Annotated in this window: 105 protein-coding genes, 4 tRNA genes and 1 riboswitch (2 of these 110 only partly in view); of the genes, 66 read left to right on the top strand and 43 right to left on the bottom strand. The window is 59.3% G+C overall.

Annotated features, from left to right (window positions below; all coding sequences use genetic code 11):
* Positions 1-578, bottom strand: partial view of a DNA recombination protein RmuC gene (locus BLU28_RS03110; protein ID WP_035206700.1) — the beginning only. The gene continues 616 nt to the left of window position 1, outside the view; only the first 578 of its 1194 coding nucleotides appear in the window; it begins with the start codon at positions 576-578; its stop codon lies beyond the left edge, outside the window.
* Between the two features lie 149 nt (positions 579-727).
* On the opposite strand from BLU28_RS03110, the gene def reads away from it, so the two are divergent.
* From def to truA, 3 genes are read left to right on the top strand one after another with little or no spacing between them, the layout of a single operon-like run.
* On the top strand, positions 728-1240 hold the full coding sequence (gene def / locus BLU28_RS03105; protein WP_004439632.1) for a peptide deformylase: 513 nt from the start codon (positions 728-730) through the stop codon (positions 1238-1240).
* 45 nt (positions 1241-1285) lie between these two features.
* Positions 1286-2221 carry a methionyl-tRNA formyltransferase gene (fmt, locus tag BLU28_RS03100; RefSeq protein WP_006698914.1) on the top strand — a complete coding sequence of 312 codons (936 nt, stop codon included), beginning with the start codon at positions 1286-1288 and terminating at the stop codon, positions 2219-2221.
* The gene (gene truA, locus BLU28_RS03095) at positions 2221-3021 is read left to right on the top strand and encodes a tRNA pseudouridine(38-40) synthase TruA (protein ID WP_077986596.1); all 801 of its coding nucleotides are present in this window, start codon (positions 2221-2223) and stop codon (positions 3019-3021) included. The genes fmt and truA overlap by 1 nt, the downstream gene beginning before the upstream one ends.
* Positions 3022-3033: 12 nt before the next feature.
* Here truA and BLU28_RS03090 read toward each other — a convergent pair whose 3' ends face one another.
* Genes BLU28_RS03090 through dapD form a run of 3 tightly spaced genes read right to left on the bottom strand, consistent with a single transcriptional unit; the run spans position 3034 to position 5680 of the window.
* On the bottom strand, positions 3034-3630 hold the full coding sequence (locus tag BLU28_RS03090) for a hypothetical protein (protein WP_004439642.1): 597 nt from the start codon (positions 3628-3630) through the stop codon (positions 3034-3036).
* On the bottom strand, positions 3614-4810 hold the full coding sequence (gene dapE / locus BLU28_RS03085) for a succinyl-diaminopimelate desuccinylase (RefSeq protein ID WP_077986597.1): 1197 nt from the start codon (positions 4808-4810) through the stop codon (positions 3614-3616). The genes BLU28_RS03090 and dapE overlap by 17 nt, the downstream gene beginning before the upstream one ends.
* A 15-nt stretch (positions 4811-4825) precedes the next feature.
* Positions 4826-5680 carry a 2,3,4,5-tetrahydropyridine-2,6-dicarboxylate N-succinyltransferase gene (gene dapD / locus BLU28_RS03080; RefSeq protein WP_006698917.1) on the bottom strand — a complete coding sequence of 285 codons (855 nt, stop codon included), beginning with the start codon at positions 5678-5680 and terminating at the stop codon, positions 4826-4828.
* Positions 5681-5823: 143 nt separating this feature from the next.
* Here dapD and BLU28_RS03075 point away from each other — a divergent pair, with 143 nt between their 5' ends.
* Together BLU28_RS03075 and BLU28_RS03070 are read left to right on the top strand one after the other, a co-directional pair.
* A complete protein-coding gene (locus BLU28_RS03075) occupies positions 5824-6684 on the top strand; it encodes an LOG family protein (protein WP_092651244.1) in 861 nt (286 codons plus the stop codon).
* 166 nt (positions 6685-6850) lie between these two features.
* Positions 6851-9184 carry a methyl-accepting chemotaxis protein gene (locus BLU28_RS03070; protein WP_077986599.1) on the top strand — a complete coding sequence of 778 codons (2334 nt, stop codon included), beginning with the start codon at positions 6851-6853 and terminating at the stop codon, positions 9182-9184.
* Between the two features lie 70 nt (positions 9185-9254).
* Here BLU28_RS03070 and BLU28_RS03065 read toward each other — a convergent pair whose 3' ends face one another.
* Positions 9255-10199: a nucleoside hydrolase gene (locus BLU28_RS03065; protein WP_004439655.1), complete on the bottom strand. Its 945-nt coding sequence runs from the start codon at positions 10197-10199 to the stop codon at positions 9255-9257.
* Between the two features lie 203 nt (positions 10200-10402).
* Here BLU28_RS03065 and BLU28_RS03060 point away from each other — a divergent pair, with 203 nt between their 5' ends.
* Both BLU28_RS03060 and BLU28_RS03055 read left to right on the top strand, forming a co-directional pair.
* Positions 10403-10828: an Hsp20 family protein gene (locus BLU28_RS03060; RefSeq protein ID WP_006698921.1), complete on the top strand. Its 426-nt coding sequence runs from the start codon at positions 10403-10405 to the stop codon at positions 10826-10828.
* A 56-nt stretch (positions 10829-10884) separates the two neighbouring features.
* Positions 10885-11142 (top strand): BQ00720 family protein, encoded by a 258-nt coding sequence (locus tag BLU28_RS03055; RefSeq protein WP_003503706.1) that lies wholly within the window; start codon positions 10885-10887, stop codon positions 11140-11142.
* A gap of 41 nt (positions 11143-11183) precedes the next feature.
* Here the strand turns inward: BLU28_RS03055 and BLU28_RS03050 are convergent, their stop codons facing one another.
* Positions 11184-11780 carry an EF-hand domain-containing protein gene (locus BLU28_RS03050; RefSeq protein WP_045532928.1) on the bottom strand — a complete coding sequence of 199 codons (597 nt, stop codon included), beginning with the start codon at positions 11778-11780 and terminating at the stop codon, positions 11184-11186.
* A 100-nt stretch (positions 11781-11880) separates the two neighbouring features.
* Entirely contained in the window at positions 11881-12594 is a 714-nt protein-coding gene (locus BLU28_RS03045; protein ID WP_022555532.1) for a pyrimidine 5'-nucleotidase, read from the bottom strand.
* Positions 12595-12700: 106 nt separating this feature from the next.
* On the opposite strand from BLU28_RS03045, the gene BLU28_RS03040 reads away from it, so the two are divergent.
* Positions 12701-13618: a DMT family transporter gene (locus tag BLU28_RS03040; RefSeq protein WP_004439670.1), complete on the top strand. Its 918-nt coding sequence runs from the start codon at positions 12701-12703 to the stop codon at positions 13616-13618.
* Between the two features lie 47 nt (positions 13619-13665).
* Here BLU28_RS03040 and argB read toward each other — a convergent pair whose 3' ends face one another.
* Positions 13666-14550, bottom strand: a complete 885-nt coding sequence (argB, locus tag BLU28_RS03035; protein ID WP_004439672.1) for an acetylglutamate kinase — start codon at positions 14548-14550, stop codon at positions 13666-13668.
* Between the two features lie 266 nt (positions 14551-14816).
* Between argB and BLU28_RS03030 the strand changes: the two genes are divergently transcribed.
* On the top strand, positions 14817-15194 hold the full coding sequence (locus BLU28_RS03030; RefSeq protein ID WP_022555534.1) for a hypothetical protein: 378 nt from the start codon (positions 14817-14819) through the stop codon (positions 15192-15194).
* 12 nt (positions 15195-15206) lie between these two features.
* Here BLU28_RS03030 and yihA read toward each other — a convergent pair whose 3' ends face one another.
* From yihA to rpmH, 4 genes are read right to left on the bottom strand one after another with little or no spacing between them, the layout of a single operon-like run.
* Positions 15207-15860, bottom strand: a complete 654-nt coding sequence (gene yihA / locus BLU28_RS03025; RefSeq protein WP_035206707.1) for a ribosome biogenesis GTP-binding protein YihA/YsxC — start codon at positions 15858-15860, stop codon at positions 15207-15209.
* The gene (yidC, locus tag BLU28_RS03020) at positions 15857-17659 is read right to left on the bottom strand and encodes a membrane protein insertase YidC (RefSeq protein ID WP_077986600.1); all 1803 of its coding nucleotides are present in this window, start codon (positions 17657-17659) and stop codon (positions 15857-15859) included. The genes yihA and yidC overlap by 4 nt, the downstream gene beginning before the upstream one ends.
* Positions 17659-18042, bottom strand: coding sequence for a ribonuclease P protein component (gene rnpA / locus BLU28_RS03015; protein WP_004439680.1), 384 nt, complete (start codon positions 18040-18042; stop codon positions 17659-17661). Before rnpA ends, yidC begins: the two co-directional genes overlap by 1 nt.
* 35 nt (positions 18043-18077) lie before the next feature.
* Positions 18078-18215 carry a 50S ribosomal protein L34 gene (gene rpmH, locus BLU28_RS03010; protein WP_003493611.1) on the bottom strand — a complete coding sequence of 46 codons (138 nt, stop codon included), beginning with the start codon at positions 18213-18215 and terminating at the stop codon, positions 18078-18080.
* A gap of 351 nt (positions 18216-18566) precedes the next feature.
* On the opposite strand from rpmH, the gene BLU28_RS03000 reads away from it, so the two are divergent.
* From BLU28_RS03000 to BLU28_RS02915, 17 genes are all read left to right on the top strand, one after another.
* Positions 18567-20621, top strand: a complete 2055-nt coding sequence (locus tag BLU28_RS03000; protein WP_077986601.1) for a methyl-accepting chemotaxis protein — start codon at positions 18567-18569, stop codon at positions 20619-20621.
* Between the two features lie 244 nt (positions 20622-20865).
* The gene (locus tag BLU28_RS02995; protein ID WP_006698926.1) at positions 20866-22284 is read left to right on the top strand and encodes an ATP-binding protein; all 1419 of its coding nucleotides are present in this window, start codon (positions 20866-20868) and stop codon (positions 22282-22284) included.
* A gap of 217 nt (positions 22285-22501) precedes the next feature.
* Positions 22502-22578, top strand: a tRNA-Arg gene (locus tag BLU28_RS02985).
* Between the two features lie 183 nt (positions 22579-22761).
* Complete coding sequence (locus BLU28_RS02980) at positions 22762-23574, top strand: class I SAM-dependent methyltransferase (RefSeq protein ID WP_077986603.1); 813 nt, start codon at positions 22762-22764, stop codon at positions 23572-23574.
* A 199-nt stretch (positions 23575-23773) separates the two neighbouring features.
* Positions 23774-24919, top strand: coding sequence for an ABC transporter ATP-binding protein (locus BLU28_RS02975; protein ID WP_168247068.1), 1146 nt, complete (start codon positions 23774-23776; stop codon positions 24917-24919).
* Entirely contained in the window at positions 24916-25842 is a 927-nt protein-coding gene (locus tag BLU28_RS02970; RefSeq protein ID WP_035206712.1) for a carbohydrate ABC transporter permease, read from the top strand. Before BLU28_RS02975 ends, BLU28_RS02970 begins: the two co-directional genes overlap by 4 nt.
* Positions 25842-26663, top strand: a complete 822-nt coding sequence (locus BLU28_RS02965) for a carbohydrate ABC transporter permease (protein ID WP_004439691.1) — start codon at positions 25842-25844, stop codon at positions 26661-26663. The genes BLU28_RS02970 and BLU28_RS02965 overlap by 1 nt, the downstream gene beginning before the upstream one ends.
* A gap of 42 nt (positions 26664-26705) precedes the next feature.
* Positions 26706-27998 carry an ABC transporter substrate-binding protein gene (locus BLU28_RS02960; protein ID WP_004439693.1) on the top strand — a complete coding sequence of 431 codons (1293 nt, stop codon included), beginning with the start codon at positions 26706-26708 and terminating at the stop codon, positions 27996-27998.
* A gap of 63 nt (positions 27999-28061) precedes the next feature.
* Positions 28062-28862, top strand: a complete 801-nt coding sequence (locus tag BLU28_RS02955) for a phosphodiesterase (protein WP_077986604.1) — start codon at positions 28062-28064, stop codon at positions 28860-28862.
* A 295-nt stretch (positions 28863-29157) separates the two neighbouring features.
* A complete protein-coding gene (locus tag BLU28_RS02950; protein WP_035206714.1) occupies positions 29158-30654 on the top strand; it encodes an acetyl-CoA hydrolase/transferase family protein in 1497 nt (498 codons plus the stop codon).
* Between the two features lie 187 nt (positions 30655-30841).
* The gene (locus BLU28_RS02945) at positions 30842-32164 is read left to right on the top strand and encodes an alpha/beta hydrolase (protein ID WP_035206716.1); all 1323 of its coding nucleotides are present in this window, start codon (positions 30842-30844) and stop codon (positions 32162-32164) included.
* A gap of 124 nt (positions 32165-32288) precedes the next feature.
* On the top strand, positions 32289-33326 hold the full coding sequence (locus tag BLU28_RS02940; RefSeq protein WP_077986605.1) for a 4-hydroxyproline epimerase: 1038 nt from the start codon (positions 32289-32291) through the stop codon (positions 33324-33326).
* Positions 33327-33438: 112 nt separating this feature from the next.
* The gene (gene pyrC, locus BLU28_RS02935; RefSeq protein WP_077986606.1) at positions 33439-34476 is read left to right on the top strand and encodes a dihydroorotase; all 1038 of its coding nucleotides are present in this window, start codon (positions 33439-33441) and stop codon (positions 34474-34476) included.
* A 147-nt stretch (positions 34477-34623) separates the two neighbouring features.
* Positions 34624-35322 carry an orotate phosphoribosyltransferase gene (locus BLU28_RS02930; protein ID WP_004439706.1) on the top strand — a complete coding sequence of 233 codons (699 nt, stop codon included), beginning with the start codon at positions 34624-34626 and terminating at the stop codon, positions 35320-35322.
* Between the two features lie 98 nt (positions 35323-35420).
* Positions 35421-36347, top strand: a complete 927-nt coding sequence (locus BLU28_RS02925; protein ID WP_004439708.1) for a carbohydrate kinase family protein — start codon at positions 35421-35423, stop codon at positions 36345-36347.
* Positions 36348-36472: 125 nt separating this feature from the next.
* Positions 36473-37438 carry an acetylxylan esterase gene (locus tag BLU28_RS02920; RefSeq protein ID WP_077986823.1) on the top strand — a complete coding sequence of 322 codons (966 nt, stop codon included), beginning with the start codon at positions 36473-36475 and terminating at the stop codon, positions 37436-37438.
* Positions 37435-38163: an esterase family protein gene (locus BLU28_RS02915; protein WP_077986607.1), complete on the top strand. Its 729-nt coding sequence runs from the start codon at positions 37435-37437 to the stop codon at positions 38161-38163. The genes BLU28_RS02920 and BLU28_RS02915 overlap by 4 nt, the downstream gene beginning before the upstream one ends.
* A gap of 16 nt (positions 38164-38179) precedes the next feature.
* Here BLU28_RS02915 and BLU28_RS02910 read toward each other — a convergent pair whose 3' ends face one another.
* From BLU28_RS02910 to BLU28_RS02900, 3 genes are all read right to left on the bottom strand, one after another.
* Positions 38180-39049: an ornithine carbamoyltransferase gene (locus BLU28_RS02910; protein ID WP_077986608.1), complete on the bottom strand. Its 870-nt coding sequence runs from the start codon at positions 39047-39049 to the stop codon at positions 38180-38182.
* Between the two features lie 87 nt (positions 39050-39136).
* Positions 39137-40762, bottom strand: a complete 1626-nt coding sequence (gene pgi / locus BLU28_RS02905) for a glucose-6-phosphate isomerase (protein WP_077986609.1) — start codon at positions 40760-40762, stop codon at positions 39137-39139.
* Between the two features lie 110 nt (positions 40763-40872).
* Positions 40873-42585 (bottom strand): long-chain fatty acid--CoA ligase, encoded by a 1713-nt coding sequence (locus BLU28_RS02900; RefSeq protein WP_004439720.1) that lies wholly within the window; start codon positions 42583-42585, stop codon positions 40873-40875.
* 354 nt (positions 42586-42939) lie between these two features.
* On the opposite strand from BLU28_RS02900, the gene BLU28_RS02895 reads away from it, so the two are divergent.
* The 6 genes from BLU28_RS02895 (at position 42940) to BLU28_RS02870 (ending at position 50779) form a co-directional block, all read left to right on the top strand.
* Entirely contained in the window at positions 42940-43986 is a 1047-nt protein-coding gene (locus BLU28_RS02895; RefSeq protein ID WP_077986610.1) for an ABC transporter ATP-binding protein, read from the top strand.
* A 153-nt stretch (positions 43987-44139) separates the two neighbouring features.
* A complete protein-coding gene (locus BLU28_RS02890; RefSeq protein ID WP_077986611.1) occupies positions 44140-45156 on the top strand; it encodes a Fe(3+) ABC transporter substrate-binding protein in 1017 nt (338 codons plus the stop codon).
* 72 nt (positions 45157-45228) lie between these two features.
* Entirely contained in the window at positions 45229-46905 is a 1677-nt protein-coding gene (locus tag BLU28_RS02885) for an ABC transporter permease (RefSeq protein WP_077986612.1), read from the top strand.
* 159 nt (positions 46906-47064) lie between these two features.
* A complete protein-coding gene (locus tag BLU28_RS02880; protein ID WP_168247091.1) occupies positions 47065-49272 on the top strand; it encodes a TonB-dependent siderophore receptor in 2208 nt (735 codons plus the stop codon).
* 109 nt (positions 49273-49381) lie between these two features.
* A complete protein-coding gene (locus tag BLU28_RS02875; protein ID WP_168247069.1) occupies positions 49382-50263 on the top strand; it encodes a helix-turn-helix domain-containing protein in 882 nt (293 codons plus the stop codon).
* Positions 50264-50386: 123 nt separating this feature from the next.
* Positions 50387-50779 carry a PRC-barrel domain-containing protein gene (locus tag BLU28_RS02870; protein WP_004439734.1) on the top strand — a complete coding sequence of 131 codons (393 nt, stop codon included), beginning with the start codon at positions 50387-50389 and terminating at the stop codon, positions 50777-50779.
* Between the two features lie 99 nt (positions 50780-50878).
* Here BLU28_RS02870 and BLU28_RS02865 read toward each other — a convergent pair whose 3' ends face one another.
* The 4 genes from BLU28_RS02865 to BLU28_RS02850 all read right to left on the bottom strand — a co-directional run bounded on the left by BLU28_RS02865 (position 50879) and on the right by BLU28_RS02850 (position 52879).
* Positions 50879-51121, bottom strand: a complete 243-nt coding sequence (locus BLU28_RS02865; RefSeq protein WP_006698942.1) for a DUF982 domain-containing protein — start codon at positions 51119-51121, stop codon at positions 50879-50881.
* 317 nt (positions 51122-51438) lie between these two features.
* Positions 51439-51597, bottom strand: a complete 159-nt coding sequence (locus BLU28_RS02860; protein WP_004439740.1) for a YqaE/Pmp3 family membrane protein — start codon at positions 51595-51597, stop codon at positions 51439-51441.
* 108 nt (positions 51598-51705) lie between these two features.
* A tRNA-Thr gene (locus BLU28_RS02855) sits at positions 51706-51781 on the bottom strand.
* A gap of 135 nt (positions 51782-51916) precedes the next feature.
* Positions 51917-52879 carry an NAD(P)H-dependent flavin oxidoreductase gene (locus BLU28_RS02850; protein ID WP_077986613.1) on the bottom strand — a complete coding sequence of 321 codons (963 nt, stop codon included), beginning with the start codon at positions 52877-52879 and terminating at the stop codon, positions 51917-51919.
* 252 nt (positions 52880-53131) lie between these two features.
* On the opposite strand from BLU28_RS02850, the gene BLU28_RS02845 reads away from it, so the two are divergent.
* Positions 53132-54277, top strand: coding sequence for a hypothetical protein (locus BLU28_RS02845; protein ID WP_077986614.1), 1146 nt, complete (start codon positions 53132-53134; stop codon positions 54275-54277).
* A gap of 32 nt (positions 54278-54309) precedes the next feature.
* Here the strand turns inward: BLU28_RS02845 and ppk2 are convergent, their stop codons facing one another.
* Complete coding sequence (gene ppk2, locus BLU28_RS02840; RefSeq protein WP_077986615.1) at positions 54310-55206, bottom strand: polyphosphate kinase 2; 897 nt, start codon at positions 55204-55206, stop codon at positions 54310-54312.
* Between the two features lie 230 nt (positions 55207-55436).
* On the opposite strand from ppk2, the gene phoR reads away from it, so the two are divergent.
* The 7 genes from phoR (at position 55437) to phoB (ending at position 63372) form a co-directional block, all read left to right on the top strand.
* Complete coding sequence (gene phoR, locus BLU28_RS02835) at positions 55437-56705, top strand: phosphate regulon sensor histidine kinase PhoR (protein ID WP_004439761.1); 1269 nt, start codon at positions 55437-55439, stop codon at positions 56703-56705.
* A 194-nt stretch (positions 56706-56899) separates the two neighbouring features.
* A complete protein-coding gene (locus BLU28_RS02830; RefSeq protein ID WP_004439763.1) occupies positions 56900-57934 on the top strand; it encodes a substrate-binding domain-containing protein in 1035 nt (344 codons plus the stop codon).
* 272 nt (positions 57935-58206) lie between these two features.
* The gene (gene pstC, locus BLU28_RS02825) at positions 58207-59691 is read left to right on the top strand and encodes a phosphate ABC transporter permease subunit PstC (protein ID WP_077986616.1); all 1485 of its coding nucleotides are present in this window, start codon (positions 58207-58209) and stop codon (positions 59689-59691) included.
* Positions 59688-61007 (top strand): phosphate ABC transporter permease PstA, encoded by a 1320-nt coding sequence (gene pstA, locus BLU28_RS02820; RefSeq protein WP_006698947.1) that lies wholly within the window; start codon positions 59688-59690, stop codon positions 61005-61007. Before pstC ends, pstA begins: the two co-directional genes overlap by 4 nt.
* Before the next feature lie 14 nt (positions 61008-61021).
* Positions 61022-61837, top strand: coding sequence for a phosphate ABC transporter ATP-binding protein PstB (pstB, locus tag BLU28_RS02815; protein ID WP_003519986.1), 816 nt, complete (start codon positions 61022-61024; stop codon positions 61835-61837).
* Between the two features lie 95 nt (positions 61838-61932).
* Positions 61933-62658, top strand: a complete 726-nt coding sequence (gene phoU, locus BLU28_RS02810; RefSeq protein ID WP_004439770.1) for a phosphate signaling complex protein PhoU — start codon at positions 61933-61935, stop codon at positions 62656-62658.
* A 30-nt stretch (positions 62659-62688) separates the two neighbouring features.
* A complete protein-coding gene (gene phoB, locus BLU28_RS02805; protein ID WP_003493692.1) occupies positions 62689-63372 on the top strand; it encodes a phosphate regulon transcriptional regulator PhoB in 684 nt (227 codons plus the stop codon).
* A gap of 289 nt (positions 63373-63661) precedes the next feature.
* Here the strand turns inward: phoB and BLU28_RS02800 are convergent, their stop codons facing one another.
* On the bottom strand, positions 63662-64195 hold the full coding sequence (locus BLU28_RS02800) for a GcrA family cell cycle regulator (protein ID WP_004439774.1): 534 nt from the start codon (positions 64193-64195) through the stop codon (positions 63662-63664).
* Between the two features lie 430 nt (positions 64196-64625).
* Between BLU28_RS02800 and BLU28_RS02790 the strand changes: the two genes are divergently transcribed.
* The 3 genes from BLU28_RS02790 (at position 64626) to BLU28_RS02780 (ending at position 68027) form a co-directional block, all read left to right on the top strand.
* Positions 64626-65825 (top strand): aspartate aminotransferase family protein, encoded by a 1200-nt coding sequence (locus BLU28_RS02790; protein ID WP_077986618.1) that lies wholly within the window; start codon positions 64626-64628, stop codon positions 65823-65825.
* 57 nt (positions 65826-65882) lie between these two features.
* Positions 65883-66800, top strand: a complete 918-nt coding sequence (gene argF / locus BLU28_RS02785; protein ID WP_077986826.1) for an ornithine carbamoyltransferase — start codon at positions 65883-65885, stop codon at positions 66798-66800.
* A 237-nt stretch (positions 66801-67037) separates the two neighbouring features.
* Positions 67038-68027, top strand: a complete 990-nt coding sequence (locus tag BLU28_RS02780; RefSeq protein ID WP_077986619.1) for an Hsp33 family molecular chaperone — start codon at positions 67038-67040, stop codon at positions 68025-68027.
* Positions 68028-68072: 45 nt separating this feature from the next.
* Here the strand turns inward: BLU28_RS02780 and apaG are convergent, their stop codons facing one another.
* On the bottom strand, positions 68073-68465 hold the full coding sequence (gene apaG, locus BLU28_RS02775) for a Co2+/Mg2+ efflux protein ApaG (protein ID WP_006698948.1): 393 nt from the start codon (positions 68463-68465) through the stop codon (positions 68073-68075).
* A gap of 231 nt (positions 68466-68696) precedes the next feature.
* On the bottom strand, positions 68697-69881 hold the full coding sequence (locus BLU28_RS02770; protein ID WP_077986620.1) for an O-succinylhomoserine sulfhydrylase: 1185 nt from the start codon (positions 69879-69881) through the stop codon (positions 68697-68699).
* 43 nt (positions 69882-69924) lie between these two features.
* Positions 69925-70003: riboswitch (SAM riboswitch) on the bottom strand.
* A 73-nt stretch (positions 70004-70076) separates the two neighbouring features.
* Between BLU28_RS02770 and BLU28_RS02765 the strand changes: the two genes are divergently transcribed.
* From BLU28_RS02765 to BLU28_RS02750, 4 genes are all read left to right on the top strand, one after another.
* Positions 70077-71174 (top strand): 2'-deoxycytidine 5'-triphosphate deaminase, encoded by a 1098-nt coding sequence (locus BLU28_RS02765; RefSeq protein WP_022555567.1) that lies wholly within the window; start codon positions 70077-70079, stop codon positions 71172-71174.
* A gap of 58 nt (positions 71175-71232) precedes the next feature.
* Positions 71233-71306: transfer RNA gene (locus tag BLU28_RS02760), tRNA-Gly, on the top strand.
* A gap of 140 nt (positions 71307-71446) precedes the next feature.
* Positions 71447-72172, top strand: a complete 726-nt coding sequence (gene aqpZ / locus BLU28_RS02755) for an aquaporin Z (protein WP_006698951.1) — start codon at positions 71447-71449, stop codon at positions 72170-72172.
* Between the two features lie 52 nt (positions 72173-72224).
* Positions 72225-72518: a hypothetical protein gene (locus BLU28_RS02750; protein ID WP_168247070.1), complete on the top strand. Its 294-nt coding sequence runs from the start codon at positions 72225-72227 to the stop codon at positions 72516-72518.
* A gap of 182 nt (positions 72519-72700) precedes the next feature.
* Here BLU28_RS02750 and BLU28_RS02745 read toward each other — a convergent pair whose 3' ends face one another.
* Positions 72701-74638: a glycosyltransferase family 2 protein gene (locus tag BLU28_RS02745; protein WP_077986622.1), complete on the bottom strand. Its 1938-nt coding sequence runs from the start codon at positions 74636-74638 to the stop codon at positions 72701-72703.
* 170 nt (positions 74639-74808) lie between these two features.
* On the opposite strand from BLU28_RS02745, the gene BLU28_RS02740 reads away from it, so the two are divergent.
* Positions 74809-75570 carry a transporter substrate-binding domain-containing protein gene (locus tag BLU28_RS02740; RefSeq protein ID WP_045533192.1) on the top strand — a complete coding sequence of 254 codons (762 nt, stop codon included), beginning with the start codon at positions 74809-74811 and terminating at the stop codon, positions 75568-75570.
* 42 nt (positions 75571-75612) lie between these two features.
* Here the strand turns inward: BLU28_RS02740 and uppX are convergent, their stop codons facing one another.
* The gene (gene uppX / locus BLU28_RS02735; RefSeq protein ID WP_168247071.1) at positions 75613-76917 is read right to left on the bottom strand and encodes a Wzx-type polysaccharide biosynthesis protein UppX; all 1305 of its coding nucleotides are present in this window, start codon (positions 76915-76917) and stop codon (positions 75613-75615) included.
* Between the two features lie 268 nt (positions 76918-77185).
* Between uppX and uppY the strand changes: the two genes are divergently transcribed.
* Positions 77186-78484: a Wzy-type polysaccharide biosynthesis protein UppY gene (gene uppY, locus BLU28_RS02730; protein WP_035206756.1), complete on the top strand. Its 1299-nt coding sequence runs from the start codon at positions 77186-77188 to the stop codon at positions 78482-78484.
* Positions 78485-78510: 26 nt separating this feature from the next.
* Positions 78511-79263 carry a polysaccharide deacetylase family protein gene (locus BLU28_RS02725; protein ID WP_077986623.1) on the top strand — a complete coding sequence of 251 codons (753 nt, stop codon included), beginning with the start codon at positions 78511-78513 and terminating at the stop codon, positions 79261-79263.
* A 68-nt stretch (positions 79264-79331) separates the two neighbouring features.
* Here BLU28_RS02725 and BLU28_RS02720 read toward each other — a convergent pair whose 3' ends face one another.
* Both BLU28_RS02720 and BLU28_RS02715 read right to left on the bottom strand, forming a co-directional pair.
* Positions 79332-79979: a S24 family peptidase gene (locus BLU28_RS02720; protein WP_004439793.1), complete on the bottom strand. Its 648-nt coding sequence runs from the start codon at positions 79977-79979 to the stop codon at positions 79332-79334.
* Positions 79980-80091: 112 nt separating this feature from the next.
* A complete protein-coding gene (locus BLU28_RS02715; RefSeq protein WP_006698958.1) occupies positions 80092-80742 on the bottom strand; it encodes a response regulator in 651 nt (216 codons plus the stop codon).
* A gap of 241 nt (positions 80743-80983) precedes the next feature.
* Here BLU28_RS02715 and BLU28_RS02710 point away from each other — a divergent pair, with 241 nt between their 5' ends.
* Both BLU28_RS02710 and BLU28_RS02705 read left to right on the top strand, forming a co-directional pair.
* A complete protein-coding gene (locus BLU28_RS02710; protein ID WP_004439797.1) occupies positions 80984-81337 on the top strand; it encodes a DUF952 domain-containing protein in 354 nt (117 codons plus the stop codon).
* Positions 81337-82428, top strand: coding sequence for a quinone-dependent dihydroorotate dehydrogenase (locus tag BLU28_RS02705; protein ID WP_035206757.1), 1092 nt, complete (start codon positions 81337-81339; stop codon positions 82426-82428). The genes BLU28_RS02710 and BLU28_RS02705 overlap by 1 nt, the downstream gene beginning before the upstream one ends.
* Positions 82429-82532: 104 nt before the next feature.
* Here BLU28_RS02705 and BLU28_RS02700 read toward each other — a convergent pair whose 3' ends face one another.
* Both BLU28_RS02700 and BLU28_RS02695 read right to left on the bottom strand, forming a co-directional pair.
* On the bottom strand, positions 82533-83030 hold the full coding sequence (locus BLU28_RS02700; RefSeq protein WP_037092341.1) for a CAP domain-containing protein: 498 nt from the start codon (positions 83028-83030) through the stop codon (positions 82533-82535).
* Position 83031: 1 nt separating this feature from the next.
* On the bottom strand, positions 83032-83298 hold the full coding sequence (locus tag BLU28_RS02695; RefSeq protein ID WP_004439806.1) for a DUF6460 domain-containing protein: 267 nt from the start codon (positions 83296-83298) through the stop codon (positions 83032-83034).
* 167 nt (positions 83299-83465) lie between these two features.
* Between BLU28_RS02695 and BLU28_RS02690 the strand changes: the two genes are divergently transcribed.
* From BLU28_RS02690 to BLU28_RS02680, 3 genes are all read left to right on the top strand, one after another.
* Positions 83466-84407, top strand: coding sequence for a class I SAM-dependent methyltransferase (locus BLU28_RS02690; RefSeq protein ID WP_175477656.1), 942 nt, complete (start codon positions 83466-83468; stop codon positions 84405-84407).
* A gap of 130 nt (positions 84408-84537) precedes the next feature.
* Positions 84538-85149 (top strand): YitT family protein, encoded by a 612-nt coding sequence (locus BLU28_RS02685; protein WP_006698960.1) that lies wholly within the window; start codon positions 84538-84540, stop codon positions 85147-85149.
* Between the two features lie 71 nt (positions 85150-85220).
* Positions 85221-85862: a YitT family protein gene (locus tag BLU28_RS02680; RefSeq protein WP_004439810.1), complete on the top strand. Its 642-nt coding sequence runs from the start codon at positions 85221-85223 to the stop codon at positions 85860-85862.
* A gap of 26 nt (positions 85863-85888) precedes the next feature.
* Here the strand turns inward: BLU28_RS02680 and BLU28_RS02675 are convergent, their stop codons facing one another.
* Together BLU28_RS02675 and BLU28_RS02670 are read right to left on the bottom strand one after the other, a co-directional pair.
* Complete coding sequence (locus BLU28_RS02675) at positions 85889-86350, bottom strand: carboxymuconolactone decarboxylase family protein (RefSeq protein WP_006698962.1); 462 nt, start codon at positions 86348-86350, stop codon at positions 85889-85891.
* A gap of 107 nt (positions 86351-86457) precedes the next feature.
* Positions 86458-86961: an RrF2 family transcriptional regulator gene (locus BLU28_RS02670; RefSeq protein WP_004439813.1), complete on the bottom strand. Its 504-nt coding sequence runs from the start codon at positions 86959-86961 to the stop codon at positions 86458-86460.
* Between the two features lie 49 nt (positions 86962-87010).
* On the opposite strand from BLU28_RS02670, the gene BLU28_RS02665 reads away from it, so the two are divergent.
* Together BLU28_RS02665 and pdeM are read left to right on the top strand one after the other, a co-directional pair.
* Positions 87011-89602 (top strand): ligase-associated DNA damage response DEXH box helicase, encoded by a 2592-nt coding sequence (locus BLU28_RS02665; protein ID WP_223215410.1) that lies wholly within the window; start codon positions 87011-87013, stop codon positions 89600-89602.
* A gap of 46 nt (positions 89603-89648) precedes the next feature.
* Complete coding sequence (pdeM, locus tag BLU28_RS02660; RefSeq protein ID WP_035206761.1) at positions 89649-90377, top strand: ligase-associated DNA damage response endonuclease PdeM; 729 nt, start codon at positions 89649-89651, stop codon at positions 90375-90377.
* A 14-nt stretch (positions 90378-90391) separates the two neighbouring features.
* Here pdeM and BLU28_RS02655 read toward each other — a convergent pair whose 3' ends face one another.
* From BLU28_RS02655 to podJ, 4 genes are all read right to left on the bottom strand, one after another.
* The gene (locus tag BLU28_RS02655) at positions 90392-90829 is read right to left on the bottom strand and encodes a universal stress protein (protein WP_006697645.1); all 438 of its coding nucleotides are present in this window, start codon (positions 90827-90829) and stop codon (positions 90392-90394) included.
* A 157-nt stretch (positions 90830-90986) separates the two neighbouring features.
* Positions 90987-91814 (bottom strand): TIGR02186 family protein, encoded by an 828-nt coding sequence (locus BLU28_RS02650; protein WP_077986624.1) that lies wholly within the window; start codon positions 91812-91814, stop codon positions 90987-90989.
* Positions 91811-92737 (bottom strand): sulfite exporter TauE/SafE family protein, encoded by a 927-nt coding sequence (locus tag BLU28_RS02645; RefSeq protein ID WP_072528763.1) that lies wholly within the window; start codon positions 92735-92737, stop codon positions 91811-91813. The genes BLU28_RS02650 and BLU28_RS02645 overlap by 4 nt, the downstream gene beginning before the upstream one ends.
* A gap of 261 nt (positions 92738-92998) precedes the next feature.
* The gene (gene podJ / locus BLU28_RS02640; RefSeq protein ID WP_077986625.1) at positions 92999-96742 is read right to left on the bottom strand and encodes a cell division protein PodJ; all 3744 of its coding nucleotides are present in this window, start codon (positions 96740-96742) and stop codon (positions 92999-93001) included.
* Positions 96743-97119: 377 nt separating this feature from the next.
* On the opposite strand from podJ, the gene BLU28_RS02630 reads away from it, so the two are divergent.
* The 6 genes from BLU28_RS02630 (at position 97120) to BLU28_RS02605 (ending at position 104615) form a co-directional block, all read left to right on the top strand.
* Positions 97120-98916, top strand: a complete 1797-nt coding sequence (locus tag BLU28_RS02630; RefSeq protein WP_077986626.1) for an acyl-CoA dehydrogenase C-terminal domain-containing protein — start codon at positions 97120-97122, stop codon at positions 98914-98916.
* A 37-nt stretch (positions 98917-98953) separates the two neighbouring features.
* Positions 98954-100162 carry an acetyl-CoA C-acetyltransferase gene (locus BLU28_RS02625; RefSeq protein WP_035206766.1) on the top strand — a complete coding sequence of 403 codons (1209 nt, stop codon included), beginning with the start codon at positions 98954-98956 and terminating at the stop codon, positions 100160-100162.
* 138 nt (positions 100163-100300) lie between these two features.
* Positions 100301-102517, top strand: coding sequence for a 3-hydroxyacyl-CoA dehydrogenase NAD-binding domain-containing protein (locus tag BLU28_RS02620; protein WP_077986627.1), 2217 nt, complete (start codon positions 100301-100303; stop codon positions 102515-102517).
* Between the two features lie 155 nt (positions 102518-102672).
* Entirely contained in the window at positions 102673-103104 is a 432-nt protein-coding gene (locus tag BLU28_RS02615; protein ID WP_045532852.1) for a hypothetical protein, read from the top strand.
* A 283-nt stretch (positions 103105-103387) separates the two neighbouring features.
* A tRNA-Phe gene (locus BLU28_RS02610) sits at positions 103388-103463 on the top strand.
* Positions 103464-104024: 561 nt separating this feature from the next.
* Positions 104025-104615 carry an alpha-ketoglutarate-dependent dioxygenase AlkB gene (locus tag BLU28_RS02605; protein WP_077986628.1) on the top strand — a complete coding sequence of 197 codons (591 nt, stop codon included), beginning with the start codon at positions 104025-104027 and terminating at the stop codon, positions 104613-104615.
* Positions 104616-104619: 4 nt separating this feature from the next.
* Here BLU28_RS02605 and mnhG read toward each other — a convergent pair whose 3' ends face one another.
* The 8 genes from mnhG to BLU28_RS26245 form a co-directional block, all read right to left on the bottom strand.
* Positions 104620-104964, bottom strand: coding sequence for a monovalent cation/H(+) antiporter subunit G (gene mnhG / locus BLU28_RS02600; RefSeq protein ID WP_004439848.1), 345 nt, complete (start codon positions 104962-104964; stop codon positions 104620-104622).
* On the bottom strand, positions 104961-105242 hold the full coding sequence (locus BLU28_RS02595) for a K+/H+ antiporter subunit F (RefSeq protein ID WP_004439850.1): 282 nt from the start codon (positions 105240-105242) through the stop codon (positions 104961-104963). Before BLU28_RS02595 ends, mnhG begins: the two co-directional genes overlap by 4 nt.
* Positions 105239-105727 (bottom strand): Na+/H+ antiporter subunit E, encoded by a 489-nt coding sequence (locus BLU28_RS02590; RefSeq protein WP_004439853.1) that lies wholly within the window; start codon positions 105725-105727, stop codon positions 105239-105241. Before BLU28_RS02590 ends, BLU28_RS02595 begins: the two co-directional genes overlap by 4 nt.
* Complete coding sequence (locus BLU28_RS02585) at positions 105724-107370, bottom strand: monovalent cation/H+ antiporter subunit D (protein ID WP_004439856.1); 1647 nt, start codon at positions 107368-107370, stop codon at positions 105724-105726. Before BLU28_RS02585 ends, BLU28_RS02590 begins: the two co-directional genes overlap by 4 nt.
* On the bottom strand, positions 107367-107702 hold the full coding sequence (locus tag BLU28_RS02580; protein ID WP_003514993.1) for a Na+/H+ antiporter subunit C: 336 nt from the start codon (positions 107700-107702) through the stop codon (positions 107367-107369). Before BLU28_RS02580 ends, BLU28_RS02585 begins: the two co-directional genes overlap by 4 nt.
* Entirely contained in the window at positions 107702-110620 is a 2919-nt protein-coding gene (locus BLU28_RS02575) for a monovalent cation/H+ antiporter subunit A (RefSeq protein WP_004439862.1), read from the bottom strand. The genes BLU28_RS02580 and BLU28_RS02575 overlap by 1 nt, the downstream gene beginning before the upstream one ends.
* A gap of 105 nt (positions 110621-110725) precedes the next feature.
* Complete coding sequence (locus BLU28_RS02570; protein ID WP_045532846.1) at positions 110726-111103, bottom strand: hypothetical protein; 378 nt, start codon at positions 111101-111103, stop codon at positions 110726-110728.
* 79 nt (positions 111104-111182) lie between these two features.
* Entirely contained in the window at positions 111183-111524 is a 342-nt protein-coding gene (locus tag BLU28_RS26245) for a hypothetical protein (RefSeq protein ID WP_135856022.1), read from the bottom strand.
* A 93-nt stretch (positions 111525-111617) separates the two neighbouring features.
* Here BLU28_RS26245 and BLU28_RS02565 point away from each other — a divergent pair, with 93 nt between their 5' ends.
* The 3 genes in view from BLU28_RS02565 to cheY1 are tightly spaced (each overlapping or abutting the next) and all read left to right on the top strand, a layout consistent with a single transcriptional unit that may run on beyond the window.
* On the top strand, positions 111618-113213 hold the full coding sequence (locus BLU28_RS02565; RefSeq protein WP_223215409.1) for a globin-coupled sensor protein: 1596 nt from the start codon (positions 111618-111620) through the stop codon (positions 113211-113213).
* Positions 113213-113512 carry an STAS domain-containing protein gene (locus tag BLU28_RS02560; RefSeq protein WP_004439868.1) on the top strand — a complete coding sequence of 100 codons (300 nt, stop codon included), beginning with the start codon at positions 113213-113215 and terminating at the stop codon, positions 113510-113512. Before BLU28_RS02565 ends, BLU28_RS02560 begins: the two co-directional genes overlap by 1 nt.
* Positions 113509-113745, top strand: the 5' portion of a protein-coding gene (gene cheY1, locus BLU28_RS02555; RefSeq protein WP_004439870.1) for a chemotaxis response regulator CheY1. The gene runs 129 nt beyond the window's last position; the window shows 237 of its 366 coding nt (coding positions 1-237); it begins with the start codon at positions 113509-113511; its stop codon lies off the right edge, out of view. Before BLU28_RS02560 ends, cheY1 begins: the two co-directional genes overlap by 4 nt.

Genomic DNA, 113745 nt, shown 5'->3' with positions numbered 1-113745 from the left:
GGCGGCGCATTGTTCGGCATCTTGATAGTGCAGTCCGGCCGGTAACCGTTGGAAAGTGTCGGCTGCAGCTGGAAGGAACCCGGCGGCAGGGCGTCGGCAATCAGCGTCTCCATGCGCGCCTGTCCGAAGGCGCCGCGTGTCTGCTTGTTGGAAAGTATCGCCTGAAGCCCGACCACGTCCTTGGCCAGATCCTGAATATTACCCTGTGCGGCATCGATGACCGCCAGGCGCTCCTGAAGGCGGCTCAGATTTTCATGGGTAGACCGGGTCTGCTCCGTCAGCGTTTCGCCCAGCCGCTGCGACATGCCATCAAGACGCTGGTTCAGCGTCTGGCTCATCTCCGTCTGACGCGTGCCGAGCGTTTCCGCCATGGCCGCGATCCTGCCATGCAGTTCGGACTGGGTTTTGAGCAGGTCGGAGATCTCGCCATCCGCCCCAGCTTTCTTCGACCGGTTCGCCGTCACAAGCCATGTAACGACAAGGCCGAAAATCGCGGCAGCGAGAAGCGCGCCGAAGCTGATATCGACTGAGCCGGCCCGCAGCGCGGGTTGAAGGAGAACGGAGAAGTCTGTGTTCATGACTAAATCTAGCAGATTTCGATTGATTCGGAAGATCAAAACAAGAACATTCCTGCGGCGGAAATGAGTCCGGCAGAACGGATGCCGCGAGCCGTTTTCATCGTCGTGTTTTTTATTTCCTCCGCGCGAGAGATACGTTATGGGAAGCCATGACCATCAAACCGCTTATCATTTTGCCCGATCCCGTGCTGCGCCAGCAATCGAAGCCCATCGAAAAGGTGGATGCCGAGGTGCTGCGTTTGGCGGACGACATGCTGGAAACGATGTATGATGCCCCCGGCATCGGCCTTGCCGCCATCCAGATCGGTGTGCCGCGCCGGTTGCTGGTGATCGATGTTGCGCGTGAAGGCGAAGAAAAGACCCCGATCGTCTTCATCAATCCGGAAATCCTCAAGGTTTCCGATGATATTTCCACCTATGAGGAAGGCTGTCTCTCGATTCCCGATTATTATGCCGAGGTGGAGCGCCCTGCGTCGCTCACGGTGCAATATGTCGGTCGTGACGGCAAGCAGCAGACGGTCGAAGCGGATGGTCTGTTGGCAACCTGCCTGCAGCATGAGATCGATCACCTGAATGGTGTTCTGTTCATCGACCATATCTCGCGGTTGAAGCGGGACATGGTCATCAAGAAATTCACGAAAGCAGCCCGCGCAAAAGTCTGATCCGTCGCACAGCTGACGGAGCGGAAGACAGGGCAGGGGGCAATCATGGCTCTTCGCATCATATTCATGGGCACGCCGGATTTTTCCGTTCCGACGTTGCGTGCACTGGTGGAAGCGGGCCACGAGATTGCTGCCGTCTATACCCAGCCACCGCGTCCAGGCGGCCGTCGCGGCCTTGATCTGCAAAAATCGCCGGTGCATCAGGCTGCGGAACTGCTGGGCTTACCGGTACTGACACCCTTGAATTTCAAGGCGGAGGAAGATCGCCAGCAGTTTCGGGATTTCAATGCCGATGTCGCGGTCGTCGTGGCTTACGGGCTGCTGCTGCCTGAAGCGATCCTCTCCGGCACGCGGCTTGGCTGTTACAACGGTCACGCTTCGCTGCTGCCGCGCTGGCGCGGCGCGGCTCCCATCCAGCGGGCGATCATGGCGGGTGACACCGAAACCGGCATGATGGTCATGAAAATGGAAAAGGGTCTGGATACCGGCCCTGTCGCGCTGACCGCTAAAGTCGCGATTGCCGAGAACATGACGGCCGGCGAGCTGCATGACAGCCTGATGCTGACAGGCGCTCGGTTGATGCGTCAGGCGATGGACAAGCTGGAAGCAGATGACCTGCCCCTCGTCACACAGGCGGAAGAGGGTGTGCTCTACGCCGCAAAGATCGACAAGGGTGAAACCCGTATCGATTTTTCAAGGCCGGCGCAGGATGTGCATAATCATATTCGCGGCCTTTCGCCGTTTCCCGGCGCATGGCTGGAGATGGAGATCGGCGGCAAGCCCGAGCGCGTCAAGGTACTGGCGTCCGAGCTCGCCAGCGGAATGGGCGAGGCAGGCAGCGCACTGGATGATGTTCTCACCATTGCCTGCGGCAGCGGCGCCGTACGGCTCACCCGTTTGCAGAAGGCGGGTGGCAAGCCGATGTCGGCGGCCGATTTCGTGCGCGGTACCCCGGTTCCGGCCACTACAAGGCTCGGCTGATGCCACGCTTCCGCATGACCGTCGAATATGACGGTACGCCCTATTATGGCTGGCAGAGGCAGGAGAACGGCCCTTCCGTTCAAGGCGCGCTGGAGGCTGCGGTTCGGTCGCTGACCGGCGAGAGCGTTTCCATTCGCGGCGCTGGCCGCACCGATTCCGGCGTGCATGCCGTTGGGCAGGTTGTCCATGTCGATCTCTCGCGAGACTGGGAGCCCTACAAGCTACGCAATGCCATCAATGCGCATCTCGCCATGGCGGGTGAAGCGGTGGCCGTGCTCGATGCCGCCTCCGTGACTGAGGATTTCGACGCCCGTTTTTCCGCCCTTCGTCGGCACTATCTCTACCGCATCATCTGCCGCAAAGCCCGGCTGGCGCTGGAGCACAAGCGGGCGTGGTGGGTGTCGAAGGACCTCGATCATGAGCGCATGCATGAAGCCGCCCAGATGCTCGTTGGCCGGCATGATTTCACCACCTTCCGCTCCGTGCACTGCCAGGCGAACAGCCCCGTGCGCACGCTCGACCGGCTGGATGTGACGCGCAATGGCGATCTCATCGAGATACGCGCGACGGCGCAGAGCTTCCTTCATAACCAGATCCGCTCTTTCGCCGGCACGCTGAAACTGGCAGGCGAGGGCACGATGACGCCAGAGGACGTGCGTGCCGCACTGGAGGCACGCGATCGAAAAGCCTGTGGCCCAGTCGCACCACCGGACGGTCTTTATTTCATGCAGGTCGATTATCCCGACGTCATTCCGCCGCGCCGCCACCTCGAACCCGAGGTGACGCAGGATGCGGATTGACGTCTAATTCTCTCAGGCCGGATAGACACCGAGAAAGCGCTGCAACGCTTCCGACAGAAGCATGCCGGGCACCAGTAGCGTCATGACGATGGCGGAGACGAGCAGCGACTGGTCGCGGATAAAAAACCGCACGATCCGTGAAAAGGCAAAGACCAGCGACAGAAGCAGCGCCAGCCACAAAATCGCGATCAGCCCCTGCAACGGTGGCAGGAAGAACGCAATCAGGATCAGAACGGCGTAGGCGTATGAGAAGGGCAGCGACAGCCAGTTCATGGTGGTGACGAGAGGCGTGAATTTTTCACGTGCGCCAAAGGCAAAGAGCAACATGCCGATCAAAAGCAGCGGCACGATCCAGCAAATGGCCTCCACCATCGCCAGGCGAAAGAAGAAGATGAACCCCGTTCCTGTTCCCGGCGGATAGCTGGCGAGAAACGCTGCCCGCAGCCACAGCCAGGAAACCAGCATGGCGGGCAGGCACCAAAGGACGGAATAGAAGGACCGCCACATGCCGCGTTCGGTCAGGTCCAAGTAACGTGCGCCATTATGGTCGCCGAGCAGCAACAGCCACAGGCCCGTCAGATAGAGCCTGACTTCACTTGCCGTCGGCATGGGCGAACCAGCGCTCGATAAAGGTTTCGTAAATGCGCGTCAGCGTCTCAAGATCGGCAATGGCTACCCGCTCATCGACCATGTGCATGGTCTGCCCGACAAGGCCGAACTCCACGACAGGGCAATAGTCCTTGATGAAGCGCGCATCCGACGTGCCGCCGGTGGTTGAAAGCTTCGGCTCCTTGCCGGTCACGGCCTCCACCGCGCCTGACAGCGACGAAATGAGGGCATTGTTCCGGGTCAAAAAGACATGGGCCGGTCGGTCCGCCCAGACGATCTCGTACTTTACCGGTGTGCGGTCGGGGCGAAGCTCGCCGTCTGCCGCAGCGGCATCCAGGCGGCGGATGATTTCCGCCCGAAGGCTCTCCGCGGTCCAGGTGTCGTTGAAACGGATGTTGAAGGCGGCTGTCGCCCGCGCCGGGATCACATTGGTGGCGGCATTGCCGGTATCGACGGTCGTCACTTCCAGATTCGATGGCTGGAAATCATCTGTGCCGTGATCGAAGGCCGGATGCATCAGCGCATGCGTCAACTGCAGCAGACCGCGAATTGGGTTGTCGGCGAGATGCGGATAGGCGGCGTGGCCTTGCACGCCATGGACCGTGATGCGACCGGAGAGCGATCCACGGCGGCCGATCTTGATCATGTCGCCCAGCTGGTCGGGATTGGTCGGTTCCCCGACGACACAGGCGTCCCACGTCTCGCCCTTTGCAGCAGCCCATTCCAGCAGCTTGGAAGTGCCGTTGATTGATGGGCCTTCCTCGTCACCGGTGATAAGGAAAGAGACGGAGCCCTGCGGCTTGCCGTGTTTTTCAATATGGCGGGCAATGGCGGCAACAAAACAGGCAATACCGCCCTTCATGTCCACCGCACCGCGACCGAACATTTCGCCACCGGCAATCTCTGCGGCAAAAGGCGGGTGACTCCACGCGGCCTCATCCCCAACGGGAACCACATCCGTATGGCCCGCAAACATCAGATGTGGCCCCTCGTTGCCGAGACGGGCATAGAGGTTCTCTACATCGGGTGTTCCCGCCTCGCTCGCCACCATTTTTTCCCCCACGAAACCGAGCGGCGAAAGCAGGTTGTCGAGCAGAGTAAGCGCGCCGCCTTCCGCAGGCGTCACCGAAGGGCAACGGATGAGGGCGGCGAGATTGGCAACGGGATCGGTCGTGGTCATGGTATCAGCTTTATATCAGTCGCGCAGAAGCTCGTTGATGCCGGTCTTGGAGCGGGTCTTTTCATCGACGCGCTTGACGATCACGGCGCAATAGAGGCTGGGGCCCGGCTCGCCATTCGGGAACGGTTTGCCCGGCATGGTGCCGGCAACGACGACGGAATAGGGCGGGACTTCGCCGTAGGTGATCTCGCCGGTGGCGCGATCAACGATCTTGGTCGATTTGCCGATGAAGACGCCCATGCCGAGAACAGCACCCTCGCGCACGATGCAGCCTTCCACGACTTCCGAACGCGCACCGATGAAGCAATTGTCTTCGATGATGGTGGGCCCTGCCTGCAGCGGCTCCAGAACGCCGCCGATACCGACGCCGCCGGAGAGATGCACGTTCTTGCCGATCTGCGCGCAGGAGCCGACCGTTGCCCAGGTATCGACCATCGTGCCTTCATCGACATAGGCGCCGAGATTGACGAAGGAAGGCATCAGCACGACGTTCTTGGCCACGTAAGCCGAGCGGCGCACGACGGCGTTTGGCACCGCGCGGAAACCGGCGGCGCGGAACTGGTTTTCACCCCAGTTTTCAAACTTCGACGGAACCTTGTCCCACCAGGTGGCTTCGCCCGGACCACCGGTCACGATTTCCATGTCATTGAGACGGAAGGAGAGAAGCACGGCCTTTTTCAGCCACTGGTTCACCTTCCAGTTTCCATCCGCCTGCTTTTCAGCAACGCGTGCCTCGCCGCTGTCGAGAAGTTGAAGAGATGTGTCCACGGCGTCGCGAACCTCGCCCTTCGTCGATACATTCACGCTGTCGCGGTTGTCGAAGGCGGTTTCGATGATCGTTTCGAGGGAAGAGAGATCCGTGAGGCTCATGGAAAATTCCTTAAAGTCGCGTGTGTTCGTGGTCACGGCGGGTTCCGTGCCGCTGGAAGGCTTTGGCCATTTGATCTAAGGGAGTGTTGGAAAGGCGTCAATGCGATTTGGGTGATTTGGCGCCGCAGATGAAAGGCATGGAAATGACACGACCGAAAAACGGCAAATTGCGGCGCAAGGACGGCGTATGGGACCCGTTGAAGCGCAGCGCTGTGGACAAGCAGCAGGCCGAGGTCGTTGTCAAGACGCCGCAGTCGGACTCCCCGTCCTACCGGCTGGCCTATGTGGATACGGACTTTCTCTGCCGCGAGGAATTGCGACCCGTCAGGCTGCAGCTGGAACTTCTGAAGACGGAAATGGCGCTCACCGAACGCGGGATCAATTCCACCGTCGTCATGTTTGGCGGCGCCCGCATTCCCGAACCGGGAGGAGAGGCCTGGGCCGCGCGCAATGAAACGCAGAAGCGCAATCTCGAGCAGTCCTCGGTTTATTACGACGAAGCGCGCAAATTCGCCCGCCTTTGCACCGACTACGGCGCGAAATCCGGTCACCTGGAATATGTGGTGGTCACCGGCGGCGGTCCCGGCGTCATGGAGGCGGGTAACCGGGGTGCCATGGATGCCGGCGGCCCTTCCATCGGCCTCAATATCGTCCTGCCGCACGAGCAGGCGCCCAACCCTTATGTAACGCCGGAACTGAGCTTCAATTTCCACTACTTCGCGATCCGGAAAATGCACTTCCTGATGCGGGCAAAGGCCGTGGTGGTTTTCCCCGGCGGTTTCGGTACGCTCGATGAGCTTTTTGAAGCCTTGACGCTGATCCAGACCAAGCGCATGGCCCCGATCCCTCTCATTCTTTTTGGAGAAAAGTTCTGGCGATCCGTCGTCAATTTCGAGTTCCTGGCGGATTTCGGCACCATCGCTCCCGAGGATATGAATCTCCTGCACTTTGCCGAAACGGCGGACGATGCCTGGAAGATCATCTCCGACTACTACGAACACTGAAGATGCACGGCGCGGCGAAGTATTATTAGGGCTTAATTAGCAATCATATTCTAACTTCGCCCTGTCGCGCTGCAGCGCACTGTCCCATGCGGACGGGCCTCCATGACGGAGATTGTCATCCGTTGACGTCAGCTCCTTCGGGTTGACGATTTCCATTGGGGCCTAAATGTTCAATCTCAAAGTGAAGTCGCTTGCGACCAAGCTGATCCTCGTAACCGGCTGTGCCATCACCACGGTTCTCGTTGCATCCAATTCTTTCCTCATCTCCCAGACCAGTGAGCGCGTACACGCGTTGACCATGGATCAGGCCAATACGGAAGCCCGCGCCATCGCCAACGTCATCGCCGCCGATGTCGGTGAACTCGGCAGCGCTGCCCGCTCGATGGCTGGCGTCATCGGTCGGGCGCATCAGGCGAAGTCGATGGATCGCCCTGGCATCGTCAACATCCTCAAGGCCAATGTGGAGCAGAATACTTTTGCATTCGGCAGCTGGTTCTGCGAACAGCTCGGCCTTTTCGATGGTCAGACGACAGAGATCGCCAACAGGCTCGATCTCGGCACCAACGCGACCGGCGCCTTCGCACCTTACTGGTCCAAGACCCAGAAGGGCGATATCCAGTTCTCGACCTTCAAGAACGATTACGCAGCGGAGTGGTATGCGCTGGCCGCCAAGACCGGCAAGGGAGCGATTACCCAACCTTATCTCGCCGAAGGCACGGAAGTGCCGACCACCATGACCTCGCTTGCCTATCCCGTCATGTCGGATGGCAAGATGATCGGCGTGGCGGGTGTCGATATTTCGCTCGCGTCTCTCACCCAGAAACTGCAGGCTCTGCATCCTTTCGAGACCGGCCGTGTGACGCTCGTCTCCCAGGGTGGCCAGTGGCTGGTGCCGCCGACGCCCGAGCAGAACATGAAAGCCTATGACGGAGAGGGCGCAGCCACTGTCCAGACCGCGATCGCTTCGAGCAAGCAGGGCCTCATCGAAGACCTCGGCCTTGATACCGACGCGCCGTATAACCGTCTCGTTTATCCCTTCGCCGTTCCGGGTCTCAACGCAACCTGGGTCGTCCTTGTTGATATTCCCCATCAGGCCTTGAACGCTCCGGTTCAGGAGCAGACCTATCTGATGATCATCGGTGCGATCGTCATTCTTGCCGCCGTCATTGCAGCGCTTTATTTTGCAGTCCGCTATTTCGTCCGCAACCCGCTTGCATCGCTGGTTACCGACGTCAGGACGCTGAGCGACGGTCGCTACGATGTGCCCGTCTCCGGTCAAGACCGGCAGGATGAGACCGGTTCGGTTGCGACAGCGCTTGAAGGTTTCCGCGCCAAGCTTGCCGGCATCCGGGAGATGGAGGCCGAAGCCGACGCCCAGCGTGGTCACGCCGAAACGGAGCGCCAGCGCTCTGAATTCGAGCGCAATGAAAACAGCCGTATGCAGCAGCACATTGTCAGCGTTCTCGGTTCCGGCCTGAATGCCCTGTCGCAGGGCAATCTGACCTACCGCATTCAGGACGAGTTCCCGGGTGAGTATGCAAAGCTGCGCGAGGACTTCAACTCGGCGCTTGCCAGCCTCGAGGAAACGGTTTCCACCGTCAACGCAACCGTCGTCAGCATCGGCAATGGCACCGGTGAGATCACCCGCGCCGCCAGCGATCTCTCGCATCGCACGGAACAGCAGGCCGCCAGCCTTGAAGAAACTGCCGCTGCGCTTAACGAGCTGACCGCCCAGGTCAATTCCAGCGCCGAAAACGCCGCAGAGGCGGCCGGTGCCGTCAGCCATGCCTGTGAAGACGCCGGCAAGTCTGGCGAGGTCGTGCAGCAGGCCGTGAACTCCATGCAGGGCATTGCACAATCTTCGGCGGAAATCTCTCGCATCATCGGCGTCATCGACGAGATCGCCTTCCAGACCAATCTTCTGGCGCTGAATGCGGGGGTGGAAGCGGCCCGCGCGGGTGATGCCGGCAAGGGCTTTGCCGTTGTCGCACAGGAAGTGCGCGAACTCGCGCAGCGCTCTGCAACTGCTGCCAAGGAGATCAAGGGTCTGATCAATACCTCGGCCACGCAGGTGGGCGAGGGTGTTCAGCTGGTCGGCAAGGCCGGCGACACGATGAAAAAGATCGCCGATCAGGTTCTGCAGATCAACCAGCTTATACGGCAAATTTCGGCCTCAGCCAGTGAGCAGGCGGTGGGCCTGAAGGAAATCAACTCCGCCGTTACGCAGATGGATCAGGTCACCCAGCAAAATGCGGCGATGGTGGAGGAAACCACTGCTGCCAGCGTGACGCTCAACAGCGAGGCCGAAACGCTCAAATCGCTTGTCGCCGGTTTCGTAGTTTCCGGCGGTCAGCCCAGCCAGCAATTGCGTGCCGCCGCTGCGGCCATGCGCGCTCCCGCTGCTGCCGCCCCGACGTCCGCCCGTCCAGCTGCGCCCCGCGCGCGTCCTAGAACCAGCGGCGCAAATGCGCTGGCTCAGGATGACTGGACGGAATTCTGATGCGGTTTTCCGTTTGAAATATAAAGGGCCGCTGGTATCGCCAGCGGCCTTTTTTTATTATCAGCGTCCGTCAAAGACGCGCGAAACGCTCCGTCAGCAACTCGAAGAAACCATCCGCATCCACCTTTCGCATCACGCGGGCATTGGCGGGGCGATCAGTCACGCGCCACCAGTCCACCACGGTCATGCCCATGGTCAGTTCGGAATGGACCTCGATCTCGACATTGCATTCGCGGCCCTCGAACAGTTCGGGCTTGATGAGATAGGCAATAACGCTTGGGTCATGCAGCGGACCGCCATCCGAACCGTACTTCTCGATGTCGAACCGCTCGAAGAATTCCAGCATTTCCGCCATGGCGATCGCCGGCCTCGTGCCGATCTCCCGAATGCGATTGACGCGTGCCTTGGTCGTCAGCAACTGATGCGTGACATCGAGCGGCATCATGACGATGGGCATGCCGGAGCGGAAGACGATGTCGGCAGCCTGCGGATCCACATAGATGTTGAATTCCGCCGCGGGCGTGATGTTGCCGCCCTCGAAGAAGCCGCCGCCCATCATTACCAGTTCTTTGACGCGATCGGCGATCTCCGGCGCCTTCAGGAGCGCCAGCGCCACGTTGGTCAAGGCCCCGAGGGTGCAGAGGGTAACGGTGCCCTCAGGCTCCCGCATCACCGTCTCGATGATGAAATCGACCGCGTGCTGCTTTTCTGCCTCCATGGTCGGTTCGTCGAGAACCGGGCCGTTGAGACCTGTACTGCCGTGAACATGTTCGGCGGTGATGGGCCTGCGCACCAGCGGCTTTTCGGCGCCCTCGTAAACGGGAATGTCGGTGCGACCGCACAATTCGCAGATGATGCGAATGTTACGGCTTGTCAGCTTCAGGGGAACATTGCCGGCAACTGCGCACAACCCCAGAATTTCGATGTCTTCCGGGCTGCCGAAAGCCAGCATGATCGCGGCTGCGTCGTCCTGTCCCGGATCGGTGTCGATAATGATTTTTCTGCGTTCTGCCATGTCTTGCCCGCCGTTGAGATGAGCGCTTTTTTCGAGCCGCGGGTGCTCACTTGTCAAGCCTCATTCCTGCCGCCGCGCACCGGTCACTTTGACTTGCGCATCGCGGTTCGGCTTCCCATATTGCAAGGGCCGGTGCGATTGACCGGCAAGGTTGCCGGAAGCGGGGCCGCTAAACGTCGCTTGGTTGCAAGGACAGAACAGATATGAGCCGCATGACGCCATTCACCCACCCGCTTTTGCTGGGTTTCGATGCCATGGAAAAGACGCTGGAGCGCATGGCGAAGGCCAATGACGGCTATCCTCCCTACAATATTGAGCGCCTGCCCGGCAGCGATGACGTACCGGAACGCCTGCGCATCACCATTGCCGTGGCGGGGTTCTCCGAGGATGATCTCGACGTGACGACGGCTGATAATCAGCTCGTCATTCGCGGACGCCAGCAGGAACAGGAGAAGCGCGATTTTCTCTATCGAGGCATCGCGGCACGCCAGTTCCAGCGGGTCTTCGTGCTTGCCGATGGCATGCAAGTCAGGGAGGCGCGCCTGCGCAACGGCCTTCTTTCCATCGATCTGGTCCGGCCCGAAATTTCAAACGTGGTAAAGAAAATTAATATTTCCGTCTCAGAGTAGACCATGAACGCCGGAATCGGACATGAATCGCTCGGCGTGAAGAAGGAGGCTGAAATATGCTTTTGAAAGAAGCGCATGCGCGTCTCACCCAATCCCAGCTCGCCCATATCGGCGAAGGAGAAGTGGGATATATCCGCAAGATCCGAGCGGAAGACGTCAGCCGCTGTTTCCCGGAGGCGCCCGATCTCGATCCGCAATTGGACCTTTGGGCATTGTTCGGCGCGGACGGGACGCCAATTCTCCTGACAGACAATCGTTCGAGCACCTTCTTCAAGGCGGCGGAAGACGATCTTAAAACCGTCAGCCTGCATTAAGAAAAAGCCCGCCGGTTGAGCGGGCTTTCTGCTTTTTTGGCTTACAGGAACGGCCGGTCCGGCATGTCGTCGATGGAGATGACGCCGTCTTTGTTCTTGTCCAGTCGTTCGAACATCTTTTCTCCGGCGGCGGCGAATTCGGCCTTGCTGACCTGGCCGTTCTCGTCAGTATCGGCCCAGCGGATCAGCGCGAAGCCGCCACCTTTACCGCCGTGCTTGCCCCAGCCCTGATGGCCGAAACGACCACCATGGTCACGCTCGGCACGCTTGCCCTCAGGGGCTTTGGCTTCATCCGCCTTGGCCTCTTCCCGCTCGGGGCGCGGGTGAGCGGCCCGGAAGGCCTCCATCTTTGCCTGACGATATTCGCGCATTTCCTTTGGTGTGATCGAGCCGTCCTTGTCCTTGTCGATCTCAGCGAACAGGGCATCCTGACGGGCGGTGAATTCCTCCTTGGAAATCTTGCCATCCTTGTTCGTGTCGGCCACCTTCAGCAGGTGAACGAAGGCAGCCTCCTGGCGGATCGGCATGCGATCCTTATGGCCTTTACCAGGTGCGGCGAAACTGGCCGTTGCGGCCGTGCTGAGCACAAGGGCTGCGCCAAGAGCAGACAGGGCGATTTTGCGTGTGGTCATCGTCATTACCTTTCTTTGGTGTCCCTGAAGAAAAGATAGTGACGTCCAGCAAGCCCCACCACTTAAACATCCGTAAGGTGCATGAAGCTTCGGTAATGTTCGCCACTCAGCGGGCGATGGTTTTTGTCAGGAACCCGGTCAGATCGTCGGTAATGTAGTCGATATGCTCATCCGTCACATCAGGGATTTCCCAGCGTTCCATGATGACGCCCTCAAGATTTGATGGCACGAGTAGCACGGTCTTCATGCCCAGCGCTTTCGGGGCCGCGAGATTGCGCGGCAAATCCTCGAACATCGCAGCCTTTTTCGTATCGAGTTTTGCAAGTGCTGCAAACTTCTCGTAGGTTGCGCTGGCAGGTTTCGGCAAATAACCCGCGGCGACGATATCGAAAATATCCTCGAACTGATCGAGAATGCCGAGCGCTCCGGCGGCAGCCTGCGCATGCTTGACGCTGCCATTGGTGAGGATGAACTTCCGACCCGGCAAAGCCTTGATGGCCTCACCCAGTTCCGGATGCGGTTTCAGCGCCGAGTAGTCGATTGCATGGGCGCGTTCCAGAAACTCGTCCGGGCTGATGCCGTAATGGATCATCAGGCCCTGCAGCGTCGTGCCGTGGTCGTGATAATAACGCTTCTGCAAGGCGCGCGCTTCGTCGGGGTCGAGCTTCAGAAGCTCCGCCACATAGGCCGTCATGTTGCGGTCGATCTGGGAAAACAGATTGACGTGATGCGGATAGAGCGTGTTGTCGAGATCGAAGACCCATTCGCTGACATGGGCGAAATCGGCGGCGTCTGGCAGGTTTTTCGGCTTTGTGTCCATGGGCAGCTTTATGCCTGTTTCGAATGCGGAAGAAAATCGAAAAGAGGACGATTGATCAGAAATTCGGGCTTGGCTGCGGCCTCGCGCGCATGATACCGCCAAAGCCATGGAACTCTGGATAGGCATTACTTTCGCAAGCGCGTTTTTGCAGAACCTGCGCTCAACTTTGCAAAAACACCTCAAGGGCATGATGGGCACCACGGGTGCAACGTTTGTGCGCTTCGTGTTCGGCATGCCCTTCGCTCTCGCTTATCTTGCATTCCTGCATCTTGGGCTTGGCCGTCCGCTGCCGGTGCCGAACATGGCCTTCGCCGTGTGGGCAACGGTCGGGGCCATGGCGCAGATCGCCGCCACATTCCTGCTGGTGCACCTGTTCTCTTTCCGCAATTTCGCTGTCGGCACGGCCTATTCTCGCACGGAGCCGGCACAGGCGGCGCTGTTTGCTCTCATTTTCATAGGCGAGAGCGTCACGGGCGGTACATTGGCGGCGATAGCGATTTCGGTCGCCGGCGTCATGCTGATTTCCGTGGCGCGCACGGAAGTAACGCCCGCTTCCTTCCTGACCTCGATCTTCAGCCGAACGGCGGGTATCGGCCTCGCCTCGGGTGCGTTCTTCGGACTGTCGTCTGTTGCCTATCGGTCGGCATCGCTGGCGCTAGCACCAAGCCTGCCCGCCTCGGATGCGATGATGCAGGCGGGCTTCACCCTCGTCATCGTCATCGTCATGCAGACGGTATCGATGTTCCTGTGGATCATCTGGCGGGAGAGGGAAGAACTGCGGCGCATCGCCAGGGTGTGGAAACCGTCGCTTGCGGTCGGGTTCGTGGGTGCCACGGCCTCGTTCGGCTGGTTCACGGCAATGACCCTGCAGCAGGCCGCCGTGGTGAAGGCACTGGCGCAGGTGGAGATGCTGTTCGCCTTCGCTTCGACCGTGCTTTTCTTCAAGGAGAAGATCAACCGGCTTGAACTGTCCGGTTGCCTGCTGATTGTGGTCGGTGTGCTGTCGCTCCTGGCATTCGGGTGAATGCCTGATGTGGCGGACAGATTTGCCGTCCGCCACCCTGAAGCACATCAGGGCACGATGAGCGTGCCGGCGCCTTCGGTAAAGATTTCCAGAAGGACGGAGTGCGGCGTCTTGCCGTTGAGGATCACCACACCCTGAACACCAGCCTTGATGGCGTCGATGCAGGTCTCGACCTTCGGGATCATGCCGCCGGAAATCGTGCCGTCCTTGATGAGGGCGCGTGCCTGCGAGACGGTGAGCTCCTTGATGAGTTCCTTGTTCTTGTCGAGAACGCCGGGAACGTCGGTGAGGAACAGCAGACGCGAAGCGTGAAGTGCACCCGCAATCGCGCCGGCGAAGGTATCGGCATTGATGTTGTATGTCGCGCCATCGCGGCCAGGGGCGACCGGTGCGATGACCGGAATCATTTCCGATTTAGCGAGCAGGTCGAGCAGTGTGCGGTCGACTTCCACGACTTCGCCGACGAAGCCGAGGTCGAGCACGCGCTCGATGTTGCTGTCGGGGTCGATCACGGTCTTTTTCGCCTTCTCGGCGAAGACCATGTTGCCATCCTTGCCGCACAGGCCGATGGCCCATTCGCCCGTCTGGTTTATGAGGGCGACGATTTCCTTGTTGATCGAGCCGGCCAGAACCATTTCAACGATCTCGACCGTCTTGGCGTCGGTGACGCGCAGGCCGCCCTCGAATTTTGACTCAATGCCCATCTTGCTCAGCATGGCGCCGATCTGCGGGCCGCCGCCATGCACGACGATGGGGTTGATTCCCGACTGCTTCAACAAGGCGATGTCTTCCGCGAATGCCTTGCCAAGCGTGGAATCGCCCATGGCGTGGCCGCCATATTTCACCACGATGGTCTTGTTCTCGTATTTCTGCATGAAAGGCAGAGCCTGTGCGAGCAGCCGCGCCTGAGTTTCGCTTTCGGAAGACGTCATCTAAAAACCTCGGTCTGTGGTTGCGGCCGTTGAAGCCTGTCACCGCTCTAAAGCAAGTCTTTGACGGATGAAATAACCTCCGGGCCTTATTGTGTCGGCTGCGGTCAAATTTCTTTTTTTTGCCTGTTCCGGCCCTGTAATGAGATTGACATAAAGGGCCAATGGGACCAGCCTTGCTGATGAAGGGGAGGGATTAATTCAGGGTGATGGAGATGTCTCGCGCCGTGGAAATGGTGCACCTGAACGACCGAGGAGTGATTAAATACATGACGGCACCCGATCGAGACAAGCAAAGCGGTTTGCGGGACGAAGTGCTCGCGGGCGAATATGTGCTGGGTGCCCTGCCGCCGGAAAGCATGGCGGAGCTTGCCAAGCGCGTAAAACGCGACAGGCAGTTCGCGGCCATGGTCAGGCGCTGGCGTGACAATCTGGCGGAAACCGAATATCGCGAAAATGCGACCGTCGCTGCGTTGCTGGAACGGGACCCCCGCCGATCCGGTCTGCCATTCAGGAGCCAGCCGTTGCGGAGTGGCAGCATGTTCGCAGCCATGCTCTCGGAGATCTGGCATTCCGTGCGCTTCTGGCGCCTTCTGGCTTTGACGGCGATGCTCTGGACCGCCGTTCTGCTTTTCACCATCGCCTGAGAGGCACGCCTCTCAAAGAGAGATCGTTCTGATGATCTCGGCCCGCAGGTTATCCAGCCCGACTGATTTTTCCGAGGATGTGGCAAGAACTTCCGGATAGGCGGCAGGGCGCTTGCGGATTTTCTCAAGCGTTTCGCCAATCAGCCGCGGCACGCCGGCATCCTTGATCTTGTCCGTCTTCGTCAGCACGATCTGGTAGGACACGGCCGCCTTGTCGAGGAGGGTCAGAACCTCCTCGTCATTCTTTTTCACGCCGTGGCGGGAATCGATCAGCACGTAAACGCGCTTCAGCGTCGCACGGCCGCGGAGGTAATCGAAGACGAGCTTCGTCCAGGCATCGACCTGATCCTTGGGGGCCTGCGCATAACCGTAACCGGGCATGTCGACCAACGCCATCGGCGGAAGATCGCCCTCTGCACCGGAGTAGCCATCGGGAACGAAATAATTCAGTTCCTGGGTGCGTCCCGGCGTGTTGGAGGTGCGGGCAAGCCCTTTGTGGCCCACCAGCGCATTGATGAGCGAGGACTTGCCGACATTCGAACGACCGGCGAAGGCAATTTCCGGCGGCCCTTCAGGCGGCAGGAATTTCATCGCGGGGACGCCGCGAATGAAAATCCAGGGTCGTCCGAATAGTGGCTTTTCGGTTGCCGCGCCGGTTTCAGTCATTTCGATTGCACCGGCTTTCGCTTGAACAGTCCTTTGATGTTATCGAACAACTCGATCTTGGCGCCCTGGCGCTTCATGATGACCGCCTGCTGGGTGATGGAGAGCGTATTGTTCCATGCCCAGTAGATGACCAGACCGGCCGGGAAGGAGGCCAGCATGAAGGTGAAGATCAGCGGCATCCAGTTGAAGATCATCGCCTGCGTCGGATCGGGCGGCGTCGGGTTCATGCGCATCTGCAGGAACATGGTGACGCCCATGACAAGCGGCCAGACACCGATCATCAGGAAGTGCGGCACATCGTAAGGCAGAAGGCCGAAGAGGTTGAACAGCGATGTCGGGTCCGGCGCGGAAAGGTCGTGGATCCAGCCGAAGAACGGCGCGTGCCGCATTTCGATGGTGACGTAGATGACCTTGTAGAGCGCGAAGAAGACCGGGATCTGCAGCAGCATCGGCCAGCAGCCGGCAACAGGATTGATCTTTTCTTCCTTGTAGAGCTGCATCATCGCCTGCTGCATGGCCATGCGGTCATCGCCATGCTTGGCCTTCAGCTCTTCCATCTTCGGCTGCACGCGCTTCATGTTCGCCATGGAAGCATATTGCTTGCTGGCGAGCGGGAAGAAGAGGGCTTTGACGACGATGGTGGTGAGCAGGATCGCTACGCCGAAGTTACCAAAATAACGGAAGAAGAAATCCATCATTTTGAACATCGGCTTGGTGATGAAGTAGAACCAGCCCCAGTCGATCAGAAGGTCGAACTTCGGAATTGCGTAGGTCGTCTCGTAACGGTCAACCAGCGGCACTTCCTTGGCGCCAGCGAAAACAAGGCTCTTCAGCTCGATCGACTGGCCGGGCTCGACCGTCATCGGGTCGCTCTTGAAATCTGCCTGATAGCTCGGCTGATTGCCGGTGATGTGCGAATAACGGGTTTCGAATGGCGTCGTCTGGGGCGGAACGATGGCCGCAGCCCAATATTTGTCAGTGATGCCGAGCCAGCCGCCGGTCGCCTTTGCAACCGTTACCGGTGCTTCTTCGACGTCCTTGTACTTTTCTTCCGTCAGGCTGCCATCTTTGCCCGAAACGCCGAGAAAACCTTCATGGATGACGAAGACCGGGGGAACTGCGGGCTTGTTGTTACGCGTCACGCGGCCATAGGTGGCGAAGGAGATGGCCGCCTGGCCGGGGTTCTCAACCTTGTCGGCGACCGAGATCATGTAATGCTCGTCGATCGAAACCGTACGGGAGAAAATCACACCCTTGGCATTGGTGTAGGTGAGGGTGACGGGCGTGTTTTCCGTCAGCTTGTCGCCGCTTGCGAGCGTCCAGACGGTGGTCGGACCGGGAACGCCGCCGACTTCCTGCGCTGCAACGTAACCGAGCTCGGTGAAGTAACCGTCCTTGGTGTCAGCGGGCGAGAACAGCGTGATGATCGGGCTCGAGTCATCGACGGTCTCATGGTAGTCCTTGAGCCGGATGTCGTCGAAGCGGGCGCCGGTGAGATTGATCGAGCCGGCGATGGCATTGGTGTCGATGGCCACACGCTGGGTTCTTGCAATCGACTCTTCGCGGGTCGCCGTTGCGGCAGTCTGCGGTGAGGAGGCGGGCGGTGCGCTTTCAACGGCAGCACCTGGTGCGGCGCCCGGCGCCGGCTGCTGTTGCTGCGTGGTCTGCTGCTGCGCCTGGCGGGCCTCTTCGGCGCGGCGCTGCTGCTCGATACGCGGATTCATGTAAAGGAATTGCCAGGCGAGGACGATGACAACCGAAAGGGCTATCGCGATGAAGTAATTGCGGTTCTTTTCCATCATTCTTTCCTGGAGCGGGTCTCCTGGGACCGTTTCGGTTTCGCCGTTCCTTCAATGCGCTCGGCAAGGAGAGACTGAAGTTTCGGGAAGGCCGTATCAAGCACATCCCTGCGGGCGACAATCACATAGTCATGACCGGGCTTCATTGCGACCCCGGCAGAAAGCCTGACGGCTTCCTTCAGACGGCGGCGCATGCGATTTCGCTCGACCGCGTTGCCTTGTCTTTTTGTTACGGTGAAACCGACGCGAGGCTCGGTTTCCGGGGATTTCCGATCAAGCACTTCCAGAAGAAAGGTGCTTCCCCGCCGTTTTTCACCTGCCTGAACGGCAAGAAACTCCGACCGGTTTTTAAGCCGGCCGGGGCTTTTCTTAGTCTCGCTCATGTGCCCACGACTTTCATCGGGCCACAGATCGGCAATTAAGCCGACAGACGAGCGCGGCCGCGCGCACGGCGGGCTGCGAGAACCTTGCGGCCGCCGGCAGTAGCCATGCGGGCACGGAAACCATGACGACGCTTGCGAACAAGCTTGGACGGTTGGTAGGTACGCTTCGACATTTATTTAATACCGCGGTGTGCGGCCCTTCTTGAATTTGCAATTATTTGCAAGAGCGTTTCGTTTTTTGCACGGCTAAACCCGCCTGGGCGAGCTTTCAATGGCCGAGCGTGCGCGGCTTATAAGGGCATAGCCCAAGCAAAGTCAATTGCCGAAGGGGTTTTCGGCCTTCACCTTTTGCGGAAAACGCACCGCGATTTCTCTCGTCGACGGCCGATGAGGGCCGATTCCCATCCGCAATCGATAAAATCTGAAATTCTTTCTTAAGGCCGCATTGATAAATCTTGTGACGCGAAAAGTTATGCCAGCTTCCCATTTTCATCGCGCAGCTGGTTTTTGTTGGGGGAACGAAATTGAGAATTCGCGGTCGTATCAATCTACTTGTCGGGCTGATGAGCCTTGTTGCCTGTACCATCGGCGGGCTGTCCATCTATGCGATCAACGAATTCTGGGTTCGGTCGCACCATTTCGAGCAAGCGGCCGAACGGGCTTACAAGGGCGAGGCGCTCAACCGTCTGGTAACGGCAGTCGTCATGGAGGCGCGTGGCATCTATGCAGCGGCGGACATTGCTGCGGCCGCACCCTTTGCCGACGGCATGGTCAAGAACCTCGACGCCATGGACAAGCTCATTACCGGCTGGGCACCGCTCGTGCCGGCGGAACAGAAGGCTGGTTTCGACAAGCTTGCCGGCCGCTCGAAGGAATTCCGGACTTTCCGCCTGGAGACCGTCCGGCTGGCTAAGGAAAGCGGGCCGCAGGCGGCGAGCCAGCAGGGCAACAACGAAGCAAACCGCGCTAATCGCAAGGCCTATCAGGCGGAGATCGACAGTATCGTGAAAAACGACATTGCCGAGCTTGAAGTCGTCAAGGCGGGGGTCGACGCTTTCAGCACTGCCATATTCTGGGTGATTGTCGCGGTGACTGTCGCCGGCGTGGGGACGGGAGCTGCTTTCGGCCTCTATATCGGAACGCGTCAACTGAGTGCGCCGATCCGCCGGGTATCCCAAGTCATGAGCGAGGTGGCCGACGGAAATCTGGATGCGGCAGTTCCCTACCTTGGGCGCAAGGACGAGATCGGCGAAATGGCCGCGGCCGTCGAGGTCTTCAAGACCAATGGCCGCGAAGTGCGCCGCATGAACGCTCAGGAATCCGCCATGCGGGCCAAGAGTGACGACCTGCAGGCCGGCATGGCCGTTGTCGTCGATGCCGCCGCCGCAGGGGATTTCAGCCGCCGTATCAACAAGGATTATGGCGACGACAACCTCAACCGTTTCGCAGCCACGATCAACGCCCTGCTCATCGGCGTGGACAATGGTGTCTCCGAGACCAGCCGCGTCATCGAAGGTCTTGCGCGGGGCGATCTGACGGAGAAGATGGCTGGCGAGTTCCGCGGCGTGTTCGCCGAACTCCAGTCGAACGTCAACCAGACGCTGGCCAAGCTGCGGGAAACAATGCGCGAAGTGCGCAGCAGCACGGAGGGTATCAGCGGTAATGCCGGCGAATTGCGCTCGGCCGCCGATGATCTTTCCAGGCGAACGGAACAGCAGGCCGCGGCGCTCGAGGAAACATCCGCCGCTCTGGACGAGATCACTGCCGTCGTCCGAAATTCCACCGACCGCGCCCAGGAAGCCAGCGCCATGGTGGCTGAAACCAAGCAGAAGACCGAAGAATCCGCCAATGTCGTACGCGATGCCATTTCGGCGATGGACCGTATCGAGCATGCGTCGCGGGAAATCAGCCAGATCATCAATGTTATTGATGAAATCGCCTTCCAGACCAATCTCCTTGCCCTGAATGCGGGCGTGGAAGCGGCCAGGGCCGGCGAGGCAGGCAAGGGTTTTGCAGTCGTCGCTCAGGAAGTGCGTGAGCTCGCACAGCGCTCGGCAACGGCGGCCAAGGACATCAAGGCGCTGATCACCAAGTCCGGTGAGGAAGTCGGGCGCGGGGTATCGCTGGTCCAGAGAACCGGCAGCGCTTTGAGCGAGATCGAAACGCGCGTCCTGGCGATCAACGAGCATATCCACTCCATAGCTACCGCGGCGAAGGAACAGTCCACAGGCCTGCACGAGGTGAATACGGCCATTAACCAGATGGATCAGGTTACACAGCGTAATGCCGCCATGGTGGAGGAAACCTCGGCCGCAACCCATAAGCTCAGCAGCGAGGCGGACCATCTTGTCACGCTGATGACCCGCTTCAATGTCGGCGCGGATGGTGTTCAGCGGAACTTTCGCGCCGAGACCGAGTCGCGTCCGGCCCGCGCCGCGCAGCCCATGCGGCCCGTTGCAGTGTCAGACAGAACGACGGCGGTGGCTTCTCCGGCGCGCAAATTGATGAACAGCGTCAGCCGGGCACTTAGCGCTCAGCCAGCCGCAGCGCCGGCGCAGGGGGACTGGCAGGAATTCTGATGAGGTTGCCTGATAACTAAGCCGCCTTTTGCTTCAGACGCCGCCTTGTGGCGGCGTTTGTTTTATTGCGATGAAAACCTTGCGTCGCAGCGCATTGGAAAAAAATCCGTTAGGTCCTATTATCGTTGGTGCATATAAACCGAGCCGTTCAACCGAAGCGGCGGCGCGCATACAGGATCAGGGCCCGGTGTTTTCTAAAGGCGTAGACAGCTTGGACCGCACGGAAGACAATCCGGCGCACGGCATGCCGGGATTGACTGCCGGTCTTTCCGGGCGGCTGCTGTTGCTCACGGTCATTTTTGTCATGATCGCGGAAGTGCTCATCTTCGTGCCTTCCGTCGCCAATATGCGCCTGTCCTGGTTGAGGGATCGTCTGAATACGGCTGCCGCGGCCGGCGCGGTGATTGACGGACTGCAGGCCGAATTGCCGCGAAGTGTGCAGAACGATACCCTGATGGCGACAGGGGCAAAACTGATAGCCCTGCGCAAGGACGGTACGTCGCGGCTGCTGGCGGCTGCGGAAACCCCGCCCGGCGTCGATGAGCAATATGATCTTTCCGATGTGTCGCAGGTGGCCGCAGTCCGGGATGCCTTTTCCACCCTGCTGTTTGGCGGTAACCGCGTCATCCGCGTTTTCGATGTCGTTGGCGACAGCGACACCATCATCGAACTGGTGCTGGGCGAGAACAAGCTCAGGGCTGCCATGCTGGCCTATGCCCGCAATGTGTTCCTCATTTCCATCGTTCTGTCGCTGATCACCGCCGGCCTCATTTTCATCTCCATCAACCGCATCATGATACGGCCGATACGCCGGCTGACGCTCGGCATGCAGAATTTTTCGGAAGATCCTGGCAACCCAGAGCGGATTTTCGTGCCGGAGGAGGGAACGGACGAGCTGGCCGTTGCCGGGCGTCATCTCGCCGATATGCAGACGGAACTGCAGAAAACGCTGCGGCAACAGAAAAACCTCGTGGATCTTGGCCTCGCCGTCTCGAAGATAAACCACGACATGCGCAACATCCTCTCATCCGCGCAGTTGATGTCTGACCGTCTGGTGGATGCAAAGGACCCGATGGTGCGAAGCTTCGCGCCGAAACTGCTGCGTACCATCGACCGTGCCGTTGCCTATACCGGCGAAGTTCTGGCCTATGGCCAGGCGACGGAAGGTGCGCCGAAACGCAAGATGGTGCAGTTGAGCCTTCTGGTGCGGGACGTGCGCGATATCCTGGCGCTGGAGCCTGACAGCGGTATTGAATTCCGCGACAGCGTGCCCGCGGAGCTGACGGTGGATGCGGATTCGGAGCAGCTATTCCGGGTAATCCACAATCTGTGTCGCAATGCCGTCCAGGCCCTGCAATCCGATGCCGCCAATGCCGCGCCGAGGTATCTTTCAATCTCGGGTCAGAGGGCCGGCAGCGTTGTCAGCATCGTGATCGACGATAACGGTCCGGGTATGCCGCGGAAGGCCAAGGAGAACCTGTTTTCCGCCTTCAGGGGCTCGGCCCGTTCCGGCGGCACCGGGCTCGGCCTGGTCATCGCCCGCGAACTGGTGCTGGCCCACGGCGGCACCATCGCGCTTGTCGAGAAGCCGGGCCCCGGCACGCAGTTCCGCATCGAGATCGCCGATCGCGCCACGACGGTGCAGGCGGCCAGAACCGCCTGAAAGCCCCCCACCCGCATAGTCCAGCGCAGCCTTCATACCCGCTGGATGATATGCGGCTCACGCGCTCTCGAAAACGCACGTTTAGGAATGTCGTTTATTTTCAACGCGATAATTGAATTGCTGCGGAAAAATGACAATTTCGAAGCAAAATCGCTTGCAATCGGAATGAGGACGTTTTAGAGGATCGCCACGCCACCGGAAACGACCGGAACGGCACGCACCCGTAGCTCAGCTGGATAGAGCACCAGACTACGAATCTGGGGGTCAGGAGTTCGAATCTCTTCGGGTGCGCCATTTCCTTTCTTAAAAACAAGCATTGAAACACGCGATATTTCTAGCCTCGTATGCGGCTTGGATGAGCAAGTCCGTTCCGCCAGATTCCTCCGCCCCTCTGGCACGCGGCAGGACGAACGAATTCCACACATCCCGAATATATGTTAAAATCATCCGATCGTCAGATGGCTCGGGGTGAAAGCCATGTTGGAAGCGGATAAGGTATTTGTGGGGTCGATCCCGGAAAATTACGACCGCTATATGGTGCCGTTGATTTTCGCACCTTTCGCCACTGATCTGGCGCGGCGGGCGGCGGCCTTGATGCCGGTTGATATTCTGGAGGTCGCTGCAGGAACCGGCGCCGTCACGCGCGAACTCACGTCCCGATTATTGCCTGCCGCCAGCTATGTGGTGACCGATCTCAATCAGCCTATGCTCGACTTTGCCGCGTCGCAGCAGGCACCGGATCACCGCATAAAATGGCAACAGGCCGATGCCCAGCTCCTGCCTTTTGCAAGCGCTGTTTTTGATCTTGTCTTCTGTCAGTTCGGCGCAATGTTTTTTGGTGATCGGCCGTCGGCCTATCGCGAGGCAAAGCGGGTACTGAAGCCCGGCGGGCATTATTTATTCAATGTCTGGGATCGCATCGGGGAAAACCACTTCGCAGATGAAGTGACAAACGCGTTGGCGCGCCTGTTTCCCGATGATCCACCCCGCTTCCTGGCACGCACCCCGCATGGTTATCATGATGTGGCCGCGATCCGCCGCGAACTGGAGGATGCGGGGTTTTCCCGGGTGACGATTGAAACGGTGGCGGCGCAAAGTCGGGCCGCTTCGCCCCGTGTTCCGGCGGTCGCTTATTGCCAGGGAACGGTTCTGCGCACGGAAATCGAGGCAAGGGACCCCGGAACACTGGATGCTGCGACAGATTACGTCACCGCAGCCATTGAAGCCCGCCATGGCAGCGGTGAGGTTACCGGCAAAATTCAGGCGCATGTGATTCTCGCCGCATTATAAGTCTGCGCCCCCAGCGATTTTCGGTTCACGGACAAGCGCGGAAATACCATCAATATTAGTGGTTTTGAGTAAAAGCCCATTCATCGCGGTTTCCGATTGTCCGAGATTTCCGGGCTTTCGCGTGTCATCGAACTTTCCTCAAACCTTCGTCATATTGTCATACAATATAAGCATATGCGCTTCAGAAAAGGAGCGCAGAATGACGCCACAATCACTTGAACTTTCGGGCATCGGCAAAGGCTTCGGCGCCGACGATGTTCTGAAAGAGATCGATCTTTCCATCCGCCCCGGAGAGTTTTTGTCCCTGGTGGGCATGTCGGGCTGTGGCAAGTCCACGCTGCTGCGCATCATAGCGGGGCTCGAAACGCCGGATCGCGGTTCGGTGTCCATCGGCGGACAGGACGTGACCGAGATCGATCCGAGCGACCGTAATCTCGCGATGGTGTTCCAGTCCTACGCCCTTTATCCGCATATGAGCGTGCGCCAGAACATCGCGACGCCGCTTAGGATGCGCCGTTTGCCCTTTGCCGCGCGGCTACCGCTGATCGGGCGGTTTGCGGCCCCGGCCGAAACGGTGAGAGAGATCGACGCAGCCGTCGAGCAGGCGGCCGAGACGCTGCAGATCGCGCATCTGCTGGATCGCAAACCGGCGCAGCTTTCCGGCGGCCAGCGTCAGCGTGTTGCGCTTGCCCGGGCACTGGTGCGTTCGCCGGCCGCCTTCCTCATGGACGAACCGCTCTCCAATCTTGATGCGAAGCTTCGCGCCCACATGCGCGAAGAGCTGGCAGGCCTGCACCGGCGGCTCGGCGCAACTTTCATCTATGTCACCCATGACCAGATCGAAGCCATGACGATGTCCGACCGTATCGCGTTGATGTCTGAAGGTCGTATCGAGCAGCTCGGCACGCCGGATGAACTCTACCGCAAGCCCGCCACGCTCACCGTCGCGCGCTTCATCGGCACGCCCTCCATCAATCTGCTGCCGGTCGAAATCGCCGCCAGCGGCAAGGTGACGGCTTTCGCCCGGGATCTTGGTCTCGAAGCCGCGGGCCGCGACGCCGGTCCCGCAACGCTTGGTCTTCGCGCAGAGGATCTGCGTCCCGGCGCGGAAGGTTTGGCCGTGCGCGTGGTCCGCAGCGAAACCCATGGCGCAGACCGCTTCGTGAGTTGCCGTCTTTTAAGTGATGAGACGGTGGCCATAACCCTGCGACAGGGTGCCGGCGAAACGCTTGGCGCTGATGCGGATGGCGTCATGACCCTCGGTTTTGTGCCGGAGCGCGCGCATCTTTTCGCCGCTGACGGTCTCCGCCGCAAGGTGACCGTTCGCGAGCAGGTGCCGGCATGACGGCGGTTGATTTTTCTGGCGCGGCGCGTGCCAGCGCTCGCCCGCGGCTTTCAAAGGCCGACCGGCGGATGATCCGGCGCGGCCTGATCTTTGCGGCACCCGCAAGCTTGCTGCTTCTGGCAATCTATATCGTGCCGATGCTCGTTCTCGCCGGGTTTTCCGTCACGGATTATCAGCTTGGCGCGCTGTCCACGCGCTTTGTGGGGCTGGGAAATTTCGTCAAGGCGTTTCAGGATCCGGTTTTCCTGCGTGCTTTGACGAATACGGCCATCTACGCTGCCATCGTCATTCCCTTCGGTGTGTTTCTGGCGCTCGGCGTAGCCTTGCTTGTCTATAATCGCAAGCGCAGCCGCGCCTTCTGGGAAGTAGCTTACTTCCTTCCGGTCACCGCAACGCTGGTGGCCATGGCGACCGTTTGGCAATTCCTGCTCCATCCATCGCTCGGCCCGGTGAATGCCGCGATCAAGTGGATGGGCTTCGAACCCGTCGCTTTCCTCTCCAACCCCGTTCTCCTTATCCCTACCATGGCGCTGATGGGCGTCTGGCAGATACTCGGCTTCAACATGGTTCTGTTCCTTGCCGGTCTCACCGCCATTTCGAAGGATTTGCACGAGGCGGCGCGTCTCGATGGCGCGAAGAACCCGGTGGACCGCTTCCTGACCGTGACATGGCCGATGCTCGGACCGACGACCATGTTCGTTGTGGTCACCACCTCCATCTCGGCCTTCAAGGTGTTCGAGACGGTGGCAGTGCTGACCAAGGGCCGTTTCGGATCGGAGACGTTGCTGTTCGATCTCTATCTCGAAGGTTTTGAGTATTCCAACACCGGTTATGCCGCCGCGCTGACGGTGATCTTCCTCGCAATCGTACTGGTGCTTTCGATCGGCCAGACGCTGCATATGGACCGGAAGGTGCATTATTGATGGCCGCACTCCGCAAATATCTTCCGCATCTTGTGTTGGCGCTCGGCGCTTTCCTGATGCTCCTGCCGTTCTACTGGATGGTGCTGACGTCAATCCGTTCGCCGGCGGAAATATTCAACGTTTCGCTCTGGCCGATCCCGGAGAAATTCGACGCGGCCGATAATTACACCCGCGCAGCCGGGCAAGTGCCCATGGCACGCTTCATGCTCAATGGCGTCATCGTCTGCGTCGGTATTCTCGTCGTCCAGATACTGACATCTGTGCCGGCGGCCTACGCTCTGGCGAAACTGCGGTTCCCGGGCCGCAAGCTGCTTCTTGGACTGGTCGTCGCCGCGCTCTGCGTTCCCATCCAGGCCCTTGCCCTGCCGCTTTTCGTCGGTCTGGCAAAGACGGAGCTGCTGAACACCTATTTCGCGATGATGATGCCCTTCTTTCTCTCCGTCTTCGCCATCTTCCTGTTCAATCAGTCCTTCCGCAGCTATCCGGATGAAATCATCGAAGCGGCACGCATGGACGGCTTCTCTGAAATGGAGATCTGCTGGGGGCTTGTGCTGCGTGGTTCGCTGCCTTCACTCGCCGCCTTCTCGGTCTTTTCGCTCGTCGCCCACTGGAACGACCTTTATTGGCCGATGATCGTTATCTCTGACACCAATCTCGCGCCACCGCCGCTTGGCATGATGTTTTTCGCCGATGTTGAATCCGGCGCAAATTACGGCGCGCTGATGGCGGGCGCGACACTGATTACCGCGCCGATGGTGCTGTGCTTCCTCCTGGCACGGCGGCATTTCATCGCCGGTATTACCATGACCGGCGTCAAGTGACGCCGTTCAGACTTCCTCCTCCCAACCTCTCTGGAGACTGACATGAAACTAAACCGACGCGCTGTGATGGGCGGTCTGGCCCTTGGCATGGCTTTTGCGGGCCTCGCTCAGCCGGTTTTCGCCAACGAAATCACGCTCAATGTTCTCTACAACCTGCCGGGCTTCACGAAATTCCATCAGCCGCTGGCCGATGAATTCATGAAGAAGAACCCGGACGTGAAGATAAACTTCCTCGCTCCGGCTGCCGGTTATAACGAAGGCCAGCAGCAGGTTCTGCGCTCTGCCGTTACTGGTAATCTGCCCGACGTTTATTTCTCGGGCTACAACCTGACGGCGGAACTGGTGCACACGCTCGCACCGCGCAACCAGATCACCGATCTCGGCCCGTTCATTCAGGCTGAAGGCGGTCAGGCTTTCCTCGACAAGAACTACAGCCCGAAGATGGCGGCACTCGGCCAGATCGACGGCAAGCAGTATGGTCTGCCGGTCAACGCTTCCTCGCCGATCATCTACATCAACTCGGACCTCGTCACCAAGGCCGGCGGCGACCCGGACAAGATGCCGACGACCTTTGCGGAGCTCATTGCTCTTGCCAAGAAGATCAAGGCTCTCGACCCCAAGTTCGCTGGCATGAGCTACGACATCAACGGCTGGCCGGATGACTGGCTGTGGCAGGCGCTCATTGTCGAGCAGGGCGGCAAGCTCGTTGACGAGAAGACCAAGACCGTTGCCTTCGACAACGAGATCGGCCTCAACGCCCTGAAGATGACCCGCCAGTTCGTCACCGAAGGTGGCCAGAACCTGCTCGACTGGGATCAGTCCCGCCAGCAGTTCGGCGCAGGCCTCACCGGCTTCATCTTCTCGACGCCCGCTCACGTTCAGACGATCCAGGGTCTGGTTGGCGACCGCTTCAAGCTGAAGACGGCGACCTTCCCGCTGGACAACAAGGAAAAGGGCGGCGTTCCGACCGGCGGTAACTCTGCCGTTATCCTGACGCAGGACAAGGCCAAGCAGGATGCTGCCTGGAAATACCTGAAGTGGATCACCGGTCCGGAAGCGCAGAACACCATCGTTCGCATCACCGGTTACCTGCCGACCAACAAGCTGGCAACCGGCCCGGACTTCCTCGCTCCTTATTACGTCGAGAACCCGAATGTGAAAACCGCTTCGCTTCAGGCTGACCGTTCTCTGCCCTGGGCCGGTTACCCCGGTGGCGATTCCGTCCGCATCTGGCGCACCCAGCGCGATATCATCGGCACCGTCATGCGCGGTGAGGTGACGCCGGAAGCCGGTCTCAAGCAGATCGTCGAACAGACCAACGCCCTGCTGAAATAATCAGCACCATCGAGAGGCTGCGGGAAATCCGTTCCCGCAGCCATTTTGCGCAGGAAGCCCCAAATGAAGATTATCCAGATCACCGATACCCATCTTCTGCTGCCCGGCGTCGCCATAAATGGCGTCGACCCGGAAAAGCAGCTGCGCGCGGCAATCGCCGATATCGTTGAAAAACACGCCGACGCCGATCTTCTTGTCATGACGGGCGATCTTTGTAATTACGGTGAGCCGGAAGCCTACGGGCTGCTCCGCGGCATCCTCGCGTCGGCCTCCATGTCGGTGCGGCTGATGCTCGGCAATCACGACCGCCGCCCGGAATTCGTGGCCGCCTTTCCCGAACAGCCGCGCGACGATAACGGTTACATCCAGTCCTTCATCGACACCGATTTTGGTCGTTTACTGTTTCTGGACAGCCATGAAGCCGATGTCATAGGCGGCATGTATGGTGAGGATCGTCTGGCATGGCTGGAGAGCGCGCTGGAAAGCGCGGGCGAGTTGCCCGTGACGGTTTTCATTCACCACCCGCCGATGGATTGTGGCATCCGCCATTTTGAACATATCGGCATGCACGATGACGGAGCTGTCATGCGCCGGCTCGCCGCTCACCCGGCCGGTGTGCGTCACATTATCTTTGGCCATATCCATGTGCCAATGGCAGGCACGACGGCCGAAGGCATCGCTTATAGTTCCGGTCAGGCCTGCGCGCATCGCTTTATCACCGATATCGACGTTGTCGATCCCCTGTGGACGGGCGGCAATCCCTGTTACCGGGTCATAAACCTCGGCGCGTTCGGCCTGCGTGCCTATGATGTGGAAGTGGGGCAGGTCGTGCTTGGGCGGGCGCCTGTCTGCGAAGGCCCCTGACGAGTTGCTTTTTCCTCACTGCGATGACGCGAAGTGGGGCTCGTCACTCCTCGCCGGTCACGGCGTAACGGAAGTCTCCTGCCGATCGCAGGGCCGGCATGGTGTGAGGGCCTGCCAGCCTGTCGCGCCGATGCGTCACTTACTGTCGCTGAACGGGATTTGATACGCAGAAGTGATGGTTCCCTTCTTGCCCTTGATCTATGTCAGTTTCATCGATGAAACTGCACGCCATAGTCGCCGAATAGGTGGCCAGCCGAATGCCGTGCCATCGTGATTGCAGATCATGGAGAAGTGCATGCTTGAAAAGCGTATTCGCAACGCGTCCCTTTTGAACCGGATCGTCAGTGCCGAAGAGGCTGCCAGTCTCATTCGGGATGGCATGACTGTGGGCATGAGCGGCTTCACGCGTGCCGGGGAGGCCAAGGCGGTGCCGCTGGCGCTGGCGGAGCGTGCCAAGCTGCATCCCATGAAAATCACACTGATGACGGGGGCATCGCTGGGCAATGATCTCGACAAGACCATGGTCGAGGCGGGCATGCTGGCGCGTCGCATGCCGTTCCAGTCCGATCCGGCTTTGCGCAAGGCGATCAATGACGGCAAGGTCATGTTCATTGACCAGCATCTCTCCGAGACCGTCGAGCAATTGCGCGGCGGTCAGATTCACGGCGTCGATATCGCCATCGTTGAAGCCGTGGCGATCACCGCTGAAGGTGGCATCGTGCCCACCACCTCCGTTGGCAATTCCGCGAGTTTCGCCATCCTGGCCGATAAGGTCATCGTCGAGATCAACCTGTCCCAGCCCGAGGTGCTGGAGGGGCTGCACGACATCTTTATTCCCGCAAAACGTCCGACCCGCATGCCCATCCCGGTGGTGGCGACGGATAGCCGTGTCGGACTGCCCTTCATTCCGGTGCCGCCGGAAAAAATCGCCGCTATTGTCCTGAGTGACAAGAGCGACAGCTTCTCGACAGTGCTGCCGCCGGATGATGAAACCAGGGCCATTGCCGGCCACCTCACTGAATTCCTGCTGAACGAGGTGCGTCAAGGCCGTATGACCCACGAACTTCAGCCGCTTCAGGCCGGCATCGGCACGATCGCCAATGCTGTGATGCACGGTTTCATTGATACGCCGTTTCACGATCTCAAAATGTATTCGGAGGTCCTGCAGGACTCCACATTCGAACTTTTCGATGCGGGCAAGCTGACTTTCGCGTCGGGTTCGTCGATCACCTTGTCCTCCGCCATGAATGAGCGGGTCATGCCGCGTCTGGCCGAATATAAAAGCAGGCTCATTCTGCGCCCGCAGGAGGTCAGCAATCATCCCGAAGTTATCCGCCGCCTCGGTATCATCGGCATCAACACGGCGCTGGAATTCGATATTTACGGAAACGTCAATTCGACCCATGTCGGGGGAACGCATATGATGAACGGCATCGGCGGCTCGGGGGATTTTGCCCGGAATGCCTATATGTCCATCTTTGTCACCAAGTCTATCGCCAAAGGCGGCGCCATATCGAGCGTCGTTCCCATGGTCAGCCATGTCGATCACACTGAACATGATGTCGATATCCTCGTGACCGAGACGGGCCTTGCCGACCTTCGTGGCCTTGCGCCTCGTGAACGCGCGGCGGTCATCATCGAGAACTGCGTGCATCCGGCCTATCGTGATGCGCTAACGGACTATTTCCAGCGGGCAGTCTCGCGGGGAGGGCACACGCCGCATCTCATGGAAGAAGCGCTGTCGTGGCATGGCGCCCTGCGTGAAAGGGGCACCATGCTGCCGCAGAAATAGCGGCGGATCAGGAATCCAGCCTGAGGTATTGGACGCGCCCACGCGAAATTGGGTCCGTTTGGACACACCGGGATGGAAATCATCCGCCACTTCGCTGTGGTTGCTGGCGCGTCAGTTCCGCCTCCGGTAGAAAATCCTCTCTCTCGGCAGCGACCCGGCTGCCTCAGGGTTGCAGGAGAGTGATGTGATGCCCATTCGCTTCGTCGCCATGATCGCGATTGTTGCCCTGCTTACCGGTTGCGGTGGGCGGCCGATCGGAGTGATGACGCCAACGGGACAAACAGTGGCCGGTACGACGCCGGTGAATCTCCTTGTCGCGACGACACGCGCGCCGTCTGACAATCCCGCGGTTCTTTTCGGCGGCGAGCGGGGAACGGGGCTGAAGGTCGACGCGGTCACCGTCTCGATACCCCCGGATGCCAACCGCAAGGTCGGGCAGGTGCAGTGGCCGAAGAAACTGCCGCCCAATCCGCTGAAGGATTTCACTACCGTTGCGGTCGAGCCCATCCGCTCCGAAGCCGAGACGCGAAGCTGGATCGGCCGGCATATTGAAAAGGACCGCCGCGTGCTGGTCTTCGTGCATGGTTTCAACAACCGCTACGAGGAATCCGTCTATCGATTTGCCCAGATCGTCCATGATTCCAGAACCGATGTCGTGCCCGTCGTCTTCACCTGGCCGTCACGCGCCAGCATCTTCGACTATAATTACGACAAGGAAAGCACCAACTATTCCCGTGACGCGCTGGAAGAGATGCTGACGCGGCTGGCGAAAGACAAATCCATCCGTGAAGTCACGGTCATGGCGCACTCCATGGGCACCTGGCTTGCGGTGGAGGCGTTGCGGCAGATGGCCATCCGCAATGGGCGCGTCGATCCGAAGATCGGCAACGTTATTCTGGCAGCACCTGATCTCGACGTGGATGTCTTCAGCCGCCAGTTCGCGAGCCTCGGCAAGACACCACCGAAATTCACGCTCTTCGTTTCGCAGGATGACCGCGCGCTCAGCCTGTCGCGCCGCATTTCCGGCAATGTTGACCGTCTTGGCCAGATCGATCCTTCCGTTGAGCCTTACAGCAGCCAGCTGGAGAAGGCCGGTATCACGGTTCTCGATTTGACGAAGCTGCAATCGGGTGACCGCCTGAACCACGGCAAGTTTGCCGAAAGCCCGGAGGTCGTGCGTCTGATCGGCGACCGCCTCATCGCGGGCCAGACCGTGACGGATTCCGATGTCGGCCTGGGCGAAGCCTTGGGCGCCGTCAGCATCGGTGCCGCGCAGACGGTGGGAACAGCAGCGAGCGTTGTGGTCAGCGCGCCAATTGCTGTGTTCGATCCCCGCACGCGGGAAAACTACGGCAGGCAGGTGGAGCGGCTTGGCCGCTCGGTGGAAAATACCGTGGGATCGGTGGGTGATACGGCCGGCTCCGTGGTGGACGATCAGGCGCTTCAGTCGTCAAGGATCAACTGCGATGCCGCTGCCAATCGAAACCGGGCGGAATGCCGCAATCGCTAAACTGCGATGCGTTAGGGGCAGCGGGAACGCTAGGCGCTTTTTGTCACAGAGCGGCGCAAATTTGTATACAGCTTGTATTTTTATCTGTATGGTCGGTCGACAACCCTTTTCGGAGTAAGACCCCATGCGTTGGAAACGCACCCTTCAGCTTCTCGATGTTCATTGCGAAGGCGAAATCGGCCGTGTCGTCACCGGCGGCGCGCCGAAAATTCCCGGCAATACGGTGGCTGAACAGCTTCACTGGATGAATACCGACCCAAAGGGAGAGGCGCTTCGTCGCTTCCTGACGCTGGAGCCGCGCGGCACGCCCATGGGCTCGGTCAATCTTCTGCTGCCGCCGAAGCATCCGGATGCGCACGCCGCCTTTGTCATCCTTCAGCCGGACCAGGCGCATGCCAGCTCCGGATCGAATTCCATATGCGCGACGACGGCACTTCTGGAAAGCGGCATGGTGGAGATGCACGAACCGGAAACCGTCATCATTCTGGAAACGGCGGCCGGTCTGGTGAAGGCAACGGCCACCTGCCGTGACGGGCGCTGCGAAAAGGTCAAGCTGACCATGGTGCCGTCTTTCGTGCATGCGCTTGATGTCAGCATCGACACGCCCCAATGGGGCAAGGTAACGATGGACATCTCCTATGGCGGCATTTTTTATGCGCTGGTCGATGTGCGTCAGATTGGTCTAACGATCGAAAAAGCCAATGCCGCGAAGCTGGTCTCTGCGGGCATGATCCTTAAGGATCTGGTCAACCGCGAAATGACCGTTGTGCATCCCGAAATTGCCGCCATATCGGGCGTGGCCTATGTGATGTTCCGCGATGTGGACGCTGATGGCTCCATCCGCACCTGCACCACCATGTGGCCGGGCCGGGCGGATCGTTCGCCCTGCGGCACCGGCAATTCCGCCAATCTCGCCACGCTTTATGCGCGCGGCAAGGTGAAGGTGGGCGACGAGTATAAATCCCGCTCGATCATCGGTTCGGAATTTGATGTCGGCCTTTCCGCCGTCACCGAAGTTGCGGGCCGTCCGGCCGTCATTCCCACGATTGCCGGGCGCGGCTTTACCTTTGGTCTGCATCAGGTCGGCCTCGACCCCTTCGACCCGTTGGCCGATGGTTTTGCCATGACCGACGTTTGGGGTCCGGAAGCGGGCAACATCTGAAGCGCGCTTCAAAAAAATGACATTTACGGCTGCCTGATCATGTCGGGCGGCTGTTTTCCCGCGACAAAAGATGCTAAGCGGGCGCAATTCCATCATGCTCCGAGGTATCCCGATGAAGTCGCTCACCCTGCGCCGCCCTGATGACTGGCACCTGCATCTTCGTGATGGCGCCATGCTGGAGGGGGTGATCGGGGATACGAGCCGTCATTTCGCCCGCGCCATCATCATGCCGAACCTGGTGCCGCCGGTTGTCACCACCGCAGATGCCCGCACCTATCGCGACCGCATCGTCAAGGCCATTCCCGCGGGCGACAGCTTTGAGCCCTTGATGACGCTCTATCTGACCGAGGACACGCAGGCCGACGACGTGGAAGAGGGCAAGAAAAGCGGCCTGATTACCGCTGTAAAGCTTTATCCCGCCGGTGCCACAACCAATTCCCACGGCGGTGTGCGCGATTTTAACAAGGCCATGCCTGTTCTGGAGCGCATGGCGAAGATCGGCCTGCCCCTCTGCGTGCATGGAGAAGTAACAACGCCGGAAGTTGATATTTTCGACCGCGAGAAGGTCTTCATCGAGACGGTTCTGGAACCGCTGCGCCAGCGTCTGCCGGAGCTGAAGGTGACGATGGAGCACATCACCACCCGCGATGGCGTTGACTATATCAAGTCTTCCAAGGCTAATCTGGCCGGCTCGATCACCACGCATCATCTCATCATCAACCGCAACGCCATTCTGGTTGGCGGCATCAAGCCACATTATTACTGTCTGCCCGTCGCCAAGCGCGAGGAGCACAGGCTTGCGCTGCGGGCTGCCGCGACCTCTGGCGATGCGCGCTTTTTCCTTGGCACGGATTCCGCTCCGCACGTGGACCCGCTGAAGGAATGCGCCTGCGGTTGCGCGGGCATTTACACGTCCATCAATACGATGAGCTGCCTTGCCCATGTCTTCGAGGACGAAAACGCTCTCGACATGCTGGAAGCTTTCGCTTCGCTCAACGGCCCGGCCTGGTACGGTCTGGCGCCGAATGAGGAGACGATCACGCTGGTCAAGCGCGACGAGCCAGTGTCATTCCCCGCCAAGATCGAAACGGGCGCCGGGCCGGTGACCGTATTCGATCCGATGTTCCCGCTTCATTGGGATGTAAACTGATTTTATGACCGCCGGCACTGCCGGCGGTTTTGTTATGGTCCGCCGGCACCTCGGCTGGCGCACGAAATACCGAACAAAGACGCGTGCTTTCCGAACACCGATCCGGGTTTTCGGAGCGAGAAACCAAGGCCTAAAAGGAGAACGCCTATGAACCACTTCACATTCACCGATCGCGCCGTCGTTGCCGAACTGGTTGCGAAAATGTTGTGGGAAATCAAGGCGGTCCATTTTAATTCCGAAAGCCCATACACCTTCGCGTCAGGCATGAAGAGCCCTGTCTATATCGACATGCGCAAGCTCATCTCCTTCCCGCGCATTCGCTCCGCAGCCATGGATTTTGCGGCGGCGGCTGTCCTGCGTGAGGCCGGTTTCGAGAAGTTTGACTGTGTGGCCGGCGGCGAAACTGCGGGCATTCCCTTCGCCGCTTTCCTTGCCGAGCGCCTCGGCCTGCCGATGATCTATTGCCGAAAGAAGCCGAAAGGCCATGGCCGCAATGCCCAGATCGAAGGACATATGCCCGAGGGTGCCCGCGTTCTCGTCATTGAGGATCTGACGACCGCAGGTGGCTCGATGTTTACCTTTATCGACGCCATCCGTGCGGCGGGCGGCATCGTCGATCACGGCATCGCACTCTTCTATTACGGCATCTTCCAGGAGGCGGAAGCACGCTTTGCCAACGGCAATGTTAAGCTGCATTACCTGACGACCTGGCGCGATGTTCTGGCCGTTGCCCGGGCTGAAAAACTGTTCGATGAAAAGACCCTCTCCGAGGTTGAAGCCTTCCTCGATAACCCGCTGCCCTGGTCTGCAAAGCGCGGCGGTGTCAGCGAATTGCCGCAATCTTGATTTCGGATGCGGGTGGCCAGCTTGTGGCTGGCCTTCCGATCCATCTTCGTCTAAATCGATTTAAGTCCATTTGATTTGCTGTTTTGAGGAGGACCGTAATGATCCTGTGTTGTGGTGAAGCCCTGATCGACATGCTGCCCCGGCAGACAACGCTGGGAGAGGCGGGTTTTGCCCCTTATGCAGGCGGTGCGGTCTTCAACACGGCCATCGCGCTGGGACGTCTCGGCGTTCCCTCCGCCTTTTTCACTGGTCTTTCAGATGACATGATGGGCGATATCCTGCGGGAAACCCTGCGCGCCAGCAACGTGGATTTCAGCTATTGCGCCACTCTTTCGCGCCCCACCACCATCGCCTTCGTAAAGCTGGTCGACGGCCACGCGACCTATGCCTTTTATGACGAGAACACCGCCGGCCGGATGATTACCGAAGCCGAGCTTCCGGCGCTGGGCGCCGATTGCGAAGCGCTGCATTTCGGAGCCATCAGCCTCATCCCCGAACCCTGCGGCAGCACCTATGAAGCGCTGATGACGCGTGAGCAAGAAAGCCGTGTCATCTCGCTCGATCCAAATATCCGCCCCGGCTTCATCAAGGACAAGCAGTCGCATATGGCCCGCATCCGCCGCATGGCCGCCATGTCCGATATCGTCAAGTTCTCGGATGAGGACCTTGCCTGGTTCGGTCTGGAAGGGGATGAGGACACGCTTGCCCGCCACTGGCTGCACCATGGCGCAAAGCTGGTCGTCGTCACCCGCGGTGCGAAAGGTGCCGTTGGCTATACGACCGGCCTGAAGGTCGAAGTTGCTTCTGAACGCGTGGAGGTGGTGGACACCGTCGGTGCGGGCGACACCTTTGATGCCGGCATTCTTGCGTCGCTGAAAATGCAGGGCCTGCTGACCAAGGCGCAGGTGGCGTCACTGACGGAAGAGCAGATCAGAAAGGCGCTTGCGCTCGGTGCAAAGGCGGCGGCAGTCACCGTTTCGCGCGCTGGCGCCAATCCGCCTTTTGCGCACGAAATCGGCTTGTGATGGGTTAGGGTTGAACCATTTTGAAAAGATGGTTCAACACGCATCACGCCGCCAAAATCGTGAAAAACCGTTATTTCGGTATTATCAAGCTTGTGTCTGCTGTTTTTTCGAGAAACAAGCGTCGCATGAGTGTTTCAACAGCCCATCCCTTTGATTTCGACCCGACCTACGGCATGCAACGCGAGCAGTTGCTTGCCATCACGCCCCCGGAAGCGCCACCCGGTTTCGATGACTTCTGGGAGAAGCGCTATCGCCGCGCGCTCGCCACTGATCCGCGCCCGGTGCTGCGCCGGAGCAAGCTGAGCGATCCCCGTTGGCAGGTCCTCGATCTGACCTACACCTCCACCGACGGTTTCCGTATCGGTGGATGGCTGCTGTTGCCGCGCGAAGGACAGGTCCGCCGCGGCCTGGTCGTCGGCCACGGTTATGGCGGGCGCGGCGAGCCTGATTTCGATGTGCCCGTGGAAGAGACAGCCGTGCTGTTTCCCTGCTTTCGTGGACTGTCGCTGAGTGCCTGTCCGCCGATTTCATCCGATCCGGCCCTTCACGTTCTCTATAATATCGAGCGGAAAGACGATTATATTATCGGAGGCTGTGTCGATGACCTCTGGATCGCGGTCTCGACGCTCGTCAGCCTTTATCCCTGGCTGGAAGGGCAGGTGGGTTATAGCGGCATCAGCTTCGGGGGTGGTATCGGTGCTCTTGCGATCCCTTATGATAAGCGTATCGACCGCGGCCATCTCGTCGTGCCGACCTTCGGCCACCGACCGTTCTGGCTGACGCTGCCAACGGTCGGCAGCGCGGACGCCGTCCAGACCTATGCGAAGACGCACGCCCATGTGCTTGAAACGTTGCGCCTCTTCGATGCGGCCTGCGCGGCCGCCCGCATAAGCGTGCCCATGCTGATTGCGCCTGCGCTTTTTGATCCAGCCGTGGCGCCGCCCTGCCAGTTCGCGGTGGCCAACGCTTTGCCGCCGTCAAAATTTAATGAAATCTTCATCCTCGACGCCGGGCATTTCGATTACCCTGACAGCGCATCGCAAGATGCGGTCCATAAGGACAAGGTCAGACGGTTTTTCAAGGTGCCATGAAACGCGAATATCTCCGCTGGTATAGTCACAGGCTCCATCGCGATATGGAACTCCTGATATTCGGTCATGCCGGCGCGAAAGTGCTGATGTTCCCGACACGCGACGGGCGCTTCTTCGAATATGAGGAGTTGGGCGTCGTCGAAAGTCTTTCCCACAAGTTGGAGGCCGGCCACCTCCAGCTTTATTGTATCGAGGGTCTGGCACGGGAAAGTTTCTACGCGGGCCACAACCATCCCGCCGACCGTCTCCGACGTCACGCCGCACTCGAGGCCTATATTCTGGGCGAAGTGCCGCCGCTGATGGCGGAGAAAAATCCGCATGATAGCACCATCGTGCAGGGCTGCAGCCTCGGTGCCTTTCAGGCCGCCAGCCTCGTCTTCCGTCACCCGCATCTCTTCACCAAGCTCGTCGCTTTTTCCGGCCGCTATGACCTGACGATGGAGGTGGAGTCTTTCGGTGATCTGTTCGACGGCTATTATGACGATGACGTCTATTTCCACATGCCGAGCCACTTTCTTCCCGGGTTAAACTGCCCATGGCGGCTCGATCACCTGCGCCGCATCGACATGGTCTTCACCATTGGCGATGCAGACCCCTTTCTGGACAACAATCACCACTTAAGCCGCGTGCTTTCAGGCAAGCAGGTGGGGCACCAGATGCATGTCTGGGAAGGCCGCGCGCATCGGGCGGGTGCGTGGCGCAAGATGGCGGCGCTTTATATTTGAGGCTGGAGCCCGCGCCTCAGGCGAGAAGAAATTCCATCAGGGCATTCTGGGCATGTAGAAGAAAAGCTTTTGCCGACCGGCTCTTACAGGCCGGATGGACCATTGCGTCCGCGGTCACCTCTTGGCCACGCGAGACTGGCGGACAGGGCAAAAAAATCACATCAGGCGGCATCCTGTCGAGAAGGGAGGCGGATATGCGATAATCGGCCAGATGATGATTGGCGTCGGACGGCCAGGAATCGGTAATGACCACATCCGCATCCAATAGCTCATCCATGTCCGTGCTTGCCCGGAAGTTCGGATTGATGAGCGCGGCATCCGTGACGTGCCATTGATCCGGGTAAACCTGCGTGACCTGAATGCGCAGGGAAATCGAGGCTTCGACCCAAGAGCGTAAAATATTGGCGTCCGGTGCTACACCGACGATTTTGAGGCCGGCTTTCTGGCCCCTCAGGCTTTTCACATAGGCTAAATCACCAAGCGTTTCACATGGATGATTGAATTTTGTCCGCGCGTTGATGACAGGTGCGCGCATGTCGGCTGCAAGTGCCCGAAGTGTCGAGAGTTCCTTCGTGCGGATAATCAAAAGATCGAACCAATTGTCGAGATAACCAGCCAGATCGGCAATCTCTTCTCGGCCGTTAAAGTTGATCGGAACGGTAACGCAGGTGCCGCCCATCGCCTGGATACCGAGATCAAAGGCGGCGGTATTGCGCCAGCCGGTGTCGTCAACGATCAGCCCGGCACGTTTTCCCTTGAGCGTCTGTGGCATCGTGCCTTGTAACCAGTCCTCGGCCAGAGCGCACGCGCGGTCGATGATCGAGAAGATCGCGTCCGCACTCAGGTTGTGAAACTCCAGAAAGTCCCTGCCCGGCCGGAACGACATATGCACCTCCAAATGACATTCGATCAACGCTGCATTGAAAAAAGCCGGAAGTCGCCCTCCGGCTTTCGTAAATTGCAGTGCCTGGATTTACCCCGCCAGACCCGCCAGCGCCTTCACCAGCCCCTGCGTAGAGCTGTCATGGCTAGCGGCGCTTTCCTTTCCTTCGACGACCGGAAGCAGGCCGGTCGCCAGTTCCTTGCCAAGCTCAACGCCCCATTGGTCGAAGGAGTTGATGCGGAACAGCACGCCTTCGACGAAGACGCGATGTTCGTAAAGCGCGATCAGGCGGCCAAGCGCGAATGGCGTCAGCTTGTCGTAGACGAAGGTGATGGACGGACGATTGCCGGTGAAGACACGGTGCGGCGCAATGAAATCCGCATGTCTGTCATCCACGCCCTTGGAGGTGAGCTGGGCTTTTGCCTCAGCCAGCGTCCGCCCCTTCATCAGCGCTTCCGACTGCGCCAGGCAATTGGCGATGAGAAGCTGGTGCTGGTGGCGCAGTTCGGGCTCGAAACCGTTGGCTGCGATCATGAATTCCGCCGGGATGACGCTCGTGCCCTGGTGGATCAGCTGATAGAAGGCGTGCTGACCATTCGTACCGGGCTCGCCCCAGACAACCGGGCCGGACTGGCCTTCGACCGGCGTGCCGTCGATGGTCACACCCTTGCCGTTCGATTCCATGTCCAGCTGCTGCAGATAAGCCGGGAAACGCGACAGCCGCTGGTCATAGGGCAGGATTGCCCGCGTCGGGTAATTCAGTACGTTGCGGTGATAAAAACCGATCAGGCCGAGCAACATCGGAAGATTTTCACGGACCGGCGCCTCGCGGAAGTGGCGATCCATGGCGTGGGCGCCATCCAGGAACTTGCCGAAATTATCCGGACCGATGGCGATCATCAGCGGCAGCCCGATGGCAGACCAGATCGAGTAACGGCCGCCAACCCAGTCCCAGAAACCGAAAATGCGGTCGCTTTCGATGCCGAAGGCGGTAACCTTGTCCAGCGCTGTGGAAACCGCGGCAAAGTGATGCTTGACGGCGTCTTCGCCCAGCTTTTCGGCGATGAAGCGGCGCGCCGTGGCGGCGTTCGTCATCGTCTCGATGGTGGTGAAGGTCTTCGACGCCACGATGAAGAGCGACGTCTCGGGGTCGATGAGCTTCAGCGTATCGGCAATATGCGCGCCATCAATGTTCGAGACGAAATGCGCCCGCGGGCCGTCATGGAAAGGTGCCAGTGCCAGCGTTGCCATGACCGGGCCGAGGTCGGAACCGCCAATGCCGATATTGATGACATCGGTAATCTTTTTACCGGTCGCGCCCTTCAGCGAACCGGAACGGATGGCATCGGCAAACTTGCCCATGGCAGACAGAACCGCGTTCACATCGGGCATCACGTCCTTGCCGTCAACGAGAACCGGCGTGTTGGCGCGATTGCGCAACGCGGTATGCAGGACGGCACGGTCTTCGGTGAAATTGATCGCCTTGCCGGAGAACATCTCCTCGCGCTTGGCCTCGACGCCGCCTTCTTGTGCAAGCTGTTCGAGAAGCGTGACGATCTCTTCATTCACGGCGCACTTGGAATAATCCATCAGCAGGTCATCGAACTTGGCGCTGAAACGGCTGAATCTCTTGTCATCGGCCGCAAAGGCGGCGCGAAGATCGGTTGCGGCTGTGCTGCTCGCCGTTGCTTTCAGTTTTTCGATGGTGGCCTGCATCTTGTGCTCCTCGGCTTCCGTGGAAGGATGAGGAAACTATTCTTTTTCAGGCGGCCAAATCAAGGCGGCTTCGATAAAAGAAAAGAGCCGGTCACCCGGCTCGATTTCGTTCAGTTCAGATTGCGCAATTCGCGCCGCAGGATCTTGCCGACATTCGATTTCGGCAGCTCGGTACGGAACTCGATGATCTTCGGCCGCTTGTAGTTTGTCAGGTTCTTGGCGCAGAACGCCTTGAGTTCCGCTTCCGTGAGCGACTGGTCCTTCTTGACCACAAAAAGCTTGACGGTTTCGCCGGAGTGCTCGTCCGGAACGCCGATGGCGGCGCATTCCAGGACGCCTGGATGGCTGGCGGCCACTTCCTCCACCTCGTTCGGATAGACGTTGAAACCGGAGACGAGGATCATGTCCTTCTTGCGGTCGACGATCTTGGTATAACCGCGTTCATCCATGAAGCCCATGTCGCCGGAACGGAAGAAGCCGTCTGATGTCATCGCCTTTGCCGTCTCGTCCGGCCGCTGCCAATAACCCGCCATCACCTGCGGCCCACGAATGCAGATTTCTCCGACCTCTCCGGTGGGCAGGCTGTTGCCGTCCTCGTCGCGAATATCGATTTCGGTGGAAGAGATCGGCAGGCCGATGGTTCCGCTGAACTCCGTGGAATCGAGGCGGTTGACGGTGGCAACCGGCGATGTCTCGGAGAGGCCGTAACCCTCCGCAATGGGGCAGCCGACGATGGAAAGCCAGCGTTCCGCGACAGGCCTTTGCACCGCCATGCCGCCGCCGAGAACCAGAATGAGCGACGACAGATCGAGCTTGCGGAAATCCTCGTTGTTCATCAGCGCGTTGAAAAGCGTATTGATGCCGGGGAAAATATGCGGCTGATAATGCGACAATTCTTTCACAAAACCGGGAATATCGCGCGGATTGGCAATCAGCAGATTGTGGCCGCCAAGCGCAATGCCCATCAGCGAATTCACCGTCAAGGCGAAGATGTGGCAGAGCGGCAGCGCGCAGATGAAGTTGAGAACTTCCGGGCGATCCTTTTGGCCGTTGAAGGCGGCGTCCAGCCACAGGCTGATCTGAAGCTTGTTGGCCAGAAGGTTGGCATGCGTGAGAACCGCACCCTTGGATACACCCGTCGTGCCCCCGGTATATTGAAGGAAAGCAATGTCCTGCGCCGTGAGGCTGACCGGCTTCAGCGAAAATCCCTGACCTTCCTTCAGCATCGCCTTGAAGCTGATGGAGCCGGGAATGGTATAGGCGGGCACCAGTTTCTTGACCTTGCGGACCACCAGGTTGACGATATGTCCCTTGAGGCCGAGAAGATCGCCCATCGCCGCGACGACCACGTGCCGCACCGCGGTTTTCGGCACCGCCTGCTGCGCCACATGTGCAAAGTTCTCCAGCACGAAAAGCGCCTTCGCGCCGGAATCCTTCAGCTGATGTTCCAGCTCGCGCGGTGTGTAAAGCGGATTGACATTGACCACCACCATGCCTGCCCGCAGGATTCCATAAACCGCAACCGGATTTTGGAGGATGTTCGGCATCATCACGGCAACCCGGTCGCCCTTTTCCAGTCCTCTGGACTGCAGCCAGGCGGCGACGGCTCGGGTTTCAGCGTCCAGTTCCCGGTAGGTCAGCGACTTTCCCATGCTGGAAAAGGCCTTCCGGTCGGCAAACTGCACACAGCTCTTTTCGAGAAGATCGACGAGGGAGGCATTGGTCGATACGGGAATTTCGGAAGGAACGCCCGGCGGATAGGAAGACAGCCAGCGCTTCCCAATGACGGCGTTCTGCGGGTGTCCCAGGGACAATTCACTCATGCTGCTCCTCCCAGAGTCTCTTCGCGCCGCGCATTCTGTGGAACGCGTGAACAGCGCTTTCGGCTGCCTGATGTTCACGAGGCTCCCGCACCTGCCCGCATCTGCCGGCGTGAGGGAACCACTTGTGACGTCACCGGATCGACTGCTCCTCCCGCTCCCCGGTGACGAATGATAGACGCGTAATCCCTTGACGTCCATCTTATCGGCGAAACCTATTTAACTCTAACGTAAACGTCAATATTGCTGCCGCACATCTCGCCAACTCGTGATGGAAAACGCATTTTCCCCGTCTTTTTTGACTTTAATCCTGATTTGAGCGATCAACATAATTCGCAAAGCAGGGCAGGATTGGAAATGGCAGGCAGCGCAGCGCTAGAACTGAAATCGGTGGGCAAGAAATTCGGCGATACGGATGTATTGTCCGACATCGATCTGTCCGTCGAAAGCGGTGAGATCATTTGTCTTGTAGGGCGCTCCGGCTGCGGAAAATCAACCTTGCTGCGTATCATCGCAGGTGTGGAGACACCCGATAAAGGCAGCATTTCCCTGAACGGCGCCGTCGTGGCCGGGTCTGGAGTTTTCATCGAGCCCGAAAAGCGCAATATCGGTTTCGTATTTCAGGATTATGCGCTCTTCCCGCATCTTACCGTCGAGCAGAACGTCATGTTCGGCCTCCGCTCGCTGCCGAAAGCGCAGGCCCGGGCGCGCACTGCGGAGATGATCGAACATGTGCATCTCAAGGAACTTGCGAAACGTTATCCGCATACGCTGTCGGGCGGTGAGCAGCAGCGCGTCGCGCTTGCCCGTGCACTCGCCCCGCAGCCTGGCCTTCTGCTGATGGACGAGCCTTTTTCCAATCTGGACAGGGGATTGCGTGACGATGTGCGCGAAGAGACGCTCGGTCTTCTACGCCAGCTGGGCACGACGGCAATCATGGTTACTCACGATCCCGAAGAAGCGCTTTCGGCGGGCGATCGCGTGGTTCTGATGCAGCGCGGACGGATCGTGCAAAGCGGCACGGGTTACGAAATCCACGACAATCCCAAGACCCGCTATGCCGCTGATTTTTTCTGCGCCTTCAACAAGATTGAAGGACGGGTAAGGCAGGGTCGCGTGGAAACGCCGCTCGGCCTGCTGGGGGATGCCTCCGATCTGCCCGATGGCCTCGCGGCGGTTGCCTATGTTCGGCCCAATGCGATTTCGATTATCGAAGACGCCGCGAAAGAAGGTATCGCTGGCGAAATATCTAGCCGGGTCTTCCTGGGGGAGATCGAACAGCTCGGCATCGCCGTGCCCGGATTACCAGCGGATCTTCGCGTCAGAACAATGCAGCGTACAGCCGCCAAGACGCGGGCGATACGCTTCGGAATTGATCCGAAGGGCGTGCTGATATTTACCTGAAGTTGAATGAGCGCATTTGCATGTTCATTTTCTCCCCGTTTTCAACTCTTGGTGATCAAAAGGCGGCGGAAAATGGCGAAATAAAACTTGATTTGTATCATCATGTATGATGTCTGCTCCCCCTATTGCCGTTATCGGAGAGGGAGACAAAACATGAAGAAATTTACCGGGTTCGCCCTGCTTGCCAGCACGGTTGCCTTTGCAGCCGGCGCAGCCAATGCCGCTGAACTCAATATCTATACCACCCGCGAGCCGGGCCTCATTCAGCCCCTCCTGGACTCCTTCACCGCTTCGAGCGGCGTGAAGGTCAATACCGTGTTTTTGAAGGACGGCCTCGCGGAGCGTGTTCTGAGCGAAGGCGCGAGTTCGCCGGCTGACGTTCTGATGACGGTAGACGCCGGCAATCTTGTCGATCTCGCTGAAAAGGGCGTAACGCAGGCGGTCGAATCCGAGACCCTGAGCAAGGCCATCCCCGCTGAACTGCGCGATGCCAAGGGTCACTGGTTCGCGCTTTCCATGCGAGCCCGCGTTCTGTATGCAGCCAAGGACCTCGATCTCGCTTCCTTCAATTATGAAGATCTCGCTGATGCGAAGTGGAAGGGCAAGGTCTGCATTCGCGCCGGACAGCATCCCTATAATACGGCGCTGTTTGCCGACTACATCGCCCATTATGGCGCTGAAGACACCGAGAAGTGGCTTGCCGGCGTCAAGGAAAACCTCGCCCGCAAGGCAGGCGGCGGTGACCGCGATGTCGCCAAGGACATCCTCGGCGGCATTTGCGATATCGGTATCGCCAACTCCTATTATGTCGGCCTGATGCGCTCGGGCAAGGGCGGCGAGGAGCAGGTGAAGTGGGGCGACGCCATCAAGGTGGTTCTGCCGACCTTCAAGGATGGCGGCACGCAGGTCAATATCAGCGGCGCAGCCGTGGCGAAGAATGCGCCGAACAAGGCGGAAGCTGTCAAGCTTCTGGAATATCTCGTTTCCGACGAAGCCCAGAAGATCTATGCCGAGGCCAACTACGAATATCCGGTCAAGCAGGGCGCGGCTCTCAACGAGATCGTCGCTTCGTTCGGCACGCTGAAGATCGATAACAAGCCGCTGACGGAAATCGTATCGCATCGCAAGCAGGCGAGCGAGCTGGTCGACAAGGTCGGTTTCGACAAGTAAAGGCCAATCAGCGATAACATGTGAAAGGCGTTCGCAATTGCGGGCGCCTTTCCGCGTATTTTCCAGAAGCACATGAACCCAGACGCCACCCAGCCATTGTCACCTCGTGCCCGAGCCAGATTTTCATCCTCCTTCTGGTGGCTGTGCCTTTCAGTGCTGGCGGTTTGCGGCGCCATGGTTCCGGTTCTGGCGCTTGTCTCGCAGGCGTTGCAGGGTTCTGATGGCCTTTGGTCGCATCTGGGCTCAACCGTGCTCTGGACGGCGCTTCCGGATACGGCGATCCTTCTTGCCGGTGTCGGGCTGCTGGTAGGTATCGTCGGAACCTGTGCCGCTTGGCTGGTCACCGCCTATGATTTTCCCGGCCGCAAAATATTGGAATGGGCGCTGCTGCTGCCGCTGGCCATGCCCACCTATATCGTCGCTTACGCCTATCTGGATATTCTGCATCCCATCGGGCCTGTGCAGGGCGCGATCCGCTGGCTGCTCGGCTATTCCAGCCCGCGTGAATTCCGTCTTCCGGACATAAGGTCCATGACCGGATGCATCGTCCTTCTCGGCTTCGTGCTGTTTCCCTATGTCTATATTCCCGTGCGTGCCATGTTCCTCACGCAGGCAGGCAACCTGCTGGAAGCGGCGCGCACGCTCGGAGTCTCCAGACGTGCGGCTTTCTTCAAGGTAGCGGTGCCGCTGGCGCGCCCGGCGATTGCGGTCGGCGTCAGCCTTGCCTTGATGGAAGCGCTGAACGATATCGGCGCGTCCGAATTTCTTGGCGTCCGCACACTCACCGTCTCCGTCTACACCACCTGGGTCACGAAATCCGACCTGCCGGGTGCGGCGCAGATTGCGCTTTCCATGCTGTTCATCGTTGTCGCCCTCGTGGCGCTTGAGCGCTGGGCGCGACGCAAGCAGCGCTACGCGGTCTCTGCGCAGAAAAGCAGGCAACTGGAGCCGCTGCGGCTCAATGGCCTGAAGGGTTGGGCCGCTTTCTTGTTGGGCAGCTTGCCGGTCCTGATCGGTTTTATGGCGCCAGCCAGCTATCTCGTCACAGAGGCATGGAAACGGTTTCGTTTCAACGGATTGTCCCCCCGTTTTGCCGATGAGGCCCTGAACACCATCGTCTTTGCCGGGGTGGCGACGGTGATCACCCTCATCCTCGGCCTTGTCGTCGCTTACGCCATGCGCCTTGCGCCGGGCCGCCTGTCGCTCTGGTCCTATCGTCTTTCGACGGTGGGATATGCCGCCCCCGGAACGGTCATCGCCATCGGCGTCCTGATCGCGCTCGGCGGCTTTGACCGCTTTGTCGACGCGACCATGCGCGACTGGTTCGGCATATCGACAGGCCTCATCTTCATCGGCAGTGGCGCCGCGCTGATCTACGCCTATTCCGCACGTTTCCTTACCATTGCCGCCGGTGGGGTGGATGCTGGCCTCAGCCGCATCCCGCAGTCCTTCGATCACGCCTCGCGAACGCTCGGGCGATCCGCAACGCAGACATTCCGACACGTCCATCTTCCGCTTTCCAAGGCCTCACTTGCGGCTGCGGCACTGCTGATCTTCGTGGATTGCGTCAAGGAGCTTCCCGCTACGCTCCTGTTGCGGCCGCTCAATTTCGAAACCTTTGCCACCCATCTTTATGGCGAAGCGGCGCGTGGCACCTACGAGGAGGCGGCCATCGCAGCGCTGGCAATTGTCGTCATCGGCATGCTTCCGGTCATGCAACTTGCAAGGATCGGCCGGCGCAAGAACTGACATCGAAGCTCCGCCGGATAAATTGCGGGCGAAAAATTGTGCAAGAGGCCAATAAGCTTCAAATCCACCCAGAAAACGACAAGCATCGGGCCTTAATCCTGATGTAAATACTCAGCTTAATTGAGGTGCTGCGACCCTTGGGATATCAATATGGTCGCGATGTTTTCGGGGCATATCTTGAAAAATTTGCATGGGATGTTTTTGCGCCATCTGGCTTTGGGAACGGCTGCCGTAGTTTTGCTGGCGCCTGCGATGGTGCACGCGCAGGACACAACCGTCCTTCAGCAGATTACCGTTGACGGGCAGGGCGCGGAAAACGCAACCGGTCCCGTCCGGGGCTACGTCGCGAAGAAAAGCGCGACGGGTTCAAAAACCGAGACGGAAACCAGAGATATTCCGCAATCCGTATCGGTCGTCGGCCGCCAGGAAATGAACGACCGCGGCGCGGTGACGAAGATCGACGAGGTGCTGCGGTATACCCCTGGCGTGACGGCGGAGCCCTTTGGCACGGATACGGATACGGACTGGTTTTACATTCGCGGTTTTCAGGCCACCCAGACTGGGGTGTTTTTGGATGGGCTGAACCTGTTCAGTTACGGTTTCGGCGGTTTCCAGATGGATGCCTATGGTCTGGAGCGGGTTGAAGTCCTGAAGGGGCCTGCGTCGGTGCTCTACGGCGGCGCCAATCCCGGTGGCATCGTTGAGATGATCCGCAAGCGCACCCAGGAGGAACCCGTTCGCGAAACGGAAATCGGCATCAATAATTTCGGCAACGCTTTCTTCGGTTTCGATCTCGGCGACAAGGTGGATGATGAGGGCGTATGGAAATACCGCGTCACCGGCAAGGTCTCGGGCGGCGACAACTATACGAATTACTCCGAGGATTTGCGCGGCTTCATCATGCCGCAAGTCACTTTCGAGCCGGATGCGCAGACAAGCGCCACGCTCTATGGGTATTTTTCGGCGCTTGACCAGGTGCATGTGGGCAACGGTTTCCTGCCTTATGTCGGCACCGTGGCCGACGCGCCCTTCGGCAAGCTCAACCGTGAAGCCTTTTATGGTGAGCCGGACCTTGATAACGGCCGCGTCTATCAATCGATGGTGGGCTACGAGGTCAGCCATGAATTCGACAATGGCTGGAAGATCAGTCAGAACGCCCGCTATGGGCATCTGTACAAGCACGAGACCGGGCCCTATCCCGGCGGCTGGGCAAATGCCGATGCCAACGGCCAGCCGAGACTCGATCCGATCACCAAGGACTATATGCTGACCCGCTTCGGTTACGACGGCGTGTCGAAGGTCGATAGCTTCGGTGTGGATAACCGAGTGGAAGGTCAGTTCGATACCGGTGCCGTCAGCCATTCACTGCTCTTTGGTCTGGACTATAAATATTACCGGCTGGATCAGGTGCAGGCCTGCTGCGGCTCGAATGCAATCGGCGTGCTCAATCCGGTTTACGGTTCGGCGCAGGGAACGAATTTCGTTTATGCCGATAACATCGTGACCCAACAGCAGATCGGCATTTATGCGCAGGACCAGCTGCGGTTCGGAGATGGCTGGCTTGTGACGCTGAATGGCCGTTACGACTATGTCGATACGGAGCTGAACAACAGATTGCCGACGGGCCTGTCCCGCCGCTCCAATGACGACGCGCTGAGCGGCCGCGCCGGCCTTGCCTACGAATTCGACAATGGCCTGACGCCCTACGTCTCCGCCGCCACCTTCTTTAATCCGCTTATCGATACGCTTGCAGACGGCACACCCGCCGTGCCGGAAGAAGGCCACCAGTTCGAAGCCGGCATCAAATACGAGCCGACGTTCTTCGATGGCAGCATCACCGCCTCGGTCTTCAAGCTGGTCAAGGATAATGCTATCGTGTCCTATACGGCGGGTGGGGTGACCACTAGCGGCCAGTTCGGACAGGTCGAATCCATCGGCTTCGAGCTGGAGGCCAAAGCCAATCTCAATGAAAACTGGAAGGCACTTGCCTCCTATTCCTACACCGATATCGACATTACCCGCGATGCCAATCCAAATCTCATTGGCAAATCGCCTTGGATCGTGCCCGCCCATACCGCTTCGCTGTGGCTGGACTATGCTTTCACCACGGATACACTTGACGGACTGAGCATCGGCGGTGGCGTGCGGTATCAGGGCAAATCCTGGGCGGATGCGGCGAATACATTGCGCGTTCCTGACGCCGCTGTTTTCGATGCCGCGGTCCGTTACCAGAAGGACGACTGGACCGCATCCATCAACGTCGCCAATGTCTTCGACAAGGAATACGTCAAGGGCTGCGCCGGTGTCTCCGTTTGCGGCTGGGGCGACAGCCGCACCATCACCTTCAAGCTTTCCAAGAAGTGGTAAGGCCTGGTCAAAGGCCGCAGTTGCGGGAAAATTGGTTTGCCACTATAAACATGAATAAACTTATCATGTTATAGTGGCGCCATGGCGCGCCCTGCGGGATCGAGAAGCCATGGCTTTCCGCGTGCGGATGGAAAATGAGATCGACGGTTTCGCCGTTATAGGCGGCCCGCGCTCAAGGGTCTGGAACGGCATCGTTGCCGATCTCTGGGACGTGCGTTGTGCACCGAAAGCAGGTGGACGTTATGTCGGCAAGGACCCGCGTTTTGTTTTTCTGCTGGAGATGGATGGAAAGGATGATGGCAGGTTCGTCATGAACGGCTGCCGCCGCGACAAGTATACCGCCTCCGAGGTGAAGCGTATTTCCTTCGTGCCTGCCGATCTGGATGTGCATGCGGAGTTGAGCAACGTTTCCTTCCTCCGCCACCTCGATCTGCACTTCGACGCTGGACTGCTGGGGGCTCGGTTGGTGCAGGGTTTCGATCCGCACGGTTTGCTCGACCCGCATCTGATGTTCGAGGATGAGCGCCTGCTGGCGCTGGCGCGGTTGATCGCAGCCGAATGCGACAATCCCGATCCGCTGCACGATCTCTATGGCGAAAGCCTCGTGCTGGCGCTGCTGACGGATTTTCTGAAAGTGAGGCGGGAACCCGTCAAAAAGCGCAGCAAGCTCGCCGCCTGGCAATTGAGGGCGGCGACGGATTATATTCGCGAACATTGCCTTCGGTCGATCCGGCTTGAGGAACTTGCGGAACTTACAAACCTGTCGCAATCCCATTTCAGCCATGCCTTCAAGGCCTCCACCGGCGTCCCGCCGCACCGGTGGCAGATGCAGGCGCGTATTGATCGGGTCAAGGATCTGATGATGCGAACCGAGATGGCGCTTACCGACATTGCCATCGCAGCCGGATTTTCCGATCAGGCGCACTTCTCCCGCGTCTTTCGAAAGATGGTGGGGGTGTCCCCCTCGGTCTGGCAGAGGAGCCGCCAGTAGCTGCCTTTTGTTCCGTTCTTTCTCCAAAAAATTCCCTGACGGCATCTGAAACGCCCCGGAACGATTTCTCCGGCGACGGGTTTACAGACGTGACCCATTGAGGAAATCAAGGAGGAAACTATCATGTTGCATCAGGAACCCCGCGCCGGCCAGGACCCCTATGTGAAGGACACGCCCAGCCTCATCGCCAGCGACAAGGTGGAAGGCACCCGCGTTTACGGCGCCGACGGCAAGCATATCGGCTCGATCCAGCGCATCATTCTTGAGAAGCGCGGCGGCCGTGTGGCCTATGCGGTGTTGAGCTTCGGCGGTTTTCTCGGCATTGGCGACGATTATTATCCGTTGCCGTGGGAAAAGCTGCATTACGACGAAGAGCTCGACGGCTACCGCATCGACCTGACAAAGGAACAGATCGAAAATGCCCCGCATTTCGCCAATCTCGACGATGACGAATTGCTTAACGCAAGGGATCGTAAGGTCTACGACTATTACGGCGTCGCCCCCTACTGGATGTAAGGCGAATAATCTTGCCAACGGGCATTGTGGCGTTTTCAGCTGATTTTCAGCCGGAAACGCCTGACGAAAACGGCTCCTGAAGGAGCCGTTTTTTCTGCATTAATGTGGGTTCTTCTGCATGTCGGAAACCGCATCTGTGAAGCACTTACGCGCTTCCTCCGGCGATTTTCGCCCGTCTAGTGCAGCGCGGCAGGCACTTCTGGCTCTCACGAAACTCAATCCGCGCCGATTTGGCCAGCCTTCGGTCAACAATGTCAGTGCTTCGAATGGGCCGGCGACAACGCTCTTGCCGTTCGCATCCAGATTGACCTCAACAGGCTCTGTCCATCTCTCGTTCTTCATCGTGCACCTCCCAGAGCAACGCGATCCCGAAACAAACCCGACAGCGGAGCAACCCATGAACGCTGTCCTGTGTCACTGCCGCCTAGGATAAGCGCAAGCAATGGAATTGACAACGGTGATCACCGGAAGCCGAAAAACGAAAGGATCGCCAGGACGATAACGACGAGGCCGACGATGTAGATGATCTGGTTCATGATTTTCTCCTTGTCTATGTCATCACCATAACGTGAAGGAGAAGATGCGGTTCCAGAAGCACATGATAATTTAATCACGTGCTAAAAAATTGCGGACATTCCGTCGTCACGCGGTGCGGAACGTCACCTCCGCACAATCACCCAGATCGCGTGGATGATGCCGGGCACATAACCGCACAGCGTCAGAAGAATGTTGAGCCAGAAGTGCAGCCCCAGTCCGACCTGGAGAAATACACCAACCGGCGGCAGGATGATGGCGATGAGAATACGAATGACGTCCACGATGACAGGCTTTCCGGTTGACTGTTGACCAGCCGGAGAACGTGTGTGGGGCGGTTTGGTTTCACTTAAGCACGGACGTGCTTTTTGAGATGGATTTTTGTTTGAAAATGGTGCCGCTTACGTGACTCGAACACGTGACCCCATCATTACGAATGATGTGCTCTACCGACTGAGCTAAAGCGGCCCGGTTGTGATCCGTCTGTCACGGATCAGCTTCATGGCGGGCTGATACAGGCAATGCCGACGGATTTCAAGCCTTGAATGCGTGGCTTTTGAAATTTCCGCAAAAAGCTTTGCCTGTCCAATGTTTAAGGGCGTATCAGGCTCCGGCGCAGATGCGGCCCCTCGCAACCTCGTATTCCTGGGCCAGCCGATCAACCAGAGCCGCTACCGGCTCCACCGCCTTGACCGCGCCAATACCCTGGCCCGCGCCCCATATGTCCTTCCAGGCTTTTGCGCCGCCGGAAGCCGATTCGAAATCCATCTTTGAGGGATCCGCTTCCGGCAGCTTGTCGGGGTCGAGGCCGGAGGCGACGATCGAACTTTTCAGATAATTGCCATGAACACCGGTGAAATAGTTCGAATAGACGATGTCTTTGGCCTGCGCATCGACAATTGCCTGCTTGTAGGCGTCGGAGGCGCGGGCCTCCTGCGTGGCGATGAAAGGGGAGCCGATATAGGCCATGTCCGCGCCCATCGCCTGTGCCGCGAGGATGGAGCCGCCATTGGCAATGCCGCCGGCAAGCAGCAGCGGGCCATCGAACCACTCGCGGATTTCCTGCACGAGGGCGAAGGGAGAAAGTGTGCCGGCATGGCCGCCGGCGCCCGTCGCGACGGCGATCAGCCCATCCGCGCCCTTGCGGATGGCCGACCTTGCATGGCGATCGTTGATGACATCGTGCAGGACGATGCCGCCATAGGAATGCACGGCCGCATTGACTTCCGGCACGGCACCGAGCGAGGAAATAACCACCGGGACCTTATATTTCACGCAAAGGCCGAGATCATATTCCAGTCGCCGGTTGGACATATGCACGATCTGATTGACCGCGAAAGGCGCGGCCGGACGATCCGGGTTGGCCCGGTTGTGCGCGTCAAGCTCTTCGGTGATCATCGCCAGCCACTCATCGAGCTGGCTTTCCGGCCGCGCATTCAGCGCCGGGAAAGCGCCGATGACGCCCGCCTTGCATTGCGCCAGCGTCAGTTGAGGGTGCGAAATGATGAATAATGGTGACGCTATGACCGGAAGACGCAGATTGTCTTTCAGCACGGACGGTAGCATGGCTCCTCCCCAGATTACGTTTACGCGCACGTAAGTCATTATCGTGTTCGGTGTCGGATTGGAAGCGAAAACAGTACCGCGAGGCGTCGCCGAACCTGCGTTCGTAGCGCCACAATAGATCGATTTTCCCCAAGACAATCCGGTCTTTATCACAAACGATGCTTGCGGAGGGGCGGCATAGCCGTTACCGAATCGTGAACCCATGGCGCAGCGCCGCATATTTTGCAAAGCGCATTAGAACAAGGATCGGTCGTGAGCGGACTGGAAACGGCAATCAGAAATGCTCTGGAAAAATCGGACAGATCGAACGCCGAAGTTCGTGCACGTATTTATCAATCGTCCCGTCAGGCGCTGGAAGCGGGCCTGCGCAAGCAGGGCATCGACGACCCGCAGATTGTTGCCCAGCAGCGCCAGCGGCTTGAAAGCCTGATCCACCTCATCGAGAACGAGGAACGCAACCGGCTTCTGGACAGGGTGGAGCAGCAATTGCGGCCGCCCGTGCAGGAAAGCGCGGCGCAGGATGATGGTTCCGTCGATCCCGTTTCGCAGCCGCCCCATCGGGATGAAGTGTCTGTCGAGCCGGAACTGCGCGGTGAAACGCGCGATGCGCGACCCGGTGCCGCCACGGCTCCGGAATCCCCCCGGCCAGGCCGGCGCGGCGGAAAACCATCGAGGAGAGGTTCCAGCGCGGCTGACGCATCGCTTGCCTTCCGCCCCGAAGGTGCTGTTGGTCGCCGCAAGCGCCGCGGGCTTTTTGCCCGGCTTTTCATCTATGTCACGCTTCTGGCCTTTGTCGGTTTCGGCGCCTGGTGGGCCTATTCCTCGGGCGTCCTGCTTTCTCCGGAACAGCGGGATACCAGCGTGCCCAATCCGCCGGCGCAGGTGCAGGCAGAGGACTTTAATGGCGCCGAGCCCGCCCCGAGCCTATCGGCCGGGCGTGGTTTTTCCGACGACTGGGTCGAGGTTTTTAATGCCGAGCGCGGTAATTCCGGAGTTTCGGCAGGCCCACGCGCCAATGTCGAAAATATCGCAACGCCCGCCGGCAAGGCAATTCGGGTGACGTCGAGAAGCGTGGCGCAGGATGGCGCCGTCAGCATCGAGGTTCCAGTCGAAGTGATGCGGGACATGGCCGGTAAATCCTCGACCATATCCATTACCCTGCAATCTTCCAGTGACCGGCAGACGCAGGTGTCCGTCGCATGCGATTTCGCTACCTTGGGCGATTGTTCGCGCCACCGGTTTACGGCCACGGCCGAGCGCGCCGACATGCTGCTGAACGCGACATTCGAGCGTTCGCTGGCCCCCAACGCGCCGGGCAGGATTTTCATCAACAGCGATATCGATGGCAGCGGCCGCCCGGTCAACCTTTATTCCGTGCGCATCCTGCCGGGTCAGTAAAAGGGTACGAGCGGCCGCAAAGGCGGCTCTCCTCATTTCCCTTCGGCTTTTCCGAGAAAATTCGGGCCCGCCCCCAATATCTTATTGTCGATCTCGCCGATCGCCTTCTTGTCCTTGCCCTCATAGTCCAGCGAATTGAGAATGTGGCGGATGAGATTGACCCGGGCCCGGCGCTTGTCATTGGCGCGTACCACCGTCCAGGGCGCGACATCCGTATGGGTCTTTTCCAGCATCTCGTCGCGCTTTTGCGTGTAGTCGTCCCACTTCGTCAGCGCGGCTATGTCCATGTCCGAAAGTTTCCAGCACTTCAGCGGGCTATGGCGGCGATCGTGGAAACGGTCGATCTGCGTTTCCCGTCCGATATCGAGCCAGAACTTGAAAAAGTGGATGTCCTCATGGGCGAGCATCTTTTCCAGGCGCGGCGTTTCCTTGAGGAAGCGCTTATGTTCCTCGGGGGTGCAGAAACCCATCACCGGTTCCACTCCGGCCCGATTGTACCAGGAGCGATCGAACAGAACCAGTTCGCCTGCCGTGGGAAAATGCGAGATATAGCGCTGGAAATACCATTGCCCACGCTCGGTTTCCGTTGGCTTGGTCAGCGCCACGACGCGGGCATAGCGTGGGTTGAGATAAGACCGGATCGCGAAGATGGCGCCGCCCTTGCCGGCCGCATCGCGGCCCTCGAAAACTGCCATGACCCGCTTGCCTGTGGCCTGGAGCCAAAACTGGACCTTCACGAGCTCGATCTGCAGCGCCTCCAGCGCGGCATCGTAGTCCTCGCGCTTCATTTTCTTGCCATAGGGAAAATTGCCGGCCGAGAGCTTGTTTTCCTCCACCCAGTCGGGAAGAACCGGATCGTCGATGTCAAAGCTGCGCAGCTTTCCGCCAACGGTGATCTCGACTGTCCGCTTCTTCGTTTCATCGGCCATGGTTTCCTCCGGCTGTTGTTGTGTAAAGGCAACTCGCCGCCAATGAGTTCACATCGCCCGGCAGAATTCAAGCGAAAGAGGATTGCTTGAGAAAGCTGTGGGGGTGTGGCGATTGCAGCATGCAATTTGCACATATACGCTGTGGAAAATATGCGGTGATGAATCTCTGTCATGAAGCTGGCCTATGAGATTTCGATGCGCTGTCGAGCGAGAGTGGAAAGCAGGCTGAAATGGCAGTCATGGAAGGCGATGGTGGATTAAGGCTTTTGGCAAAGAAGCTTGGCCGGAACTGGCTGCCTGTGCTCGTCGTCAGCATGCTCGCCATTGTGGCAGTTTCCGAGTTGCACACGCCCTATATGCCGGCCGTCCTCTGGCTCTGCGCGGTCATCGCCATTCTGGCCGTTCGCGAAAAACCGGCCTTTTCCGAAAAGGCCAAAAATGCGGCCGGACAGGTGGATGAGCCTGATGTTCCAGCTGAAAGTGTCATTTCCGGCGTCAGGGCAGGTCTTGCCGTGCTGGATACGCCCGTTTTCATTCTCGACAAGAATGCCAGCGTGCTGTTTCAGAACGGCGCGGCCGAACGGGCGTTTGGTCAGCTTCCCGCCGGGGCGCATATTTCCGCAAGGCTGCGCTCGCCGGGCCTGCTGGATGTCATTCGCGAAACCATCACCACCGGGGAGCCCAATCAGGTCGAACATTCCGAGCGTTTCCCCTCAGAACGGGTCTTCATCGTCCGTATCGCCCGTGCGGATATGGGCGAGGGGGCGGGCCCGCTTTTCTACATCCTGTCATTCCGCGATGTCTCGGAACTTCGCCGCATCGACCGCATGCGCAGCGATTTCGTCGCCAATGCCAGCCATGAACTGCGCACTCCGCTGGCTTCCCTGCGCGGTTTCATCGAAACCATGCAGGGGCCGGCGCGCAACGATCCCAAGGCGCAGGAGCGTTTCCTCGCCATCATGCTCGATCAGGCAACCCGCATGAGCAGGCTCGTGGATGACCTCATGTCCCTTTCGAGGCTGGAGCTGCGCGCCAATATCGCGCCGGATCAGAAGGTCGATCTCGTTCCCGTCATAGGCCATGTGCGCGATACGCTTCTGCCGCTTGCCAACGAACTCGATGTCGATATCACCCTGCATCTGCCCGATGGTCCTGCGGAGGTGCAGGGAGATCGCGACGAACTGGTGCAGGTATTCCAGAACCTCGTGGAAAATGCATGCAAGTACGGCCAGGAAGGCAAGATTGTTGATGTCTGGCTGCGGGCTGAGCCCGGCAAACCGGTAGAGGTGAGCGTCGTCGACCGGGGGCCGGGCATACCGGCCGAACATGTGCCGCGTCTGACGGAACGGTTTTATCGCGTCAGCGTCGCCGACAGCCGCTCCAAAAAGGGAACGGGGCTTGGTCTTGCCATCGTGAAGCACATTCTCACCCGCCACCGCGCTCGGCTCATCATTAAATCTGAACTGGGCAGCGGCACGGATTTTACCGTCAGATTCTGACATAAATACCCGTACATACAAAATATCACGTAAATTTGCATTTTAAATCAATTATTTAGCTTGTCACAAATCTTTCATCGAAGTGACATAAAAGGATGGGGCTACGGTGGTTAAGAAGAGGTCGCCGAGCGCATGCTAAGAGCGAGTGCCGCTATCGGCTGCGTCCACAAACAAGCCCACGACGGGAGAGACAAATGAACTTCGTTAAATTTTCCGCAGCAGCTCTGGTGGCTTCTGTCGCCTTCGCTGGCGCCGCCGCTGCTCGCGACCAGATCCAGGTTGCCGGTTCCTCCACGGTTCTGCCTTATGCCAAGATCGTTGCCGAGACTTTTGCCGAAACCTTCCCGAACTTCAAGGCTCCGGTCGTCGAGTCGGGCGGCACGGGTGGCGGTCTGAAGGCGTTCTGCTCGGGCGTGGGCGAAGGCACCATCGACGTCGCCAACGCATCGCGCAAGATCAAGAGCGACGAACTGGCCGCCTGTAAGGCTGCTGGCGTTACCGACGTTCAGGAAGTGAAGATCGGTTACGACGGTATCGTCTTCGCAATGGATTCTTCCAACAAGGACATCAAGCTTGAGCCGAAGGACCTTTACCTCGCTCTCGCCGCTGAAATCGTCAAGGACGGCAAGCTCGTTGCCAATCCCTATAAGAAGTGGTCGGAAATCAACAAGGAACTGCCGGATGTAGCGATCGCCGCTTACATCCCGGGTTCCAAGCACGGCACCCGCGAAGTCTTCGAAGAGAAGATCATGGCTGACGGCTGCAAGGAAGCCAAAGCGACCGACGTCATCAAGACGCTGATCACCGACGCCAAGCAGGCTGCTGCCAAGTGCGTAGCAGTCCGTAAGGACGGCGCTGCAGTCGACATCGACGGCGACTACACCGAGACGCTCGCTCGCATCGACGCCAACAAGACAGGCCTCGGCGTCTTCGGCCTCGCTTTCTATGAAAACAACGCCGACCGCCTGAAGGTCGCAACCGTTTCGGGCGTCGTTCCGTCCACTGAAACCGTTGCCAGCGGCAAGTACCCGGTTTCCCGCCCGCTGTTCTTCTACGTGAAGAAGGCTCACCTGGGCGTTATCCCGGGCCTTAAGGAATATGTCGAGTTCTTCGTTTCCGACGAAATGATCGGCCCGGATTCCCCGCTCGCAAATTACGGCCTGGTTGCCGCTCCGGACGCAGAGCGCGAAGAAATCCGTGCCAAGTTCTCGGCCGGTTCAACGATGTAATGAAGAAGGAGGGGTGCGGCCTGCCGCGCCCCTCATACCATCCGGTGCCTCTCCGCTTGGGCGAATGTCTCCGGTTGACAGTTCCTATTCATCGTCGTCCACATGATTGTCTATGGATTACAGATGGATAGGATGTATCAACCTTGACGCTTGCCGGACTTTGATACAGTCACTTGGCAGGCATTCCGGGATGGTCCAGCGGTCTCGTTTTGATGACTTTTTGATTTGCCCTATATCGCACCGTGCTCCTGCGGCACGCCGAGGGAACTCTAATGAACACATCGATCCTTTTGCTGATACTGGCGCTGATCGGCATCGGCAGTTATCTGCTCGGCAGCCGCCGCGCCATTGCCCTGTCTGGTGGGCGTCCTTCCAGCATGCATTCCCGAGCCGGTTATCACGGTTCATACGCGGTCGTCTGGGCGGTACTGCCCGCGGCGTTCATTCTCAGCGTCTGGCTGATTATCAGCCCGCTCATCGTGACATCAGCGGTCCGCGGCGATTTCCCGGAAGACATCCGGGCGCAATCCGAAGCGCAGCAGAGCCTGACCTACGGCATGGTAACCTCCATCGCCCGCGGCCTTCAGCGGCTGACACCGGAAGAAACGGCGCAGGTCGATGCGGACACAAGCGCGGTGAGGCCTCTGCTTGCATCCAAGGGCGTGGCGATTGCCGGTGATCCGGAACGGTTCATGGTTGACGCCGCCCAAACGCTGAACACCATGACCGCCACGAGCCGTCTTGCGATGATCGCTGTCGTGCTGCTGGCCGCGCTTGGCGGCGCCACCTATGCGCTGCGGGCGATTGCACCGCGCTTCCGGGCACGCAACAAGGTCGAAAAGGTCATTCTCGGCGCTCTTCTTGTCGCATCTTCCATCGCTATCCTGACAACGATCGGCATCGTTCTGTCGATGCTGACGGAAGCGATCCAGTTCTTCAACATGGTTCCGGCTCACCAGTTCTTCTTCGGCACAGTGTGGGATCCGCGTTTTGCGGCTGCCGGTGCGACCGATTCATCGGGACAGTTCGGCCTGATCCCGCTGCTTGCCGGCACACTTTATATCGGCTTCGTCGCCATGCTGGTTGCCGTGCCCGTCGGACTGTTTTCGGCGATCTATATGTCGGAATATGCGTCACCCCGCCTGCGCTCGGTGGCAAAACCGCTGCTCGAGGTGCTCGCCGGTATTCCCACCATCGTCTACGGCTTTTTCGCGCTGACGACGGTCGGCCCTTTCCTCAGAGACATTTCTGCGCAGATCAACGGGCTGGCGACGGGTAACTACGCCAACTTCATCCAGGCGCAGAGTGTCATCACCGCCGGCTTCGTCATGGGTATCATGTTGATCCCCTATGTGTCGTCGCTGTCGGATGACATCATCACCGCCGTGCCGCGTTCGCTGCGCGATGGTTCGCTCGGACTTGGCGCCACGCGCTCCGAAACCATCAAGAGGGTCATTCTTCCGGCTGCTCTTCCCGGCATCGTCGGCGCCGTGCTGATGACGGCGTCGCGCGCCATCGGCGAAACCATGATCGTGGTTCTGGCGGCAGGTGTCGCTGCCCGACTGCAGCTTAATCCCTTCGAGCCCATGACCACGGTGACGGTCAAGATCGTCAGCCAGTTGACGGGCGACCTTGAATTCACCTCGCCGCAGACGCTGGTTGCCTTTGCGCTTGGCATCACGCTTTTCGCCATCACGCTTTGCCTGAATATCTACGCGCTTTACATCGTGCGCAAATACCGGGAGCAATATGAATGACCGACATCGCCTCTCCCGCAGCTGGTGCGAACGCCGTCAAGGCGACGCGTCGTGATATCGGCATCAAGCGCCGTTATGCCGCCGAACGCCGTTTCCGTGCTTATGGCATGGCAGCGATTTCCTTCGGCCTCATCTTTCTCTTCCTTCTGCTTTTCTCGGTTGTCTCCAAGGGTTACACCGCGTTCCAGCAGACGATGATCACCGTTCCGGTCGAGTTCTCCGAACAGATCATCGATCCCAAGAACGAGCGTGCCACCAATCCGGCCAAGCTTATGACGGCCAATTATCCCGTTCTTGCCCGTGATGCGGTTGCCAAGGTTCTGGGCGTCGCGCCAACGGACCGCACCGGTCTTCGTGCCGTCAACCTTCTGATCTCCGATAGCGTACGTACGCAGCTTCGCGATATCGTCGTTGCCGACCCCGCCGTTATCGGCACCACCCGCACGGTGACGCTGCTGGCCTCGGGCGACGTCGACAGCGCCTTCAAGGGCCAGGTCGATCTGACGGCGGATGAAGCCAATCGCCGTATCTCGAACCAGCAGCTCGGCTGGATGAACCAGCTCGCCGAAAGCGGGCAGCTTGGCAAGCATTTCAATACCGGCATCTTCATCAACGGCGCCTCGAGCCGTCCGGAAGCGGCGGGTGTCGGCGTGGCGCTGATTGGCTCCTTCTACATGATGCTGATCGTGCTGGTGCTGTCGCTGCCGATCGGTGTTGCAGCTTCGATCTACCTTGAGGAGTTTGCTCCGAAGAACCGTCTGACTGATCTCATCGAGGTAAACATCAACAATCTCGCGGCTGTTCCCTCGATCGTTTATGGTCTGCTCGGCCTCTCCGTCTTCATCAACTTCATGGGCTTTCCCCGCTCAGCCTCGCTGGTCGGCGGCCTCGTCCTGACGCTGATGACCCTGCCGACGATCATCATTGCGACCCGCGCTGCCCTGAAAGCCGTGCCGCCGTCAATCCGCGCCGCCGCCCTGGGCCTCGGCGCTTCCAAGATGCAGACGATCTTCCACCACGTGCTGCCGCTCGCCATGCCCGGCATCCTCACCGGCACCATCATCGGCCTCGCCCACGCGCTGGGCGAAACTGCGCCGCTGCTGCTGATCGGCATGGTGGCATTCGTAGCAAATTACCCGACAACGCCGATGGACCCGTCCACGGCCCTGCCGGTGCAGATTTACATGTGGGCGAATGAAGCGGAGCGCGCCTTTGTCGAAAGGACTTCAGGCGCTATCATCATCCTGCTTTTGTTCCTCATCGTCATGAATGTTGGCGCAATCCTGTTGCGTCGCCGCTTCGAACGGCGCTGGTAAAGGGAGATTGAGCAATGAACATGTTGTCGGAAGCAGCAGTTGAAAAGGCGCTGGACAAGAAAATGAATGAAGTCTCATACAAGATGATCGGCAAGGACGTTTCGGTTTATTACGGCGAAAAGCGCGCGCTTTACGACGTGAACCTCAACGTTCGCGAAAATACGGTAACCGCGCTTATCGGCCCGTCCGGCTGCGGTAAATCCACCTTCCTGCGTACCCTGAACCGTATGAACGACACGATCGACGGTTGCCGGGTCACGGGCAAGATCACGCTCGACACCGACGATATCTATGATCAGGCGATTGACGTCGTGGAGTTGCGCGCCCGCGTCGGCATGGTGTTCCAGAAGCCAAACCCTTTTCCGAAGTCGATCTACGAAAACATTTCCTACGGTCCACGCATTCACGGTCTCGCCCGCAACAAGGCGGATATGGACCAGATCGTTGAGCAGAGCCTTCAGAAGGCGGGTCTCTGGAACGAGGTTAAGGATCGCCTGCACGAATCCGGCACCGGTCTTTCCGGCGGTCAGCAGCAGCGCCTGTGCATTGCACGCGCCGTTGCCGTCAGCCCGGAAGTGATCCTGATGGACGAGCCCTGCTCGGCGCTGGATCCGATCGCCACTGCCAAGGTCGAGGAACTGATCCACGAACTGCGCACCAATTACACGATTGTTATCGTCACGCACTCCATGCAGCAGGCGGCACGTGTTTCCCAGCGTACGGCCATGTTCCATCTCGGTCACCTTGTCGAGGAAAATGAAACCGACAAGATGTTCACCAATCCGGATGACCAGCGCACGCAGGATTACATCATGGGCCGCTTCGGCTGATCGCGGCCGGCGCTTTATCGCAACCCAACAAGACTGGTGCCGCTGCGGCCCCGCTTCGGGCGGTCGCATGCAAGGCCAAGCCGGAGGAATAGACCGTGAACCAGACAACGACCCATTCGCATATTCTGTCTGCTTATGATGACGAACTGAAGTTCCTGACGCGACGCATCGCCGAGATGGGCGGTCTTGCGGAACAGATGTGCGCCGACGCCGTGCGTGCGCTCGTCAATTCCGACGCCGCGCTTGCCCAGAAGGTCATTTCCGACGACGCGATCCTCGACCATTCCGAGCGCGAGATCGGTGACAAGGCCATCGTTACCATTGCGAAGCGCCAGCCGATGGCGGCAGACCTTCGCGAGATCATCGGCACGCTGCGTATCGCAGCGGACCTCGAACGCGTTGGCGACCTCGGTAAGAACACTGCCAAGCGCGTCATCGCGGTTGCCGGAACGGGCGTGCCGCGCAAGCTCGCCCGCGGCATAGAGCACCTGTCGGAGTTGGCGCTGGTACAGCTCAAGGAAGTCCTCGACGTCTATTCGACACGTTCCGCCGAAAAGGCCAATGCCATTCGCGAGCGCGACGAGGAAATCGACGCCATGTATACCTCGCTCTTCCGCGAGCTTCTGACCTACATGATGGAAGATCCGCGTAACATCACCACCTGCACGCATCTTCTGTTCTGCGCCAAGAATATTGAGCGCATCGGTGACCATGCCACCAACATCGCCGAGACGATCTATTACATGACCACCGGCAGCCAGCCGGAGGGCGAGCGTCCGAAGGACGACAGTTCCAACACGCTCGGTTCGGTGACCGAGTAACAGACAAGCAGCGGCTTGCGGAGTTAGCATATGGTGCCCAAGATTGCAGTTGTGGAAGATGAGGAAGCGCTGAGCGTCCTGCTTCGTTACAATCTCGAGGCTGAGGGATATGACGTCGACACCATACCCCGTGGAGACGAGGCAGAGATCAGGCTGCAGGAACGTATTCCGGATCTGCTCATCCTGGATTGGATGCTTCCCGGCGTTTCCGGTATCGAGCTGTGCCGTAGGCTCAGGATGCGGCCGGAAACCGAGCGCCTTCCTATCATCATGCTGACGGCGCGCGGCGAGGAAAGCGAACGGGTTCGCGGCCTCGCCACCGGCGCGGACGATTATGTGGTCAAGCCGTTTTCCACGCCGGAACTGATGGCCCGCGTCAAGGCCATGCTGCGCCGGGCCCGTCCGGAGGTTCTGTCTTCGGTGCTGAAGTGCGGCGATATCGAGCTGGATCGCGAGACGCATCGCGTTCACCGCAAAAGCCGCGAGGTGCGTCTCGGTCCGACGGAGTTCCGCCTGCTGGAATTCCTGATGACCTCTCCGGGCCGCGTGTTCTCCCGTTCGCAATTGCTGGACGGCGTCTGGGGTCACGATATCTATGTGGATGAGCGGACGGTTGACGTGCATGTCGGACGTCTGCGCAAGGCGCTCAACTTTTCCCATATGCAGGATGTCATCCGCACCGTGCGCGGTGCCGGATATTCGATGGAAGCCTGATCGGAACCGAACTGAGGGTTCCCCTCAGCATGACGTTCCGCCAAAATGAAAAGGCCCGAAACCGGTCTGGTGTCGGGCCTTTTTATTTTGAACCTTCCGCAAGCACGATAATTTCATCCGTTTGACGAGCGGTTGAGAGTCCACCGAAATTCGATTGAGGGGCGAAACCCGACGACGATGAATAAGCCTTGATGTTCTGCTGTCGCTGTCCGGGAAGCGCGGTATTTTGTCACAAAAAAACGGGCCCGAAGGCCCGTAGTTTTTGAGTGTCAAATGTGTGCCGCAACACTCAAGCCTTGCGGCGCTCGCTGACCGGTTGGTAGGCGAGTTTCGCATGGAACTTGCAATAAGGTGAAGATTCCAGCGCTTCACAGCCGCAGAAATGGAAATCGTCTTTCAGGGGGTCGCCGACCGGCCACTTGCAGGTGCGCTCCGTCAGTTCCGTCAGCGTCAGCCGGCGGGAGATCGGAGTAACGACATTTCTGGAAGGAACGTAATCGAGAATTTCCGCAGTTTCGATGCCGACCTCTTCCTGAAGAGCGGTCGCCGCGTTGGAGCGGGTCAGGATCCGAGCAGGTGCAGCGTTGACGCGGCCAGCGAAATTCGCCGTGCGCGGGGCAGGTGCAGCAGTCCGCTTGGGCGCAGAACGCGCCGACGTCACCGGGCCGCCAGCCTTGACGCGTCCGGGCAGATTAAGACGATGGACCTTGCCGATCACGGCATTGCGGCTGACGCCGCCCAGCTGAGCTGCTATCTGGCTGGCGCTCAGTCCTTCGGCCCACAATTTCTTGAGTTTCTCGACCCGCTCGTCTGTCCAGTTCATGCCGCTTCTCCGCTTTTCGCGTGTATTTCGACAGAATCCTTCTCCGTCTCGCGGGCATGCCGCGAGCGTGGTTTCTGCCTGATTTTTGGTGACTAGTTCCGCCGCAATGCAGTCTAGTAATTAGCGATTAACCTAGTGCCACGCAGACTCCGTGGCAAGAGTCGCGGGAATCATCTCGAATCGATTTTCCGGTTTTCCCCAACTTGCTGGCGAGTTGAGTCAGAAAGGCAACACCTTGGGCCTTGCGACCTGCCACCCACTAGGGCTTGAGAAGCCTAGGAAATACGGACTTTTGTTGACATCGGCAAGCGAAGTGACAATAGTGCCCCTGCCGCCGCGAGGCGGCATTTTTGATTTTCAGGCGAGGGATAACCCTCGAAGCCTATTGACAACCGTCTGACAGCGCATCCGCGCAAGGAGTGATACAGCCATGGCCGAAGCCGCCGCGCCATTGTTCGATACATTTGCAAGAGCCCCCCTCCGCTTCGAGCGAGGCGAGGGCGTCTGGCTGTACACCGAAAGCGGCGAGCGATATCTCGATTTTGCGGCCGGCGTTGCCGTCAATTCGCTGGGCCATGCCCACCCACATCTTGTCGACGCGATCAAGACGCAGGCCGAAAAGGTCTGGCATGTCTCGAACCTCTATGAAGTTCCGGGCCAGGAAAAGCTTGCCAAGCGCCTGACGGAGGAAACGTTCGCAGACAAGGTCTTCTTCACCAACTCCGGCGCGGAAGCACTGGAATGTGCAATCAAGACCGCGCGTCGTTATCATTATTCCAAGGGCCACCCGGAAAAGTTCCGGATTATCACCTTCGAAGGCGCCTTCCATGGTCGTACGCTTGCAACGATCGCAGCCGGCGGCCAGCAGAAATATCTCGAAGGTTTCGGCCCCAAGGTCGAAGGCTTTGACCAAGTATCTTTCGGTGATGTCGATGCGCTGAAAGCCGCCATCACGGCCGAGACGGCAGCGCTTCTGATCGAGCCCATTCAGGGTGAGGGCGGTATTCGCGCACCCAGCAAGGAATTCCTGCAGTTACTGCGGTCGCTTTGTGACGAACACGGTCTGCTGCTGATTTTCGATGAGGTGCAGACGGGCGTTGGCCGCACGGGTAAGCTCTTTGCCTATGAACACACTGGTGTCGCCCCCGATATCATGGCGGTTGCCAAGGGCATCGGCGGTGGTTTTCCGCTGGGCGCATGCCTCGCGACGGCTGATGCCGCTTCCGGCATGACGGCAGGCGTGCATGGCACCACCTATGGCGGCAATCCGCTCGCCATGGCAGTCGGTAATGCCGTGCTTGATGTCGTCCTCTCTGACGGCTTTCTGGAAAAGGTTCGTGATGTCGCGCTGGTTTTCCGCCAGGGCCTTGCTTCGCTGAAGGACCGTTATCCTGACGTTATCGAGGAAATCCGTGGCGAAGGCCTGCTTCTCGGCATCAAGGCCAAGGTTCCATCGGGCGAGCTGTTGCAGGCCATGCGCGCCGAGCATCTGCTGGGCGTACCAGCGGGCGATAATGTCATTCGTCTCCTGCCGCCGCTCGTCACCACGGCGGAGGAAGCCCGTGAGGGGCTGGCACGCGTGGAAGCGGCCGCCGCTTCTCTCACAGCGAAACAGGCAAAAATCGCCTGAGGAAACACTGAAGGGCGGGCCTCTTTCCTGGGGCTCGCAAGCATGGGACAGTTTGAAATGGCTTCACCTAAACATTTTCTCGACCTGTCGGCCGTCAGCTCGCAGGACCTGCGGGTAATTCTCGACGATGCCCGCGAACGCAAGGCGGCCACCAAGGCCGGAACGGCGGAAAAGCCGCTTGCCGGCAAGATGCTGGCCATGATCTTCGAAAAGCCATCCACGCGAACCCGCGTCTCTTTCGATGTGGGGATGCGTCAGCTTGGCGGCGAGACGCTTTTCCTCTCTGGTACGGAAATGCAGCTCGGCCGCGCAGAAACGATCGGTGATACAGCAAAGGTGCTGTCGCGTTACGTTGACGCCATCATGATCCGCACGACAGATCATTCGCGCCTGCTCGAGCTTGCCGAACATGCGACAGTGCCTGTCATCAACGCCCTGACGGACGACACGCATCCATGCCAGATCATGGCTGACATCATGACGTTCGAAGAACATCGCGGTCCGGTCAAAGGCAAGACGATTGCGTGGACAGGGGACGGCAATAATGTCCTGCATTCTTTCGTGGAGGGCTCGGCCCGTTTCGGTTACCGCATGACGATGGCAGTGCCGATGGGCTCCGAACCGCATGACAAGTTCCTGAACTGGGCCCGCAACAATGGCGGCGAGATAATGTTGTGCCACGATGCCGACAAGGCGGTGGCGGGCGCTGATTGCGTCGTCACCGATACCTGGGTCTCCATGAATCAGGAACACAAGGCGCGCGGCCACAACATCTTCCAGCCCTATCAGGTCAATGAAGCCCTGATGGCCAAGGCGGAAAAAGACGCGCTGTTCATGCATTGCCTCCCGGCTCACCGCGGCGAAGAGGTGACGGATGCGGTGATCGACGGCCCGCAATCGGTGGTCTTCGACGAGGCGGAAAACCGCCTCCACGCGCAGAAATCCGTCATCGCCTGGTGCATGGGCGTCATCTGAAAATATCACCCGTTTGATCAACGTCGGGCGGGTGCTTGAACTTCTCGGCAGCGATTACCATCTGTTGGACTTCGAAGAGGCTCGTCGGTTTTCTGGCGGGCCCTCGTCACGATTTGCACGTTTTTCCCCGGAAGCGGTTTCTCTTCCCGGGTCTCTGTGCGACAAGCGGAAAAAGCACATTTCGAAAGCCGGACTTTTGGACGGTAGCGGCGCCACGGCTGCGCCAGGGAGTATGACATGGCAGATGTAACGGTTGAACTGGACGATCTCGATTTTGCTGGCGACGACAAGGTCGTGCCCTTTCAGGTCGAAGGTCTGGATGTGCGCGGCCGCGCCGTGCAGGTGGGTCCGCTGCTGAATGCCATTCTCGAGCGCCACGATTACCCGGCTGCGGTCGCCCGCCTGCTGGCGGAAGCGACCGTTCTGACGGCGTTGATCGGCACATCGCTCAAGTTTTCCGGCAAGCTGACGGTACAGACCAAGGGCGACGGTCCGGTGGACCTGCTGGTGGCGGATTTCACCGCGCCGGAAAGCATGCGCGCTTATGCCCGTTTTGATGAGGAGCGGCTGGCGGAGGCGCTTGCGGCAGGGGCGACTTCGCCGGAACAATTGTTGGGCAACGGTATTCTGGCCTTCACGATCGATCAGGGCGCGGGTATGCAGCCCTATCAGGGCATCGTGCCACTCGATGGCTCGTCGCTGGAAGACATTGCCGGGGTTTATTTCCGTCAGTCGGAGCAGCTTCCAACCCGTGTGCGCCTCGGTGTGGCCGAATTCTTCGATCGCGACGGGGAAGGCAAGCCGCGTCATGGCTGGCGTGCGGGCGGCGTTATCGCCCAGTTCCTGCCGCGGGCGCCCGAGCGGCTGCGTATGCGTGACCTGCACGGCGGCGACGGCGATGAAGGCGGTCACGATGTGCAGGAGGACGATGCCTGGACGGAAGCCGTGACGCTTTTGAACACCGTGGATACGGACGAACTGACGGATCCGCAGGTGCCGGTGGAACGACTCCTCTTCAGGCTGTTCCATGAAAGCGGCGTGCGCATCTATGATCCGCAGTCCATTTTCGATCGCTGCAGCTGCTCGCGGGATAAGATCAAGGGCGTGCTCTCGGGTTTTACCGCCGAAGAGATCAAGGCAAGCGAGGAAGACGGCGCGATTGCCGTGACCTGTGAGTTCTGTTCGACCACTTATCGCTACGATGTCAGCGAATTTGAAAACGCCTGAATAAGGGCCGCGCCTGCAAAGGCGCGGTTTTTCATGGCCTGCGGGTCAGTTCAAGACCCGCATCAGCCCCGGAGAATCCAGCGAAAAAGCGGGTATGGTGACGTTGAACACTTCTCCGCTTTCCGTTTCCATCTCGTAATGTCCGAACATAAGGCCGGACGGCGTGTCCAACGGGCAGCCGGAGGAATATTCGTAGGTGTCGCCGGGCTTGAGATGCGGTTGTTCTCCCACGACACCCGGTCCGTAGACTTCGTCCACCTGTCCATTCTGGTCAGTGATATGCCAATAGCGATTGACGAGAGTAACGGGAACATCCGAGTTATTCGCGATCACGACCTTGTAGCCCCAGACGTAGCGGTCGTCATCCGGGTCGGATTGTTCTTCGAGATAATACGGATCAACCGTCACCTCGATATCCCTTGTCAGAGCACGATACATACGCGCCACACCTCGATATTTTCCCTGCCCGCTTATCCTACACTATAGGCTCTGGCTATCGTCAAGAAAATGAATGACTTGAGGGGCAGGAGCTGTCTCCCGTTGCGCTGTTTTTTACCGTTAGGGATAACGGAAAAGGTAAATAATGGTTGCCTGATACTGGCTTTCGAGGCCATCAAACGCGACATGGCCCGTCGTTCCGGCCGGGCCATGTCGATTATTGAATGAATGTCAGGCCGAAACGGCTGCCAGACCCTTTGCTAGATCCTCCAGCAGATCGTCGGTATCCTCGATGCCGCAGGAAAGGCGCAAAGTGCCGCCGGAGATACCGAGTTCCGCCCGTGCCTCGTCTGTAAGGTTCTTGTGCGTCGTGGTGCCGGGATGGGTGATGAGGCTCTTGGCGTCGCCCAGATTGTTGGAAATCTTCACGATCTCAAGCGCGTTCTGCAGCTTGAAGGCCGCTTCCTTGCCGCCCTTCAATTCGAAAGCCACCAGCGTCGAACCACCGGACATCTGCCGTGCAATGATGTCGGCCTGCGGGTGATCGGCGCGCCCGGGATAGATGACCTTGGCGACCTTGCCGCTGTCGGCAAGGAAGTCCGCGATCTTCGAGGCGTTGGCCGTCTGCTGCTTCACGCGCAGCGGCAGCGTCTCGATGCCCTTCAGAAGCGTCCAGGCATTGAACGGCGACATGGCCGGGCCGGTGTGGCGGAAATAATCCTGCAGCTCTTCCTCAATCCATTTCTTGTCGGAAAGGATCACGCCGCCGAGGCAGCGACCCTGGCCGTCAATATGTTTGGTGGCCGAATAAACGACGATATGGGCGCCGAGTGCGAGCGGCTTCTGGAAAAGCGGTGTGGCGAAGACATTGTCAACGACCACTTTCGCACCGATCTGGTTGGCAAGCTTCGCTACGCCGGCGATATCCACCACTTCGAGTGTCGGATTGGTTGGGCTTTCGAGGAAAAACAGCTTGGTGTTTGGCTGGATTGCCTTTTCCCAGTTGCCGAGATCACGTCCGTCGATCAGCGTGCATTCGATGCCATATTTCGGCGCGAGCGTTTCAACCACCCAGCGGCAGGAGCCGAAGAGGGCACGGGCGGCAACGATATGGTCGCCGGCGCGCAGCTGACACATGATGGCGGCGGTGACGGCGGCCATGCCCGAAGCAAGTGCGCGGGCGTCTTCAGCGCCTTCCAGCAGGCACATGCGCTTTTCGAACATGTCATTGGTCGGGCTGGCGTATCGGGCGTAGATAAAGCCGTCGGTTTCACCCTTGAAGCGCGCTTCGGCTGCTTCAGAGTTTTCGTAGACGAAGCCTTGGGTCAGATAAATCGCTTCCGACGTCTCACCGTAAGGGGAGCGTAGCGTACCGCCGTGAACGAGCTGGGTTGCCGGGCGCCATTTATTGCTCATGTGATCACCTTCAAAACAAAAAAACCGGCCGCAAAAGCAGACCGGTTCCTAGCACCCGGTCTTTTTAGCCACTTGTTTAACGTGGCTGCAAGCCGACCGGCCAAATCACCACGGGATAAGCTTGCCATACTGCCGTTACCGGCTTGCGTCAATGCTTTCCTTTTGGTTTTGTCGCCGTAAAAAGGAATGACGACCATGATGAGAACCACGGGCATTTTGGCGGATGGCGCAATCCGCGCGCTGTTTGCAGGCGGCAAGCTGAAAAGCGAGGCCGATCTCGATGTCGATCAGGTGCAGCCCGCCAGCCTCGACCTCAGGCTTGGCTCCAGGGCCTATCGTGTTCGTGCAAGTTTCATGCCCGGCCCCGGAACCAAGGTCATCGACAAGCTCAATCGTCTCAGCCTGCACGAGGTGGATCTCAGCCAGGGCGCGGTGCTGGAAACCGGCTGTGTCTATATCGTTCCGCTGATGGAAAGCCTTGCGCTGCCGGCGGACATGTCCGCCTCGGCCAATCCTAAGAGTTCGACCGGTCGCCTCGATATCTTCACCCGCGTCATGACCGACAATGCGCAGGAATTCGACAAGATACCGGCGGGATACACAGGTCCGCTCTATCTGGAAATCAGCCCGCGCACCTTCCCCGTTGTGGTTCGCCGTGGCTCGCGCCTGTCGCAGATCCGTTTCCGCATTGGCCATTCGCTGCTGAGTGAAAGCGAGCTTCTGAAACTGCACGAGACGGAAACGCTGGTCGCCAGCGAAAGCCCGAACGTGACGGGCGGTGGTATCGCACTCTCGATCGACCTCAAGGGATTTGGCGAAAACGGGCTGATCGGTTATCGCGGCAAACACCATACGGCGGTGGTGGATGTCGACAAGAAGGCCCAGCACGATGTTCTCGATTTCTGGGAACCGCTCTATGCGCGCGGCCGCGCCGAACTGATCCTCGACCCGGACGAGTTCTATATTCTCGTTTCGCGCGAAGCCGTCCACGTGCCGCCGCTTTATGCGGCCGAAATGACGCCCTTCGATCCGCTGGTGGGCGAATTCCGTGTGCACTATGCCGGTTTCTTTGACCCCGGCTTCGGCCACGCGCAGGCGGGGGGCACCGGCAGCCGCGCCGTGCTGGAAGTGCGCAGCCACGAGGTGCCCTTTATCCTCGAGCATGGCCAGATCGTCGGCCGGTTGGTTTATGAGCATATGCTGCAGAAACCGGAAGGCCTTTATGGCACCGGTCTCGGCTCCAACTATCAGGCGCAGGGGCTGAAGCTCTCCAAGCACTTTCGCGCCGCATAATGAGCTGCGGCGGGCGCTTGACACCCGCCGCGAACTATCCGATGTCTTGTTTGTGGGTGCGGGTGTAGCTCAATGGTAGAGCAGCAGCTTCCCAAGCTGAATACGAGGGTTCGATTCCCTTCACCCGCTCCAGTCTCCCCTTGATCTCCTCGCCAAAAAGATCGGCCCCTGTCTGCTGCCACGTCGGTGGCCGCGGGACTATGTGATTTTGCTTGACTACGATTAAATTGCACGTAATAGTTGATCCAGTCGTAACATGATGGGGAAATGTTATGAGTCGCAAACTTCTCTCTGAATTTTTGGGAACCTTCTGGCTGGTCTTTGGTGGCTGTGGCAGCGCGGTTTTTGCTGCTGCTTTTCCTGAACTCGGCATTGGCTTCCTGGGTGTCGCGTTCGCCTTCGGCCTGACGGTTCTGACCATGGCCTACGCGGTTGGCGGTATTTCCGGCGGGCATTTCAATCCAGCTGTTTCGGTCGGCCTGTCCGTTGCCGGTAAATTTCCGGCAGCAAACCTACTGCCCTATATCGTTGCGCAGGTCTTGGGAGCGGTCGTTGCCGCGGCGGCTCTTTACGTGATCGTCACCGGCAAGGCGGGGGCGGACATTGGCGGTTTTGCTGCCAATGGCTATGGGGAGCATTCGCCGGGGGGATATTCGCTCCTGTCGGCGTTGCTGATCGAGGTTATTCTGACGGCGTTTTTCCTGATCATCATTCTGGGGTCGACGCATGGCAGGGTGCCGGTCGGTTTCGCGCCGATCGCCATCGGTCTTGCGCTTACTCTCATTCATCTGATCTCCATTCCGGTCACCAACACGTCGGTCAACCCGGCCCGCTCCACGGGGCAGGCCCTGTTTGTCGGTGGATGGGCTCTGCAGCAGCTGTGGCTGTTCTGGCTTGCCCCGATCGTCGGTGGGGCGATTGGCGCTGTAATCTGGAAAATTTTCGGTGAGGAAGAGAAGGTCGGCCATGCCGGCTCCATCCAGCCCGCACAGACGTGATTAGGATGCTTTGTTTTTCCGAATGGTCGGGAAAACAAGTGAGGAGGATGACATGGATCTTGCTTCGATATTGGCCCAGATCATCGGCGGTGCGGCTGGTGGGACAGCCGGTGGAAAGATACTGAAGGACTCTGACCTTGGCGCGCTCGGCAACCTGATTGCCGGCGCCATTGGCGGTATTGGCGGTGGAACCGTACTCGGATCGCTGCTTGGGGCAGCGGGAGACGCGGCGGCTGGCGGTGTGGATATCGGCGCCCTTGCCGGCCAGCTCGTTGGCGGCGGTGTCGGCGGTTTGATCGTCCAGGTCGTCGTCGGCCTGATCAAGAACAAGCTTGTTGCACGATAATCGACCGCGCTTGAAATGAAACGGGACGTCTGCCGGACGAAGCGCTCCGGCAGACGTCGATTATATGCAGATCGGTGGGCGAGTTGCGTAAGGCCGGCTTCGGTTTTGCAAATCGCGACGATATCGGCAGAAAATAGAAGCCGCCTTCTGCGACCAGGTAAAGGATCGAAGCGGCAACCGTTTCAGGTAGTGTTGCTAACGCTTGGTACGTGAGGCGTCTTGTTCCAGACGAAAGGCTTGGTTTTTAACTCAAGCACGGCACGCCAGGCCGCCAGAGACAATATCAGCCAATAAAGCGGAATTGCCAGCCAGCGTTTTCCCACCTGCCTCCTCTCGTAATCGATCATCCTGTTCCTGCCCATCAGCACGAATATGGCGTAACTGCCGGCGATGTTCAGCGTATCGGTAAAAAACAGAACGCCCTGCCACGAAAACAGCATGTCTGCACCGCTGTCCCCGATAGCCGTGGCCATCCACGCCACGGAAACGAAGAGCAGGGGATGAGCCATCGACGACACCAGCATGCCGCCGATCAACAGTTGGAAGACGATATAGGAGAGCCATCCCATGCGGCGCGCCGTCGCAACGGGCGCGCGGGTCATCACCAGCCAGCTCTGCAGCCAACCCTTGTACCAGCGTGCCCGCTGGTTGAGCCACACGGGAAGCGTGGTGGGCGCGTCCTCCAGCGTCTGGCGGTATATGACGCCGCATCGATAGCCGAGTTGGTGCAGCCTGAGGCCAATATCGGCATCCTCAGTCACATTGTAAGGATCCCAGGCGCCGACGCGACGCAATACGGCGGTGCGGAAATGGTTGGACGTGCCGCCAAGCGGCAGCGGTAGCCGGTGCGCCGCAAGCACGGGCAACATTGAACGGAACAGACCGGCATATTCCAGGGCGAAACAGGCACTGATCCAGGAAGAGCGCGCATTGCTGATGATAAGCGGCGCCTGCAGGCAGGCCACGTTCTCCGGCTGATGGCGGAAGGTCGCATAGGCTTCACGCAATTGCAGCGGATGTGGCCGATCTTCCGCGTCATAGATGGCAACGAACGCCCCACGCGCGCCGGAGAGTGCATAGGTAAGCGCCTTGGGCTTGGTCCTCGGCAGGGAAGGCGGCACTCTCACGATCTCAATATGCTTTCCGGGATTTAATCTAAGGATGGCATCTATTGTGGCCCCGTCATCTGCCTCGCAGACGAGCTTGATATCCAGTCTGGATTTGGGCCAGTCGAGCCGCTCCAGCGCGCCGATGAGCTGGCTGACGATGGCGTCCTCACGATAGAGCGCCACCAGAATGGTATAGACCGGCAGATTTCCGTCGGGTTCGAGCGCAGCTGCGGTCGTCGTGTCTTTCTCTCCTGACGTCTGCATCAGCACAAACAGCCTGAACAGCAGTGTGAAGAAATAAAGCATCGTCAGGGCGACGTGGATGACGGCCATGGCCGTCTGCGTGTGAAACAGCAGCGAGAGCGTAAGCAGGGTGACGACGATACCGCTATAAAAGCCCTGATGACCTTGAAGCGTGATCCTGGCAGAGTACTGCGGCGCGGTGTTGAAGAGTTGCTGGCGAGCCTCACGACAGCGGCGTGTTTCACCCGCCTTCCAGACCGCATCGCGCATGGCATGCGGCGTCGTCACCACGAGCTCGTCCAGAAGATGCGGATGTCGGTCCAGCAGGCTTTTCAGTAATTCCATCCGCGCCAGCTCGGGCACGATCAGAAGTGCTGGTTTACCGTTCGCAGGCGTCAGCCGTAGCAAGCGCGGCTCGGCTAGCTGTGTATCGAGACGATGGACATCTGCGACCCGGTCCGGATCGATCTCCGCGACAAAGGGTAACCGCAAAAACCTCGCGAAAGCGCCAAAATAGGCATCCGTCGCGACAAGGCCGCCGGCCAGCAGTTCCGCTTCCAGCGTCGAGCCGTTTTCCAGCGCCAGCCGTTCGCACTCGCTGATATACGGCTTGCCAAATCCCAGCGCCCGAAGGAAGCGCATGTGTCCGGCTTCACCCCGATCAGGAACCGTCTGGGGTGGATTATCGCCTATGCGGGAAAATACAATTTTTCGCCCGGCAGGCGTCGTGCGAAACGATTCTCGTGTATAGTGTCGCAAATAATCCATGCACTGCCGCCACCGTCATGGTAACGCCCCACTTCCTGCTGCGGATAGTATAGATGAGAATGACGATTGTAACGCGAAATATAATTCTTGTTTTTACTTTAGTGTTCGCTTTGCAAGTTGTCGGTATTTTCGAAAAGCTTCATGCGGAGGGCCTGTCGGATGGGAACCGCATGCCAGTGCTTTTCGACGCTCAGGAGCGGTTTCCCGGTGGCGACCTTTCCTCCGTTCCCCGCATCAGGTTTTTGATGTCGGTGGATTTTCCGCCCTTCAATTTTACCGATCAGGAAGGCCGGCTTGCGGGTTTCCATGTCGATCTCGTCCGCGAGGTTTGCGCGCAGCTCAAGGTGGAGAGCAAATGTCAGGTACAGGCCTTACCCTTTGACGAGCTGGAGGCGGCTCTGGAGATGGGAGAGGGCGAAGCGGTGATTTCCGGTCTCGCCGTCACGGCCGAGCTGCGCAAGAGCTTCACCTTTTCGCGCCCCTATCTTCTGTTGCCGGCCCGGCTGGCTGTCAACAAGGCGACGAAATTTGCCGGCTCCGGCGCCGACGCACTGTCCGGCAAAAAAGTGGGCGTGGTGACCGGTTCCCGGCACGAACAGATGCTCAAGGCATTTTTTCCCAAGGCGGCGGTTGAGGGTTTTGACGGCTACGAACCCATGTACGGTGCTCTGAAGGCCGGTAAGGTCGACGCCATCTTTGCCGATGCCCTGCGCTTGCCGTTCTGGGTTTCAGGAAGCGCATCCGAAGGCTGCTGCGCTCTTTTTGGGGGGCCTTATATGTCGGACAGGTTCCTCGGCGAGGGCCTTTCCATCATGACGGTCGATCCGGATAATGTGCTGGTGCCGGCCTTCGATCAGGCGCTTGCCGCTCTTTCCCGCAACGGCCGGCTCGAAGAGATCTATCGTCGTTATTTTCCCTACGGGCTCTATTAGGAGAGACCCGGACCGACTCGATTCAACTGAATGAGGCGGGCTCTATTTGACCGCAGCGAAAGCCTCTTCGCTCCGCCGCAGCCGTAGAAGCGCCACCCACACAGCTGCCGCTATGGCGGTTTCGACGATGAAATAGCTGCCGATCGTTCCCGAAATGCTGAAAGACCAGGTGAAGAAGGCAACGACGACGGAGCCTATGAGATTGCCGCTATTCCATATCTTGGCGCGGATATCCTGGCGCCCGGAGGCGCCCAGCGCCTCCAGCGCGGTAGCCGCCACGGCCATCGGCAGTACGGCCCAGCAAAGCACGCGGGTGATGGTGGGAAGCGAAACATATTCATCGCCAAATAAAAGCGGCAGGAAGGGCGCGATGATGAAGATTGCCAGCGCACTGCCAGTCGCGATGAACAGCGCCGCTTTCAGCACATTATAGGCGCGTTCGATGGTTTTGCTGATACCCTGCAGCGCTGCAGAGGCGGATCCGGGATAGATAAGCCGGTTCAGAGCCTCGACGGAAAGATAGGAGCTGTCGAGAATCCGGCGGGCGATGGAATAGCTGCCCAGGACCTCCGCACTGGCGATGGCTCCAAGGACGAGAATATCGGCATTGCCGCGTACCGCCTTGAACAGGAACTGGGTGGAAAACAGGATGCCGATGCGAATTTCCTCCCGAACGATCCGAAAGACCGGTCGGCCGAGCCTTCCTATTGCCTTGACGGAAATCACGGCTGCAATCGTGTGGGCGGCGAGGTTCCAGAGTGCCCAGGCCTCGACCGTTTCCACCTTGAAGACGAGGCAGGCAACCACGGCGGCAATGGTGCGGGCGATGGCAAACATCACCTCCAGCTTGTTGGCCGAGGCAAAGTCGGAATGGGCGATGAAGCTTTGCGTGGAAAGCGAAATAACCTTCAGGAGAACGAGGTTGGTGAACAGGATCAGGAAAGTGGTGATCAGCGTGTGCAGCAACGTTTCCGACGTCGGAAAAAACGCCGGGATCGTCACCATGCCGATGAGCGTCAGGACCACACCCGTCGCCGCGCTGAGGAGATAACTGTGGCCAAGCATGACGGGGAACATGCCGCGATCCTGCGCCACGCGACGAATGAGCGATTCCTGTGAGCCGATACCGCAAATCTGAACGCCCAGATTGGTCACGGCCGTGATCGAAGCGTAAAGCGCGAATTGTTCGACACCCAAATGGCGGGCTAGCAGCGCGAAGGTCAAGAGCTGGGCGGCGCTGGACATCAGCAGCGCGCCTCCGGATGCCATATAGGCCAATCCAAGTCTGACAAGATGGCCGAGCCGCGGCGTGTTCAACGACACCTCATTCTCCGTTTTTTCCGGCATTGCCGGGCGAATTCAAAAGGACTGTCCCTTTTAAAGTCTTACGAACTGAAAGGGCGGCAACCGGGCGGTATTCGACACCGACGACCTGAATGAATGACAGTTTCTCCTGTCTTAGCCCTGTTGAGGTAAGAGAGGGTTAAAGCAATTACACAATAATGATGATAATGACTATTTATGGTTATTAGGACATCGCCCGGTTCAGAAGGGTTTCGTTGTTCGTTGCAGGGCAGGTCCATGATCCGATTTTCCGTTCCCGAAGCAGGCCACCATGCCGCGTTTTGCTGATACGCGGTCCATTTCTGCGGAAAACAGCAGTGCCATGTCCCTGTCGGGCGGCCGTCGCGACGCGATTTTTTTTGTCGCCACGATGCTTTACATCTGGATTTCTGTCGCGCCCTTTGAAAATCTTGCGGCGCCGCCCGTGCCGCGCGCCGCCGCCAATCAGCTGACCGGTCTGGTGATCGCGCTGATCCTCGGTGTCTTCGCACTGCGCCATCGTCTGACGGGGCTTTTGCTGAGGCCCCGCTTGCCAATCCTGCTGCTCTTTTCCTGGCTCGCGCTTTGTTCGGTCCTTGGTGCAGAGCCCGGCACGTCGTTGCAGCGCCTGATTTTCACGGCGCTCCTGTGTTTTATCACCAGCGTGCTGGTCGTCATGCCGCGCGACAGGCGGCAATTCGACCGGATGATGGCCGTTTTCGCCATTCTCCTGCTGGCGCTTTGTTATCTCGGGGTTATCTTCCTGAGTTCGCGCGCAATCCATCAGCCTTACGATCTCGATGAGAAGGCGCTTGCAGGCGATTGGCGCGGAATATTCAATCATAAGAACGCCGCCGCGCCGGCAATGATCATTCTTTTCATGGTGGGCCTTTATCTGCGCAATGCCTGGTCCACGCTGGGCGGAATAGCGATTACGCTGCTGGCCGGCTTTTTTCTCTGGAAGACCAACGGGAAAACTGCAGCGATGCTTTTGCCCGTCACCATCGCCCTGGTCTGGGTCATGGAGCGGCATGCCGGGCGGACATTGCTGATGATCGGTGGCCTTCTGGCGTTTCTCAATATCGTTGCAATCGGCTCCACCTATTTCCCGAGCATACAGAGCCTCGTCGAAAGCCTGGGCATCGATTCCACGTTCACCGGACGGACGGATATATGGCGCCTGTCTTTCGACACCTTTGCGCAATCGCCGATCTTCGGGCAGGGATTTCAGGCCTTCTGGACAAGCGACCGGCTTCTGTCACAGGCCGATATTGCCGAGACTTGGGCGGTCACGGCCTTTCACGCGCATAATGGCTATGTCGAGAGCCTTTTGAATGGCGGACTGCCCGCCTTCGTCCTCACTCTCATATGGCTCGTGATCATCCCCGCAAATGATTTCCGAACAGCGGTGGACAGAGGCACGGATCCCGGCCTGACGCGGCTTTTTGGGCGAATTTGGGTATATGCGCTGCTTTCTTCCTGTCTTGAAAGTAATTTCTTTACCGGAACCGGGCCTATCTGGTCTTCTCTTCTTATTGCGATCTATTGTTTGAGACATCAGGCTTACGACATACTGGAACAGGGACAGTAATTTGCACGGCGGGCCGGGGGGCTAGTATGACGCAGAAAATCGGAACAATCGCAGACCGGGTCAATAACCGGCTCGTGCGGTATTTCCCTGGACCGACGGCGCGGATCGAGACATCCGAACCGATTGTCTCCTTCACATTCGACGATGTTCCGGCGAGCGCCTGGACCAGCGGTGCCCGCATTCTGGAAAACGAGAATGTTCGCGGGACCTTTTATATTTCCGGGGTCTTCATCGACAGGCATGACGAACCGCAGGACATGATTTCCGCTAGGGGCTGTTCGGAATTGGCTACGGCCGGTCATGAGCTCGCCTGCCATACCTATTCCCATCGCAAACTCTCAAGCTTTTCACGGCGAGGGCTGGAAGAGGATCTCGATCGTAATGAAAAGGTGCTGGCCTCGTTCGATGAAAACTGGCACAGGCGGAATTTCTCCACCCCCTTCGGCATGGCTTCGCCACTCATGCAGCCCATGCTGCGGCGCAGGTTCAGGACTGCCCGCGGGATCATGCCCGGCATCAACCGCGGCAGCATCGATCCGCATAATCTTGCTGCCGTCGAATTGCGGCCCGATCCGAACTATCTCGATGCCGCTGATCGCTGGCTTGACGACGTCCTGCAAAACGGCGGCTGGCTCGTCATTTTTACCCATGATGTGTCGTCTGCGCCAAGCTTTTACGGTTGCCCGGAAGACAGGTTTCAGGGTTTCGTGCGTAAGGCGGCATCCGGTGGCGCAAAAGTCATGACGGTTGACGCGGCCGTGACGGCACTCGGCCTCTAAGGCACGGCACAGTGCTGCGCGCTTTTAGCCATCGCGGTGAAAGCGATAATGACGTGTAGGATATTGGCCTACTGGCTGGCCCATATGATGCGGGCGATCCATTCCACATCGGCCATCTCGAAGCTCCGATTGGGATGCTCAGGATTGAGCGAAAGAAGTTCTATGCTCTTGGGGCTTTGCCGCGCCAGCACCTTGGCCATCACTTCACCGTCACGGCTCTTCAACACCACGCGGTCGCCGCGCCGTACCTGCGCGCCAGGCTCCACGATGAGGATGTCGCCGTCGCGGTAAAGCGGCATCATGCTCTCTCCCTGCACTTCCAGCGCGTAGACTCCCTGTTTGCGTTCGGGAGACGAGGGAAACTCAACCACGTCCCAGCCCTGACCTGCCGGAAAGCCGCCGTCGTCAAAAAAACCGCCGGAACCGGCCTGAGCGAAACCGAGCAGGGGGATGGCACTTTCCGCACCGGCAGGTCGCGTCTGCGCCTTTCCGAAAGCATAACCGAAAAACTGATCCACGCTCGCTCCCGTCGCTTCGAGCACCTTGGAAACGGACTCCGTCGAGGGCCAGCGTTTGCGGCCGTCCGGCCCGAAACGCTTCGACTTATTGAATGAAGTAGGGTCGAGACCGGCACGCTTCGCCAATGCCGAAGGCGTCAGCTGATGGCGTTCGGCAAGCGTATCGATGGCGCTCCAGATCGTCTCATGTGAAAGCATGGTAGAAAGCCCGCAAACGGAGCCGATAGCGGAAAAGCTCCTGTCGTTAACACCTCGAAATCTAGACCATATCCGGTCCGGAGTAAAGGAAGGAAAGGAATAAAATCCTTGCTTACGCCACAAGAGCCGATGTGTTGATCTTGGCGAGCTGGATGACCGCCTGCGTGCGGCTGTCCACCTTGAGCTTCAACAGGATCGCGGAGACATGTGCCTTGATCGTCGCCTCCGAGACATTGAGCTCATAGGCGATCTGCTTGTTCAGCAGGCCTTCTGCCAGCATGCCGAGAACACGGCTCTGCTGCGGCGTCAGCGTTCGCAGCCTGCCGATGAGATCGGCGACATCCGGATCGTGCTCCTTTTCGCCGTGATGGCCGGCCGGTACCCACAGGTCGCCTTCCAGAACCGCGCGGATGCCATCACGGATGTCATCGATGCCGGAGGATTTTGAAATGAAACCGGAAGCGCCGAGTTCGATTGAGCGGCGGACGGTCGTCGCGTCATCCGTCGCCGATACGATGACGATCGGCAGGCTGGAAAACTCTGCGCGTAGCGCCATGAGGCCCGAAAACCCGCTGACCCCTGGCATGGCAAGGTCAAGCAGCATCAGATCCGCATCGTTACGGGCTGCGGCTGCGCGTCTGGCAGCCTCGAAATCACCGGCTTCAACGATGGTCTGGTGTCCGTCGAGGCCGGATACGGCCTGTTTCAGGGCACCGCGAAAAAGTGGATGATCATCTGCAATGATAATGACAAGTTCCGACATTCTGGCCCCCTCCCAAGGGCATTATGCGGTTCTTTTCCAGTTATTGACTCACTCCCTTTGCCGGTGGTCGAAACACGCCCGGCTCCTCCGCCAAAGGTTGCGCCAATCGGTTCTTCTTTACAAGGAAAAGCTTGTGGACAGGCGGTCTTTCAGGCTTTCAGCAATAAAAATACCGTGGAAACTGTGGACAATCCCCTAGCTTTACGGCAAACCGCGATGGTTGGAAAGCCATGGAGAGCGCATGCAGGAAACGCCCGCGATCATCTATAAAATCGTGCCGGAGACGTTGTGGAACGAGGCCAGGGCAAAGGGTGTCTTCGACGGCGCCGCCATCGACCTGACCGATGGCTTCATCCATTTTTCCACGGCCAGGCAGGTGGCGGAAACAGCCGCGCGGCATTTTTCCGGCCAGGCCGATCTGCTGCTGATTGCAGTCGACGGCGCGGCCCTAGGCGACAAGCTGGTCTATGAACCCTCAAGAGGTGGCGATCTTTTCCCTCACCTTTATGGGCCTCTTCCCTTGACCGCCGTGCTCTGGGAGACGCCGCTTGCACTCGATCACGACGGCCAGCACCAGTTTCCGGAGATTTTGTGATGAGCGGATTATTTTCCTCGATCGGCCGCAAGGGCCTGTTCCTGGTCGATCCGGAAAAGGCCCATGGGCTGTCCATTGCGGCCCTGAAAAGCGGCTTCCTGCCCACCTGCATGGTGCCGCACGATCCGCGACTGCAGCAGACCGTGGCGGGCCTCGTCTTCCCCAATCCGCTCGGCATGGCGGCGGGTTACGACAAGAATGCGGAAGTACCGGGACCGCTTCTGAAGCTCGGTTTCGGCTTCACCGAAATCGGCACCGTCACGCCGCGGGCGCAGGCCGGCAATCCGAAGCCGCGTATCTTTCGCCTTGTGGAAGATGAGGGCGTCATCAATCGCCTCGGCTTCAACAATGAAGGCCATGCCGCTGCGCTGGAGCGTCTGAAGCAGGCGCATCTGCGTGGCATTGTCGGCGTCAATATCGGCGCCAACAAGGACAGTGAAGACCGTATCGCCGATTATGTGCAGGGCATCGAGGCGTTTTATTCGGTCGCATCCTATTTCACCGTCAATATTTCGTCCCCCAACACACCCGGTCTCCGCGACCTGCAGGCACGCGAAAGCCTTGCCGCCCTTCTCTCGGCCGTGCTGGAACGCCGCAAGGCGGAAGCTGAACGTTTCGGCAGACGCATCCCCGTCTTCCTCAAGATCGCTCCCGATCTGACCGAAGAGGGACTGGACGACGTTGCTGAAGAAGCGCTTGCCCATGATCTGGACGGCCTGATCGTTTCCAATACCACCCTCTCACGCGACGGCCTGCGAGCCAGCCCGCACAAGGGTGAGGCGGGTGGCCTTTCCGGCAAGCCTCTCTTCGAACTCTCCACAACGGTTCTGGCCAAGGTGCGCCGCCGCGTCGGCGTCAATTTGCCCATCATCGGTGTCGGCGGCGTTTCGTCCCCGGAAACGGCTTTGGAAAAGGTAAGGGCAGGTGCGGATCTGGTACAGCTGTACTCCTGCATGGTCTATGAAGGCCCCGGTCTGCCATCTGCCATCGTCAAGGGCCTGTCGAAGCTGGTTGCCCGTGAGGGCGTGGAATCGATCCGCGATCTGCGCGACAGCGCGGTTGACCGCTGGGCGGATCGTAAGCTGGGCTGACAGCGAGCCTGGAAGGTCGGGGCAGCGCTTCCTCAGGGCCTCTCCTTCGTCATCCCTGTGACAAGCACAGGAATGAGGGAAGAGGCTGGTTTCCCCCCTTTACCTCAGGCGCAGAGCACCATCGCCCAATAGGGCCGGTTGCGGCTGGTGGCATCGTAGGCGACCGCCACGCCGAGGCCGTTATAAGGCCCAAGCATGTTTTCCAGGTGGTGTTTGGAGCCGATCCAGGCCTTCACCACCCGCTCCACGCTATCCTGACCGGCGGCCACATTCTCCGCCGCAGGAAGCGGCACATTCCCCTCCTTCATTCGGATCAGGAAACTGTCGGTCAGTCCGATCAGATGCGCCATCTTCTGCGCCTTGACCATGCGTCCGGCCTGATAGGCGGCGGCGCTGCTGGCTGCACCATTGATGGAAAGCGGCGAAAGTCCTTTCGAGCGTCGCAGGTCGTTGACCATCGGAAGCGCCGCTGCGGTCTCATCGCGGGTGCCTGAAGGTATGCCCTTGTTGGTTGGAACGGAAACGCAGGCGGAAAGAACCGAACCGGCGGAAAGCAGCACGAAACCGCGCCGTGTAAGCGTCTGGAGAGAAGTGTCGGTCATGTCAGCGGCGATAGCTCAGAAGGCGCAGGATGATGAAGACGGGAATGACGATCGTGGCGCCCAGGATCAGATAGTCGCCGATCGCCCCCAGCGCATGGAAACCGCTGCGCCACAGGTCGACGACGAAGTCGCGCGCGCCGTAAATGATGTTCCACGGCGTCAAGCCGAAGATCGCCATCAGAAAGCCGACGAGCAGTGAAACCACGAGCAGCTTCACCACCGTTCGGGCCACTGTGTCACCCAGCAATTTGTTGACCTCACCGGCCATCAGCAAGTCTCCTGTTTTGTCCTGACATATGAAACGGACCACATCGATGCAAGTTTTTGCGCACTATATCGCGCATATCAGCCAATTCCACGAGTGCGCCATGAAATAGGACTTGAGTTTTTTTATGGCTTGATAAATGACAGCGCGCATCTTCTCAGGAATCTTGAATGGCCCCAAACCAGTTTTCTTCCGGTGACGTCATTGCCGACCGCCGGGCGGACTATGCCCGCATGTTGGCGGAGGGCGGTGATTATCCCGCCGCCGCCGAACTCATGGAACAGGCGCTGGAACTAGCGCCACGGTGGACGGCGGGCTGGTTTCGCTTCGGGGAATATCACGAAAAGGTGGGGGAAACGGACAAGGCCGTGGCGGCTTACGAAAAGGTCGCCGAGATGGATGAGGAAGGCCTGTTTGCAGCCGAACTGAAACTCGCGGTTCTCGGCGCCGCAGAAACACCGGAACAGCCGCCGAGCCGTTATGTGGAAGGGCTGTTCGACGATTATGCCGACCGTTTCGAAACTTCGCTGGTCGAAAAGCTCGATTACAGCGTGCCGCAGAAACTGGCGGAACTGATCGAGAAGGCGGCGGATGGCCGGGTATTCGACACTGTCGTCGACATCGGCTGCGGCACGGGACTCCTCGGCGTTGAAATCAGAGCCTTCGCAAAGCGGCTGGAAGGTTTCGATATTTCACAGAACATGCTTGCCAAGGCGGAGGAAAAAGATCTCTACGATCACCTCGGCCAGGCCGATCTTTCCCTCGAAGCGGAAACTTCGGGGCTCTTCACCACGACCCTGGCGTCGAAGCGCGCCAATCTCGTCGCCGCCGCCGATGTAATGATGTATCTCGGCAGTCTCGAAACCGTCATGCCCCTCGTTTCCGCCCTGTTGGCGCCCTCCGGCTTCTTTGCCTTTTCGGTTGAGGATGCGGCAGGGGAGGATGGTTTCGTTCTGCGGGAATCCCTTCGTTACGCCCATTCGAAAACCTATGTCAGCGGTCTTCTGGAACGGGCGGGTTTTGATCTCATGGAAATTCGCAAGACCACCATTCGCAAGGATGCCGGAAAACCCCTTTCCGGCATTCTTTTTCTTGCCCGGGCCAAGGTCTGAACATCTCATTTCTTTCCATTTTCTCGATAGGTCAGCCTTCCTTACGTATCCATCTTGATCGGGTTCGTTTTGCAGTGCAAAATATGAAAGAAACCGAGGGCAAAGCTTGAGAACGAGAAGCGTTTACGGCATGTGGAGTTCCGATCCGGCCAGACACGCGCCGGTGGAAGACGTGCAGGGCATCGTCACCGGCGCCATTGTCTCGGCGCTCGGCTTTTATCTGCTGAACAAGGTCGGCCTTTTGACGGGCGGGACCGCCGGTGTCGCCTTTCTTCTGCATTATGCCTTCGGCATCAGCTTCGGGCTGCTGTTCTTCCTCGTCAATCTGCCATTCTATTACTTGTCCTTCCGTCGGCTCGGCCTTGCCTTTTCCTTCAAGACATTCATCGCCATCGGCCTTGTTTCGGTGCTGACGGAAGTGGAAGCGCGCTGGATGGTGATCGACAGCATCAATCCGCTGTGGGCGGCGCTGCTCGGCGGTCTGCTGCTGGGTTACGGATTGCTGGCGCTTTATCGCCACCGCGCCAGCCTTGGCGGCATCGGCATTCTGGCCATCTATATTCAGGATCGCTTTGGCATCCGCGCCGGCCTGATCCAGCTCGCCTTCGATGCCTTCGTCATGCTCTGTGCTTTCCTCGTCATCGATCCGGTCACGGTTGTCTATTCGATCGTCGGCGCCTTTGTCCTCAACATGTTTCTGGCCATCAATCACCGTTCGGACAGATATATCGTCGTGCGCTGAGCGAGGGTGGTTGAAATCTCCCGCACTTCAGCGCAATAGCTCGGCAGGGCTTGGTATTCAGGGGACAAGGCATGGACGATACGAGCGCGCGAAGGCGTCTTAATCTTTGGGCCTCCGCGCCGGATCGTCATTCGCTGCTGGAAGACGCGCAGGGCGTTCTTGCGGGCAGCATGCTGGTATCGCTCGGCGTCACGCTGTTTTCCGCAGCCGGTCTTTTGACGGGTGGCACGGTTGGTCTGGCGTTCCTCGTGCATTACGGTACCGACCTCAGCTTTGGTACGGTCTTCTTCCTCGTCAATCTGCCGTTTTATTATCTCGCCTTCCGCCGCCTCGGCCTCGCCTTCACGGTGAAGACCTTCTGCGCCATCGCTCTGACAGCGCTGCTGTCGGAATATATGCCCGGCTTTTTCGCCTTTCAGAGCATCAATCCGGTTGCCGCAGCACTTTTCGGCGGATTGACGGTTGCGGCGGGCATGCTGGCGCTGTTTCGTCATCGCACCAGCCTCGGCGGTTTCGGCATTCTGGCGCTTTATCTGCAGGATCGTTTCGGCTGGCGCGCCGGCCTCGTGCAGCTCGCCTTTGACGGCATGGTGCTGGCCTGCTCATTCTTCGTTGCCACACCTTTTGTCATTATCTGCTCCGTTCTCGGAGCACTGGTTATGAACCTCACGCTTGCTATCAATCACAGGAACGACCGCTACATTGCCATGTAGCGGCCGCCGGTCGCGGGTTTGCGAGGTCAGGCCGCCTTCGCAGCCGCATCAACGGGATGCTGCGAGCGGAAACCGACGGCAATACGGTTCCAGGTGTTGATGGCGCCGATGGCCACCGTAATCTTCACGATTTCCTCATCGGAGAAATGTGCTTTCAGCGTTTCGAAGGCATCGTCCGGAGCTCCGGTCTCAGCAATCTTCGTCACTGCATCCACCCAGCCGAGCAATGCGCGTTCCTGTTGTGTGTAAACGGGAGATTCCCGCCAGACGCTCATCAGGTTGATCCATTGTTCGGAAAGCCCGTCATGGCGGCTTTCCTTTACATGCATATCCACGCAGAAGGCACAGCCATTGATGATCGAGGCACGCAGCTTGATGAGGTGAACGAAACGGCGTTCAAGTCCGCTGCCCTGAACGTAATTTTCAAGCGCCATGACGGCCTTGAAGGCTTCGGGGGATGCTTTGGCATAGTTGATACGGGTTTTCATGGGTCTCTCCGTTGGTTGGGTCAGTTTGAAGTCATGCGTCATCAGTCCGGAAAGCGACGAAGCCCTCCAGCGTAGATCGGTTTTTCTTCGGAGCCTGTTTTCCAGTCTCAGCGCGCTGCTGTCTTGCGCTCGTTCAACTCCAGGAAGGCACAGCCACGCGCAGCAATTCCACCATCGTCAGTGGCGGCAAGATCGCCCAGAATATCGGCAATGGTGGTTTTGGCGAGTTCGGCCCTATAGACCTTCTCTGCCTTCAACATCGCTGCATTGATACCACAGGGCTTGGTGAAATACCGGCCCGGCAATGGGTTTGGACCGCGTTGCCGGATTTCCGCGCAACGGAAAGCCGGCTGCGGCCCTTCAACGGCCAGAACGATGTCCAGCAGGGTGATCTTGTCAGTCGGTCGCGCCAGACGATAGCCGCCCTTCGGCCCCGGCACCGTGGCAACTATTCCCGCGCTGGACAATGATTGCAGGTGCTTCAGAAGATAGCTGGTGGAAACGCCGTGGAATTCCGCGAGCGCGGCCGCGGACAACACGCCGCCTTCGGAAAGTCCCGCCAGCATTCCCACGCTGTGAATGGCCTGTTCAACGCCGTCCCCGAGTTTCATCGGTCTTTTCCATGTCCTGTTGCTGCGCTATCATGGACATTATTTATCCATGATTATGTTTTCCTGTCAAGCGGCCCTGTTCCGCCCTTCTTTTTCTCAGGTTTTTCACTACGTTAAAGGCGTGGAACACACCGAGCCCCCCATTTCCGGCATAGATGTCGGCACCTTGCCCCTTTCATTCCAGAAATGGTTTGTCGAAAAAGGGTGGTCTCCGCGCGCCCATCAGCTGGAGCTTATGGCGCGGGCACGGGGCGGCGAGAACATGTTGCTGATCGCGCCCACCGGTGCTGGCAAGACGTTGGGCGGCTTCATGGCCTCGCTCACCGACCTGACAGAGCGGGGCAAGATACCGCCTGGCTCCGGCTTTGTCGGCGTGCACACCCTCTACATCTCACCGCTGAAGGCGCTTGCAGTCGATATCGAGCGTAATCTCACCAAGCCCGTTTCCGAAATGGGTCTGCCGATTGTCATCGAAACCCGCACCGGCGATACGCCCCAGGCGAAACGCCAGCGCCAGAAGGTGCGCCCGCCGGATATCCTGCTGACCACACCGGAACAGGTCTCGCTGCTGCTCGCCAACAAGGAGGCCGAGCGCTTTTTCCGTGACCTGAAATATGTGGTGCTGGATGAGCTGCATTCGCTCGTCACCTCCAAACGCGGCCATCTGCTGTCGCTGGCGCTCGCCCGCGTGCGCCGGCATGCGCCCGATGTCCGTTTCATCGGCCTTTCGGCCACGGTGGCGGAGCCGATGGATTTGCGCCGTTATCTTGCACCGCAGGGGCAGGGGAAGCCGCCCGCCGGCTTGATAACCGTCGAAGGCGGTGCAAAGCCGGATATTTCCATCTTGCACACGGAAGAACGCATCCCATGGTCCGGCCATTCGGCACGTTATGCCGGAAAGGACTTATACGAAGCGTTGAAGCAGCATCAGACGACGCTGGTGTTTGTCAACACACGCTCGCAGGCGGAAAGGGTCTTTCAGGAGCTCTGGACGATCAATGACGACAATTTGCCGATCGCACTGCATCACGGCTCGCTGGATGCCGGGCAGCGCCGCAGGGTGGAAGCGGCCATGGCGGAAAACAGGTTACGTGCCGTTGTTGCCACCTCCACCCTCGATCTCGGCATAGACTGGGGTGACGTTGACCTTGTCGTGCATGTCGGCGCGCCGAAGGGCGCTAGCCGCCTCGCTCAGCGTATCGGCCGTGCCAACCACCGCATGGATGAGCCGTCAAAGGCGATCCTCGTTCCCGCCAACCGCTTCGAGGTGATGGAATGCCGGGCAGCGCTGGATGCCAACTATATCGGCGCGCAGGATACGCCGCCGATCGCCGAAGGCGCGCTTGATGTTCTCGCCCAGCACGTACTCGGCATGGCCTGTGCCGAGCCTTTCGATGCGGATGAACTTTATCGCGAAGTCACCAGCGCCTCGCCCTATGCCGACCTGCCGCGTGCCACCTTCGATCGGGTGGTGGATTTTACTGCCACCGGCGGCTACGCGCTGCGCACCTATGAACGTTATGCCCGCATCCGCCAGATGAAGGACGGTCGCTGGCGCGTGTCCAATCCGGCGGTAGCGCAGCAATATCGCCTCAACCTCGGCACCATCGTCGAGGCGGCGGAACTCAATGTCCGCATGGTCAAGCGCAATGCCAAGGGCACGGTCGGTCGCGGTGGCATGTCGCTCGGCAAGGTCGAGGAATATTTCCTAGAGCAGCTGGTGCAGGGCGATACCTTTCTCTTTGCCGGCAAGGTGCTGCGGTTCGAGGGCATCAGGGAGAATGAATGCCTGGTCTCACAGGCCTTTTCCATGGATCCGAAGATACCCTCCTATGCCGGTGGCAAATTTCCGCTTTCCACCTACCTGGCAGATCAAGTGCGCTCCATGCTGGCAGACCCGACACGGTGGCATGCCCTGCCGGATCAGGTTCGCGACTGGCTGGCAATCCAGAAGGAGAAGTCGATCATTCCCAAGCGCGACGAGCTATTGGTGGAGACCTTCCCCTTCCGTAAGCGCTTCTTCATGGTCATGTATCCCTTCGAGGGACGGCTGGCGCATCAGACACTGGGCATGCTTCTGACGAGACGGCTGGAACGGGCCGGAGCAAAACCGATGGGTTTTGTCGCCACCGATTATTCGCTGGCCATCTGGGCCATGGAGGATATCGGCATGCGGCTGAAGTCTCGCCGCCTGTCGCTGGCCGACCTTCTCGATGAGGACATGCTTGGCGACGATCTGGAAGCATGGCTTGACGAATCCTTCATGCTGAAACGCACCTTCCGCAATTGCGCAGTCATTTCCGGGCTGATCGAACGCCGCCATCCCGGCAAGGAAAAGACCGGCCGGCAGGTCACGGTGTCCGCCGATCTTATTTATGACGTTCTTCGCAGCCATGAGCCGGATCATATCCTGCTGGAAGCGACGCGACGCGATGCCGCAGCAGGACTTTTGGATATTGGCCGTCTTGGCGATATGCTGAAGCGAATCAAGGGACACACCACGCATCGCGCGCTGGAGCACGTTTCGCCCCTCGCCGTTCCGGTCATGCTGGAAATCGGCCGGGAGACGGTGGCGGGCGAAGCGATGGACGATGTGCTGGCGGAAGCCGCTGATGAGCTGATCGCCGAGGCCATGTCCTGAAATATGCCCATGTGCTGAAGTATGCATTGAAGGAACAACGATAAAAGTGCTGAGCCGGCTGACATTGAGCGACAGGTTTTCCAACGGCTTCGAATGCCTGGGCAGCGAGACCGCCATCAACGGCGTTTCCGCCTGGTGCGACCCTTTGGGTGGGCTCTACCTGCCCGACCTGTCGCTGCTCGTCGTTTCCGACCTGCATCTGGAAAAGGGTGCGGCTTTTGCAAGGCGTGGACGCATGCTGCCGCCCTACGACACCATCGCCACCCTCAAGATACTGTCTTCCCTCATCAGCCGCTACGATCCGAAGATCGTCGTCAGCCTCGGCGACAATTTTCATGATCGCGTCGGCTCCCAGCACCTGCCGCTGCCGTTGCGCGAACTCATCCGCGAGATGGCCCGCGGTCGCGAATGGATATGGATCAACGGCAACCACGACCCCGATGGCACCGTCGATCTGCCGGGTTCTTCAGTGGATGAGATGTTTTACGGCAATCTCGTTTTCCGCCACGAGCCTAAGCCGGGCGATGCGGCCGGTGAAATCGCCGGTCATCTGCATCCCTCTGCCACTGTGCGACGCCGCGAGAAGACAGTGCGGCGGCCCTGTTTCGCCACCGATGGTTCGCGTCTGTTGATGCCGGCATTCGGGGTGTTGAGCGGCGGGCTGGATTTACGCCACAAGGCAATGCGCGGCCTGTTCGATCATGCCGCTCTCGTCGCGCATCTGATGGGGAGAGATCGCATCTACTCGGTGCGGTTTTCCAGTCTGCTCGGCTGAGATTTTACCGCAGCCTATTGGCGGTAGACCAATACCGGTATCTTCGAATTCTTCAGCACCTTGGCGGTCACACTGCCGAGCAGCATCTCGACGAAACTCCTGCGCCGGTGCGAGGCCATGGCGATGAGGTCGCAGCCGGTCTTGTCGGCTATTTCAATGATCGCCTCGTCCGGCCGCCCCGCCCGCGCCAGCAGGGCCTCGCAATCCAGCCCCATGGCGGTGGCATGCGCCTGCGTATCGCGAAGCAGATGCTCCGCCTCTTCGCAACGGTGGAATTCCTCTTCGGCAATGGCGGCAATGTCCTCGACATCGCTGGCAATCACATGAAAGGGTTCCGATACCGTCACCACGGTCACCTTTGCGCCTGCCTCCTTGGCGAGAGCGAACCCTTGGTCGATTGCGATCTGCGCCAGCGGCGAACCATCGGTGGGAATGAGAATGTGCTTGAACATGACATTTCTCCTTTTCATCCCTGTTACAACCGCACTTGCCGCCATCAGCTGCGTGCGTTTGTAACGCCTTGAATTTTACAGCAAACCCCGGAAGGAAGCGAATGCTATCTTTGCCCGTGCGGGTGGCAGACGCTCTCTTTTGCGCGATTGAAAACGCTCAGTCCTTGCGGAAGATGATGCTGGCGCCCCAGCCGGTAACGACGGCGAGCAGAACGCAAAGCGCGCCGTAAGCAAGCGGCGTCTGATGCGCGGCATCGGTGATCGCCTGTTCCATGCCGGTCTTGACGACGCGCAGTTTTAATTCGCGCTGGGCGATGAATTTGCCGCTCTTGAAGAGATAGGCGCGTGCCGTGTGCACCCCGTTTGGCACGTTGGCGGGCAGGCGCAAGGTCGCCCAAAACAGGCCCGTGCGTTCCAGCCTCACCCCGGTCGTATCATTGCGGTAGATGCCGCTCGAAAGCTTGAGCCGACGATAGGCCTCCTGAAAATCGAAGACATTGTCGGGCACGCCCGAAAAGACAGCGCTTTTGAGCGACAGATGGTCGACGCCGAGCCCCATGGCGCGCAGCGTTCCGGGGGAGGCGACATCGCTGATATTGCGGGTGCTGGCCATGGAGTAGGATTCCGGCAGCGGCGTGAAGGTGATGGCGCTGGTATTGATCCAGATGCCTGCCACACGCTCCTTCTTGCGCACGGTCATGTAGTCGCTCGGCCCTTCCAGCGTCACCACGATATCATATTGCCCGATGGCCAGTAGCAGCTGGTCGGTATTGTTGAGTGCGCCGAAGAGGGTGAAATCCGCCCCGCGAAAATCCGAGGCTATCGGAATTTCCGTCGTCGAAGCGCCGATTTCGATGTTTTCCTGCAGGGGGCGCTGCTGCGGACCCGGCGGCAGCGCAAGCGGCGGCGTCTGGGCGGAAGCAGTTTGCCCGAAGGCAGGATAGGAGAGCAGGGCAAGGGCGGCAAGCAACAAATGGCGGGTCAATAACCTAACCCCCCGACGGCGACCGAAAACAGATCCTCCGGCCGCACCACCAGCGATACCGCAAGGCGAAGGGCGACGGCGAGGACAAGAAGCGCCAGCAGCGCACGCAGCTGTTCGCCGCGCAGTTTCTGGCCGACGCGTACACCATATTGCGCGCCGATGACGCCAGCCACCATCAGGATGAAAGCCAGCACCACATCGACGGAGTAGTTGGTCGCTGCCTGTACGACGGTCGTGTATGCGGTGACGAAAATGATCTGGAACAGTGAGGTGCCGACAACCACACTGGTGGGAATGCGTAACAGATAGATCATCGCCGGCACCATGATGAAACCGCCGCCCACACCCATGATAGAGGTGAGTATGCCGATGCCGAAACCGAGCGTGACGACTGGAATGATGCTGAGATAGATCTTCGATTTTTTGAACCGCATTTTCAGCGGCAGGCGGTGTACCCAGTTGTGGTGTCCCGGCCGGCGCAGCGTCACCGTCTCGTTGCGGGCGGCGCGGCGAAGTGCCGAAATGCTTTCCTTCAGCATCAACCCGCCAACGGTGCCAAGCAGGATGACGTAGAGCAGCGAAACGATGAGGTCGAGCTGGCCGATGCTGCGAAGGAACGAGAATATCCACACGCCGACCGTGGCGCCCATGAGACCGCCCACGAGCAGCACGCTGCCGAGCTTGACGTCGAGCGTCCCGCGCCGGAAATGCGTGATCGAGCCTGAGACGGAGGAGGCCACCACCTGGTTCGCGCCGGTCGCCACGGCGACCACAGGCGGAATATTGTAGAAGATCAGAAGCGGGGTGATCAGGAAGCCACCGCCGACACCGAACATGCCGGACAGAAAACCGACGGCCGCGCCCATGCCGAGAATGATGAAAATATTCACCGACAGTTCTGCGATCGGCAGATAGACAGTCACGGCTCGGACCTCGGGCAAATGGTTCCGGGCGGCATGGCTTGTCCGGTGAGGGGGCCTTGCCGCGATTTACACTTTCTGTCTGAAAAGACCGGGCATGCCCAGCCTTCATCCGTCATGCCCGCGAGGGCCTAACCTGTCAACATTCAACGGTAAATACGTTGATAATTTGGAAAGATAGAGGTCTGGCGAAGGCAGCCGCCCACATTCCTGTCAGGCGTTGCAAAAAAGCGGCCGGGGGCCGCTTTTTGGGTTTCAGAACCATTATTTATTGCGGGCGAGAAGCGCCGTCACCAGTTCGTTGGTAATGCGCCCGTCCGGGGTCTGGCCCACGGATTTCTGGAAGTCCTTGATGGCCGTCACGGTGTTCTTGCCGAGCTTGCCGTCCGGCTGCCCGGCATCGAAGCCGTTCTTGTTGAGGATCGCCTGAATGTTGCGGATCGCCTTTTCCATGTCCACGGAGGCGGTTTTCACGCCTTCCTTGCCAGCCCACTCTTCCGGCGGGTTGACGCTGTTGGCATCTTCCGAAAGCGGCTTGACCTTCCACGCCTCCACCTTGGCTTTGGCGCTCCGGAGCTGCTGCGGGTTCAAGGCCCCCGCCACTTCGTCGCGCTTCTGGGCGGCATCGGCATCGCCATCCTTGGCGGCAATGGCGAACCACTTGTAGGATTCCTCGATATCCTGTTTCACGCCGCTGCCGCGCGCATAGAGGATGGCGAGATTGAACTGGCTGTCGCGCACACCGAGTTCGGAGGCCTTGATGAACCACTGCGCGGCGGCAGCAAAGTCCGGCTGGCCCGCCGCGTCGGAAGCGAGCAGGACGGCAAGATTGTGCATGGCGCCCGCATTGCCCTGTTCGGCGGCCAGCGTGTAATAGCGCTTCGCTTCCGGAAGGTTGCGTTCGACGCCGTTCGCCTTCTCGTAAAGATTGGCGAGACGATATTGCGCGGGCGCAAGACCGCGATCGGCAGCCAGCTTGTACCACTTCGCGGCTTCGGCACGGTCGGCGGCAACGCCGCGACCGTCGGTATAGCGGGCTGCGATTTCGAAAAGCGCCTGAGTGTCGCCCTTGGCGGCGGCTTCAGCAAGCGATGCGGGCTCTATCCCGGCGGGAACGACGATGGCGCCGTCGGCGGGAGCGGCCGTGACGACGGCCTCAGCCGGTTTCGGCGGTTCTGCCTGCGCGACGGTGCCGGACTTTGCGGGATCCACGGCGGGAACATCGGCGACCGGCGGCTCCTCGGGTAGCGGCGCACCGCCAATGGTCCGGTGGTCAATGGTATTCTGTGCAGGAGCGGAGTTCCCGATGCTATCGGCCGGGGCTGCCTGATCGGATCCGATCGCGAGGTCAGACGGTATGGTGACGGCCTTGTCGCCGGTTTCGGGAAGGGCGGAAACCGGTGCATTGTCCATCTTCTGTTCAATCACCGGCGCCGGGGCTTCCGTGCCGCTGATCAGTGTCTTGACGAGGGGCATGGCCATCATCGCCAGAAGGATGGCACCGATACCGAGCAGCAGCGGCCGGCGATAACGCGAAAGAGCCGAAGTTTCGGTCTTCCTTTTCTTCTTGCCGGTTTCAAGCTTTTCCGGCGCTGTTTCCATCGCGGCGGCCTGCGCGGCACGGCGGGCGGCGGCGATAAAGTCCGTCCGTCCTTCCGCGTCCACGGCCTTGCCGGTGGCGGCCACCTGGCTGGCGCGCACGCGTTCCAGGATTTTCTTGATATCAGGCGCGCCCGAACCGGGCTCCAGGAGTTCGTTCTCCTGACCGGCTGGCAGAACGTCGATCGGATCAAGCGACGGGGCAGGCTCAACCTGGGTGCGGGCGGAAGAGGCCGATACGGGTTCTTCCTTGGTCTTTGCGGGCTTCGCCGTGCTTGTTTTGAAGCGCTTCGTCAGCCCGGCGAGCAGGCTCGTTTTCTCTGCTTTTGCGGGCTTGACGGCAGCGGGCGGCACGATGGCGGTCGCGTCATTGTCGCTGACATCCTCGAGAATGGCCTGCTCTTCGGCTATATAGCCCTCTTCCGGGAATATGGCGGCCGGCATCGCGACGTCGTCGCGGCCTGCGGCAACAGCCTGCTGTGCAACGTGACGGGTGGGCTCTTCGCGGTAGGACGGTCCGTTGTCGAGATTATCCAGGCGGCCGGCAATCTGCACCAGCGTTTCGTGCAGTGCTTCGAAGGTGCGGTGCGTGCGCTCTTCGGTGTTGCGGCTCAGCGCTTCAAGGTTGCGCAAATCGGCCGCGAGATCGGTCAGCATCGACATGTCGGCGATGTTCGCGCCGGCCGAGAGGTTGTTGCGGGTATAGGCGTCGAGAACGGCCTCGGCTGCCTGCCGGGCCGCTTCGATGATATATTCGTCGTTCGAAGCCATATAGTCTTCGATCGCCGCCATGCGCGCATCGAGTTCAGGCGACATGCCTGCGGCCTGCATCTGTACCGGCTGGCTGATCAGCGTCGAGAGATGGGCGATCTGGTTTTCAAGGCTCGCCAGCGCATGGCTGTCAGCGGGGGCGGCATGGGCGGTCTCATCCAGTCGCGCGGCGATAGTGCCAAGCCGCTCTTCCAGGCGCGAAAAGGCGCTTTCACTGAGGCCCGATGCCAGCTGCGGCTGGCTATAGCGATAATCGAGCTCCTCGATCTGCCGAGAGAGCGTGTCGAGCCGTTCGGCCAGACCCTCATTCACGGTGCCGTGGTCGAGCGCATCGATCTTGCGGGAAATGTCGCTGAGGAAAGACGTCAGCTCCGCCTGTTGCGAAGGGCGCTGCGACCGTTCCAGAAGCAGTGAAAGCTGGTCCAGTCGCTCATGCAGTTGCGCTGCATCGCGCGTGGTGCTCAGCTCATCGATCTTGCCGGCCAGCGCTTCAAGGCGCGCGGTGAGATCAACGGAGGGTTCCGGTTTTGCAGCGGCGAGGCGGTTGATATCACCGAGCTGTTCGGCGAGGCCGTTCAGGCGGTTTTCCAGTCGCTGGGCGAGCGCATTGTCGGTTGCCTGCGCATTGGCGCGTGTGCCGGTCGCCGCAATGGCGCGGCTGATTTCGTCCAGCCGCTGATCGAGACCGGAAAACTGTTCGCTGAAGACCGCTTCATTCGGCTGCATGTGCTTGCCGAGTTGCTCGACCGCGCTGGCGATCGCGATCAGCTTCTCCTCGAGCACGCGAACGGCCGGATTGTTGCTCATTCCGCCGAGCTGCGTCTTGATGTCATCGAGACGATAGGCGAGGGAGACGATTTCATCCTGAAGGGCGCCGGCATCGAAACCACGCAGCGTGTCTTCCACAGTGTTCCAGCGGCTTTCGATCCGATGGACGCTGTCTTCGCGTGCGAGCTGGTCAATGGTGAGGCGTAGGTCCTCGAATTCGTTGCGCAGCGCATAGACATCCGGAGATGCCAGATTGCCGAGCTGGTCGATGCTTCCGGCAAGCCGTGCGATGTCATCGCGCAGATCGCCGATGAATTGCTGGTCTTCAGCCACGGCGCGAATATTGCGGATTTCCGCGCGCAGTCCCTGCGCTTCCCGCGCAACGCCCTCGGCAATATCGTGCTTCAATTCGTGGCGGAGGTTGACGAGTGCCTGCGCGATTTCCTGCAGGGCCGCGTCATTGCGTGGCTCCTGATAGGGCGGGATGGCGCGTGCGCGTGGTGCGGCCTGAGGAGCCGGCTGGGGCTCCCTCTGCCGATATTCCGGCGCGAGCGGCCGTGTTATCGTGCGTTCCGGGCGGGCGGCAGGTTCCTGCGGGCGCTGGAAGCTGGTCTCCAGCAGACGCTGGCGCTGGCGTATTTCGTTGACGGGATCAAGTTGCGGTGGCGTCACGCTTGTGCGTGGCTCGCGTGGTGCGGCATAGGTTTCGCTCTTTGTTTCCGGCGGGGCGCCAGCGGCCCGCTGGTCGCGCGGAAACTTCTGGCTCATCAACCCTTCGATGCGGGCTTCAAGGCCTTCAATGGTGCGATTGAGAGCATCAAGCGACGACCTGTCGCTTGGCTGTTGGGTTTTCGATCGCAATCCGTTCATCTTTTCGCTCGCTTCGCTTCCGCCCGCCGTGCCCGGTTATCCGTCGCGACGTTGCCTGTTTGGACACGCCGTCGCCGCAACATGCAGCAATTCTAGAGCCGGTATTTGCCCCCGTGGAGGAAAATGCGCCGATGAACGAAGCAGTTACCTCCATCGGGAGAATTCACGAAACGTGGTAAAGAAGTGGTTAACCAAGGTCGGAATTTTTTAACTTTTGCGATGCAGGCCGAGCCCCGGGGCGGTGCGGAGGACAATTACGCAAAAAGGGAGAGCGATAACCCCATGGAATTTATTTGACGTTTACGCGCACGTCAAATATTGTCACGTCATATCGGCCGGATTATCTCCGGCGCCCACGATGCGGAGGAACATCGGTAATGCCTGTTTACAAGGCCCCAGTTAAGGACACGCTTTTTATCCTGAATGACGTTCTCGGCCTGGAGCGGTATAACAACCTGCCCGGCTTCGAGGATGCGACGCCGGACATGATCGAGGCAATCACCGGCGAAGCGGCAAAGCTTGCCGAGGAACGACTTTTCCCGCTCAATCTTTCCGGTGACCAGCAGGGTTGCAAGCGCGCCGATGACGGTTCTGTCTCCGTGCCCGATGGTTTCAAGGAAGCCTATGACGCCTATTGCGAAGGCGGCTGGATCGGCCTTGCCGTTCCCCAGGAATTTGGCGGGCAGGGCCTGCCCTATACGCTGCATGCGGCGATCGGCGAATATATGTCTTCCGCCAACCTGTCGCTGATGATGTATCCCGGCCTGACGCAGGGCGCGATTGCCGCCGTTCTCGTTCACGGTACTCCGGAGCAGAAGCAGACCTATCTGCCGAAAATGGTCGAAGGTATCTGGTCCGGCACCATGAACCTTACCGAACCCCATTGCGGCACCGATCTCGGTCTCCTGCGCACCAAGGCGGTGCCGCAGGGAGATGGCACTTACAAGATTTCCGGCCAGAAGATCTTCATCTCGGCTGGTGAACATTCCATGACCGATAATATCGTCCATCTGGTGCTCGCCCGCATCGAGGGCGCACCTGAAGGCACGAAGGGTATTTCGCTTTTCATCGTGCCGAAATTCCTGGTCAAGGAAGACGGCACGCCCGGCGAGCGCAACGGAGTCACCTGTGGTGCGATCGAGCACAAGATGGGTATTCACGGCAACGCCACCTGCGTCATGAATTACGATGATGCGACGGGTTATCTGCTTGGTGCGGAAAACAAGGGCCTTTCGGCCATGTTCGTGATGATGAACGAGGCGCGCCTCGGCGTCGGCCTGCAGGGGCTTTCCGTAGGCGAAATCGCCTATCAGAATGCGGTGGAATATGCCCGTGAGCGTATTCAGGGCCGTTCGCTTTCCGGCGCGAAATTCCCGGACAAAAAGGCCGATCCGATCATCGTGCACCCGGATATCCGCCGCACGCTGATGACCATCAAGGCCTATAACGAGGCTGGCCGCGCTTTCCTTTTGTGGACGGCGCTGCAATCGGACATCGCCCACCGCTCGACCGATGAGAAGGAGCGGCAGGCGGCAGACGACCTGCTCGGTCTCGTCACGCCGATCCTCAAGGGCGTTTTGACGGACAAGGGCTTCGACCACGCCGTGATGGCGCAGCAGGTCTTTGGCGGTCACGGCTACATCGAAGAACATGGCATGAGCCAATATGTCCGCGATGCGCGCATCACCATGATCTATGAGGGCGCTAACGGCATTCAGGCGCTTGATTTGGTGGGCCGCAAGCTCGGCATGAATGGCGGCCGCGCCGTGATGGCGCTGTTCAAGGAAATCGGCGATTTCTGCGAGGAAAACCGCGGCGATGAAAAGCTCAGCCTCTACACCAAGGGTTTGAAGAAGGGCTTGAACGACCTTCAGGCCGCAACCATGTGGTTCATGCAGAACGCCATGGCCAAGCCCGACAATGCCGGTGCCGGTTCGACCGACTACATGCATCTCTTCGGCATCGTGGTGCTGGGTTACATGCAGGCGCGCATGGCGAAAGCCGCCAGCGAAGCGCTTGCAGCAGGCAGCGCTTCGGATGAGGATTACCTCAAGACCAAGCTTGTCACGGCGAAGTTTTACATGGAGCGCATCATGCCGGAAACGGCGCTGCGCAAGGCCCGCATCGAAACCGGGGCGGACACCATGATGGAACTGGCCGCGGAAGCATTCTGAGACATCTGGCGCTGACCGCGCCGCAGGGAGAGAGTTTATGACCGACGTATTTATCTACGACCATGTCCGCACCCCGCGCGGACGCGGCAAGAAGGATGGCAGCCTGCATGAGGTGCCATCCGTTCGCCTTGCCGCCAAGACGCTGGAAGCCATCCGCGACCGCAACGGGCTTGATACCTCTGCTGTCGATGACATCATCATGGGCTGCGTCGATCCTGTCATGGATGCCGGCGCCGTCATCCCCAAGGCCGCCGCCTTCGAGGCCGGTTACTCCAACAAGGCGCCGGGCATGCAGATCTCGCGCTTCTGCGCCTCCGGTCTCGATGCCATCAACTTCGCAGCCGGCAAGGTCAAGGCCGGTTCGGACGATATCGTCATCGCCGGTGGCGTGGAAAGCATGTCGCGCGTCGGTATGGGCATGTCGGGCGGCGCCTGGTACATGGACCCCTCGGTCAACTTTCCGGCCTTCTTCATGCCGCAGGGCGTGTCGGCCGATCTGATCGCCACGAAATACGGCTTCTCCCGTGACGACGTCGACGCCTATGCCGTCGAAAGCCAGAAGCGCGCCGCGCAAGCCTGGGAAAAGGGCTATTTCAACAAATCGGTCATTCCGGTGAAAGACCAGAACGGCCTGACGATCCTTGACCGCGACGAGCACATGCGCCCCGGCACCGATATGCAGGCGCTGGCCTCGCTCAACCCGTCCTTCCAGATGCCCGGCGAAATGGGCGGCTTCGAAGCTGTCGGCATCATGGCCCACCCGGAAGTGGAGCGGATCAACTATGTGCACCACGCCGGCAACTCATCCGGCATCGTTGATGGTGCTGCCGCCGTGCTGGTTGGTTCGAAAGCGGGCGGCGAGGCAATGGGCGTGAAGCCGCGTGCCCGTATCAAGGCTTTCGCCAACATCGGCTCCGACCCGGCGCTGATGCTGACCGGCCCGGTTGACGTAACCGAAAAGCTGCTGAAAAAGACCGGCATGTCGCTTGCCGATATCGATCTCTTCGAACTCAACGAAGCCTTCGCCGCCGTGGTCCTGCGCTACATGCAGGCTTTCGACATCGATCACGACCGGATGAACGTCAATGGCGGCGCAATCGCCATGGGTCATCCGCTGGGTGCAACCGGCGCGATGATCCTCGGTACGGTGCTGGATGAGCTGGAACGGCGCGATCTGAACACCGCGCTCGTGACGCTTTGCATCGGTGCAGGCATGGGTACAGCAACCGTCATCGAGCGGGTTTAAGGCAGCGGCTAAGGCCCGCTTCCGTCATCCTCGGGCTTGACCCGAGGATCTATCCCCGGTGCTTGGATCCTCGGGTCAAGCCCGAGGATGACGAGGAAAGCGAAGCGGCCACTACGATTCAGGGAAGAGGAATCCCAAATGAGCACTTACACCAATTTCACCATCGAGACGGACGCAGACGGTATTGCCCTCGTCACCTGGGACATGCCGGAAAAGTCCATGAACGTCTTCACGTCAGAGGTGATGGACGAGCTGAATGCCATTCTCGACGCCACCGTCGCCGATAGCGCCGTCAAGGGCGTCGTCTTCACGTCGGGCAAAAGTACCTTTTCCGGCGGCGCCGATCTGTCGATGATCAAGTCGATGTTCTCCTTCTACAATGACGAGAAGACGAAGAACCCGGATCAGGCGGCAGCAAAGCTGTTCGAGCTGGTGGGCCGCATGACCGGCCTTTTCCGCAAGATCGAGACCAACGGCAAGCCCTGGGTTTCCGCCATCAACGGCACCTGCATGGGGGGCGCTTTCGAACTGTCACTCGCCTGCCACGGCCGCGTGGCCTCCAGCGCCAAGAGCCTCAAGATTGCACTGCCGGAAGTCAAGGTCGGCATCTTTCCAGGTGCTGGCGGCACGCAGCGTGTGCCGCGTCTGACGGACGCGCAATCCGCCTTGCAGATGATGACGACGGGCCAGTCGCTGACCGGCGCGCGCGCCAAGGCCATGGGGCTGGTGCACCAGGTAGTCGAGCCGGATCAGCTGGTTCCAACCGCAAAGCAGATGATCAAGGACGGTCTGAAGCCGGTCGCGCCCTGGGATGAAAAGGGCTTCAAGGCGCCCGGCGGCGGCATCTGGACGCCCGCCGCTGCCCAGCTGTGGCCCGCCGCTCCGGCGATCCTGCGCCGCGAAAGCGCCGGCAACTATCCGGCCGCACTCGCCATCCTCAAATGCGTCTATGAAGGGCTGCAATTGCCTTTCGATACGGCGCTGAAGGTGGAGCAGCGTTATTTCACCGAAATCCTTCGCTCGAAGGAAGCCTTCGGCATGATCCGCTCGCTGTTCATTTCCATGCAGGAGCTGGGCAAGGGGGCGCGCCGTCCGGCCGGCCAGCCCAAGACGGAGTTCAAAAAGGTCGGCGTCGTCGGCGCGGGCTTCATGGGGGCGGCCGTCGCTTACGTCACCGCCGCAGCGGGTATTCCCGTCACGCTGGTGGATCGCGATCAGGAAGCCGCAGACAAGGGCAAGGGCCATTGCGAGGAAAGCGTCAAGGCCGCCATCGGCAAGGGTAAGTTGACGCAGGATGAAGGCAAGGCCCTGCTCGATCTCGTCACTCCCACGGCGGATTACACTGCATTGTCTGATGCCGATCTCGTTATCGAGGCCGTCTTTGAAGACCGCGACGTGAAGAAAGCCGTCATCGAAGCCGTGGAAGCCGTTTTGCCCGAAGGAGCGATCTTTGCCTCCAACACGTCCACCTTGCCAATCACGGGGCTGGCAAAGAACTCCAGGCGTCCGACCGATTTCATCGGCATCCACTTCTTCTCGCCGGTCGAGAAGATGATGCTGACGGAAGTGATCCTCGGCAAGGAAACCGGCGACAAGGCGCTCGCCGTCGCACTTGATTATGTGGCCAAGATCAAGAAGACCCCGATCGTCGTCAACGACACCCGCGGCTTCTTCGTCAATCGCTGCGTGCTGCGTTACATGGCCGAAAGCTACGACATGCTGATCGAAGGCGTGCCGCCCACAATGATCGAAAATGCCGCGAAATTCGCCGGCATGCCGGTGGGCCCCTTGGCGTTGAACGACGAAGTGGCCATCGATCTTTCCTACAAGATCCTGAAAGCCACCGTCGCCGATCTCGGCGAAAAGGCGGTCGATCCGCGCCATATGGAGCTGGTGAAGAAGCTGGTGGAAGGCGAGGGCCGCTTTGGCCGTAAGAACGCCAAGGGCTTTTACGACTACCCGCCAAAGCCCGCCAAGAAGTCCCTCTGGCCTGGCCTGAAGGACCTCTATCCGCAGCAGAAGCCTGAAGACGTGGATATGGAGGTGCTGAAGCAGCGCTTCCTCGTCACCGTGGCGCTGGAAGCCGCCCGCACGGTGGAAGAAGGCATCGTCATCGATCCGCGTGAGGCGGATGTCGGTTCCATCCTCGGTTTCGGCTTCGCGCCCTATACCGGAGGCGCGCTGTCCTACATTGACGGCATGGGCGTGAAGAGCTTCGTGGCGCTCGCCGAAAAGCTCAGCGAGACATACGGACCGCGCTTCCAGCCAACGCCGCTGCTGAAGGATATGGCCGCCAAGGGCGAGACCTTCTACGGTCGCTTCGATCCCTATGCCAGCGCCGCGAAGGCGGCCTGAGGCTCCAGTGAGATGATTGAACAGGCCCTTCGGGGCCTGTTTTATTATGCCTGTCTACCCGCTTTCCATGCATCCTTTGCCGGGCTGAGGCGTTGAAAAGGCTGACCGGGCAAAAGCGCCCGCCGCCGCAATTCAGCACGCCTCAGGAGACAGCGATGAAAGCACCACTGCGATCCCACGGTTTCGATAAGCCATCTGACCTGGACGACGAGTTGGCCGAACTGGACGAAGAGGCGGAAGCTGTGGCCGCCGAAGAGACGGTGGAAAAAACCGCAGCCAGGAGGACACCTGCCGCCAATACCATCGACCCGGCGCTGCGTGCCGAACTGGACGAACTTCGCCAACAGGTCGAAAAGATCCGGCGTGATGTCAAGCGGCTTGAGGCGGCCGAGATGTCCCGCCACAGGCCCGCACAGCCCCACCATGAGCGCGACCGCGAGAATTCTCGCCTGATGACGGTCGTGCGCTCCGTAGCCGTCACCTCGCTTGCAAGCCGCATCTTTGCGTCTTCGCCCGTCATGGCGGCGCTGGTAGCCGTGGTGCCTTTCGCGCTTGGTTTCGCAGCACGGCGCCGCGAAGGAGCATAGCCCCACCTGCCATGCTGCGCCCGCCACCGGCCGGGATAGGTCCCTCGCAAACATGACGCGGGCAAATGCGCTCTGGCATCAGGAGGCCATACAATGAGTTTTCCTGCGTGAACCGGCCTTCGCCCTGCGCTCTTTCCAGCCATCCACAGGCGCCGTGAAAAAACTGTCAAAAAACTTCGGAAGGGCGCTTGCCATGTTCGAACAAGATGTTATAACCCCGCTCACTTTCGGGGCGCAAACGACCCCGACCGCGAAAAGCGGAGGTTCTTCAAGGACCTGAAGTGCCCGGATAGCTCAGTTGGTAGAGCAGCGGATTGAAAATCCGCGTGTCGGTGGTTCAAATCCGCCTCCGGGCACCATTAAATCTCCAGATTGATATTTATATAGGTGCGTGTTCGGACCGATCCGACCTAATCTTGTGGGATTCAACGATAGCCATAATGGCAATAAACATTTGCCTCGTGGGCGGGTAGGCGAAAATCCTCGTAAATATGTTTTTGGGTGAGTGTATTTGTCTGCTAACATTATCCCATAAATATCAGATGCTTGGCAGATTCTTAACCTCTGTTTAATGGATTTTTTGCCCAGCTTGGCGATTTGCCATTCCCGTGACCGTTCGGCGTGAAATGCTCGTGACAACAAAATTGATCGCCGTTTTCTTGGGAGTGCCGCAGCCCATCTTTTGAGCTCCGGCAAGGTTGCAATTACCGTCGTAAACAGTTCTCACTACGATGGAGCCTTTGATATGGATCGGGCTGCTGAACGCAGTGGTTTTGCTAGACCGGTTGCGTACCCGTTTCAGTTTTCCGACTATCCGGGATACGCACTCATAAAACGAAAGATGACGGCACCTCTGCGCTAGATGAGAATGACGAGTTTGTAACACACGTTTTTCATCGTAAAGGGAGGCCAGCCCGCAAATGGATCATACTGTGATTCCATCTTCTTTACCGCCCGGCGTCATATATTTCGGTGACTTCCTTTCGCCGCAAGAGGAAGCTGCCATGGCAACCATATTGGATGCCGGGGGGTGGAGCGCGGAACTGAAGCGTCGTGTGCAGCATTTCGGTTATCGGTATGACTATAAAGCCCGCGCAGTTGCGCCGGATGCCTATCTCGGGCCTTTGCCGCCATGGCTGGGCGTATTCGCCAGAAGATTAGTGAGGGACGGCCACTGCGAGAGCTTGCCTGATCAGGTTATCGCGAACGAATACTTTCCAGGGCAGGGCATCAGCGCGCATGTCGATTGTGTCCCCTGTTTCGACGATACAATCGTGTCGATAAGCCTTCTATCCGCTTGCGAGATGGTTTTCCGCGATTTGCGCGGATCCGGCACATGTGGCGTTGTGCTTCAGCCCCGCTCAGGTGTCCTGCTCATGGGCTCCGGGCGTTATCATTGGACTCACGAAATTCCGGCTCGCAAATCGGATATTGTGAACGGGGTAAAGACCGTTCGAAGCAGGAGGATTTCCCTGACTTTTCGTAAAGTCACTGCTTCAACGCGCACCTAAGCATTTATAAATGCTCCCGGTTATCTGAATTCTGCTCCGCCCGGTCCCGATAAAGTGCAGCGCGGCCGAGAAGCATCAGGGAAACCGGCGTCGTCACCGTCATGAAAATGCCGATGAAGATTTCGTGGAAAGCGAAGCGGCCGCCCGAGACGGAGAAATAGATGATCGAGGCCATGACGATGCCGCCCGTGCCCCAGCTGGTGCCGAGTGTGGGCGCATGCAGGCGTTCATAGAAGCTGTTGAGCTTGGCAAAGCCGATAGTGCCGATCAGCGTCAGGGAGGCGCCGAGGAGGACGAAGAAAGCCACGGCGATGGCGGCCCAGAGCGGAAATTCTGCGGCGTTGCTCATTCTATGACCTCCCCGCGCATCAGGAATTTGGAAAGGGCGACGGTCGAGACGAAGCCCAGAATGGCGATCAGCAGCGATGCCTCGAAATAGATGTCGTTGCCGGTGCGCAGGCCGAAGGTCAGCAGCAGCAGCATGGCGTTGACATAGAGCGTATCCATGCCGAGCACCCGGTCCTGCGCGCGCGGGCCAATGGCGATGCGATAGACCGAAATCGTCATGGCAATGGCCAGCATCAGCTGCGCCAGCGAAAAGGACCAGAAAAGGATAATCGAACTCATTCGAATATCTCCATCAGCAGTTTTTCATATCGGTTCTTGATGAGGCTTATCCACGCGGCCTCGTCCACGTCGTCGAGGACGTGGAGCAGGAGCGTGCCCTGACTGGAATTATATTCAAGCCAGGCGCTTCCCGGCGTCGAGGTGAGGATTGTCGCCAGAACGGCCAGCGCCATGGGATCGCGTATATCGAGCGGCACGGCCAGAAAACCCGATTTGCGGTCCCTTTCGCGCCTGAACAGAATGATCTTCGCGACCGAGAGATTGGACCTGACGATATCGTAAAGCACGATAAGGATCAGCTGCACCAGCCGATGCCAGTTGCGGATGCGGGGTTTTGCCGGCCTCAGCGACGCCATCGCCCAGGAAGCGATGAGCGCCACCGCAGTTCCGAGCAGCAGATGCCCCGGCGAGAAACTGTTGATCGTCATCCAGAAGAAGATCAGGGAAACGGTCAGTAGCGGGTAGGGCAGGACACGGTTCATCATGGCTCTGCCTCCGGATTGCCGCCCGCCCGTGGCGCGGAAATGACGCCCTGGATATAGCTCGCGGGCAGATCGAGGATGCGCGCTGTTTCCTGCATGTAACGCATCACCGGCCCCGCCTGAACGGTCATGGCGAGTGTCAGGCCGAGAAGCAGCATGATGGGTGCGATTTCGATGACGAGCACGCGCGGCACGGTGCCTTCGATGGAGGCCCAGAAAGTACGGATGCCCGCACGGGTCATCGAGATCAGTGAAGCGAAGCCGGAAAAGACGATCAGGAAGACGATCCACCATGACAGGGTGGAGATGCTGTCATTGGCGCCGAGACCGGACGGATTGAGAATGGCCGATAGCATCGAGAATTTGGCAATGAAGCCGGAAAGCGGCGGCAGGCCGGCGAGCAGGATGCCGCAGGCGGCAAAGCATGCGCCCAGCACGGCCATGGTGGCAGGCATGGTCACGCCGATTTCCTCTTCCTCGTCTTCTTCCTCGCCTTCGCCATAAGCCTCCATGGTTACGGCAAGAACGTTTGCGCCCGCATCCTGCCCGCGCTCGACAAGTTCGATGAGCATGAAGAAGGCACTGATGGTGAGGGTGGAGCTGACAAGGTAATAAAGTGCGCCGGCCGCCACCGTGGGATTGCCGGTACCCATGGCTGCAAGCAGCGTTCCCGATGAGACCAGAACCGAAAAGCCGGCAAGCCGTCCCAGCGCCTGCGACGCCAGAACCCCGATGGCACCGAAGATGATGGTGGCGATGCCGCCGACCAGCAGCGCATCGTGGCCGAAACCGGCCGATTCCCCGGCCGTCTGCCCGAACAGCAGGAAGGACAGGCGGGCAATGACATAAATGCCGACCTTGCTCATGATCGCGAATAGCCCGCCGACCGGTGCAGATGCCGCACCATAGGCGGAGGGCAGCCAGAAATTCAGCGGCCACATGCCGGCCTTGACCAGAAACGCGATGCCGAGGATGGCCGAGCCGGTTTCCAGCAGCATGCGCTGGTCGGGGTTCAGCCCCTCGATCCGGTGGGCGAGATCACCCATGTTCAGCGTGCCCGTCACGCCATAGATCAGACTGACGCCAATCAGGAAAAACAAGGCGGCAACGAGGTTGATGGCGATATAGTGCAGCCCCGCCTTGACGCGTTGCTGGCCGGAGCCATGCAGCAGCAGCCCGTAAGATGCCGCCAGCATCACTTCGAAGAATACGAAGAGGTTGAAAAGGTCGCCGGTCAGGAACGCGCCGTTGACGCCCATCAGCATCATCTGGAACAGCGAATGGAAATGGGCGCCCGCCTTGTGCCATTTCGCCATCGAATAGATGAGCGAGGGAATGGCGAGCAATGCGGTCAACAGGACCATCAGGCCCGACAGGCGGTCGGCGACGAGCACGATGCCGAAGGGTGCCGGCCAGTTGCCGAGCAGATAGACGCCGCTCGAAACCACAGCAGCGATCTCGGTATTAACGGTTGAGTTCACCTCGCGAAACAGCAGAATCGCAACCACCAGCAGCAGCACCGTGGAGGTGAAGCTGATCGCGGCTTTGGCCACACGCTGGCGCTCGTCAAAGAACAGCAGCAGCGCGGCGGTAATGAGCGGCAGCAGGATGGGTGCGATGACGATGTGGAAGGGGAACGACATCATTTCGACTCCCTCCCATCCACATGGTCAGTGCCGGTGAGGCCGCGCGCTGCGAGCAGCACGACGAGGAAAAGCGCTGTCGTGGCAAAGCCGATCACGATTGCGGTCAGCACCAGCGCCTGCGGCACCGGGTCGGCAAGCGTCGAACTGTCGACGCCGTTCACCAGCACCGGGGGTGCGTTGGTCTTGATGCCGCCGACGCCGAAGATGAACAGGTTCACGGCATAGGACAAAAGCGAAAGCCCGACGATGACCTGATAGGTGCGCGGGCGCAGGATGAGCCATACGCCGGAGCCAGTCATGATGCCGATGCCGATTGAAAGAATGAGTTCCATTACACGTCCTCCGCTTTTGCGGCGTCAGGCGTGCGAACGCGGTAGTTGCGCAACGATTGGTGTGCCAGTGCTATCAGGATAAGAACGGTGGAGCCGACGACCAGCGAAAAGACGCCGAGATCGAACAGCAGGGCGGAAGCCGTCGGCATTTTGCCGATATAGGGTATCTCCGTATACTGGAAATAAGAGGTCAAGAACGGGTAGCCGAAGTACCACGAGCCGATACCCGTCGCCGCCGCCATCAAGAGGCCAAAGCCCATCCAGCGCAGCGGCAGGATGCGGATGCGGTCCTCGGCCCAGCGCGCCCCGCCGGCGAGATATTGCAGAAGGAAGGCGATCGCCATGGTGATACCGGCCGCAAAACCGCCGCCCGGCATATCGTGGCCGCGCATGAAGAGGAAAATGGAAAAGGTGATGATGACGGGGAACATCCACTGCATCACGATGGATGGCACGTAGAGATAGTCGCGAACGGTATCGCCCTTGCTGCGATCCGGGCGCTCCGCATCGAAGGCGTTCTGCATCTGCTGCTGTTCCGGAAGTCCGATGCTTTCATGGGCGGGACGGAAACGGCGAAGCAGCGCGAAGACGGTGAGCGCCACGATGGCCAGAACCGCGATTTCGCCGAAGGTGTCGAAGCCACGGAAATCGACCAGGATGACGTTGACCACATTGGTGCCGCCGCCTTCGCTGTAAGCGCGTTCGAGGAAATAGGTCGCAATGGCATTCGGCACTGGCAGCGTCATCACGGCATAGGCGATGACGGACATTCCAATGCCGCTGGCGGCTGCCAGCAGGAAATCGCGGGCACGGCGAAGCTGCGCCGGCAACTCATCGCTGCTGTCCACTTTTTCGAAGCGTTTCGGCAACCACCTGAGGCCGAGCAGGATGAGAACGGTGGTGACGATTTCCACCAAAAGCTGGGTAATCGCCAGATCCGGTGCGGAAAGCCAGATGAAGGTGAGGCAGGTGACGAGCCCCGAAACGCCAAGCATGACAAGGGCTGCGAGGCGATGATATTTCGCCTGCCAGGCAGCACCCATGGCCGCAATCATACCGATCAACCACAGAATGGCGAAGATCGGATCGAAGGTTGTTACCCGCGGCAGCGACAGGGAGAATTCCGAAAGGAAGAGCGGCGAGAAACCGGCAAGAAGCGCCACGAGGATAAGAAGCCTCAGCTGCGGCTGCAGGCGCCGGGTGCCGAGCGTGCTTTCGAGCCACCGCGCCCACTTCCAGGACACGGTGACGAGAATGCGCTCGAAGATGCGCTGACCCCGCAAATGCCGGAAGATCGGCGGACCGTCATCGCAGCGCGAGAAATAACCGCCGAGCAGGACGTAGATCGTTACCCCGCCGATCAGCGCCGCGATACTCATGATCAGCGGCAGATTGAAACCGTGCCAGATCGACAGGCTGTACACGGGTGTCTGTGCGCCGAGAACGGAAAGCACGGCCGTATGCAGGAACGGGCCGATGGAAAGGCTCGGAACGATGCCGACGATCAGGCAGGCGAAGACGAGGAATTCGATCGGAAACCGCATCCAGCGCGGCGGCTCGTGCGGATTGGGGTTTGGCAGATCGACTGGCTTGGGGCCAAAGAACACCGTGTGAATGAAGCGCAGCGAATAGGCGACGGCAAATGCGCCGGATAATGTTGCCACATAGGGCAGCGCCCGGTCGAGAAGCGAGTCGGCATGGGTTTCGACGGCCTCGGCAAAGAACATTTCCTTGGAGAGGAACCCGTTGAACAGAGGAACCCCGGCCATGGCCGCACTTGCCGCCATGGCAAGTGTCGCCGTTGCCGGCATATAGGTATAGAGCCCGCTCAGCCGCCGCATGTCACGTGTTCCGGTCTCATGGTCGATGATGCCGGCCGCCATGAAGAGCGAGGCCTTGAAGGTGGCATGGTTGACCATGTGAAAGATGGCCGCCACCGCAGCGAGCGGGCTGCCAAGGCTTAACAGCGTGGTGATGAGCCCGAGATGGCTGATGGTGGAATAGGCCAGCAATCCCTTCAGATCCTGCTGGAACATGGCAAAGTAGGCACCGAGCAGCAGAGTTATGACGCCGGCCGCGCCGACCAGCCAGAACCATTCCGGCGTGCCCGCAAGCACCGGCCAGAACCTTGCCAGCAGGAAAACACCCGCTTTCACCATGGTAGCCGAGTGGAGATAGGCGGAAACGGGTGTTGGTGCCGCCATGGCATTGGGCAGCCAGAAGTGAAAGGGAAACTGCGCGCTCTTCGTCAGAGCGCCGCCGAGAATAAGAATGAGCGCAGGCACATAAAGCGGATGCGCGCGAATGGCGGCGCCGGCCTCGATGATCCTGTCGAGATCGTAGCTGCCGGCCATGTGACCGAGGATCAGCAGACCCGCCAGCAAGCTGAAGCCACCAATCCCCGTCACTGTCAGCGCCATGCGAGCGCCGTCGCGGGCGCCGGCATTCTGGTGCCAGTAGCCGATCAGGAGGAATGAGAAGATGCTCGTCATTTCCCAGAAGATGGACAGCAGAATGACGTTGCCGGATAGAACGACGCCGAGCATCGAACCCATGAAGGCGAGAAGAAAGGCGAAGAAGCGCGGTATGGGGTCTTCAGTCGACATGTAGTAGCGGGCGTAAAGCACCACCAGCAGGCCGATGCCGGTAATCAGCATCGAGAAGATCCAGGCAAATCCGTCGAGCCGCAGTGTGAAGTTCAAACCGAGCTGCGGCAGCCATTCCACATCGTATTTAAGAACGGCGCCCCCGCTGACGCTGGTATAAAGGAAAATACTGCTGACCAGCCCGAAAAGGGCAACTGCCCCTGCAACGGAAGCGGGAGCTGCAGCAGCACCCTCGCGCGGCATGAACGCCGTCAGGAGTGCGCCGACGAAGGGCAATGCGACAATAAAAGGAAGAATGGTTGCAAGTGTCATATGCGGCGGCGGTTTTCTCTCTGGAATGGGAGCTTGCGGCGGATTTCCGACGACTCCAATCCCTCAGGATTCCAATGAATCCAATGATGATGACCGCCGGAATGACTAGTACATAAGATGCGGAGGCGCGCGTGGTACCACGCTGGCAAAGTCTCGGGACGCTTGTGGCGCGACGGCAACAGCAACGAGCCGCGTCTTTGCCTCAAGGTCAACACTGACGGCGGTTAAGGAAAACGCGTCCTGACCAATACCCGGGGCCGCATTGCCTGACCGGCAACCGACATCACCGCCGTTGTCGCAATCCTTGTCGCGAAGCGAAAGGGAGCGGCCAAGATCGACGGTCTGCATGCGTTCGAGGCGGCTGGTCTTGGAAAGCGGCTTGATACCCGAAGGCGCCTGGAAGCCGATCATGAGAAGAAGGCTGGCGACCACGAGACCGATCAGCACTTGCGGATGGCGCCTTGAACTGCGGCCTTTCTCCATCCATTGCAAGTTGGCATCTCCTTGATCGAAAACGTCTCTTTAAAGCATCACCGCTGCGCGAATATCCCGTTGATTTGTTTTAGGGGAAGCCACCCGCGCTTGTCCAGCACACAGGCCGGAAAAACCGCCCGAAGCGCTCGATTCCTTTTTGTTTTTGCTCATTTGCGGCAAAGTCGGGGCAGGGGCCGTTAAAAGACTTTACAAATTTTACCGTTTGACCCGCAACGCCGCGTTTCTTAACTTTCAAGCAAGGAATTAACCATAAAGATTGGTGGTATTTCCACGGCGGAATGGGGTCTCTCCCCTTCCAGGCATGACGCCGCACTGCCGTACCGGTGCCGATCCGGTATTTCGTTTCTTGGTTCAAGAAGGTCTGGCAAGCGTCGATGCCGCATCGTCCGCGATGGGTGTGTTCGTTCAAAAATCCCCTCAGGGTGCTGGCGTTCTGAACCTTGGCAAATTGGCCGGGTTTCACCGGCCGTCATGTTGTTGGGGACGTCGGTTGGGGCAGGACTTGCCATCAGATCAAGCGCGCAGATCGGCAGGCGGAAGCCTGGCGGGGCGGTTGCGTTTTGCCGGCCTCGATGAGACGCAATCCGACTTCCTGCGCAGCTATCGCGGCATGCTGGAGCCTTACGTCAAGGCCGGCCTGCGCGATGTGATGACCCGTTTCCAGTCCATGCCGGACTGTTCCCCGTCCTTCGACAGCGAAAACCAGCTCGAACGCCTGCACGATCTGCAATCGTCGCACTGGAGCGTTTTGACGGATGCACGTTTCGATGCGCTTTATGCCGAGCGGGTGAAGGTGCTTTCCGACAATGCCAGCCGCATGGGTCTCGATCCGCGCTGGCAAATCGCCAGCCACGCCGTCGTTCTGGAGCACCTCGTTGGTGGACTGGTGGCGGAACACGCGCCCCGATCCATCCTACCGGGTAGCCGCAAGAAGAGCCGTGAGCTCGCCGAAGCGGTAAAGAATGTCGTCCGCCTTGTGATGGTCGATACCGAGATAGCGGTCTCGCTGCGCTTTAATGAACTACGCCTGCGTCATGGCCGCGAACTTCAGGAACAACGCGACAATGACCGGGCTGAAGCGGCAAACCTCTTCGGCGTCGCGTTGAAAGCTTTTGCGGCAGGCGATTTGCACGCACGGATAGACGGTGACGTTCCAGACGCCTATCGGGATGTCGCGACAACATTCAACACGGCCCTTGAAACCATAGGCGCGTCGTTGACGGCGGCCCATAACAGCGTCGGCGAGGCGGAGGCCTTGAGCGGACGTTTTGCCGATATCGGCCGTTCCATTGCCGAGCGTTCACGCCGGCAGGCCGAAGCCCTTGCCGAAACCTCGCATGCGATTCAGGCCCTGATCGGGAACGTTGCCGAAAACGGCGCTCGCATTGCGGCGACGGAAAAGGCGGTTTCGAGCGCCCGCGACGCGGCCGTCGAAAGCGGCCGTGCGATCGGCGAGGCGATCGACGCCATGTCGGACATCGAACAATCCGCCGAACAGATCGGCAGGATCATTGGCACGATTGACGAGATCGCTTTTCAGACCAACCTTCTCGCGCTCAATGCCGGCATCGAGGCGGCGCGTGCGGGTGAAAGCGGTCGTGGGTTCGCTGTCGTCGCGCAGGAAGTCCGGGCGCTCGCCCAGCGGTCTGCAGATGCCGCAAGGGAGATCAAGAGCCTTGTCGGAACCACGAAGACCCAGGTCGAGGGCGGCGTCCGCATGGTCAACCGCACACAGGACGCGATCGGCGGCGTCGTCCGGCAAGTCTCGGGCATCAACGACATGATCGCTGAAGTCTCGCGGCACACGGCCGAGCAGGCCGGTGAACTGCAATCTGTTGCCGCCGATATTGGCGGGCAGCAGCGGCAGGCGGACCGCAATGCCGTCGATATCAGCGCGAGCGCCTCCGAGGCCGACACGCTTCAAACCGTCATTCTGGCACTCGGCCGCACCGTGCGCGAATTTCGTATTGCCCGCCAGGAACATTTCGCTGCCGCCACCGGTGCGGATCGGCAGCAATCATCATTTATGGCCCGTGAGGATAGCCGCACGGATTACCGCCAGGATTACCAACAATTCAGACGTCAGGGAGTCATGTAATGGCAGCCAGAAAAGCAGCTGAGGCGACGCTGAAACTGTCACCGGTGCTGGACCTCAACGAAGCATCGGCCCTGCACGGCAAGCTGATGACGTTGCGGGGAGCACCGCTGTCGGTGGACGCGTCAGAGGTGGAACGTATCGGCGCCCTTTGTGCGCAGGTCCTCATGGCCGGCGCCAAATCCTGGGAAGAGGACGGCAAACGCTTCGGCTTTGCCAGCGTGTCCGATGCATTCGACAAGACCATGAAACTGATAGGCGTCGATATCGATCATTTGCTCCTGAAGGAGATGCAAAAGTGAAGAAAAAAGTTCTTACCGTGGATGATTCCCGGACGATCAGGAACATGCTCCTGGTCACGCTCAACAATGCCGGTTTCGAAACCATTCAGGCCGAAGACGGCGTCGAGGGCCTCGAAGTGCTCGAGCAGAGCAACCCCGACGTCATCGTGACTGACATCAACATGCCCCGTCTCGACGGTTTCGGTTTCATAGAGGGTGTTCGTCGCAACGAAAAGTACCGGGCGATCCCTATC

The sequence above is a fragment of the Agrobacterium pusense genome (assembly GCF_900102105.1).
Classification (GTDB): Bacteria; Pseudomonadota; Alphaproteobacteria; order Rhizobiales; family Rhizobiaceae; genus Agrobacterium; species Agrobacterium pusense.
The sequence above is the reverse complement of the archived record's forward strand: the minus strand, read 5'-3'. Positions and strand labels throughout refer to the sequence as shown.

Coding starts and splice junctions, on each gene's coding strand:
- def (WP_004439632.1), top strand. CDS start 728: ATGACCATCAAACCGCTTATCATTTTGCCCGATCCCGTGCTGCGCCAG.
- fmt (WP_006698914.1), top strand. CDS start 1,286: ATGGCTCTTCGCATCATATTCATGGGCACGCCGGATTTTTCCGTTCCG.
- truA (WP_077986596.1), top strand. CDS start 2,221: ATGCCACGCTTCCGCATGACCGTCGAATATGACGGTACGCCCTATTAT.
- BLU28_RS03090 (WP_004439642.1), bottom strand. CDS start 3,630: ATGCCGACGGCAAGTGAAGTCAGGCTCTATCTGACGGGCCTGTGGCTG.
- dapE (WP_077986597.1), bottom strand. CDS start 4,810: ATGACCACGACCGATCCCGTTGCCAATCTCGCCGCCCTCATCCGTTGC.
- dapD (WP_006698917.1), bottom strand. CDS start 5,680: ATGAGCCTCACGGATCTCTCTTCCCTCGAAACGATCATCGAAACCGCC.
- BLU28_RS03075 (WP_092651244.1), top strand. CDS start 5,824: ATGACACGACCGAAAAACGGCAAATTGCGGCGCAAGGACGGCGTATGG.
- BLU28_RS03070 (WP_077986599.1), top strand. CDS start 6,851: ATGTTCAATCTCAAAGTGAAGTCGCTTGCGACCAAGCTGATCCTCGTA.
- BLU28_RS03065 (WP_004439655.1), bottom strand. CDS start 10,199: ATGGCAGAACGCAGAAAAATCATTATCGACACCGATCCGGGACAGGAC.
- BLU28_RS03060 (WP_006698921.1), top strand. CDS start 10,403: ATGAGCCGCATGACGCCATTCACCCACCCGCTTTTGCTGGGTTTCGAT.
- BLU28_RS03055 (WP_003503706.1), top strand. CDS start 10,885: ATGCTTTTGAAAGAAGCGCATGCGCGTCTCACCCAATCCCAGCTCGCC.
- BLU28_RS03050 (WP_045532928.1), bottom strand. CDS start 11,780: ATGACGATGACCACACGCAAAATCGCCCTGTCTGCTCTTGGCGCAGCC.
- BLU28_RS03045 (WP_022555532.1), bottom strand. CDS start 12,594: ATGGACACAAAGCCGAAAAACCTGCCAGACGCCGCCGATTTCGCCCAT.
- BLU28_RS03040 (WP_004439670.1), top strand. CDS start 12,701: ATGGAACTCTGGATAGGCATTACTTTCGCAAGCGCGTTTTTGCAGAAC.
- argB (WP_004439672.1), bottom strand. CDS start 14,550: ATGACGTCTTCCGAAAGCGAAACTCAGGCGCGGCTGCTCGCACAGGCT.
- BLU28_RS03030 (WP_022555534.1), top strand. CDS start 14,817: ATGACGGCACCCGATCGAGACAAGCAAAGCGGTTTGCGGGACGAAGTG.
- yihA (WP_035206707.1), bottom strand. CDS start 15,860: ATGACTGAAACCGGCGCGGCAACCGAAAAGCCACTATTCGGACGACCC.
- yidC (WP_077986600.1), bottom strand. CDS start 17,659: ATGGAAAAGAACCGCAATTACTTCATCGCGATAGCCCTTTCGGTTGTC.
- rnpA (WP_004439680.1), bottom strand. CDS start 18,042: ATGAGCGAGACTAAGAAAAGCCCCGGCCGGCTTAAAAACCGGTCGGAG.
- rpmH (WP_003493611.1), bottom strand. CDS start 18,215: ATGTCGAAGCGTACCTACCAACCGTCCAAGCTTGTTCGCAAGCGTCGT.
- BLU28_RS02995 (WP_006698926.1), top strand. CDS start 20,866: ATGCCGGGATTGACTGCCGGTCTTTCCGGGCGGCTGCTGTTGCTCACG.
- BLU28_RS02980 (WP_077986603.1), top strand. CDS start 22,762: ATGTTGGAAGCGGATAAGGTATTTGTGGGGTCGATCCCGGAAAATTAC.
- BLU28_RS02975 (WP_168247068.1), top strand. CDS start 23,774: ATGACGCCACAATCACTTGAACTTTCGGGCATCGGCAAAGGCTTCGGC.
- BLU28_RS02970 (WP_035206712.1), top strand. CDS start 24,916: ATGACGGCGGTTGATTTTTCTGGCGCGGCGCGTGCCAGCGCTCGCCCG.
- BLU28_RS02965 (WP_004439691.1), top strand. CDS start 25,842: ATGGCCGCACTCCGCAAATATCTTCCGCATCTTGTGTTGGCGCTCGGC.
- BLU28_RS02960 (WP_004439693.1), top strand. CDS start 26,706: ATGAAACTAAACCGACGCGCTGTGATGGGCGGTCTGGCCCTTGGCATG.
- BLU28_RS02955 (WP_077986604.1), top strand. CDS start 28,062: ATGAAGATTATCCAGATCACCGATACCCATCTTCTGCTGCCCGGCGTC.
- BLU28_RS02950 (WP_035206714.1), top strand. CDS start 29,158: ATGCTTGAAAAGCGTATTCGCAACGCGTCCCTTTTGAACCGGATCGTC.
- BLU28_RS02945 (WP_035206716.1), top strand. CDS start 30,842: ATGCCCATTCGCTTCGTCGCCATGATCGCGATTGTTGCCCTGCTTACC.
- BLU28_RS02940 (WP_077986605.1), top strand. CDS start 32,289: ATGCGTTGGAAACGCACCCTTCAGCTTCTCGATGTTCATTGCGAAGGC.
- pyrC (WP_077986606.1), top strand. CDS start 33,439: ATGAAGTCGCTCACCCTGCGCCGCCCTGATGACTGGCACCTGCATCTT.
- BLU28_RS02930 (WP_004439706.1), top strand. CDS start 34,624: ATGAACCACTTCACATTCACCGATCGCGCCGTCGTTGCCGAACTGGTT.
- BLU28_RS02925 (WP_004439708.1), top strand. CDS start 35,421: ATGATCCTGTGTTGTGGTGAAGCCCTGATCGACATGCTGCCCCGGCAG.
- BLU28_RS02920 (WP_077986823.1), top strand. CDS start 36,473: ATGAGTGTTTCAACAGCCCATCCCTTTGATTTCGACCCGACCTACGGC.
- BLU28_RS02915 (WP_077986607.1), top strand. CDS start 37,435: ATGAAACGCGAATATCTCCGCTGGTATAGTCACAGGCTCCATCGCGAT.
- BLU28_RS02910 (WP_077986608.1), bottom strand. CDS start 39,049: ATGTCGTTCCGGCCGGGCAGGGACTTTCTGGAGTTTCACAACCTGAGT.
- pgi (WP_077986609.1), bottom strand. CDS start 40,762: ATGCAGGCCACCATCGAAAAACTGAAAGCAACGGCGAGCAGCACAGCC.
- BLU28_RS02900 (WP_004439720.1), bottom strand. CDS start 42,585: ATGAGTGAATTGTCCCTGGGACACCCGCAGAACGCCGTCATTGGGAAG.
- BLU28_RS02895 (WP_077986610.1), top strand. CDS start 42,940: ATGGCAGGCAGCGCAGCGCTAGAACTGAAATCGGTGGGCAAGAAATTC.
- BLU28_RS02890 (WP_077986611.1), top strand. CDS start 44,140: ATGAAGAAATTTACCGGGTTCGCCCTGCTTGCCAGCACGGTTGCCTTT.
- BLU28_RS02885 (WP_077986612.1), top strand. CDS start 45,229: ATGAACCCAGACGCCACCCAGCCATTGTCACCTCGTGCCCGAGCCAGA.
- BLU28_RS02880 (WP_168247091.1), top strand. CDS start 47,065: ATGTTTTCGGGGCATATCTTGAAAAATTTGCATGGGATGTTTTTGCGC.
- BLU28_RS02875 (WP_168247069.1), top strand. CDS start 49,382: ATGGCTTTCCGCGTGCGGATGGAAAATGAGATCGACGGTTTCGCCGTT.
- BLU28_RS02870 (WP_004439734.1), top strand. CDS start 50,387: ATGTTGCATCAGGAACCCCGCGCCGGCCAGGACCCCTATGTGAAGGAC.
- BLU28_RS02865 (WP_006698942.1), bottom strand. CDS start 51,121: ATGAAGAACGAGAGATGGACAGAGCCTGTTGAGGTCAATCTGGATGCG.
- BLU28_RS02850 (WP_077986613.1), bottom strand. CDS start 52,879: ATGCTACCGTCCGTGCTGAAAGACAATCTGCGTCTTCCGGTCATAGCG.
- ppk2 (WP_077986615.1), bottom strand. CDS start 55,206: ATGGCCGATGAAACGAAGAAGCGGACAGTCGAGATCACCGTTGGCGGA.
- phoR (WP_004439761.1), top strand. CDS start 55,437: ATGGCAGTCATGGAAGGCGATGGTGGATTAAGGCTTTTGGCAAAGAAG.
- BLU28_RS02830 (WP_004439763.1), top strand. CDS start 56,900: ATGAACTTCGTTAAATTTTCCGCAGCAGCTCTGGTGGCTTCTGTCGCC.
- pstC (WP_077986616.1), top strand. CDS start 58,207: ATGAACACATCGATCCTTTTGCTGATACTGGCGCTGATCGGCATCGGC.
- pstA (WP_006698947.1), top strand. CDS start 59,688: ATGACCGACATCGCCTCTCCCGCAGCTGGTGCGAACGCCGTCAAGGCG.
- pstB (WP_003519986.1), top strand. CDS start 61,022: ATGAACATGTTGTCGGAAGCAGCAGTTGAAAAGGCGCTGGACAAGAAA.
- phoB (WP_003493692.1), top strand. CDS start 62,689: ATGGTGCCCAAGATTGCAGTTGTGGAAGATGAGGAAGCGCTGAGCGTC.
- BLU28_RS02800 (WP_004439774.1), bottom strand. CDS start 64,195: ATGAACTGGACAGACGAGCGGGTCGAGAAACTCAAGAAATTGTGGGCC.
- BLU28_RS02790 (WP_077986618.1), top strand. CDS start 64,626: ATGGCCGAAGCCGCCGCGCCATTGTTCGATACATTTGCAAGAGCCCCC.
- argF (WP_077986826.1), top strand. CDS start 65,883: ATGGCTTCACCTAAACATTTTCTCGACCTGTCGGCCGTCAGCTCGCAG.
- BLU28_RS02780 (WP_077986619.1), top strand. CDS start 67,038: ATGGCAGATGTAACGGTTGAACTGGACGATCTCGATTTTGCTGGCGAC.
- apaG (WP_006698948.1), bottom strand. CDS start 68,465: ATGTATCGTGCTCTGACAAGGGATATCGAGGTGACGGTTGATCCGTAT.
- BLU28_RS02770 (WP_077986620.1), bottom strand. CDS start 69,881: ATGAGCAATAAATGGCGCCCGGCAACCCAGCTCGTTCACGGCGGTACG.
- BLU28_RS02765 (WP_022555567.1), top strand. CDS start 70,077: ATGATGAGAACCACGGGCATTTTGGCGGATGGCGCAATCCGCGCGCTG.
- aqpZ (WP_006698951.1), top strand. CDS start 71,447: ATGAGTCGCAAACTTCTCTCTGAATTTTTGGGAACCTTCTGGCTGGTC.
- BLU28_RS02750 (WP_168247070.1), top strand. CDS start 72,225: ATGGATCTTGCTTCGATATTGGCCCAGATCATCGGCGGTGCGGCTGGT.
- BLU28_RS02745 (WP_077986622.1), bottom strand. CDS start 74,638: ATGGATTATTTGCGACACTATACACGAGAATCGTTTCGCACGACGCCT.
- BLU28_RS02740 (WP_045533192.1), top strand. CDS start 74,809: ATGCCAGTGCTTTTCGACGCTCAGGAGCGGTTTCCCGGTGGCGACCTT.
- uppX (WP_168247071.1), bottom strand. CDS start 76,917: ATGCCGGAAAAAACGGAGAATGAGGTGTCGTTGAACACGCCGCGGCTC.
- uppY (WP_035206756.1), top strand. CDS start 77,186: ATGCCGCGTTTTGCTGATACGCGGTCCATTTCTGCGGAAAACAGCAGT.
- BLU28_RS02725 (WP_077986623.1), top strand. CDS start 78,511: ATGACGCAGAAAATCGGAACAATCGCAGACCGGGTCAATAACCGGCTC.
- BLU28_RS02720 (WP_004439793.1), bottom strand. CDS start 79,979: ATGCTTTCACATGAGACGATCTGGAGCGCCATCGATACGCTTGCCGAA.
- BLU28_RS02715 (WP_006698958.1), bottom strand. CDS start 80,742: ATGTCGGAACTTGTCATTATCATTGCAGATGATCATCCACTTTTTCGC.
- BLU28_RS02710 (WP_004439797.1), top strand. CDS start 80,984: ATGCAGGAAACGCCCGCGATCATCTATAAAATCGTGCCGGAGACGTTG.
- BLU28_RS02705 (WP_035206757.1), top strand. CDS start 81,337: ATGAGCGGATTATTTTCCTCGATCGGCCGCAAGGGCCTGTTCCTGGTC.
- BLU28_RS02700 (WP_037092341.1), bottom strand. CDS start 83,030: ATGACCGACACTTCTCTCCAGACGCTTACACGGCGCGGTTTCGTGCTG.
- BLU28_RS02695 (WP_004439806.1), bottom strand. CDS start 83,298: ATGGCCGGTGAGGTCAACAAATTGCTGGGTGACACAGTGGCCCGAACG.
- BLU28_RS02690 (WP_175477656.1), top strand. CDS start 83,466: ATGGCCCCAAACCAGTTTTCTTCCGGTGACGTCATTGCCGACCGCCGG.
- BLU28_RS02685 (WP_006698960.1), top strand. CDS start 84,538: ATGTGGAGTTCCGATCCGGCCAGACACGCGCCGGTGGAAGACGTGCAG.
- BLU28_RS02680 (WP_004439810.1), top strand. CDS start 85,221: ATGGACGATACGAGCGCGCGAAGGCGTCTTAATCTTTGGGCCTCCGCG.
- BLU28_RS02675 (WP_006698962.1), bottom strand. CDS start 86,350: ATGAAAACCCGTATCAACTATGCCAAAGCATCCCCCGAAGCCTTCAAG.
- BLU28_RS02670 (WP_004439813.1), bottom strand. CDS start 86,961: ATGAAACTCGGGGACGGCGTTGAACAGGCCATTCACAGCGTGGGAATG.
- BLU28_RS02665 (WP_223215410.1), top strand. CDS start 87,011: ATGATTATGTTTTCCTGTCAAGCGGCCCTGTTCCGCCCTTCTTTTTCT.
- BLU28_RS02655 (WP_006697645.1), bottom strand. CDS start 90,829: ATGTTCAAGCACATTCTCATTCCCACCGATGGTTCGCCGCTGGCGCAG.
- podJ (WP_077986625.1), bottom strand. CDS start 96,742: ATGAACGGATTGCGATCGAAAACCCAACAGCCAAGCGACAGGTCGTCG.
- BLU28_RS02630 (WP_077986626.1), top strand. CDS start 97,120: ATGCCTGTTTACAAGGCCCCAGTTAAGGACACGCTTTTTATCCTGAAT.
- BLU28_RS02625 (WP_035206766.1), top strand. CDS start 98,954: ATGACCGACGTATTTATCTACGACCATGTCCGCACCCCGCGCGGACGC.
- BLU28_RS02620 (WP_077986627.1), top strand. CDS start 100,301: ATGAGCACTTACACCAATTTCACCATCGAGACGGACGCAGACGGTATT.
- BLU28_RS02615 (WP_045532852.1), top strand. CDS start 102,673: ATGAAAGCACCACTGCGATCCCACGGTTTCGATAAGCCATCTGACCTG.
- BLU28_RS02605 (WP_077986628.1), top strand. CDS start 104,025: ATGGATCATACTGTGATTCCATCTTCTTTACCGCCCGGCGTCATATAT.
- mnhG (WP_004439848.1), bottom strand. CDS start 104,964: ATGAGCAACGCCGCAGAATTTCCGCTCTGGGCCGCCATCGCCGTGGCT.
- BLU28_RS02595 (WP_004439850.1), bottom strand. CDS start 105,242: ATGAGTTCGATTATCCTTTTCTGGTCCTTTTCGCTGGCGCAGCTGATG.
- BLU28_RS02590 (WP_004439853.1), bottom strand. CDS start 105,727: ATGATGAACCGTGTCCTGCCCTACCCGCTACTGACCGTTTCCCTGATC.
- BLU28_RS02585 (WP_004439856.1), bottom strand. CDS start 107,370: ATGATGTCGTTCCCCTTCCACATCGTCATCGCACCCATCCTGCTGCCG.
- BLU28_RS02580 (WP_003514993.1), bottom strand. CDS start 107,702: ATGGAACTCATTCTTTCAATCGGCATCGGCATCATGACTGGCTCCGGC.
- BLU28_RS02575 (WP_004439862.1), bottom strand. CDS start 110,620: ATGACACTTGCAACCATTCTTCCTTTTATTGTCGCATTGCCCTTCGTC.
- BLU28_RS02570 (WP_045532846.1), bottom strand. CDS start 111,103: ATGGAGAAAGGCCGCAGTTCAAGGCGCCATCCGCAAGTGCTGATCGGT.
- BLU28_RS02560 (WP_004439868.1), top strand. CDS start 113,213: ATGGCAGCCAGAAAAGCAGCTGAGGCGACGCTGAAACTGTCACCGGTG.